Here is a 114,290-nt window from a genome sequence, read left to right as displayed (position 1 = left end):
GCTCGCGGCCTGCTGGCTCGCGGTGGTGAAGGCGGGCGCGGTCGCCGTGACCGTCCTCGCCCAGCAGCGCTCGCAGGAGCTCGCCACCATGTGCGAGATCGCCGAGGTGCGGCACGCGCTCTGCGACATCAGGTCGGTCGACGACCTGATCAAGGCGGGCGTGCCGGGCCTGAGCGTCACCACGTACGGCGGCGAGGGCCCCGACGACCTCTTGGCGCGCGCCGCCCGGCACCCCGGGCGCTACGAGGCGGTGGACACGGCGGCCGACGACGTCGCGCTGATCGCGTTCACCTCCGGCACCACGGGCCGCCCCAAGGGCTGCATGCACTTCCACCGCGACGTGCTCGCCATCGCCGACACCTTCGCGCGGCACATCCTCAAGCCGGTGCCCGACGACGTCTTCGCGGGCAGCCCGCCGCTCGGCTTCACCTTCGGGCTCGGCGGCCTCGTCATCTTCCCGCTGCGCTTCGGCGCCTCCTCCGTACTGCTCGAACAGGCGGGCCCCAAGCAGCTGTTGCCCGCCATCAGGCAGCACGGCATCACCGTGCTCTTCACCGCGCCCACCGCGTACCGCACGATGCTGGACCAGCTCGACGCGTACGACGTCTCCTCGCTGCGCCGCTGCGTCTCGGCGGGCGAGAACCTCCCCGCGGCCACCTGGCAGGCCTGGCACCAGCGCACCGGACACCGCGTCATCAACGGCATCGGCGCGACGGAGCTGCTGCACATCTTCATCTCCGCCGCCGACGACGCGATCAGGCCCGGCACGACGGGACGGCCCGTCCCCGGCTGGCACGCGCGCGTGGTCGACGACTCCGGCGCCCCCGTGCCGGACGGCGAACCAGGACTGCTCGCCGTGCGCGGCCCGGTCGGGTGCCGCTACCTCGCCGACGACCGCCAGCTGCAGTACGTACGGCACGGCTGGAACGTCACGGGCGACACCTACATCCGCGACCCCGACGGCTACTTCCGCTACGTCGCCCGCGCGGACGACATGATCATCTCGGCCGGGTACAACGTCGCGGGCCCCGAGGTCGAGGAGGCCCTGCTGCGCCACCCCGACGTCGCCGAGACGGCGGTCGTGGGACGCCCCGACGAGCTGCGCGGCCAGATAGTGGTGGCGTACGTGGTCCCGCGCGAAGGGGCGAGCCCGGACGCGGACCGGCTGCGCGAGTTCGTCAAGGGTGAGCTCGTGCCGTACAAGTGCCCGCGCGAGATCGTCTTCCTGGACGCGCTGCCGAGGACGGCGACGGGGAAGCTGCAGCGGTTCCGACTGCGGACGGAGCCGGAGCCGGGCCCGTAGAGTGATCACGTGTCCGAGCAGCACACTCCACGGTCCCTGATCGTCACCTTCTACGGCGCCTACGGCCGGGCGGCGCCCGGCCCCGTCCCGGTGGCCGAGCTGGTGCGCCTCCTCGCGCCGGTCGGCGTCGACGCGCCCTCGGTGCGGTCGTCGGTGTCCCGGCTGAAGCGGCGCGGTCTCCTCGTGCCAGGACGCACGGAGGCGGGCGCGGCCGGGTACGCGCTCTCGCCCGACGCCCGCCAGCTCCTGGAGGACGGCGACCGCCGCATCTACGGACCGCCGCCCGCGCGGACGGCGGGCGGGTGGGTCCTCGCGGTCTTCTCCGTCCCCGAGGCGGAGCGCAACAAGCGGCACGTGCTGCGCTCCCGCCTCGCGGGCCTCGGCTTCGGTACGGCGGCCCCCGGCGTCTGGATCGCCCCCGCCCATCTCTACGAGGAGACCAGGCACACCCTGGAGCGCCTCCAACTCGCCTCGTACGTCGACCTGTTCAGCGGCGAACACCTGGGCTACGCGCCGACGGCCGAGGCTGTCGCGCGCTGGTGGGACCTCTCGTCCCTGGCCAAGCAGCACGAGGAGTTCCTGGACCGCCACGAGCCGGTGCTCCGCTCCTGGGAGGCCCGCGAGGACACTCCCCCGCCGCCCGAGGAGGCGTACCGCGACTACCTCCTCGCCCTCGACTCCTGGCGCCAGCTCCCCTACGCCGACCCGGGCCTGCCCGCCGGTCTGCTGCCTTCGGACTGGCCCGGCGCCCGCTCGGCGGCGGTGTTCGCGGCGCTCGACGAGTCGCTGCGGGAGGCCGGGGCGCGGTTCGTGCACCCCGCATAGGCTGGCCCCGGACTCGGTGATCATGAGCGTGGGAGGAGTCGGCGGGTGGACGCAGATGTGCTGCGCTGGAGCGCGTACCGCAGCGTGCCGTGGAAGAACGGCGGCGGTATCACCAGGGAGGTCGCGGACGACGCCGACTGGCGGGTGAGCGTCGCGGACGTGGACGATGACGGCGCCTTCTCCGCCTTTCCCGGGCTCGACCGCGTGATCACCCCGGTCGAGGGCGAGGGCATGGTGCTGACCGTGGACGGCGCCTCGCGGCCGGTCGGGCCGCTGAGCCCGTTCGCCTTTCCCGGCGACGCGACGACGGACTGTCACCTGACGGCGGGCGCGGTGCGCAACCTGAACGTGATGACCCGCAGGGGCCGGGCGGCGGCGGTGGTGGAGATCGTCACCGTCACTGCCGCGCAGGAGACGGTGTGCGTTGCGGGCGAGACCGTGCTCGTCATGGCCGTCACCGAGGGGATCGCCGTCGGCGGGCCGGACGGACGGGAGACCCCGCTGGGCCGTCTCGACTGTGTGCGCCGGGACGGCCCGGGGACGGTGACGCTCCGCGGCGACGGCACGGTGGCCCGGATCAGGATCACCGCGCCGCGCTGAGGTCAGTCGCCCAGTTTCAGCCTCTGCTTGGGGGCGTCCGTGCGGCCGGTCTGGGGCCTGCGGCTGCCCGCGCGGTACTGGGCGGGCCAGGTCGCGCCCGGTCCCGCGTACTCCTGTTCGGCCGCGGCGTGCAGGGTCCAGTGGGGGTCGTAAAGGTGGGGGCGGGCCAGGGCGCAGAGGTCCGTGCGGCCCGCCAGGAGCAGGGAGTTGACGTCGTCCCAGGAGGAGACGGCGCCGACGGCGATCACCGGGATGCCGGTCAGGCTGCGGATCCGGTCGGCGTACGGCGTCTGGTAGGAGCGGCCGTACGCGGGGCGCTCGTCGGAGACGACCTGGCCGGTCGAGACGTCGATCGCGTCGGCGCCGTGGGCGGCGAACGCGCGGGCGATCTCGACGGCGTCCTCCGCGGTGGTGCCGCCGTCGGCCCAGTCGGTGGCGGAGATGCGGACCGTCATGGGCCTGCCTTCGGGCCACACCTCCCGCACCGCGTCGAAGACTTCCAGGGGGAAGCGGAGGCGGCCCGAGAGGTCCCCTCCGTAGGCATCCGTGCGGTGGTTCGTGAGCGGGGAGAGGAAGCCGGAGAGCAGATAGCCGTGGGCGCAGTGGAGTTCGAGGAGGTCGAAGCCCGCGCGGTCGGCGCGGCGGGCCGCATCGACGAACTGTTCGCGGATCTCGCTGAGGCCCGCGCGGGAGAGTTCGCGCGGGGTCTGGCTGTCCGGCCGGTACGGCAGCGGTGAGGCGGCGTCGAGCGGCCAGTTGCCTTCGGGCAGCGGCTCGTCGATGCCCTCCCACATCAGCTTGGTGGAGCCCTTGCGGCCGGAGTGGCCGAGCTGGAGGCCGATCGCCGTGCCGGGCGCCTGCGCGTGCACGAAGTCGGTGACGCGGCGCCAGGCTTCGGCCTGCTCGTCGGTGTAGAGCCCGGCGCAGCCCGGTGTGATGCGGCCGCGCTCGCTGACGCACACCATCTCGGTCATGACGAGGCCCGCGCCGCCCAGCGCCCGCGCGCCCAGGTGGACCAGGTGGAAGTCGCCGGGGACGCCGTCCACGGCGGAGTACATGTCCATCGGCGAGACGACGACACGGTTGCGCAGGGTCAAGTCTCGGAGCCGGAAGGGCGTGAACATCGGCGGGGTGCCGTCCGGGCAGCCGAAGTCCCGCTCGACGGAGCGGGTGAAGTCCGCGTCGCGCAGCCGGAGGTTGTCGTGGGTGACGCGGCGGCTGCGGGTGAGGAGGTTGAAGGCGAACTGGCGGGGCGGCTGGTCCAGGTAGTCGGGCAGCCGCTCGAACCACTCCAGGCTGGCGCGGGCGGCGCGCTGCGTGGAGGCGACGACGGGGCGGCGCTCGGTCTCGTACGCCTGGAGGGCGGCCGGGATGTCGGGCTGTTCCTCCAGGCAGGCGGCGAGCGCGAGGGCGTCCTCGACGGCGAGCTTCGTGCCCGAGCCGATGGAGAAGTGCGCGGTGTGCGCCGCGTCGCCGAGCAGGACCGTGTTCCCGCTCGACCAGCGGGAGTTGGTGACCGTGCGGAAGTTGATCCAGGCGGACTTGTTGCCGCGCAGGGGGCGGCCGCCGAGTGCGTCCGCGAAGATCTTGGCGCAGCGTTCGGTGGACTCGCGCTCGTCGAGCTCCGCGAAGCCCGCGGCCTCCCACACCTCCTCGCGCATCTCGACGATGACGGTGGACTCGTGCGGCGAGAACGGATAGCCGTGCAGCTGCATCACGCCGTGCTCGGTCTCGGCGATCTCGAAGCGGAACGCGTCGAAGGCGAAGTCCGCGGCGAGCCAGATGTAGCGGCAGTGGTGGGTCGTCAGGCTCGGCCCGAAGACGTCGGCCCGCGCCTCGCGGGTGAGGCTGTGCACGCCGTCCGCGGCGACGACCAGGTCGTACTCCACGGAGAGCGCGGCGGCGGGCGGCGCCTCCGTGCGGAAGCGGAGCTCGACGCCGAGGTCCCGGCAGCGGTCGTGCAGGATCTCCAGGAGCCTGCGCCTGCCGAGCGCGGCGAAGCCGTGGCCGCCGGAGGTGTGGCGCCGGTCCCGGTGCACGATGTCGATGTCGTCCCAGCGCACGAACTCCGCCTGGAGCGCGGCGTAGACGGCGGGGTCGGCGTGCTCGATGCCGCCCAGGGTCTCGTCGGAGAGGACGACGCCGAAGCCGAAGGTGTCGTCGGGCGCGTTGCGCTCCCAGACGGTGACCTCGCGGGTCGGGTCGAGGCGCTTGAGCAGCGCGGCGGCGTAGAGACCGGCCGGGCCGCCGCCGATGACGGCGATCCGGTGGGCCCGCCCCGCGGCGGAGGGTGCGACGGAGGTTCCCACGGTCACCGCCCCTGCCACTTCGGCGGGCGCTTCTCCGTGAAGGCCGCGTGGAACTCGGCGTAGTCCTCGCCGTTCATCAGCAGGGCCTGCGTCGAGGCGTCCAGCTCGATGGAGGCGGCGAGCGGCATGTCGAGCTCCGCCGTGAGGAGCGCCTTGGTCTGCGCGTACGCGAGGGCAGGTCCTTCGGCGAGGCGGCGGGCCAGGTCCTGCGCGGCCTCCGCGGCCCTGCCCTCCTCCGTCAGCTCGCTGATCAGCCCGATCCGTTCGGCCTCGGGGGCGCGCACCGGTTCGCCGAGCATCAGCAGCCGGGTGGCGTGGCCGAGTCCGACGACGCGCGGCAGGAGGTAGGCGGCGCCCATGTCGCCGCCGGAGAGGCCGACCCGGGTGAAGAGGAAGGAGAACCGCGCGGAGGGGTCGGCGACGCGGAAGTCCGCGGCGAGGGCGAGCACCGCGCCGGCGCCCGCCGCCACCCCGTGCACGGCGACGACCACCGGGAAGGGGCACTCCCTGATGGCGCGCACGACCTGGCCCGTCATGCGGTTGAAGTCGAGGAGCTGGGCGGTGTCCATGGCGAGCGTGGCGCCGATGATCTCGTCGACGTCGCCGCCCGAGCAGAAGCCGCGGCCCTCGCCGCCGAGCACGAGGGCGCGCACGGACTTGTCGCGGGAGAGCTCGGCGAGCAGGTCGCGCAGGTCGGCGTAGGCACCGAAGGTGAGCGCGTTGAGCTTGTCGGGGCGGGCGAGGGTGACCGTGGCGACCCCTTCGTCGACGACGAGGCGCAGGTGCCGCCAGTCGGGAGTGCGGGTCGCGGAGCCGGTGAAGGGACTCATCAGGTGCGGCCTCCTCGGCCTGAGGTGACGACTGGCTACCTCTCGAAGTTATCACCGTTCTGTGACTGTCGTCATGAGTGCGCGATAAGCCAGCTCTCTTCCGCCTCATACGGGAACGGAAATCCCGAAATACACGTCTTGTCACCTGGGACACCACAGGGCCGGACGTCCCGGAAATGCCCGACCGTCGCCCCTGTCGACATAGCGCTTAAGATTCGTACGGTTGAAAGCAGGACCGCCACCTGCTTGCCCTGAACGGACCCGCCTTGCACGAGCCTTCCTCCCCCGCCTCCTGGCGCATCGCGCTGCCGCACACCACGGCAGCCGTGCCCGTCGCACGCGCCCTGGTCCGTACGGCGCTGACCGACATCGAGTCGTCCGCCGACACCGACACCGCCGAGCTCCTCACCGCGGAGCTGGTCGCCAACGCCGTCGAACACACCGAGGGGCAGGACCCCATAGAGCTGGTGATCGAGCTGCTGCCCACCGGCTGTCAGGTCGAGGTGCACGACTCCAATCCGCTGCCGCCCGGCGACCTCACGGGCCCGGGCCCGCACGGCGAGCCGGACCCCTGGCAGGAGCACGGGCGCGGCCTGCTCCTGATCCGCACCCTCAGCTCGTCCTGCGGCCACCGCACCACCGCGTCCGGCAAGGCCGTCTGGTTCACGCTTCCCGCGAGGTCCCCGCACCAGTGCTGACGGGACCAGTACTGACGGGGCCCCGGCCGAGCCGCGAGTGGCCGCGGCCGTACAGCGCGTAGACCACCGAGCCCACCACGAGGAACACGGCGAACTGCAGCCACGTCGTCCAGCCCGTGCCCCAGATCAGATAGAGGCAGAAGCCGACGCCGAGGACCGGGCTGACCGGATAGAGCGGCACCCGGAAGGTGCGCCGCAGGTCAGGTGCGGAGCGACGGAGCGCGATCACCGCGACATTCACCGCGACCATGATCGCCAGGGTGCCGATGGTGGTCAGGCTGACGACCACGTCCAGCGAGGAGAAGGCGGCGGGCACGGCGACGACCGCCGCGACGATCCAGGTGTTGGCGACGGGGGTCCTGGTCCGCGGCGAGACGCGTTCGAAGACGCGCGGCATCAGGCCGTCGCGGGACATCGACATCAGGATGCGGGTCTGGCCGTACATCACGGCGAGCACCACGGAGGCGATGGCGACGACCGCGCCGAAGGCGATGATGCCGCCGCCGACGGTCGAGTCGGTGACCTGGTTCACGACGAGGGAGAGCGCGGCGGGCTTGTCGGCGACGGCGTCCGGGCCGAGCGCGCCGATTGCCGCGAGCGCCACGGCGACGTAGAGCAGGGTGACGACGCCGATGCAGATCAGGATGGCGAGCGGGATGTTGCGCCGCGGGTTCTTCACCTCTTCGCCCGCCGTGGTGACGGCGTCGAAGCCGATGAAGGAGAAGAAGGCGAGCGAGGCCCCAGCGGTGATGCCGGAGACGCCCGCGCCCGCGAAGGGCGTGAGGTTGCCGTCCTCGAACGCGGTGAAGGCGACGGCCAGGAAGAGCAGCAGGATGCCGATCTTCAGTACCGCCATGGCGGCCGTCGCGCCCGCGCTCTCCCGGATGCCGCGCACCAGGAGCACGGCGGCCAGCAGGATGACGACCACGGCGGGCAGGTTCACCACACCGCCCTCGCCGGGCCCCGCGGACAGCGCGGCGGGCAGCTCCCAGCCGGTGAGGCTGTGCAGCAGCTCGTTCAGGTACTGGCTCCAGCCGACCGCGACCGCGGAGACCGAGACGCCGTACTCAAGGAGCAGACACCAGCCCACGAGGAACGCCGTGCGCTCGCCGAGGGAGGCGTACGCGAAGGAGTACGAGCTGCCGGAGACCGGGATCGCACCGCCCAGCTCGGCGAACGAGAACGCGGTGAAGATGCAGGTCACCGCCGCGAGGACATAGGAGATGGCGACGGCGGGGCCCGCCTCTGCGACGGAGTCGGAGAGGCCGACGAAGATGCCGGTGCCGACGATCGCGCCGACACCGAAACACACGAGCTGGAAGAGCCCCATGGTGCGCCTCAGGCCGTGGCCTTCGAGGTCCGCGCCCGATTCGGCGACGAGCTGCTCGGGTGACTTGATGCGAAGCCCGTTGGTACGCGTGGGGCTCATGGGGTGGTTCTCGTTTCTGGTGGTGCGTGGTGCAGGCGGTGCAGGTGGTGCAGGCGGTGCGTGTTCCTTGAGGGGGGAGGTCAGGCGAGGGTCGCCACCAGGACCGCCTTGATCGTGTGCATACGGTTCTCGGCCTCGTCGAAGACCACGGAGTGCGCCGACTCGAAGACCTCGTCGGTGACCTCCAGCGACTCCAGTCCGTACGTCTCGTGGACCTCGCGTCCGACCTTGGTGCCGAGGTCGTGGAAGGCGGGCAGGCAGTGCATGAACTTTACGTCGGCGTTGCCCGTGGCGCGCAGGACGTCCATCGTCACCGCGTAGGGCACGAGGGCCGCTATGCGCTCCGCCCACACCTCCTGCGGCTCCCCCATCGACACCCACACGTCGGTGCCGACGAAGTCCGCGCCCCCGACGCCCTCCGCGATGTCCTCGGTGAGCGTCAGGCGGGCGCCGCTGGCCTCGGCGAGCTCGCGGGCCCGCGCGACGATCTCCGGGGCGGGCCAGTAGGCCTCGGGCGCGACGATGCGCACGTCCATGCCGAGCAGGGCGCCGGTGACCAGGTACGAGTTGCCCATGTTGAAGCGGGCGTCGCCGAGGTAGGCGAAGGCGATGTCGGTGAGGGGCTTGGCGCTGTGCTCGGTCATCGTGAGCATGTCGGCGAGCATCTGGGTGGGGTGCCAGTCGTCGGTCAGGCCGTTGAAGACGGGCACGCCCGCGTGGGCGGCGAGCGTCTCGACGGTGTCCTGCGAGTCCCCGCGGAACTCGATGCCGTCGAACATCCGGCCGAGCACCCGGGCGGTGTCCTTCGACGACTCCTTCTTGCCGATGTGCGAGCCGGAGGGGTCGATGTACGTCGTCGAGGCCCCCTGGTCGGCGGCGGCCACCTCGAAGGCGCAGCGCGTCCGCGTCGAGCTCTTCTCGAAGATCAGCGCAATGTTCCTGCCCCGCAGCCGCGGCACCTCGGCCCCGGCCTTCTTGGCCGCCTTCAGCTCCGCGGCCAGCTCGATCAGGCCGCGGAACTCGTCGGCGGTGAAGTCCAGCTCCTTGAGGAAGTGGCGGCCGGTGAGATCTGTGGCCATGAGGCGCTCCAGGAGTGCGGGATAGGGAGTACGGGGCACGTTGACATTGAAACTATATACGACGCGCCACATTTATATACAGAGCCCCCCGCCAGGGCCTACATCCCGGGCACGGCGTCGCGCTGCACCGGACAGCTCATGCACCGCGGCCCGCCCCGGCCGCGCCCCAACTCGCTCCCCAGGATCTCGATCACCTCGATGCCCTGCTTGCGCAGGTGCGTGTTGGTCGTCGAGTTCCTCTCGTACGCGACGACGACGCCGGGCTCCACCGCGAGGACGTTGCAGCCGTCGTCCCACTGCTCGCGCTCGGCCGCGTGCACGTCCTGCGTGGCCGTGAGGACCCGGATGGCGTCGAGGCCGAGCGCGGCGGCGATGGCGCGGTGCATGTGCTCGGGCGGATGGTCGGTGACCTTCAGCTCGCGCTCCCCCACGCCCGGCTCGATGGTGTACGAGCGGAGCATGCCGAGGCCCGCGTACTGCGTGAAGGTGTCGCCGTCGACCATCGTCATCACCGTGTCGAGGTGCATGAACGCGCGCCGCTTCGGCATGTCGAGGGCCACGATCGTCTGCGCCGAGCCCGCCGCGAACAGCTTGTGCGCGAGCATCTCGACGGCCTGCGGCGTGGTGCGCTCGCTCATGCCGATGAGCACCGCCCCCTTGCCGATCACCAGGACGTCGCCACCCTCGATGGTCGAGGGGTAGTCCGCCTGGCCCCGCGACCAGATGTTGAAGTCCTCGGCGCGGAAGAGTGGATGGTGCCGGTAGATCGCCTCGAAGTGCACGGTCTCGCGCTGCCGGGCGGGCCAGCGCATCGCGTTGATCGAGACGCCGTCGTAGATCCAGGCGGAGGTGTCGCGGGTGAAGAGGTGGTTGGGCAGCGGACCGAGCAGGAAGTCGTCCAGGTCCATGCAGTGGAAGCGCACGGACGTCGGCTCGGCGTGGCGCTCCAGGAATTCCCGCTTCGTCATCCCGCCGATCAGCGCCTCGGCGAGCTCGGCCGACGGCATGGTCTCGAACGCGGCCCTCAAGTGGTCGGTGGCGAGCGGCCCGTACTCCTTCTCGTCGAAGACCCGGTCCAGGACGAGGAGGCGGGCCGCGGGCACGTCCAGGGTCTCGGTCAGCAGGTCGCCGAAGAGATGGACCGCCACCCCCCGGTCGCGCAGCACGTCCGCGAACCCGTCGTGCTCCTGGCGGGCCCTGCGCACCCACAGGACGTCGTCGAAGAGGAGGGCGTCCTTATTGCTCGGAGTCAGCCGCTTGAGCTCCAGATCGGGGCGGTGCAGTATGACGCGGCGCAGCCGCCCGGCCTCGGAGTCGACATGGAATCCCATGGGGTCCATCTTTCCCCGGCCGGACGGCCGACGCGCACCGTTGGCTAAAGCCGGGGGTCCACCGGCTCCGACTCCAGGGCGAGCACCGCGAACACCGCCTCGTGCACCCGCCACAGCGGCTCGCCGTCGGCGAGGCGGTCCAGGGCCTCCAGGCCGAGCGCGTACTCACGGGTGGCGAGGGAGCGCTTGTGACCGAGGAAGCGGTCGCGCAGCTTCGCCAGGTTCTCCGGGCGGGTGTACTCCGGGCCGTAGACGATCCGCAGGTACTCGCGGCCGCGGCACTTGATGCCGGGCTGGACGAGCCTGCCCTTCGCGTTCCTGACCAGTGCCTCGACCGGCTTGACGACCATGCCCTCGCCGCCGCGGCTGGTCATCTCCAGCCACCAGTCGACGCCCGCACGGACCGACTCCGCGTCGCCCGTGTCGACATAGAGGCGGCGGGTGGTCTGCAGCAGGTCGGAGCCCTGGCTGCTGTCGTGCTCCACCATGCGGTCGATCAGGGCGAGCTGCTCGTCGTGCGGGAGCGCGGCGAGGCTGCGGCCCTGGACGGCCAGGATCTGGAACGGCGCGAGGCGCACGCCCTCCAGGCCCTCGGTCGGCCAGCAGTAGCGGCGGTAGGCGTCGGTGAACGCGGCGGCGTCCGCGGCGCGTTCCCGCTGCCGGTCCAGGAGCTCGCCCGCGTCGACTCCCCGTGCCGTCGCCGCCTCCAGGGCCTCGATCGCGCCGGGGAAGACGGCGCCTGAGGCGGCGCCCACGGCGGCGTACTGCGTGCGGAGCAGCCCGGACGCCTTCAGCGACCACGGCATCAGCTCCGCGTCGAGCAGCAGCCAGTCCGTGGCCAGCTCCTCCCACAGGCCCGCCTCGGTGACGGCGCCGCGCACCCGGCCGAGGATCTGCTCGGTGACGGCGGGGTCGTCGAAGAAGGGGCGTCCGGTGCGGGTGCAGAGGGAACCGGTGGGGCCCTCCACGCCGAACCGCTCGCGGGCCGTGTCCGCGTCGCGGCAGACCAGGACCACCGCGCGCGAGCCCATGTGCTTCTCCTCGCACACGACACGGGCGACGCCGTCCTCCGCGTACGCGGCGAAGGCCTCCTCGGGGTGTTCCAGGTAGCCCTCGCGCCGGGAGGTGGCCGTCGGCGCCATCGTCGGCGGCAGGTACGGCAGCAGGCGCGGGTCGACGGCGAAGCGGCTCATGACCTCCAGGGCCGCGGCCGCGTTCTCCTCGCGCACGGCGACGCGGCCCGCGATTGGGGTCTCCCCTGCTCGAACGGAGTTGAGAGTTAGGGGAAGCGTCTCCACCACGCGGCGGCCGTGCACGTCGTTCAGGTCGAGCGGCCGCCCGTCGTGGCCGCCCGGTGCCTCGGTCCGCAGCGGCCTGGACGGTTCGTACCAGACGCGTTCCGCCGGTACGTCGACGAGCTCGCGCTCCGGCCAGCGCAGCGCGGTCAGCATGCCGCCGAAGACAACACCGGTGTCCAGGCAGATGGTGTTGTTGAGCCAGGTCGCGGTGGGCACCGGGGTGTGGCCGTAGACGACCGCGGCCCTGCCCCGGTACTCCTCGGCCCAGGGGTAGCGCACCGGCAGGCCGAACTCGTCGGTCTCGCCCGTGGTGTCGCCGTACAGGGCGTGCGAGCGCACCCGGCCGGAGGTGCGGCCGTGGTACTTCTCGGGCAGCCCGGCGTGGCAGACGACGAGGCGGCCCTCGTCCAGTACGTAGTGCGAGACGAGGCCGTCGACGAACTCCCGCACCTGCGTGCGGAACTCCTCGCTCTCCTCGGACAACTGCGCGATCGTCTCGGCGAGTCCGTGGGTGTGCTGGACGCCCCGGCCCTTGAGGTGGCGGCCGAGCTTGTTCTCGTGGTTGCCGGGCACGCACAGGGCGGTGCCGCCCGCGACCATCGACATCACGCGCCGCAGGACGCCCGGCGTGTCCGGGCCGCGGTCGACGAGGTCGCCGACGAACACGGCCGTGCGGCCCTCCGGGTGGACGCCGTCGACGTAACCGAGCTTGCCGAGCAGGGTCTCCAGCTCGGCGGCGCAGCCGTGGATGTCGCCGAAGATGTCGAAGGGGCCTGTGAGGTGGGTGAGGTCGTTGTAGCGCTTCTCCGTGGCGATGGTGGCGGCCTCGATCTCCGCCACTCCGCGCAGGACGTGCACCTTCCTGAAGCCCTCGCGCTCCAGGTGCCGCAGGGAGCGCCGCAGTTCGCGCTGGTGGCGCTGGATGACGCGGCGCGGCACGCCCGCGCGGTCCGGGCGCGCGGCGTTGCGCGCGGCGCAGACCTCCTCGGGCACGTCGAGCACGATGGCGATGGGCAGCACGTCGTACTGCCTGGCCAGCTCGATCAGCTGCTTGCGGCTGTCGCTCTGCACGCTGGTCGCGTCGATGACGGTGCGGCGGCCCGCGGCCAGGCGCTTGCCCGCGATGTAGTTCAGGACGTCGAAGGCGTCGCGGCTCGCGCTCTGGTCGTTCTCGTCGTCGGCGACGAGTCCGCGGCAGAAGTCGCTGGATATGACCTCGGTGTCCTTGAAGTGCCTGCGCGCGAACGTGGACTTGCCGGAGCCGGTGGCGCCGACGAGGACGACGAGGGAGAGGTCGGTGACGGCGAGGGTCCGTGCGGCATCGGTGGTGCCGGTGTCGTTCGTCATGCGGCCTGCTCCTCCTTCTTGGTGGTCCGGGCGTGCTTGTCGGTCCGGGCGTGCTTGTCGGCCTGCGTGAACACGGCCATCTGTGTGGGCGGTCCCACCTCGGGGTCCTCGTCGCCCACCGGGACGAACTCCACCCCGTACCCGTGCCGTTCCGCCACCTCGTGGGCCCAGGTGCGGAACTCCTCGCGGGTCCACTCGAAGCGGTGGTCGCTGTGGCGGACGTGGCCCGCGGGCAGCGACTCCCAGCGGACGTTGTACTCGACGTTCGGCGTCGTCACGAGGACCGTGCGGGGCCGCGCGGAGCCGAACACCGCGTACTCAAGGGCGGGCAGGCGCGCCAGGTCGAGGTGCTCGACGACCTCGCTGAGCACCGCCGCGTCGTACCCCTTGAGCCGCTTGTCGGTGTACGCGAGCGAGCCCTGCATCAGCGTGACGCGCCCGGCCTGGCGCTCGCCCATGCGGTCGAGGTTCAGCCGCCGCGAGGCGACGGTCAGCGCGCGCATGGACACGTCGACGCCGACGATCTCGGTGAACCGCACGTCCTTGAGCAGCGCCTGCACCAACTGGCCCTGGCCGCAGCCCAGGTCGAGCACCCGGCAGGCTCCGGCCTCGGTGAGCGCGGCGAGGATCGCGTCGCGGCGCCGCTCGGCGAGCGGTACCGGCTGCTCTTCGGTGTCGGTCCCTTCGTCGACGGCGTTGTCGATCTCCTCGACGTCTGTGTCGTCCGCGTCGGCGAGCCGCACCAGTTCGAGCCGCTCCTTGGCCTCCCGGGTCAGGGACCCGCGCCGCGCCAGATAGCGGCTGGTGATGAGCTCCTGCTCCGGGTGGTCCGCGAGCCACCCCTCACCGGCCCGCAGCAACTTGTCGACCTCGTCCGGCGAGACCCAGTAGTGCTTGGCGTCGTCGAGGACGGGCAGCAGCACGTAGAGGTGCCGCAGCGCCTCGCCCAGCGTCAACGTCCCTTCGGGCGCTTCGAGTACGAGCTGTACGTACCGCGAATCCCCCCACTCGGGGAACCGCACGTCCAGCGGCACCGGCGTCACCGCCACCGTCCAGCCGAGCGGCTCGAAGAGCGCCCGCACCAGGTCGGCGCCGCCGTGGGCGGGCAGCGCGGGCACCTCGACGCGCAGCGGCAGCGGCTGCGCGGCCCGCTCCGGACGCGCGGCGCACACCCCGCGCAGCGCGCTGGAGAACACCGCGCTCAGCGCCACGGCGAGCAGCGACGAGGCGGCGTAGGGCCGATCGTTCACGTACTGCGCGAGAGCCGCGTCCGGGGCCCCGCCCCGCCCCTTGTTCTTGCCCTTGCCGCGCCGCACGAGCGCGACGGGGTCGACCTCCAGGAGCAGCGCTGCGGTGCAGCGCTCGGGGGTGGCCTCGGGGTAGAGGACGTGCGCCGTGCCGTACGAGGTGGAGAACGCCTGCGTCTTCCCGGGATGCTTGTGCAGCAGGAATCCGAGGTCGGTGGCCGGGCGTTCGTGGGTACCGGTGGTACTGATCGTCAGAAACACTTCAGGTCGGCCTCAAAACACAGCCTGAGCTGCGGTTGCGTGATCAACTGTCGGACGCGGCGCACAGCCTCCGCGGGAACGCTCTCCGTCTCCGGCGCGCCTCTACAACGTACAGCGAACTCTTCGGACACACTTGGGAATTTTGCCCCGTCGAACGGGCCCGGACCAGGCACGGAGCGGGCCGGTCGCACGTGGTCGCGAGGCTCGCGCGGAAAGCTGGGCAGGAGAGGGATGCTCAGGCGTCGGGAGAACGGAGAACGGTTGTGGACTGGGTCCGGTTCGGGAAGCAGATGGCGGCGATGTCGCGGGACCTGCTGGCGCAGACCTCGGTCGACGCCACGCTGGAGCGGATCACCTCGTCGGCCACCGAGCTGGTGGCGGGCTGTGACGCGGCGGGCATCCTCATCCTGCGCGGCAAGGAGGTGGAGACCCTCGCCCCCACCGACCGGCTGGTCGTCGACAGCGACCGGCTGCAGGCGCGCAACGGGGAAGGGCCGTGCTTCGACGCCGCACGCAAGGTGAACGGAGAGCGGGTCTTCCGCATCTCGGACGCCACCCGTGAGCAGCCGCGCTGGCCCGCGTACGCCTCCGAGGCGCGTGCGCTGGGCGTCGGCAGCATGATGGGTTTCCTGCTCTTCACCGAGGACGAGGACCTGGGCGCGCTGAACCTCTACTCGCGTCAGCCCGGCGCCTTCACCGAGGACGACGAGACGGCCGGCGTGCTCCTCGCCTCGCACGCGGCCGTCGCCTTCTCCAGCGCCCGCACGCACGCCCAGCTGGAGCGGGCCATGAGCACCCGGCACACCATCGGCGAAGCCATGGGCATCCTGATGGGCAGACACCACCTCACGGAGGACGAGGCCTTCGACGTGCTGCGCCGCTATTCACAGGAGAACAACGTCAAGCTCCGCGACGTGGCGGAGCAGGTCTGCGCACACGGCGTGTTCTCGCCCCCGTGAAGCGGGCGCGGCTTCCCCGGCTCATGGCCGAACCAGGGAAACCTGGGCCGGCGCAGTCCCCCCGGGGGGAACGCTGCTGCACCCGCCCTGCACTCCAAGTCCCCCGTACGACGGTCTTCACTCACCCGTCGGCACCGGTAAACGGTCCCGTTGATTCATCGGCAATCATTTGTTGATTGCTTCCGAGCACCCTGTGCCCGTCGCTATTCGGGGGAAGACAGGGAATTTCAGTGTCGGATACACGTATCTCGGTGGCCGTACACGCCACCGACCCCCTCAGCCGGGCCGGGGTCATCAGCCACCTACGACACCAGCCCACCGTGGAACTGGTGGACCGCGCCGGAGACGGCTCGCCCGCACCGCCGCCCGGCGCGGCGCCCGCCACCGCGACGGAGCGCGTCGCCGTCATGCTCGTGGACCGGCTCGACGACCCGGCGGGCAGCGAACTGCGCCGCCTGGCACGGTCCACGGAACAGCGCGTCGTACTCATCGCCACCGAGCTGCGCGAACCGGAACTGCTCGCGGTCGTCGAGTACGGCGTGCGGGCCATCCTCTGGCGCCACCAGGCCACCCCGCAGAAGCTGCTGCGCGCCGTGCACAGCGCCGCGCGCGGCGAGGGCGAGCTGCCGCCCGACCTCATCAACCGGCTCATGACGCAGCTGGGCCGCCTCCGGCTCTCGGCGCTCGACGGCTCGCCGTCCGGCGCAGGCACCCTCGTGCCGACGCTGGGCATGGCGCCGCGCGAGGTGGACGTGGTACGGCTGATCGCGGAGGGGCTCGACACCAAGCAGATATCGGAGAAACTCGCCTACTCCGAACGCACCGTGAAGAACGTCCTGCACGCGCTGATGACGCGCCTGCAACTGCAGAACCGCGCGCATGCCGTCGCGTACGCGCTGCGGGAGGGGTACATCTAATGCGGCGACCGAACTGCTTCCCATCGACCCTGCGGGGAGCCCGGCCGTGATCCACGAAGTAGACGAGGCGCTGCGCGGGCTGCTGCGCGGGGCGCTCCCGGAGGGGACCGGCGAGGTCGTCTTCGAGGCGCCGACCCGCGACTGGGCGGCGCGGCGCAACGCTCCGACGCTCAACTCCTATCTGTACGACATACGCGAGGACGTGGCCCGCCGCGAGCGCGGCGCGTACGCGGAACGGGGCCCGGACGGCATCGTGCTGCGCCGACGGCAGCCGCCCCGCTGGTTCCGGCTCTCCTACCTGGTCACCGCCTGGACCAACCGCCCCGAGGACGAGCACAGGCTGCTCTCCGCGGCCCTCGGCACGCTGCTCGCGCACGAGCTGCTGCCGCCGGACCGGCTGCCCGCCGCGCTCGCCGCGCTGCAGGCCACGCTGCCGCTGTCCGTCGCGGTGCCGCCGCCCGAGTCCCGGTCCATCGCCGACATCTGGTCGGCGCTCGGCGGTGAACTCAAGCCGTCCCTGGACGTGGTGATCACCGTGCCGTTCCCGGTGTCGCCCACCTACGACGTGGCGCCGCCGGTCACGGAAGGCGCGGTCGTGGGCGTCCGCAGCATCGACGGAGAGCAGAGCGAACCCCGGCCCCGCATGCTGCGCAAGCAACGGGACGACGGGACGGGAGCGCAGTGAGCGCCCACGAGGTGAGCGCCCACGAGGCGATGGCCCTGCGGCTCGATGCGCTGCGCGGCCGCGTCGCGGAGCTCGTCGAGCGGCGCGCCGCCGACGACCCGACGGCCGCGGACCCGCTCCGCGGCATGTACGTGACGCCCGAGACGGCGCTCCGCCTGGCCACCGCTCCCTCACCGGCCGCGCCCTCGCCGGAGCCCGCGGCGCACCCGGAGGGCGGGGCGCAGGACGGCTCCCCCGACCCGCTGGACGAGTTGGCCGGGCAGTTCGGGCTGAGCGTGCTCGACCGGCGCATCCTGCTCGCCGCCCTCGCCCCCGACGTCGACCGCCGCTTCGAGCCGCTGTACGGCTACCTCAACGACGACGTCGGGCGCCGCCGCGCCACGGTCACGCTGGCCCTTGACCTCGCGGGCACCGGACCGCACGATCCGCTCGCCCGCCACCGCTTCCACCCCCTCGCACCGCTGCGGGCCGGTGGCCTGATCGTCGTCGAGGACGAGGACCGGCCGCTGCCGGGCCGGGCGCTGCGCGTACCGGAGCGGGTGGTGGCACAGCTGCTCGGGGACGACGCGCTGGACCCGGAACTCGTCGACGGCGACGTCGAGTTGCTCGACGCAGGAGAGACCGGACCCACGCACCCCCTGGCGATCCGCATCGCCGCCCTCGCCGCCGAGCGGCCGCTCAGCGTCCATCTGCGCGAGCGCAGGGAGGGCACCGCCGCAGGACCGGTGGCGGACGCGCTGCGGGCGGCCGGACGGCCCGTTCTGTGGCACCGGCCCACCGCGGCGGCGGGCGACGGCGCCGCCGCGACGGCCGTCGCACTCCTGCGCGAGGCACGGCTGCGGCGGGCCGCGCTCGTCGTGGGACCGCTGCCCGCCGCCCCCGGACCCCTGATGCGGTCCCTGACGGCGGGCGACGTGCCGGTGGTGTTCTTCGGCAGCGAGCCGTACGACCCCGGATGGGCGCCGGACGCCGGGCTGCTCGCGCTCGACGCGCCGCAGGACGGCATCGACGCGCCCGCCACGTGGCAGACCGAACTCGCCCGGCACATCCCCGCCCACGAGCCCGACTTCGACCTCGGCGAGGCCGTCGCGCCCTACCGCCTCAGCGGGACGCAGATCAGCCGCGCCGCGCGGGACGCCGCCGAGCTGGCCGCCTTCGACGGCACCGCGCCGACCGTCGCGCACCTGCAGCGCAGCGCCCGGCTGCAGTCGGCGCCGCTGCTCGACAAGCACGCCCGGCGGATCCGGCCCGAGGTCGGCTTCGCGGACCTCGTGCTCCCTGACGAACCGCTGGGCCTGCTCAACGAGCTGACGCTGCGCGCCAGGCACCGCGACAAGGTGCTCGGCGAGTGGCGGCTGCGCACCGGCGGCGGGCGCGGGCGCGGCGTCATCGCGCTGTTCGCCGGGGACTCCGGCACCGGCAAGACGCTGTCGGCGGAGGTCGTCGCCGGTGAACTCGGCCTCGACCTCTATGTGGTGGACCTGTCGGCGGTCGTCGACAAGTACATCGGCGAGACGGAGAAGAACCTGGAGCGGATCTTCGTGGAGGCGGACCGCACGGACGCGGTGCTGCTCTTCGACGAGGCCGACGCCGTCTTCGGCAAGCGCTCGGAGGTCAAGAGCTCGCACGACCGGTACGCCAACCTGGAGAGCGCGTATCTCCTGCAGCGCCTTGAGGCGTTCGACGGGATCGCCGTGCTGACCACCAACCTGCGGGCCAACATCGACGACGCGTTCACCCGTCGGCTCGACCTGGTGGTCGACTTCCCGTTCCCTGACGTCGAGCAGCGTCTCGCCCTGTGGCGGACCTGCCTGGCCGGTACGCCCTGCGCACCGGACCTGGACGGGGAACTCACGGCCTGCGCCAAGGAGTTCGAGCTGTCCGGCGGAGCCATCCGGTCGGCCGCGGTGACCGCCGCCTACCAGGCTGCGGGACACGGCGGGCCGGTGTCCGGCGCGGACGTACGGGCCGGGGCGCGGCGTGAGTACCGCAAGATGGGCCGCCTTGAGCCGGGGACGCACCTGCCCTGGCAGTAGGGGCCGACACGCTCCGGCCCCCAACGCCGCAGCCGCCCCGGTCACTCCGTGCCGGGGCGGCTGCGGTCACGCTGCTACTCCTGCCGGCTACTGCTTCTGCCGACTGCTACTTCTCCCAGTCGGAGAGCGTCCAGCCCATGCTGTTGCGGTCGTCGCACTTCCACGTGACCGCGCTCTTGTCGTTCTGCATGTCGACGATGCACTCGCCGGAACGGACACCGACGATCCGCACCAGTCCGTCGGCGCGCCGCTCCAGCTTCCACTTCTGGTTGTCCGGCAGTCGGCCGCTCCTGATGTTCTCCGGCGGCGCGTGGAAGATCTGGACGATGTTGGTGTCCACCTTCTGGTCGATGATCGCGCCCGGGGCGTTCGCGGCCTCGATGGAGTAGGTGTCGGACTCGGGGTAGTGGTGCAGGATCCACTCCTGGTTCTTCCCGAACTCGTCCGTGAGGGAGGGGTTCTGGCCGACGTAGGTGCCGTCCTCCTTCGCCCCCCGCTTGACCTCCAGGTACCAGCCGTTGCCCTCGTTGCTGCGGATGGTGTGCGTCTTGGGGCCCTTCGGCTTCTCGTCCTTGTCCCCACCACCGCCGCCGCCACCCGCATCGGGGTTCGCGGGCTTGTCCGCGGGCTTCTCCGGCTCCTTCTCCTCCTCCTTGGAGGGGCTCGCGGAGGGACTCGGGGCCTGCTTCATGCCGTCGCCCTGCGGCAGCTCACGCTGCTCGCCCTGCTTCTCCCTGGCCTGCGAGGACATGGCGGGCTTGTGCTGGAACCACATCACGGCGAACGCCAGGCCCAGCGCGAACAGCACCGAGAACACCGCCATCGCCCAGCGCGGGATCACCGAAGGCTGGACGTACGTGCCGCGCAGCTCCACCGGCTCGGGCACCCCGGCCCGCAGCACGGACACCGTGAAGGGGTGCTTGCGGGTGCCGCCCACCCAGCTCACCGCGCCGGGCTTGATGCTGAGGTCGGCGAATCCGGCGCGACCCGGCGCGACCTGGACCGATCCCGGCTCCGACTCGACCTCCAGCTCCTCGCCGTTCTCACGGCCGGAGAAGGAGGCCGTGAGCTGCTGGTTGCCGAGGTTGTCGACGGCCACCGACGCCTTGGCGCGCAACCGTCCGCGGACGATCAACGGAAGCAGTTCCGTACGGAGTTCGGCGAACGGTCCTACGGTGACCTGGCCCTCGGCGACATCCACGGTGTGCGGGGTCTCGCGGGGCTGCACCCGGACGCCGAACGGGGTCGGGCCCGCCAGGGCGTCCGAGGTCCGGGGCGGGGCGAACTCCACCTGGGCGGTGCCCTCCGCCCCCGGATACAGGCGCAGGACGTCGGGCTGCACGCGGGTCCAGCCCGCCGCGGCACCGACCACCTGGAGGCGGTACTCCTCGACGGTGTCGCCGGTGTTGCGCACCCGCAGCCGCACGCTCGCGGTGGCGCCGGGCTCGACGGTGGTCGACGCTGGTTCGAGAGAGGTCCACATGCCGCTCACCGCCCTGTCACGCCGGGGTTGTTGACGCTGCCGCCGACGAGGGCCTGCAGGGTCGCGCTGTCTGCCGTGCCGGTCGCCGGAAGGCCGACGGAGGCCTGGTAGTCCTTGATGTGAGCCGCCGTGTTGTCGTTGTACCTGGCCGTGGTGGGCGCGCTACGGCCGTTCTTGAAGTAGTCGACGCCGTACTCGGCGTACGCCCGGTCGCGGTCCAGGTCCTTGTCGCTGATGCCTGCCTGCGAGGCCCACCAGAACGCGGCCTGGAGCTGTACGACCTCCCAGCTGTCGGCGCCGGAGCGCACGGCGTCGGGCCGGATGCCCTGCGCCCACAGCGAGGTGAGGGTGGCACGGCCCAGCGTGCCCTCGTCGTCCGTCTCGAAGATCTGAGCGGTGTTGTTCCCGGAGTTCTGGCCGGTGCGGACCACGGCCTTCTGGTAACAGATGAGTTTTGCCTCTGTGTTGGAGTCGATGACGCCTGGCGTCCAGTGGCCGGTCAGTGTGCAGGGGTTCTTCGAGCCGAGCGCGGCGAGGCGGCGCTGGGCGTACTCGACGACGACGTCCGGCGCGTAGCCGCGCCGCCACGGCGGGCCCGAGCGGGCCTTGCCGCCACCGCCGCCGTCCGACTTCGCCTTCTCGCCGGTGCCGCCACCACTGCCGCCCGACGAGCCGCCGCCTCCGGAGCCGCCGCCGCTGGTTCTCTCCTCGCCGCCGCCACCGGAGCCCGAGCCCGTACCGCCCTGGCTGCCGCCGCCCGCCTTCTCCTTGGGAGGCGGCGGGGCGTCGTCGAGCTTGTCCTTCTCGCCGCCCTGCGCGACGGCGGCGGGCGGGCCTGCCGCCTGGTTCTCGCGCGCCGAGCCGCTGAAATCGGGCGCGTAGGTCAGCCAGGCCACGACGGACGCGACGGCGAGCGCCGCGAGCACGCCGCCGAGGGCGAGCAGCCGACGGGGCAGCACCGGGCGCTGGTCGAAGCTGCCCGGCAGCTCGTGGCCCTGCTCGTCGCCGGAGCGGCGCACGGAGACGGTGAGCGGGTGTGCCTGTCCGGAACCCGTCCACAGCACCTGGTTCGGGCGGATGGTGAGCTTCGCGAACGCGGCGCGGCCCGGCGCCACCTGCACGGCGGTGGGGTCGACCTCGAAGGCGAGGCGGCCCGCGTCGTCGCGGAGGGTGAGGGCCGCGGTCAGCGGGGTGTTGCCGAGGTTGTCCACGGCGACGGAGGCCCGGCCGCGGAAACGTCCCACGATGGTGGGCGGCACGAGTTCGGCGCGGATCTCCGAGAAGGGCGTGACCGTGACCTGCCCCTCGATCACGTCCCGGGCCTCGGGGTTCTCACGGGGCTCGACGCGGATGCCGAACGGCGTGGGTCCCGCTGCCGCGTCGGGCGAGCGGGGCGGCGCGAAGGAGACCTCGGCGGTGCCCTCGCTGCCGGGGTAGAGCCGCAGCACGTCGGGCTCGATCCGGGACCAGCCCGCCGGGGTGCCGACGACCCCGAGCCGGAACTCCTCCACCGTGTCACCCGTGTTGCGTACGCGAAGCCGCACGGTCGCCCGGCCGCCGGGGTCAACGGTCACGGCCGCCGGGTCAAGGGAGTTCCACCACGTCATACGGGCACGGTAGAGGGCACCTCCGGGTCTCTCCTTGTACGAAAGGGCGACGTCAAGGGCAGGCACTGCTGCCCTCGCGGACGGCCTCCCGGACGGTTCAGCCGGACGCGGAGAGCACCGGCCCCCGCACACCGGCGCCCGGTCTCAGCGTGGCGAGCAGTCCGGCGATCTCGTCGGCCTCCAGGGCGCCGCGCCGCTCCATCACGCGGTGCGCGATCCGCAGGGCGGCTCTGGCCCGTTCGAGGTCGCCGATGGCGAGCAGCGCCCGCCCCCGCGCGGCCATCGCGAGCGCATGGCAGAACGCGTCGCCCAGTTCGCCCTCGACGGCCAGCGCCGCGTCCGCGCAGCGCATGGCCTCGCCCGGGCTGCCCTGTTCCAGTTCGCAGTACGCGAGCCGGGCCCAGCACAGCGCCTCCCAGCGCGGGTTGCGGGCCGCGCCGTGCAGGCGCTGCGCCTCGCGCAACTGCTCCGCGCCCGCGGCCGCCCGGCCGTCCCCGAGCAGCGCACAGCCCGCCTGGTAGAGGACGTGCGCGAGCGTGTGCGTGCTGCCCGATCTGCGGGCCTGGCGCACCGCTTCGTCGATCGCGGTGTCCGCGGCCGGGCGTCTGCCCAGGGCGACGTACGCGCGGGCCATGTGCGACAGGATCCGGATCCGGTCGTCGTGCCCGCCGAGCGCGCCGAATCTGGCGTACGAGAGGCGCAGTTGCTCAAGGGCCTGGGCGTAGCGGCCGGTGCCCATGAGGACGATGCCCAGCTCGTGGCTGCCCTCGGCGCCGACGAGCAGGTCGCCGCAGGCCGCGGCGAGGTGCAGGCTCTCGCGCAGCGCGTGCTCGGCGCGGCCGTAGGTCTCGGTGCCGTAGTGCGGGGCGCCGAGGAGCCGCAGGGCGCGGGCCGCGGACCGGTCGTCGCCGTGTCTGCGGGCGGTGCGCAGGGCCAGTTCGGCGAGGGGTTCCAGGTCGCGGTGGCGGGCGGTACCTGCCACCAGGTGGGACCAGGCGGTGAGCAGGTCGACGACGGGACGCAGACCGGGCGGACATCGCGGATCCGGTACGTCTGGGTCCGCCGCCTCATCCGGGACGTGCCGCAGGGCGTTCTCCGCGGCGTCGCACAGCCGGGAGTGCGCGACGACCAGCCAGTCGTGCGCGGCGGCCTCGTCGGGCAGTGCCTTGCCCGCGGACGCGGGGCTGTGCAGCAGTTCGGGCAGCACGCTGTGCGGCTTCGTGCGGCGGATCGCGGTGATGACGGTGGCGAGGACGTAGTCGAGGAAGCGCAGCCGGGCGGCGGCGCGGTCCCGCGCGCTCTCGCGCAGCTCGCACTGCCGTCGCGCGAAGAGCCGCACCAGGTCGTGGAAGCGGTAGCGGTCCTCGCCGTGCAGCTCCATGAGCCCGGCGTCGACCAGCCGCTCCACCGCCTGCTCCGCCTCCTCCTCGCTCACGCCGAGGAGCGCGCCCGCGGCGCCGCGGCAGAACGACGGCATGTAGCAGAGCGAGACCATGCGGAAGGCGTGGGCGAGGCCCGGTTCCAGGGCCTCGTACCCGAGCCGGAAGGTCGCCTCGACGCCCAGGTCGTCCACCCGCAGCTCGTCCAGCCTGCGGCGCTCGTCGCGCAGCCGTGCCACGAGGTCGGCCATGGGACGGCCGGGCCTGGCGGCCAGGCGGGCGGCGACGATGCGGACGGCGAGCGGCAGCCCGCCGCAGACCGCGACCAGTTCACGGGCGGCGTCCCGCTCGGCGGCCACGCGCTCCGCGCCGACGATGGCGCAGAGCAGGCCGAGCGCCTGCGGCTCGTCCATCGTCTCGACGTCGACGAGACGCGCCCCGGGCAGGGTGATGGTCCGCGAGCGGCTGGTCACCAGGACCGCGCAGCCCGGGGCGCCGGGCAGCAGCGGCCGCACCTGGGCGGTGTCGCGCGCGTTGTCGAGGAACACGAGCATGCGGCGCCCAGCCAGGAGCGAGCGGTAGAGGGCGGTCTGCTGGTCGATGCCGTCGGGCACGGCGCTCTCGGGGATGCCGAGGGCGCGCAGGAACCCGGTGAGCGCGCTGCCGCTGTCCACGCCGGGCGCCGGGTCCGCGCCGCGCAGGTCCACGTACAGCTGCCCGTCCGGGAACTCGTCTCGTAAGGCGTGTGCGACGTGCACCGCGAGCGCGGTCTTGCCGACGCCGCCGAGCCCGGTGAGCGTGGCCACGGCCATCGTGCTGCCGGACGTGGCGGAACGCAGCGTCTCGGTCAACATCCGCACCTCCCCCTCACGCCCCGCGAAGTCGGGCACGTCGGGGAGGAGCTGGGCGGGGGTGAGGGGGGCGACGGAGCCACGCACGGGGCCGGGACTGGTCGCGCCCACGGGGGCCGCCCCGCTGAGGGGGAGGGGGCGGGCGGCTAGGTCGGCGGGGGGTGTGGGGCTCGGGGGTGGCGGGGGGACGGGGTGGGTGGGTGCGGCGGCGGGGTTGGGTTGTGCGGCGCGGGGGTGGATGGGTGTGGCGCCGGAGTGGGGCTGCGGGGCACCGGTGTGGGGCTGTGCGGTGCCAGGGCCGATGTATGCGGCGGGGCGGAGTTCTGCCGGGTTGGTGCGTATTCGCGTGGGTTTCGGTGCGGGGTGGGTCGGTGTCGTGCCTTGTGTTGTTTTGGTCGTTGTCCGGTCGCGGGGCGGACGTGCGGATATGTGGGGGCGTTGCTCGGTGGCCCGCGGTGGCGCCGGGTGCGGGGAGAGCCAGGGGAGGGCGGCGGGCGGCAGCGGTGCGCCCCTCAGCAGGTCCTCGTGGAGTGCGGCGAGCTCCTTGCCCGGGTCCACGCCCAGCTCCGTGGCGAGCGTGCGGCGCGTCGTCTCGTACACCGCGAGCGCGTCCGCCCTCCTGCCGCCCCGGTGCAGGGCGAGCATGAGCAGGGCCTGGGCGCGTTCCCGCAGCGGGTGCTCCGCCGCGAAGACGCTCAGGGGGGCCGTCGTCTCGCCGTGGCAGCCCAGTTCGAGCGCGCAGGCGAAGAACTCCTCCTGCGCGGTGACGGAAAGCTCGGTGAGCCGGTCGCGCTGGCGCCGGGCGTAAGGCCCGGGCAGCCCGGCCAGCGGGGACCCGTCGGACAGCGCGAGCGCGGCGGTCAACTCGGCGTAGGCGTCGGCGTGTTCACCGGCGACGCGCAGCGAACGCGCCGCGGAAACCCGGTCCTCCAGCTCGCTCGCGTCGAGGGCGCCGCGCGGGAGGCGCAGCGCGTAGCCGTCCCCCGCCGACACCAGGAGCCTGGCGGGTTCACGGGCCCGCCGGTCCGGTTCGAGAAGGGTGCGCAGCCGGGAGACGTACGTACGCAGCGTGCCGATCGCACGCGGCGGCGGCGCCTCGTCCCACAGCGCGTCCACCAGCTCCGCCGCCGACACCGGCCGCCCACCGCGCAACAGGAGCGCGGCCAGCGTCGCGCGCTGCTGCGGCGGCCCGAGCGTCAGCGCCTGCCCGTCGCGCCAGGCCCGCACCGGTCCGAGGACCTGGAACCACAACGGCCCGCCCAGATCCTCCCGGTCGGCTTCCCTCTCGCCGTCCCGGCCCGTGCGGCCGCCCGCGTCACCCCGCATCGTCAGCCCGCGCCCCTTGCCCTGTGATGCACCGCGAAGTGCCCGTTCGTACGCGCCGCGCATGGCCGTACGCACCAAACGTTACGTCAGCCTCATGAGTCCCCCGACTCCCCCGGGGTACTTGTGCCCCCTTGTTGACCAGGTATTGACATCACGGTCACACCGGACGGGGCATATGCGCCACCGACCGATCGCATTCGGCCGGGCCGGGCGCCGCGCCGAACCGCCTCCCGCCGACCCGTTTGCCCGCTGCCCCGGACCGATGACCGGACGGGCAACACACCCCCGGCGGATCCGGCCCGACCGCGCACCACCACGAACCCACCGGTCGAAGACGGCCGCCCGACGGCTGAACGGGCAGCGGCATCTGCCCTCGCTGACGTCCTTCCGTCTCTACGCACCGGCCCGCGCGTGAGGCATCGTCGACACGGTACGAACCAGCGGGGACCGGCACACGGCCGGCCACAGGGGGAACGAGCGGCAGCCGCACCGACGCGCATCGCCGGTCGCCCGCCACACCCTCGCCACCCCTCGAGCCTTGGAGCACAGCAGCATGCCCAACTACCTGTCCCCCGGCGTCTACATCGAGGAAGTCGCCAGCGGCTCGCGCCCCATCGAAGGTGTCGGCACCTCCGTCGCCGCCTTTGTGGGACTGGCGCCGCGGGGACCGCTCAACGAGCCGACGCTGGTGACCAACTGGTCGCAGTACGTGGCCGCGTTCGGCGAGTTCACGGACGGGTACTACCTGGCGCACTCCGTGTACGGGTTCTTCAACAACGGCGGCAGCGCCGCGTACGTCGTGCGCGTCGGCGGCACCGACGCGGCCGAGCCGCAGCAGCAGGCGCCCGCGCCCACCCAGGCTCCCAAGGAGCTCACCGCGGGCCAGCCCGTGGCGCTCGGCGCCTTCACGGTGTCGGCCATCACCTCCGGCACCACGGACGGCGGCGCGCTGACCGTCGAGGTGCAGGACGGCGAGGGTGAGGGCGCGGCCGACCGCTTCAAGCTGATCGTCAAGGACGGCGACAAGGTCGTCGAGAACTTCGACGTCAGCTCGAAGAAGACCGCGCGCAACTACGTCGTCACGCAGGTCAAGCAGCGGTCCAAGACGATCACCCTCGAGGAGTCCGCGACCGGCGGCCAGCTGGCCAAGCCCGACGCGCAGACCGTGACCCTCGCGCCGCCCGCGCCCGCCACCCCCGCCGTGCCCGGCTCGAACGGCCAGGTCGCACGCGTCGAGACCGCCCAGTTCATCGGCGACTCCGCGGACCGCACCGGCTTCGGCGGCCTGGAGGCGCTCGACGAGGTCAACATGGTCGCGGTGCCCGACCTGATGGCCGCCTACCAGCAGGGCCTCATCGACGAGGAGCAGGTCAAGGCGGTCCAGCTCGGCCTCATCTCGCACTGCGAGCTGATGGGCGACCGGATGGCCATCATCGACCCGCCGCCGTCGCTGAACGCCCGCCAGATCCGGCAGTGGCGTCAGGAGCTGGCCGGGTACGACTCGCGCTACGCCGCCCTCTACTACCCCTGGATCAAGTCCTTCGACCCGGCCTCGGGCCAGTCGGTGGTCGTGCCGCCGTCCGGCCACATGGCGGGCATCTGGGCGCGCAACGACGCCGAGCGCGGTGTGCACAAGGCTCCGGCCAACGAGATCGTGCGCGGCGCCGTGGACCTGGAGCTGCAGATCACCCGCGGCGAGCAGGACCTGCTCAACCCGGTCGGCGTGAACTGCATCCGCGCGTTCCCCGGCCGCGGCATCCGCGTGTGGGGCGCCCGCACGATGGCGTCCGACCCGGCCTGGCGCTACCTGAACGTGCGCCGCTACTTCAACTACCTCGAAGAGTCGATCCTCATCGGCACCCAGTGGGTCGTCTTCGAGCCGAACGACCACGCCCTGTGGGCGCGCATCCGGCGCAACGTCTCGGCGTTCCTGGTCAACGAGTGGCGCTCGGGCGCCCTGTTCGGCCAGCGCCCCGAGGACGCCTTCTACGTCAAGTGTGACGAGGAGACGAACCCGCCGGAGTCGGTCGACCTCGGCCGCGTCGTCTGCGAGATCGGCATCGCGCCGGTCAAGCCCGCCGAGTTCGTGGTGTTCCGGCTCGCGCAGTTCTCCGGCGGGGGCGGCGAGCTGGAGGAGTAGTCCGAGCAGTACCGCACGCCACCACCAGAGCCACCATCACAGGAGTGAACCCCCTTGTCCCTTCAGCCCGGTGACGCCCTCACCACCCACAATTTCGGCCTGCAGATCGACGGTGTCATGGTCGAGTACCTGCAGGAGGTCAGCGGCCTCTCCATGGAGCAGGACGTCATCGAGTACCAGCAGGTGTCGGCGGACGGAAAGCCCGTCGTGAAGAAGATGCCCGGCGTGAAGAAGGCCGGTGAGTGCACGGTCACCCGCGGCATGACGCAGAGCCCCGTGTTCAGTGAGTGGATCAACAAGTCCATTCAGGGCGACATGGGCTCGGCGCGCAAGAACGCGACGATCATGATGATGGACTACCAGAACAACCCGGTGAAGCGTTACAACCTGCGCGCCGCCTGGTGCAGCAAGGTGGAGACCAGCGGGGTCAAGGCGGGCGACGCCGCCGCGCTGACCGAGCAGGTCACCATCGTCTTCGAAGAGCTGGTCATCGAATAATGCGGCGCGAGGGCCCGGCAGGGACGATCGCGGGGGCGGGCACGGCGCCCGGCGCTGTGACGGGCGTCCGCGAACCGCTGCGTACGGAATTCGAGTTCGAGTTGCCGCGCGGGTTCGTGGACGAGTCCGGCACCGTGCACCGCAACGGCGCGATGCGGCTCGCGACGGCACGTGACGAACTGGTGCCGCTGCGGGACGTGCGGGTGCGCGAGAACCCCGCCTACCTGTCCGTGGTGCTGCTGGGCCGGGTCATCACCCGGCTCGGCACCCTCGGCTCCGTCCACGACGGCACGGTGGAGAACATGTTCGCCTCCGACCTGGCCTTCTTGCAGGACTTCTACCGGCAGATCAACGCGGAGGGCCACACCCGTGCGGCGGTGGCCTGCCCGCACTGCTCGGAGTCCTTCGAGGTGGAGCTGGCCGGGAGCCGCCTGGGGGAATCGTGACGTACGCGGCCGACCGCATCGAGGAGGAAGTCGCGTACCTCGCCTACCACTTCCACTGGGGCATGGACGACATCCTCGACCTCGAGCACGCGGACCGGCGCGCGTACGTGGGACGGACCGCCACGTTGGTGGAGCAGGCGGAGGCGAAGGCGACCGGTCGGTGAGTCGAGGTAAGTGATGGGCTTGTTCAGGTGGCGGCGGGGGTCGCGGGACGAGGCGGTCGCGTCGGGTGCGGGTGCGCCGGACGCGGGCGTGGCGGACGCGACCGACTCGGGCTCGGATACGGGTGCGGGTACTGACGTCGGCGCGGGTGCCGGTGCTGGCGGCCGTGGTGACGCGTGGGCGGCCGTGCCGCCGGTCCAGCGTGTGCTCTCGGCGCCGCGGACCGTCGCCGAGCAGGGCTTCGGCGCGATGCTCGCCACCCACCAGAACCCCTCCTTCGGCGGCGAGTTGGGGCACGCGGTGCGCTCCTCGGCGCCCGGAGGTCTGCTCCACAACGTCCTGACGCCGGTGGCGGGCCGCCCGGGGAACCTCGACCTGCCGTCGCTGCGGCTGCCGGTACGGGGCCTTGGGGAGGCCGGTGCGGAGGAGCAGGCGTCGGGCTCCGGCGAGGGCGCGTCGGCGGGAGGCTTCACGCCGAGCGCCGCATCGCCGGTTCCCGTCGCCCGTACGAAGACACCGTCGGGCAAGCCTTCGCGTGCAGCGGCGCCGGTGCAGCGGTCCGCCGCGTCCGCGGCTGAATCTGCTTCTGCTTCTGCTTCTTCTACGTCCGAGACCGCACCGCTCGCCGGTGCGCGGGCCCTTCCCGTTCCTGCCAACTCCGGTTCCGGTTCCGCGTCGGGCTCCGTGCCCGGCGGTGGTGAGGCAGGGACTCGGCGTCAGGCGCCAGGGGTGAGTGCCGCGGCGACTTCCCCCGCCGTGCCTGCCGTACCCGCCGCGCCCGTGGTGCAGACGTCGCGGGCCACGCGGCGCTCGCCGCTCATCTCGGCGGCGCCTGGTGTCGTTCCGCAGCGGCAGTTGTTCCCCGTCGGGGCGACTCCTACGAGGACCGAAGGCGGTCCCGACGTCCGGGCCACCGATGTCCCCGGGGCAGTGCCCCCCACCGGCCCGGGTGCGCCTGCCGCGACCGCGGCCACGGACCCCGTCGCTGTACGGGCGGACTCCCCCGTCCAGCCCGTACAGCGGCGGCCTCGCATGCGCCGGGTCTCGCGCACGCAGCCCGGCAGCAGCAACGGCGGCGGCACGCCGACGAGTGACCCGGGCCCAGGCCCGGGCCTCCCCCTCGACCAGCCGCCCGCCCCTGCCCCGGCGCCGCAGCCCGGCCCGCGCCAGAGCGCACCGGCCCAGAAGCCGACGACCGACAGGCCCGCGACAAGCTCCCGGCCTGCCGCGACTCCCGCCCCGGCTGCCCCGGCTGCCCCGGCTGCCCCGGCCGCCCCGCCCGTCCAGAAGTCGGCGAAGGCCGGGCCCGCAGCTGCGCCCACGCCTTCACCCGCCCCCGCGGCAAGCGGTCGGCCCCACAACCAGCCGCCCGCCCCGGCACCGCAGAGCACCCCGCAGCAGACCCCGACCGACGCGCCGACCGCGCCGGTCCAGCGGTCGGCAGCCAAGGGACCCGCGCCCACGCCGTCACCTTCACCGGCGCCCAGTCCCGCTGCCGCGCCCACTCCCACGGCAAGCGGCCAGACCCGCCCGCGCCGCACCGCGATCGGCGCACCCATCACACCCACACCCGTGACGCCCGCGCCTGTCGCCCCCGCGCCCATCACCCCCGTGCAGAAGTCCGCAAGCGACGGAGCGACACCAGCCCCAGCCCCTGCCTCTGCCCCCGGCCCCGCCCCGGCACCGCAAAGCCGCCCGAGCCACACTCCGGCTCCGAGCCACGCACCGGTGACACCTGCGCAGAGGCCGACGACCGGCGGCAGGCCTGCACCCACATCCGTACCTGCACCCGCGCCCGCGCCTGCTTCCACTCCCACGGCAAGCGGCCAGAACCGCCCGCGCCGCACCGCGATCGGCGCGCCCATCACCCCGGTGCAGAAGTCGGCCAGCGGCGAACCCGCACCCCGCACCGCCCCCGCACCGACCCCGCAGAACCCCACGCACCGGCCGTCGACCGACGCACCGGTTGCACCAGTTGCACCGGTCGCACCGGTCGCACCGGTCGCACCGGTCCAAAGGTCGGCGAACAACGGGCCCGCCCCCACGCCCACATCCTCACCCTCCCCAACGTCCTCACCCTCCCCCGCTGCCGCCCCCACCCCCGCGGCAAGCGGCCAGAACCGCCCGCGCCGCTCCCCCATCGGCGCGCCCATCACCCCGGTGCAAAAGTCGGCCAGCGGCGAACCCGCACCCCGCACCACCCCCGGCCCGACCCCCCAGAACCCAACGCACCAGCCCCCGGTCACCCCGGCGACACCTGCACACAGGTCGGCCACCAACGGACCCGCCCCTACGCCGCCCACCCCCGCAGCAAGCGGCCAGAACCCCACGCACCAGCCCCCGGCCAACACCCCGGCGACACCTGCGCCCAGGTCGGCTGCACACAGGTCGGCCACCAGCGGACCCGCCGCCACGCCGCCCACCCCCGCGGCAAGCAGCCAGGACCGCCCGCGCCGCTCCCCGATCGGCGCACCCATCACCTCGGTGCAGAAGTCGGCCCACGCCGGACCCGGACGAGCACCCACGCCTCCTCCCGTGCCGTCCCCCATGCCGTCCCCCGCGCCGCTCAACCAGCAGCCGCCCGCCACCACCCCCGGCCCGGCACCGCAGAGCCGCCCGCACCAGACCCGGCCGAGCGCGCCGGTCACCCCCGTCCAGAAGTCGGCAAGCAGCGGCCCCGCACCCACCCCTGCGCCCGCCCCCAAGCCCACCCCGGCCACGGTCCCGGCCCCGGCCCCGCAGCAGCCGCGAACACAGGCACAGGCGACGGCAACGCCCCACCCGCACTCCCACTCGTACCCCCAGCCCCAACCACTCCCCGTCGTCCCGATCAACCGCCGCATCGCCCCCGGCAGTTACCGGCCCGCGGACCTCCTCACCGCTCCCCCTCGTCCCCTGTCCCCCTCCCGGGGCCTCACGACGCAGACCTCGCACGCGCCTCACGCACCGCACACCCCGGTACCGGGCGCCCCGACCCCGGCAGCAGCCACCCCCGTAACGGCTCCCGCTCCCACTCCCGCGCCCGCCGCCGTACCACTGCAGAAGTCAGCAAGTACCGGACCCCGGACCGGCGGGACCAGCGGAACCGGCGGAACCGGCCGGCCCGGCGCACCCCGCAGCGGCGCCGCCGCCTCCGGACCCGCCGCCCCCGTCGTCGTACCGCTGGCCAAGCCCAACCCCCAGGCGAGCCGTCCCGCGCCCACCCCCGCCCAGACCCCCGTCCGTCAGACGGTCATGGCCCCGGCCGTGCTCCCCGTCCAGCGGCGCGCGGCACCCGCACCCGCCCCTGCACCCGCCGAGCCCGCACAGCCGCAGCCGCAGCCGCAACCGGCCCCCGCGCCTCGGCAGCAGACCACGGTCTCCCGGTCCACCGCCGGAGCCACCGGCACCGGCGCCGCGGAGACCAGGTCGGCCGCACCCGCCCAGACCCAGCACCAGGCCCAACACACCGGCTCCGCCTCCGAGTCCGGCGCCGACCCCGTCTCCGAATCCGCCGCCCCCGCCGATCTCGACGACCTCGCGCGGCGGCTCCTCGCTCCGCTCTCGCGTCTGCTCCGTGCGGAGCTCCGCAGTGACCGCGAGCGGGTGGGCCGACTCCGGGACCACGGCCGCTAGCAGCGGTCGCGTCCCACCGTCCTCCGCCACCTCCACAGCAAAGAGAAACCATGCCCTCGCCCAAGGACCCCGGCTCCACCGTCTTCTTCAAGCTCACCATCGACGGCCAGGACCTCGGCCTGTTCAACGGGTGCGACGGGCTCTCCTCCGAGGTGGAGGTGGAGCAGCGGCAGGAGGGCGGCAACAACGGGTTCGTCTGGCAGTTGCCCACCCGCGTGACCTTCTCCACCATCCGGCTCACCCGGCCCCTGACCGCCGACACGGCCCGCGTGGCCGCCTGGATCTCGTCCATCGCGACCGGGATCTCGCGGCCCACCGCGCAGATCGCGGCCCTGCGCGCGGACGGTTCCATCGTCGCGCAGTGGGGGCTCGTGGAGGTGCTGCCCGTGCGCTGGCAGGGGCCGAGCCTGAGCCCGGACAGTCCGGCCGTGGCGACGGAGACGCTGGAGATCGCGCACCACGGATTCACCGACGCGGGAGGTGCCTGAGATGGCCGCGCCCACCGGCGGCAAGGCAGGCGCGAGCCTGGTCCGTGCCGCGCTCGCCATCCACCAGCCGCCCACCGACCTCGGCGGGTCGATGGGCGGGCGGATCGGTGAGGTGGAGTTCCAGTTCAACCCGACGCAGCTGCAGATGGCGCGGTCCGCGGAGTGGCGTACGCAGCGTGCCGTCGCGTACACCCGGGGCGCCCCGCCGAAGTTCACCGGCGCCGCCCCGGCCACCCTCCAGCTGGAGGTCTTCCTCGACTCCTCCGGCACCCCCAACTCCGGGAAGGTGCAGAAGCAGGTCGAGATGCTCCTCTCGTGCTGCGAGGTGACCCCGCAGAGCGTCACCTCCAAGCGTCCTTCGCCGCCGTGGGTACGGTTCTCGTGGGGGTCGTTCAACACCGTGCAGTTCGTGGCGTACGTGACCAACGTCAGTGCCACGTACACCCTCTTCAACCCGACCGGTGAGCCGATCCGCGCCACCTGCTCGCTCGCGCTCACCGAGGTCTCGATGCCCACCAAGGGGCAGAACCCGACCTCCGGCGCGCTCTCCGCCCGCCGTGTGCACCGCACCGTCGCGGGCGACTCGCTGGCGTCGCTGGCCTGGCGGGAGTACGGCGACGCCACCCGATGGCGGCTGATCGCGGAGGCCAACGACATCGACGACCCGATGCGGCTGCGGCCCGGCACCGAGCTGCTGCTGCCCGCCGCCGACGAGGCCCGGCCCGGCTCTGTCACCACCCCCGCGCACGTGGAGTCCTGATGAGTGAGAAGACGTACACGAGCGTCCTGCACGCCGAGATCGGCGGATCCGTCCTGCCCGACAAGCTCGCCGTGCTACTCGTGGAGGGCTGGGTGGACGCCAGCGTGAACGTGCCGTCCGCCTTCCAGCTGACCTTCGCCGACACGGGCGGCGACATCCTGGAGAAGTTCCCGAAGATCAAGGTGGGCGCCGAGGCCGTCCTGTGCCCGTTCACGGACGGTGTGCGCGGCAAGCCGATGCTGACCGGTGAGGTCACCGCCCTGGAGGTGGACTCGGACGGCGGCGGCAAGTCGCTCGTCGTGCGCGGCTACGACCCCGGGCACCGGCTGCTGCGCAACCGCCGCGTGCAGGGCTTCAAGAACATGACGGCGTCCGACATCGTGCGCCGCGTCGCCGCCGCCAACAAGGTGAAGATCGGGAAGATCGAATCCACGCCGACGGTGTACGAGCTGGCCACCCAGCCGAACATCACCGACTGGGACTTCCTCACCCGGCTCGCCCAGGAGAACGACACCCACCTGTCCTTCGACCAGGACGGGAAGCTGAGCTTCGCCAAGCTCGCGCCCGCCTCGGGCGCGCCGTCCGACTCGACTCCGGCCGCGCAGAGCCCGTACGTCCTCGAATTCGGGCACAACGCGCTGCACAGCCGGGTCGCGGTGACCGCATCGGGGCAGGTCGCCACGGCCGGGGTCCGGGGCTGGGACATGCGGGCCAAGCGCGCCCTGTCCATGCAGTCCCCGGCGATCCGCAGCAAGGACATCGTCGCCGACATCACCCCCGCGCAGCTCTCACAGCCGTTCGGGAAGGCGGAGCTGACCGAGACCGGGACGCCGTACACCACCCAGGCCCAGGTCACGCACGCCTCGAAGTCGTTGGCGGACGACGTGGCGGGCTCCTTCGCCGAGATCGAGGTGGCCGTCACCGGCAACCCCGACCTGCGGCCGGGGCGGCCCGTGGCGCTGAAGGGGGCCGGGTTCCCCTTCGAGGGGAAGTACACGGCGACCGGCGTGCGCCACATCTTCGAGTCCGGGCGGCAGTTCACGACGTGGCTGACCGTCTCGGGGCGCCAGTTCCGCTCCCTGTACGGCCTCGCCTCCGGTGGCACGGAGGCCGCGCCGACGATGCCGGGCGTCGCGATGGCGCTGGTCAGCAACGCCAAGGACCCGCTCAGGCTGAACCGCGTCAAGCTGCGCTTCCCGTGGCTCTCCGACAAGTACGAGAGCGACTGGTGCCGCATCGCGCAGATGGGCGGGGTCAAGGGCGGCGGCCTGATGATGCCCGAGGTGGGCGACGAGGTGCTCGTCGCCTTCGACCGGGGTTTCCTCGAACATCCCTACGTGCTCGCCGGGTTGTACAACGGCAGGGACAAGCCGACGCCCAGCACGGACGGGCTGCAGCCGATCGACCCGACCAGCGGCCGGGTCAACTGGCGCTCCATCTCCTCGCGCAGCGGCCACACCATGGAGCTCATCGACGCCAAGTCCCGCATGAAGAGCGGCATCAGGCTGCAGACCGGCAACGGCCGCCTCACCGTCCACATGGACGAGACACGGACCAGCGTGACCATCCGCAGCGACGGCTCCGTGTCCATCTCCGGGACCCGCAACGTCAGCATCAGGGCGGGCGGCAACCTGTCGCTGACGGCGGGCGGCTCGCTGACGATGAGTGCGGGCGGCGCGGTCGACATCAAGGCGGGCGCGAAGTTCGGCGTCAACGCGGGCGGCATGGCGGACATCAACGCGACCGGCGTCGTCAGCCTCAAGTCGGCGGGCGCGGTGGCCGTGAACGCGGTCGGCGCGGTCTCCGTCACCGCGGCGGGCGCGGTGGCCGTCAACGCGGGCGCGGCGGCCGCCATCACCTCACCGGCCACCGTCGCGCTGACCGCACCGGCGGTCCTGCGCAACGGCCTGCCGTTCTAGAGGACTTGAGGGACTTGAGGGAGTTGAGGGACATGTGCCTCGAGGGGGTCACAGGACATGAGTGAGCAGTTCGTCGGTGCGGGCTGGACCTTTCCGCTGCGTACGAGCGCCGGGGGCGGCATCGCGCTGGCCCGGCGCGAACGCGAGATCGAGGAGTCGATCCGTCTCGTGCTCGCCACCGCGCCGGGCGAGCGGCCGATGCGGCCCGAATTCGGCTGCGCCGTCCACGACATGGTGTTCGCGCCGGTCAACGAGGCGACGGCGGGACGGATCCGGTACGAGGTGCGGTCCTCGCTCGACCGCTGGGAGCCGCGCATCGATGTCCTGGACGTCGAGGTGAGCCCGGCGCCCGACGAACCGTCCGTCCTTTTCATCGACGTGAGCTACAGCGTGCGCGGCACCAACAATCCGCGCAGTCTCGTCTTTCCCTTCTATGTGATCCCGTCCACGGAATCAGAGAGCGGAGTCTGAAGTCCGATGGCCCTGCCCGCACCCCACCTCGACGACCGGCGCTTCCAGCAGTTCGTCGACGACGCCAAGCGCTACATCCAGCAGCGCTGCCCGGAGTGGACCGACCACAACGTCTCCGACCCGGGAGTCACCCTCGTCGAGGCCGTCGCGCACATGGCCGACCAGATCGTCTACCGGCTCAACCGCGTGCCGGAGAAGAACCACCTGGCCTTCCTCGACCTGCTCGGCGTCACCCTCTTCCCGCCCTCCGCGGCCCGCGCGGAGGTCACCTTCTGGCTCTCCGCGCCGCAGCCCGAGTCGGTGGTCCTGCCCTCGGGGACGGAGGTGGCGACCAGCCGCACCGAGACCGAGGAAGCGGTGGCCTTCGCCACCGAGGACGATCTGACGGTGGTGCCCTGCGAGCTGTCGGCCGTGCTGCGCCAGGAGGACGGCAGCACGCCGCAGGACTGCGGGCAGGACATCTTCGGCGGCCGTGACGTGGCGGCCTTCGCTGAGTCGCCGCGCCCCGGTGACACGCTGCTCTTCGGGCTCAGTGCGGCGGTGCCGCGGTGCGCGGCGGTGCTGCAGCTCGACAGCCGGGTGGACGGCGTGGGCGTCGACCCGCGCCAGCCGCCGCTGGTGTGGGAGGCGTGGACCGCGGACGGCTGGACCGAGTGCGAGGTGGACGAGGACTCCACCGGTGGCCTCAACCGCCCCGGCGACGTCGTGCTCCACATCCCCGCAGGTCACATCGTGTCCCGCATCGGGCGGCAGGACGCGGGCTGGGTGCGCTGCCGCGTCATCGAGGCCGCGAAGGGCCAGCCGTTCTACAGCGCGTCGCCCACCGTGCGGTCCGCGGCCGCCTTCACCATCGGCGGCACGACCGCCGTCGCGCACGCGGACGTCGTACGCGACGAGCTCCTCGGCGACTCCACGGGCGTGCCCGGACAGCGCGTCCGGCTGGCCCAGGCGCCGGTGGTCGCCGACCGGCCGCCGCTGGTCCTGGAGGTCTCCGACGGCGAGGGGTCGGGCTGGGCCGAGTGGCAGGTCGTCGACGACTTCGCCTCCTCGGGTCCGTACGACCCCCACGTGACGCTGGACGCGGCGACCGGCGAGGTCGCGTTCGGCCCCGCGGTCCGCGAACCGGACGGCTCGCTGCGGCAGTTCGGCGCGGTGCCCCAGAAGGGCGCGGCGCTCCGCGCGACCCGTTACCGCACGGGCGGCGGCCGCACGGGCAATGTGGCCCGCGGCGCCATCCAGGTGCTGCGCAGCTCCATTCCGTACGTCTCCCGGGTGGAGAACCGGGAGGCGGCGCGCGGCGGCGTGGACGGCGAGACGGTCCAGGAGGCCAAGGTCCGCGCGCCGATCGCGCTGCGCGCGCAGGAGCGGGCGGTGACGGCGCGCGACTACGAGGAGCTGGCGCGGCGGGCCGCGCCCGAGACCGCGCGGATCCACTGTCTGGCCGCGGACTCGGCGGAGGCCGGGGAGAACGCGGTCCGCGTCCTCGTCGTCCCCCAGGCCGTGCCGGACCGGGGCGGCAGGCTCCGCTTCGAGCAGCTGGTGCCCGGTGAGGAACTCCTCTCCCGCGTCACCCAGTTCCTCGACGACCGCCGCCCGCTGGGCACCCGCCTCTCGGTCGGCCCGCCCTACTACCAGGGCGTCACCGTGGTCGCCACGCTCCACTCCTTCCGCGCCGCACAGGCGGAGCGCGTCCGCTCCGAGGCGCTCGACGCGCTGTACGCCTACCTCGACCCGCTGACCGGCGGGGCGCACGGCGAGGGCTGGTCGTTCGGCCGTCCCCTGCGCGCGGGCGAGATCTTCGCCGCGCTCCAGCGGGTGCCTGGCGTGGAGCTGGTCGACGAGGTCCTGCTCCACCCCGCCGACCCCCTCACCGGCCGCAGGGGCGACGCGACGGACCGCATCGAACTGGCTCCCTCCGCCCTCCTGTTCCCCTTCGACCACCGCGTCCGCGTCATCGAGGCACGATGACGGGCGGCACGGAGAACGACCCGAGGCCGAAGGGCACGCCTTCGGCGGCGGAGCCCGACGGACGGACGGGACACGCGCAGGAGCTGCCCGCGGAGGTGGGGCCCGCGGAGGCAGGGCCCGCTCAAGGTGCAGGTACCGGTTCCGACCCCGCGCAAGCGGGACACGCTCCCGGAACGCCGTACGCGCCCGTGTCGAACCCCTACTCCGACCCGAACGTCTACTCGGGCCCGAACCCGTACGCCAACCCGAATCCTTACGCCGACCCGAACCCCTACACCGGCCCGAACCCGTACGCCGACCCGAGCCCCGGCTCCGAGCCGAGCAGTGCCCAGCAGGCGGATGCCGCTCCGGGGAACCCCGGGCCCAGGCAGCCGACCCCCGCGGCCCCCGCCCCGGACCCGGCACCCGCACCCGCACCCGCACCCGCACCCGCACCCGCACCCGCACCCGCACCCGCACCCGCACCCGCACCCGCACCCAAAACCAAGCCCAAGCCCAAGACCGAGAGCAAGCCCAAGACCAAGGCTGAGGCCAAGACCGAGGGCAAGACCGAGCCCGCCCCCGCTTCGGTGTCCAAGGACGCTCCGGGCGCCTCGGTCACCTCGGGCGGCGCGCGTGCGTCATGGGTGAAGGCTGCCGGTGCCGGGGACGCTCCCTCCTCCCGGTCCGGGCACGCCTCAGGAACGGGCGGCGGCGGTTCCGGCGGCGGTGACGGCTTCGTGCCCGCCCCGGGGGCCGGGGACGGTGACGGCTCCGGCGGGTCGAGGCGCGGGTCCCTGTCGGAGCTGGGGTCCGCGCACCCCCTCGGGGACCAGTTGCCCGCCGTCTTCGCCGACGACGACTTCGCCCTGCGCTTCGTCTCCGGTCTGGACGTCGTGCTCGCACCCGTCTTCACCGTCCTGGACTGCCTGGAGGCGTACTTCACGCCCTCCCTGACGCCCGAGGACTTCCTCGGCTGGCTGACGGACTGGGTCGGCACGGAACTCGACGGCACCGAACCGCTGGCGACGCGCCGCCGCGCCGTGGCCTCCGCCGTCGAACTGCACCGCGTCCGCGGCACCCACCGCGGACTCGCCGCCGCAGTCGAACTCGCCTTCGGCGTACGCCCGGAGATCGCCGAGAGCGGCGGCGCGAGCTGGTCCGCACGCCCGTTGGGTGCCTTCCCCGGCACCCCGCGCCCCGCCCTGCACGTCAGCCTGCGCGTCCGCGACCCCTCATCGGTCGACCCGCACCGCCTGCGGGCCGTCGTCGCGGCGGCCCGCCCCGCCCACCTCCCCTTCACGGCCGAGGTGACCGCCACACCTTTCCCTGAAGGGACCTAGAGATGCCCGACCAGCACGAGACGGACGACATGCAGAACTCCCCAGCCAACACGATCCCGTGCCCCGAGTGCGGCACCCCGGCCCGCCAGCACGGCCAGTCCTTCTGCGACTCGTGCGGGGCCTTCCTCCGCTGGGACACCCCGGCAGGCACGTCGGGCCCCGCCCGCCCGGGCAACGCTCCGGCCGCGGACGGCTCCGCCGCGGCGCAGTCCGAGGCCGACGCGGGCCCCGCTGCCCCGTCCCCTCCCGCCGGTGTCTTCGGCCCTCCCCCCGCCGGTTCCACCGACACCACCGTGCCGCTGCCCCCGGCCGCCCCCGAGCCGACCGCGGGCCCGCCCCGGCCCAGCGACACCGCCATCCGGTCCCTGCTCGTGCCGGTGCCCGAGGGCTCCGAGCCCGTGGCGCCGGAGACTCCGGGCAGCGTGCTGCCGGGCAGGCCCGACGCGGCCCGGCCCCGCGTACGGCAGGCCGCCGTGCCCGTCGAGCCCGAGTCGGGAGCGCCCTGCCCGAGCTGCGGGACGCCCAACGCCCCCCGTCGGCACTTCTGCCGCAGCTGCGCGAACCCGCTCAGGGACAACACCACCCCGCTCGCCGAGGGCCCGTACGCGGGACAGCGCCCCCGGCTCCACCGCGACCGCACCCGCTGGATCGCCCGTGCCGTGGGCATCGCGGTGGTCGTCGGCCTGGTGGTGGGCGGGATCTTCGGCGGGCCACCGGCCGCGCGGGCCGTGCAGGACCACTTCGCGAAGCGGGTCCCCGTCCACCCCACCGACTACAGCGCCTCGCACGCCGCCCCCAAGCAGTCGGCCAAGCTCGCCTTCGACGGCTACAGCAACACCTGGTGGGGCACGGGTTACGCGGGCGACTCGGCGGGCCAGTGGCTGCAGGCCGACTTCGGTCAGCCCACCGACCTGCTCAACCTCCTGATCACGCCCGGCACTTCGCCGCGCAGCGCCCAGGCCGCCGAGCAGGCGAGGCCGATGGAGTTCGACCTGGTGGTCAACGACTCGGCGGGCAAGGAGCACGTGATGCACCGCCGGATCAACGACGGCGGTGTGCAGAAGATCGACGTGCGCGTACGGGACGCGGTGAAGGCACGCCTGGTCCTGCGCTCGGCCTACGGCACCGGCAAGAAGCGCCAGGTGGCCATCGCCGAGCTGGAGTTCTTCGGCCGCTCCACCGGTGGCCAGTAGAGAAACAGCGGCGGACGTGCGAGGTCCGGGGTCGTCGTCGGACGGCCCCGGACGTCGTTCTTGAGGTTCTTCAGCTCCTTGCGGCGGGCTCGGTCAGATGCGGTCGGCCGCGATCAGCACATACTGGAACGAGCCGTCCCTGTACGAGTTGATGAACGCCTCTTCGATGCCGGTGACCAGCGAGGACGTCGCCCGCAGCTCCCAGTAGGGCAGCGTCGCGTCCGTCAGGTCGACGATGGCCTGCGGCACCAGGCGGTTGTCGGCCATGGCCTTCAGATACTCCCTGCGGGAGTGGATGTTGCACTCGAAGTGCGCATTGATCTGGGAGACCCACTTCGAGGGCTGGCCGTAGCGCGGGTTCCAGCAGCCGGTGATGGTCACATAGCGGCCGCCGGGCGCGAGCACCCGGGAGTGCTCGGCGAACAGGTCGTCCAGATCGACGTACATGCTGGACTCGTTGTTCCACGAGGCCTTGGCCTGGCCGGTCTCGAAGGGCGTGTCGAGCATGTTGCACACGCGGGCGTGGACATGCTCCTCCATGCCGAGTTCGCGGGCGCGCCGGTTGGCGAAGTCGGCCTGCTTGGCCGAGAGCGTGACGCCCTCCGCCCGGCACCCGAACCGTTGGTGGGCCATGACCAACGAGCCGCCCCGGCCGCATCCCGCGTCCACGACGGTGTCGTCACGCCCGACGGGTCCGAGCTGGTCGAGGAGCACGTCGGTCTGCGCCGACTCCAGTCGGTGGAGCTCGGCGATCAGCCTCTTCTCGTACTCGCTGTCGCCCACGTCCCCCAGAGCGGCGTGGTCCACGTCCCCGATGCCGTAGTGGTGGTGGTAGAGCCCGTCGACGTCGCCGAGGCGCAGGTTCACTGGCCTGGCCTCTCCGTCCCAGTACCGGGCGATGTCCCCTTGGTAGGGGGACGCCGGGCCGGGGATGGAAAGGGACGTGCCGTTGGCGAGTTCAGTGCTGGTCACAGTGGTGTCGGCTCCTCTACCAGAAGTCGGGCAGGCTGTAGCGGTACGTGTTGGTCTGGTGCCAGTAGTGGTTGCCGTCGACCCAGACGGCCACTCCCCTGAGGAAGCGCAGCACGCTCGGCACGGGGCAGGCGGCCGCCAGGGCGGCGGCTTCGGCCTCGAAGGCGTGCATCAGGTCGTTGTGGACCTCGACCGCCTTCAGGTAGGCGTCCCGTTCGGAGACGTCCTCCCGTTCGGCGATCACCACGGGCAGGTTCAGATGGCGGCCCGGGCTTTCGAGTTCCTTGGTGTACGAGTACAGGTCGTTCACCACGGTCGTGGCGTTGCCCGCGAGGGCGATGACCCGCTGCATGGCCGCCTGCGCGTGCAGATCGGCGGGCAGTTCATAGCCACCGACGGTGTCGGTGATGGTGGGACAGGGGCGGAAGTTGTTGAACTGGCGCATCGCCAGGTACTCCCATACCTCGGGTACGTGGTCCGTCTCGGACCACGCGGCCTCGGCGAGGTATCCGAGGTGCAGTCGGGCCATGTCGTGCCGGAAGCGGTCGGCCTGGGAGGCGGTGGCCTGGCGGCTGAAGTACGCCATGGCGGAGCGGTAGGCGCGGCGCGGGGCGTCCGACTCGAGCGACTCGCGCCACGCCGGTTCGTACTCCGGTGTCGTGTGGAGGTCGTCGAGGGCCGTGTGGGCCAGCAGGAGGCGGCTGCCGAGGCCGACGGGCGAGCCGCCGTGGTCCTCGCAGTAGCAGTCGTCGACCGCGTTCTCCGCGACCATCAGGCGGGTGGCGATCATCAGGTGGTCGACGGTGGGGGCGTCCGGGTGGCAGGCGACCATGTAGCGGCCGACGGAGAAGCCGTCGAACTGGTCCTCCCACTCGGGCGGGAACGCCTGGACCTCGTCCACCGCCCACGCCTTGATCCGTCGGCTGACCTCCGCCACCCGCGCCGGGTCGGGCTCCTGCACGGGGTGGTGGTAGAGCCCCGGGATCGGCGTCCCTTTCGCCGGACCGGCGGCCTCCCCGGGAGCATCGGCCTCCACCGGCACCGCAGACTCCACCGGCACATCGGGCTCCACCGGCACCGCGGACTGCACCGGCGCCGCGGACTCCACCGGCGAGCCGGTCTCCACCCGCCTCTCCAGGCCCAGGTACAAGCCCGCCGTGCCCAGACCGCTCGGGCCGCGCAGAATCCTTTCCATGGCAGGGTTCGGGTGCAGGGTTGGCAGCCCGGAATCGGGCATCCGTAGCTCCTTGGTGAGGTGACTGGAGGGGCGGGGCGGGGCGGGCGGGCTAGTCGCGCCTGCGGGCGATCTGCACGTTCTCCAGCACACCGAGCGCGTCGGGCAGCAGAACGGCGGCCGAGTAGTACGCCGTGACCAGGTACGAGATGATCGCCTGCTCGCTCATGCCCATGAACCGCACCGAGAGGCCCGGCTCGTACTCCTCCGGCAGCCCGGTCTGGTGCAGACCGATGACTCCCTGGTTGTCCTCGCCGGTACGCATCGCGAGGATCGAGCTGGTGTTGTCCTCGGAGATGGGAATCTTGTTGCAGGGCAGGATCGGTACGCCGCGCCAGGCGGGGACCAGCTGGCCGCCGAGGTCGACGTTGTCCGGGTAGAGCCCGCGGGCGTTGAAGCCCCAGCCGATGGCCGCGATGGTCCTGGGGTGGGCGAGGAAGAACTTGGTGCCGCGCCTGCGGCAGAGCAGATCGTCGAGGTCGTCCGGGGTGGGCGGGCCGGAGTGGGGCTGGATCCGCTGCTTGAAGGCGGCGTTGTGGAGCAGGCCGAACTCACGGTTGTTGACCAGCTCGTGCTCCTGGCGCTCGCGCAGCGCCTCGATGGTGAGCCTGAGCTGTTCCTCGGTCTGGTTCATCGGCCCGTTGTAGAGGTCCGCGACCCTGGTGTGGACGCGCAGCACCGTCTGGGCGACCGAGAGTTCGTACTCCCGCGGGCGGGCTTCGTAGTCCACGAAGGAGCCCGGCAGCCGCGCCTCGCCGACGTGGCCCGACGACATCGCGATCTCGGCCTCGCCGTGCCGGGTCTGGCGCGGCACGGAGCGCGCGGCGAACTCCTGCAGATGGGTCCGCAGGCTCGGAGCGGCGGACGTGAGCGCGGCGAAGTCGGCGCGGGACAGGGTCAGCAGGGTGCCGGAGGTGGCCGCCGTGGCGGTGTACCCCCACCGCGCGTCGTCGTCCAGCAGGGCTTCCTCGCCGAACCGGCCTCCGTCGGCAAGCACGGCCACGGACACCTCGTCGCCGTACTTGCCGACGGAGGTCTGGTTGATCCGGCCGTGGGCGATCAGATGGATCTGCTCGGCGGGGGCGCCCCGCTCCACGAGCACCTCACCCGCACGGAAGTCGCGCTGCACGAACCGGTCGGCGATCGCCGTCAGCACCTCGACGTCGTCGAAGTCGCGCAGCAGGGCCAGCTCGCCCAGCTCGCGCGGGACCACCCGGACGTCGGCGCCGTCCTGCACGAACTCGATGCACCCGTCTCCGACGGTGTAGGTCAGCCGCCGGTTCACCCGGTACGTGCCGCCCTTGGTCTCCACCCAGGGGAGCATCCGCAGCAGCCACCGGGAGGTGATCTCCTGCATCTGCGGGGCGGACTTGGTCGTGGTGGTGAGGTTGCGGGCCGCCTCGGTGCTCAGGCTGGTCCGCGGAGCAGGCTCCAGCCGCTCTTGCGGGCTGGTCTCAACGGTCATCGGGCGAGCTCTCCTTACGAGATGAGGAGATACGTGGGTGAATCCGGGATTCCGCCCGGATCCGTTGGGAACGCTAACGGCCGGTTCGCCCAACTCGCCTGGAAATGTTGCTCAGTTACCTCGATGCAGCGATCTTGCTGCCTCACAGGTTTATCCGACTGTCCGCCTGCACATAGACCCCTCACAAGTTCACAAACTCCGCATGGCCCCCACCACGCAAAGTGGCCGCCGGGCACCGGAGGGGTGAGCCCGGCGGCCACGTACAGGGGCCGACCGATGGTCTACGACAGCTGCGACTGCACCTGCGAGGAGATGATCTCCAGGTGGTCCAGGTCGGCCAGGTCCAGGCACTGGAGGTAGATGCGGCTCGCGCCGATCGCCTCGTACCGCCCGATCTTGTCGACGACCTCGGCGGGAGAGCCCGCGAGGCCGTTCGCCTTGAGGTCGTCCACGTCGCGGCCGATCGCCGCCGCACGCCGGGCGACCTCCGCGTCGTCCTTGCCGACGCACACCACAAGCGCGCTGGAGTACACCAGGTCGCCGCCCTTGCGTCCGGCCTGCTCGGCGGCGGCGCGAACCCGGCCGAACTGCCGCTCGCTGTCCTCGACCGAGGCGAAGGGGATGTTGAACTCGTCGGCGTACTGCGCGGCGAGGCGCGGGGTGCGCTTCGCGCCGTGGCCGCCGATCAGGACCGGCACCTTGCCCTGGGCGGGCTTGGGGAGGGCCGGGGAGTCGGTGAGCTGGTAGTGCTTGCCGTCGTGGCTGAACGTCTGGCCGACCTCCGTGCCCCACAGCCCGGTGACGATCTCCAGCTGCTCCTCGAGGCGTGCGAACTTCTCCTTGGGGAAGGGAATGCCGTACGCCTTGTGCTCGTCCTCGAACCAGCCCGCGCCCAGCCCCAGTTCGACCCGGCCGCCCGACATCTGGTCGACCTGCGCCACCTGGATGGCGAGCACACCGGGCAGCCGGAACGTACCGGCCGTCATGAGCGTGCCCAGCCTGATCCGCTTGGTCTCCCTGGCGAGCCCGGCGAGCGTGATCCATGCGTCCGTGGGCCCCGGCAGGCCGTCGGCGGACCCCATGCGGAGGTAATGGTCCGAGCGGAAGAAGGCGTCGAACCCGAGGTCCTCGGTGGCCTTGGCGACGGTGAGCAGGGTGTCGTAGGTGGCCCCTTGCTGGGGCTCGGTGAAGATTCGAAGATCCATGGCTCCATCCTGCACGCTCGAACGCCCGTCAACCGCGCCGGTCCCGCCGAACCCCCACCGCCCCGGTCGGGTGAAAATCCGTCAACGCGGCGGCGGCCCGGGCCCGCACCAGTGACCACGCCCGACGCATGATCGTTGGCTCGGGCGGAGCCGGACCGCCCGGCACCCGCACCGGCGGCCGCTGCCGGGGCGTCGCCTGCACCAACTGCCTCTCCCCCTCGGGAGGGCGAGGGCCGAGGAGGCCGTCATGTCCAAGGAAGCCGTGCCCGAGCAGGGGGCCGCGCACGATGCGCCCGTGCCCGCCCAGCAGGGCGCACCCAAGGGCCTGCTGCAGCAGATGGAGGAGTTGATGGCAGCGCTCAACGCGGATCTGACCCAGCTCGACGCCGATCTGCAGCAGTCCGCGCCCGCCGGATCTGCCGCGCCCGCCGGGCCACCCGACTCCGACGCCTCTTCCGCAGACACCCGTCAGCAGAGCGGCGAAGAGCCCGGCCGCCGCTGAGCGCACCGGCGCTCCCCCGCAGCCCCCGCACCGCACGCCGCCTCCACGACCCTGCCCCGCGGCGGGGTCGGCCCGGAGCCTTCTCATGCCGGTCCCGCCGCCGAGTCGGGCTCGGGCTCGGGCTGTCCCTGCTCCCGCACCGCGAGTCTGCGCAGCATCTCCACCACACGGTCCCTGGACTCGTCGGCCGCGTCGATCGCCTCCATACACTGCCAGTACACCCCCTCGTCCTCGGCGCCCATGGCGACGCCGACGAGCGCGATGCCGACCTCGCCGAGGAGCCTGCCGAGCCCGAGCAGGACCTCGTGCGCGTCGCCCGTCCCCGTCAGCCTCGCCGCGCGTATGTCCTCCGTCCCGAGGCGTGGGGCGTCGAGCACCCCGCAGGCTCTGCCGCCGACTTCGCTCAGGCCCAGTGCCTCGCCCCGTAACTCAGGAGGCCCCGCTACCGCGAGGTGGCTGCCGATCGCCTGCGCGAGAGCTTGCGACTGCCAGACCTCCACGACGATGTCCGCGGGGTCCTGACTGCTCGCCAGAGCGCGGCGGTTCGCCTCGATGAGCCGCATAGCGTTCATGACCCGGCCCCTCCATCCCGCGCGCACTCGCCGCACGATTGCCCGAACTCCCCTGTCCACTACCCAGAGTGAGGCCCAGCCGGGCGAAAAGCCAGGGGAGGTCGGAAATCTGTGGACACACAGTGGAGTTTGGACAAGCCATCCACTCCGGAGAGTGACGAAAATACCGGAATGGAGGATTCCGAGGTGCCTTCGGGAGGCGCGGGGAGGTTCGGGGAGGCCCTGGGAAGCGCAGGGAGGTTCAGGGAGATTCAGGGACCCCCGGCACCGGGAAGCGCCGCTCGTTGCGCTCGATCTTCGCCGCGAGCGCGGCCAGCGCGTCGATCCCCAGGACTTCGCAGAACTGCAGCAGGTACGCGAGGACGTCGGCGACCTCGTCCGCCACCCGCGGCGCCGTGTCCGGGTCGTCCATCACCCGGGCCGACTGCTCGGGGGTCAACCACTGGAAGATCTCGACCAGTTCGGAGGCCTCCACGCTGAGCGCCGCGGCCAGGTTCTTAGGAGTGTGGTACTGCTCCCAGTCGCGCGCCGCCGCGAACTCGGCAAGCCTGCGCTGCAGTACCGCCACATCAAGTCGTTCCGTCACGGTTCCAGGTCTACCACCGAGGCCCCCGCGTCCGCCGCCCAGGACGTGTCCCCCACCGCCCCGACCAGCCGGATGTGCCCGCGCCCGCAGGTGCGCGCCGCCAGTTCGCCGAGGGTGCGCGCCTGCCGTGCGTCCAGGCGCCGGTCGAGCCCGTCGGCGAGCACCGTGAGGGTCTGGTACGCCAGCGGCACCTCCGCCACCGGGTCGACGGCGAGCACACCGGGCCCGGTGAGCAGGACCAGCGACAGCGCCAGGTACCGCAACTCGCCGTCGCCGAGCCGCGCGAGCGGCGTGCGCACACCGCCGCCCCGGTCGATGAAGGCGACCACCGCGCCGTCCTCCACCTCCTCGGCAAAGACGTCAGCGACTGGTCCCGCACACCCGGAACGCACCGCCGAGACCAGCATCGCGTGACGTACCGCGCACTCGGCACGGGTGCGCCACAGGACTTCGGCGAGGTTGTCGCAGCCGCCCAGGAGGCGGCCCGAGCCGATGAGGCCCGCGGGGACGGGGGCGCGCATGCGGCTGGGCCGCGGGTCGCACGCGTACGCCGAGCGCAGGGCGACCACGACCTGTTCCGCCGCCGCGAGCACCAGGCGCTGCCCGTCGGTCTTGCCCGCGACGCGCAGCGGCACGAGCGCCGTGCCGAGCCGGTCGTCCGGCATCGGGGCGCGGGTGACGGGGGCCGCGCCCGCGGTGTGCCAGGCGGCCTGCACCACGCGTCGGCCCGGGTCCCGCAGCGCCGTCTCCAGGAGCACGAGACCGCCCCGGGTCAGCCGCTCGCCGACGACCCGCAGTTCGGGCTCGGCCTGCACGGCGAGGTCGAGCCGGACGGCTCCCGCGGGCCCGTCGACCGTGCAGCCGATGCGGAATCCGCGCCGTCGCTGGCCGTCGGCGCGGGCGCGCTCGGGCACGCACGCCACGGGATCCGCGAAGACGTCGGGCAGTTCCGCCCCGGCGCAGAGCCGCGCCAGCGCCTCGTACGCACCCAGCGCACTGGACTTTCCACTGCCGCTCGGCCCGGAGAGCAAGGTCATCGGGCCGAGCGGGAGCACCGTGGCGCGGTGTCCGGCGAAGGCGGACAGGCGCAGTTCGGTGACCTGCGGCCGGTCCTGGACCGCCGATGGCTCCGCGGCCGACATGCGGGAATGCACCGTCATGACCGGAAGGTAGGCGGCATTACTCCCGGCGAACCGTTACGCCCAACCGACCTTCCTACGATCGGGGGATTCCCGTCGAAGAGCCTCCGTGTGGATCACCGAGAGGCTAGGGCTCGAAAGCGCCACGCCACGGCCGTACGGGCCCTGCGCGCCCCTGAGAGCCTGAGTCAGGACTGCGCGACCGCCTCCACCAGGCCCTGGACCTCCGTGCCGGGCGGCGCGAGGAGGAAGACGTTCTTGTCGACCCGGTGCATGCCGCAGTTGAGTCCGAGGACCACGCCGCTGCTGAAGTCCAGGACGCGCTTGGCGACTTCGGTCTCGGCGCCGGTCAGGTCCAGCAGGACCGGGATCTGGGCCATCACGGTCTCGGCGACCTCACGGGCGTCCGAGAAGACGTTGACCCGCATCACCACGAAGCGGCGGCGCGTCTCGGTCTCCGCGTCGGGCAGCGCGCGGTGCCCCGGCCAGGAAGGCCATTCGTTGCGGCTGCGCAGCGGTACGACCTGGGCGAGCCCTTCCCACTGTTCATCGGTGACGTCGTGGCGCTGACTGCTGCTCACTTGCCCACCCCGTCCTGGCTCGTACTTGTTCTCTGCACCGGCCAATTCTTACGCCAAGTCACCCGTTCAGCCCAACAGCGACACGGACGGCCCCCTATACCGGTCATCGTGAAGTTCGCCACGCCCAGAAGGCGCACCAGCCCGTCGGCGAGGCCGCCGCGCCAACAGGCGTAGTCGTGACCGCCGTTGAACTCCGTGAGGGAGGCGGTGTGACCGTGGGCGGCCAACGTCTCGGCCATGAGACGGCTGTGGTCGACCATCGAACCTTCGTGCAGGCCGACGTCGAGGTGGACGCGGAGGGGCGGGCTCGGCGTCGCGGCGGCGAAGAGTTCGGCGAGCCAGGGGATTTCCTCGGCGGGCACCGTTTTCGGTACGCCGTGCGGCAGTCCGGGCCGCCACCACAGCGACGGGGACTGGGCGAGGACGGCGCCGAACCGCTCGGGCCTGCGCAGACCCGCGTACAGGGCGGTGAGTCCACCGAGGCTCTGGCCCGCGACGACGGTGCGGGCCGGGTCGGCCGTCAGGGGCCAGCGCGCGGCCGCCCAGGGCAGCACCTCGTCGGCGAGGAACCGGACGTAGTCGTCGCGGGCGGTGAGGTCCTGCCAGCGGGTGAGGCGGTCGACGGCGTCGGGCGCGAGGACGACGGGCGGCGGTACGGCCCGGTCGGCGACGAGCGCGTCCAGGGTGTCCTGGAGCGCGAGCCGCCCGAACCACATGTCGCCGTCGCTCAGGACGACCACGGGGCTGTCGGGCCGCGGGCCGCCCGGCGGCAGCTGGACCCAGACGTCGCGCCCGGCGCCGAGCACGCCCGCGGGCAGGCGGTGCCGTTCGACGCGGCCACGCGGGATGCCGTCGCGCCGCTCGGTCCACGGTTGGGCGGGCGCGTCGGGCAGGGCGAAGACGGAGCCGTCGGGCTGCCCCCAGCGGTCACCTATCCGGCGGGGGTTGAGGGGGTCGTGGGCCGCGTGGGCCGACAGGGCGCGGAGCCGGAGCTGCCGGGCTTCGGGGGCGGCGGGGAGGTCGCCGGGCGTGAGGTCGGCGGCGATGCGGTACGTGCCGCGGTGGTCGGCGCGGAGCCTGAGCGTGCGGTGCCAGACGTCCGTGCCGGTCAGCGGGGTCAGCAGGGCGTCGGCGAGGCGTTCGCGGTCGACGAGGCGGTTGGCGAGCAGCAGGACCTGGCGGGTGGCCCGGTGCCCGCGCCACAAGAAGGTGACGGCGCGGTGCAGGGGGTCGCCGTCGATCGGTTCGATCAGCGGGGTGCCACCGCGTGACTCGACGTCCTTCCAGAACGCTTCGAGGAGGGCGGGGCGCTCGTCCTCGGTGGCGCCGGAGACGCGGGTGGCCAGGGCCTGGAGGGTGGGGCTGAGCCCGACAGCAAGATCCATGAGTTAGTTAGCTTAGCCTAAGCTAACTATCGAAATGGTCATGGCGGACCGCTCCGAGCAGCTCGCGATAAGAGGACGGCGCCGGGTCCCCAGTAGAGTGCGGCTGCGCAGTCCCTTCCCAAACCCCGAGGTCAGGTACCAGCAGTGACCCCCGCACCGCCCACAGACATACCGGCCGTCGCCGTCGTCGGGATCGGGGCCGACGGCTGGGAGGGACTCCCGGCCGCCTCGCGCGCCGCACTCGCCGAAGCCGACGTCGTCATCGGCGGACCCCGCCAGCTGGAGCTGCTGCCCGCCGGGCAGTGCCCCGGCGAGCGCGTGCCCTGGCCCTCCCCGCTCCGGCCCGCGGTACCCAGCCTGCTCGCCGCCCACGCGGGCCGCCGCCTCGCCGTCCTCGCCAGCGGCGACCCCATGTTCTACGGCATCGGACGCGCCCTCACCGAGGAGCTCGGCGCCGCCGCGCTGCACGTGCTCCCGCACCCCTCCTCCGTCTCCCTGGCCTGCGCACGCCTCGGCTGGCCCGTCGAGGACACCGAGGTCGTCACGGTCGTCGGCCGCCCGGCCGCGCGGCTCGCCGCGGCGCTGCACGACGGCCGCCGCGTCCTCGTGCTCAGCGCGAACGCGGCCACGCCCGCCGAGATCGCCGCCCTGCTGCGCGAGCAGGGCTTCGGACCGAGCAGGCTGCGCGTACTCGAACAGCTCGGCGGCGCGGACGAGCGGTCGCACGACGGCGTCGCCGACACCTGGTCGCACACGCCCGGCGACGCGCTGAACGTCGTCGCGGTCGAGTGCCGCCGCTCCCCCGACGCGCTGCGGCTCGGCGTCGTGCCGGGCCTGCCCGACGCCGCGTACGAGAGCGACGGACAGCTCACCAAGCGGTACGTCCGCGCCGCCACGCTCGCCGCGCTCGCGCCCGCCCCCGGCGAACTGCTCTGGGACGTGGGCGGCGGCTCCGGCTCGATCGCCGTGGAGTGGCTGCGCGCGCACCCGTCGTGCCGTGCCGTCACCATCGAGAAGAACGCCGTGCGCGCGGAGCGGATCACCCGCAACGCCGGACGGCTCGGCGTGCCGGGCCTGCGCGTCGTCACCGGCGCCGCACCGGCCGCGCTCGCCGGACTCCCCACGCCGGACGCCGTGTTCATCGGCGGCGGCCTCACCGCGCCCGGCCTCCTCGACGCCGGGTGGGAGGCTTTGCCGCCCGGCGGCCGCCTCGTCGCCAACACCGTCACGCTGGAGTCCGAGGCGCTGCTCACCGAGTGGTACCGGCGCCACGGCGGCGAGCTGGTGCGCCTCGCGGTCGCACAGGCCGTCCCCGTGGGCGGCTTCACCGGCTGGCGGCAGGCCATGCCGGTCACCCAATGGTCCGTCACCAAGGCAACCAAGGCACAGAACAGCAGGAGTTGACCACACATGACCGTGTACTTCATCGGCGCGGGACCCGGCGCCGCCGACCTGATCACGGTCCGCGGCGCGCGCCGGATCGCCGCCTGCCAGGTCTGCCTGTACGCGGGCAGCCTGGTGCCGCGCGAGCTGCTCGCCGAATGCCCGGACGGGGCGCAGCTCGTGGACACCGCGCAGCTCAACCTGGACGAGATCACCGCCGAGTTGGTGCGCGCGCACGAGCGGGGACTCGACGTGGCGCGGCTGCACTCGGGCGACCCGTCCGTGTTCAGCGCGGTCGCGGAGCAGATGCGGCGGCTCGACGCGGCCGGGGTGCCCTATGAAGTGGTGCCCGGCGTCCCCGCGTTCGCCGCGGCGGCGGCCGCGCTGAAGCGGGAGCTGACCGTGCCGACCGTCGGCCAGACCGTCATCCTCACGCGCATCGCCCAGCGCGCGACGGCCATGCCCGAGGGCGAGGACCTGGCCACGCTCGGCCGCAGCGGCGCGCTCCTCGTCCTGCACCTGGCCGCCGGATACGTCGACCGCGTGGTGGAGGAGCTCCTGCCGCACTACGGCGCCGACTGTCCGACCGCCGTGGTCGCCCTCGCCAGCCGTCCCGACGAAGTGATCCTGCGGGGCACGCTGGAGTCCATCGCGGGGCAGGTTAAGGAGGCGGGCATCGTGCGGACCGCCGTCATCATGGTGGGGCGGACGCTGGGGGCCTCGCAGTTCCGTGACAGTCACTTGTACTCGGCGGAACGGGACCGTCACGTGTGCTGACGGTCCCGGCCGCCCGGAGCGGCGGAGGTGCCGGTGCGGATGTCGGTGGAAGCTTCGGCGGGCGGCAGAGCCTGGTTACGGACGGTCGGCGCGCTGACAGGGATCGCCGCCTCGGTTCTGATGTGCGGCCTCGCGGTGGTCACCGTGGTCCTCGTGCCCACGTGGTGGCCGCACCCCCTGGTGCCCGTCGTCGCGGGGCTGCCGCTCCTGGCCACGGGGTTCGCGCTGGTCCCCGTGTGCTTCATCTTCCTCGGCGCCTGGCAGTTCGGCGCGGCCGCGCTCGCACAGTGCCTGCTCGCCCTGGGGCTGCTGGCCTTCCTCGACCAGGCCGTGCTCGACGTATGGGGTGAGCCGGTGGAGACCGTGGTCACCAAAGCCGTACGGCACGAGAGGAACGGTCCGGCCGGCAACGTCACCGGCACGTGGTGGGAGTGCTCGCTGCGCGGGCCCGACGGCGCGGAGCTCGAAAGGCCCCTGCGGGAGTCGGACTTCTTCCCGGTGGGCGACGCGTGCCCGGCGGGTGCGGAGCCGGGCGACCGGCTCGTGGTGTACGCGGCGCCCGGCGGGTTCGCCGCGCCGCAGACCAACGCGCCGGTCGGGGGCGCGCCGGCGGTCGCCGCGCTCGTGGTCGCCGCCACGGCGACGGCGGCGGCGTTCACGGCCTCGGGGATGCGGCGCCGGGCCGCGGCGACGGGCGGCGACACCGCCCCCGTCACTTGAGGGCGCTGCGCCCCACGACGGTCCCCGCCCGGTCGATGCAGATGACGTCCACCACGACCGGGGCTCCCCGCAGTACCCCGAGGGCCTCGTCACGGGCCGTCTCCGCCACCAGATCGCCGAGCGGCACCCCGGCCGCCGCGCACAACTGCAGTGCGGCGAGGCCCGTGTTGGCGTCGGCGATCCGCGCCGCCAGCTCCTCGGAGGCGCCGCCGCGCCGGGCGAGGCGGGCCAGGAACCCCTTGTCGACCTGGGAGCGGGCCGAGTGCAGGTCCAGGTGGCCCGCCGCAAGCTTCGACAGTTTGGCGAAGCCGCCGCAGATGGTGAGCCGGTCGACGGGATGGCGGCGCACGTACTTGAGGACCGCGCCCGCGAAGTCCCCCATGTCGAGCAGCGCGTCCTCCGGCAGCTGGTACTCGGCGACGACCGTCTTCTCCGACGTCGACCCGGTGCATCCGGCCACATGCGTACGCCCGGCCGCCCGCGCCACGTCCACGCCGCGCCGGATCGAGTCGATCCACGCCGAGCAGGAGTAGGGGACGACGATGCCGGTCGTCCCGAGGATGGACAGGCCGCCGAGGATGCCCAGGCGCGGGTTCCAGGTGGAGCGGGCGATCTCCTCGCCGTGGTCGACGGAGAGGGTGATCTCGACGTCCGGCGTGGCCCCTGCGCGGGCGGCGACCTGCGCCACGTGGTCCCGCATCAGCTGCCGCGGCACGGGGTTGACCGCGGGCTCGCCGACGTCCAGGGGCAGCCCGGGGCGGGTGACGGTGCCCACGCCGGGGCCCGCCTTGAAGACGACGCCCGCACCGGCGTGCAGCCGCCGCACCGTGGACCGCACCAGCGCGCCGTGGGTGACGTCCGGGTCGTCGCCCGCGTCCTTCACGATCCCCGCCATGGCGTGGGAAGCGCCCAGTTCCTCGGCGGCGAGCGCGAAGGCGGGCGTCTGGCCCTTGGGCAGCGTGATGGTCACCGGGTCGGGGAAGTCGCCGGTGAGCAGCGCCGTGTACGCGGCCGTCGTGGCGGCGGTCGCGCAGGCACCGGTCGTCCAGCCGGACCGCAGACCGGTGTGCTTGAGTTGGGCGCTGCGCCCGCCCTTGGCCTTAGCTGCCTCACTCATGAAGGAAACCGAACTCCGTGCACGTACTGATTCTGGGGGGAACGACCGAGGGCCGCCGTCTGGCGGAGCTCCTCGTCGACGAGGCGGGGGTGCGGGTGACCAGTTCCCTGGCGGGCCGGGTCGCGGCGCCCCGGCTGCCACCCGGCGAGGTGCGCGTCGGCGGCTTCGGCGGGGCCGAGGGGCTGGCGGCGTGGCTGGCCGAGCACCACGTGGACGCGCTCATCGACGCCACCCATCCTTTCGCCGGGACGATCTCGTTCAACGCGGCGAAGGCCGCCGCGCTCGCCCATGTTCCCCTGCTCGCCCTGCGGCGGCCCGGCTGGGTCGCGGAAGAGGGTGACGACTGGCACCCGGTCGGCTCCCTGGAGGAGGCGGCACGGGTACTGCCCGCGCTGGGGCAGCGCGTGTTTCTCACCACCGGGCGGCTGGGGCTTGCCTCTTTCGCCGGGCCTGAACTGGCTGGTCTCTGGTTCCTCGTACGTTCCGTCGACGCGCCCGAGCCGCCGTTCCCCGCGCGCATGGAGGTGCTCCTCGACCGGGGCCCGTTCACGCTCGAAGGGGAGCGCGAACTGCTGCGCCGCCACCGCGTCGACGTGGTGGTGACGAAGGACAGCGGGGGCGTTGCGACGTCGCCGAAGCTGGTCGCTGCGCGCGAGGCGGGGGTGCCGGTGGTGGTCGTCCGGCGGCCCGCCGGGCCGGAGGGCATCGCCTGCGTCGCCACGCCGGAGGCAGCGATTGCCTGGGTGTGTACGCTGCGCGGCTAGGTGCGGGTCCCATGTGGCTGGTCGCGCAGTTCCCCGCGCCCCTAAAAGCGCGGGTCCGCGCCCCGTAAGGGGCGCGGGGAACTGCGCGAGCAACCACTACGCGCCCGCAGGCGACGCACAACAGGCCTACCCCTCGGGATACCTCCGCGGCGTCCAGACGATCTGCTCCCCGCCCCCGCGCCGCTTGACCCACTGGGTCTGGGAGGAGCCGACGATCAGGAGCGTACGCATGTCGACCTCCGACGGATCAAGGTCACCGAGGCGCACCACCCGCACGCTCTCCTCGGGACCCCCGACGTCCCTGCCGAGCACCACGGGCGTATCCGGCGTCCGGTGCTCCAGCAGAAGCTCCCGCGCCTTGCCCACCTGCCAGTTGCGGCTCCGCGAGCCCGGGTTGTAGAGCGCGAGGACCAGGTCGGCGGAGGCCGCCGCGGCCAGCCGCTCCGCGATGACCTCCCACGGCTTGAGGCGGTCCGAAAGGGAGAGGGTCGCGTAGTCGTGGCCGAGCGGCGCGCCCGCGCGGGCCGCCGCGGCGTTCGCGGCGGTCACTCCGGGGAGCACCCGGACCGGGACGTCGGCGAAGAGGTCCTGCGAGGCGACCTCCAGGACGGCCGTGGCCATCGCGAAGACGCCGGGGTCGCCGCCGGAGACGACCGCGACGCGCCGCCCGCGCCGCGCGAGCTCCAGGGCGAACTCGGCGCGCTCGGACTCCACGCGGTTGTCGGAACCGTGCCGCCGCTGGCCGGGCCGGTGCGGCACCCGGTCGACGTACGTGGTGTAGCCGACCACGTCGTCGGCGGCGGCGAGCGCGCCGCGCGTCTCGGGCGTCAGCCACAGCGGGCCCGCGGGGCCCGTGCCGACCACGACGACCTCGCCGCGCTCCGGGGTCTCCTCCGCGGGGGCGGGCACGGGGCCTCCAGTCAGCGGCGCGACCCGGCTCGGGAGCACCGCCACCGAGAAGTAGGGCACCGAATCCGGGTCCACCTCGGCGAGGCGGCCGGTGCGCTCGCCCGCCATGGTGGCCCGCTCGACGTAGCGCGCCTCGTCGAGGCGGCCCGCGCGCTCCAGGGCGCCCCGCACCTTCCCGAACGTGCGGCCGAGCTTCATGACGACCGCCGAGTCCGTCGCCGCGAGGCGCGCGGCCAGCTCCTCCTCGGGGAGGGTGCCGGGCAGGACCGTGAGGACTTCCTCGGCCTCCACCAGGGGCTCGCCGAGCCGGGCGGCCGCGGCGCTCACCGAGGTGACGCCGGGGATCACCTCGGTCTCGTAGCGGTGCGCGAGGCGCTTGTGCATGTGCTGGTAGGAGCCGTAGAAGAGCGGGTCGCCCTCGGCGAGGACGGCGACCGTGCGGCCCGCGTCGAGGTGGGCGGCGAGCCGGGCCGCGGCCACTTCGTAGAAGTCGTCGAGGGCGCCGCGGTAGCCGCCGGGGTGGTCGGTGCTCTCCGTGGTGACGGGGTAGACCAGCGCTTCCTCGATGTGGTCGGCGCGGATGTGCGCGGCCGCGATCGAGCGGGCGATGGAGCGGCCGTGCCGGGCGGAGTGGTACGCGACCACGTCGGCGGCGGCGATGACCTCCACGGCGCGCAGGGTCATCAGCGACGGGTCGCCGGGGCCGAGGCCGACGCCGTAGAGCCGCCCCTGCGGGCGCTGTTCGGTGGGTACGCCGCTCATTCCGCTTCGCTCGCAATCGCGTTGATCGCCGCCGCGGCCATCGCGCTGCCGCCGCGACGTCCCCGTACGACCAGGTACTCCAGACCGGAGGTGTGCTCGGCGAGCGCGTCCTTGGACTCGGCGGCGCCGACGAAGCCGACCGGGATGCCGAGGACGGCGGCCGGGCGCGGCGCGCCCTCCTCGATCATCTCCAGGAGGCGGAAGAGCGCGGTGGGCGCGTTGCCGATGGCGACGACCGAGCCTTCGAGGCGGTCGCGCCAGAGTTCGAGGGCGGCGGCGCTGCGGGTGGTGCCGAGCTGGGCCGCGAGGTCGGGCACGGACGGGTCGGCGAGGGTGCAGATCACCTCGTTGTCGGCGGGCAGCCGCTTGCGCGTGACACCGCTCGCGACCATGTTCGCGTCGCAGAGGATCGGCGCGCCGTCGCGCAGCGCCTTGCGGGCGTCGGCGATCACGCGCGGGCTGTAGGAGAGGTCGCGCACGAGGTCGACCATCCCGCAGGCGTGGATCATCCGGACCGCGACCTGGCTGACGTCGGCGGGCAGGCCTTGGAGGTCCGCCTCCGCGCGGATGGTGGCAAAGGACTCGCGGTAGATCGCCGCGCCGTCCTTCTCGTAGTCGAACACTGTGCTCTCGCTCATCTCGTGGCCGTTGGTTTCGTGGTGGTACGTGCCGTGGTGACCTGCTCGGTCAATGTGCCGCCCGTCAGAGGCGTCCGGTCCTCGCCGGGGACGCGCACCGTCACCTCGTACTGCCCGTCGCCGGTGGCGAGGACGTCGACCCAGTCGCCCCACGGGTGCCCGCAGCGGCGTTCGCAGCCGGACCAGTGGACGGGCAGGCCGCCGAGGCCGGGGACGGCGTCGGCGCGTACGTCGGAGAGGGACTTGGCGCAGCCGGGGCGTCCGGTGCAGGCGCCGACGCCCAGCCAGGGCGATGCGGCGTCGGTGATGTGCCCGGCGTCGGCGAGCACGGCGAGGCGCTCGCGGGCCGCGGATTCGTCGGCGAAGCCGGGGACGACGAAGCCGCGCCAGGGCGTGACGCGCAGTTCGTCGGCGGGCAGCGGCAGGAGGGCCCGCCACTCGGCGGCGGTGACGCGGCCGAGGGGGGCGCTCACGACGACGGCGTCGCCGATCGCCCCGGGTGCCTGCGGGGCGCTTCGGGAGACGGTCCAGGGCTCGGCGCGCACGGCGTCGATGCCCGCGCGCTCCAGTGCTCCTGCGAGGTCCACGCGCTGCTCGCGGGGCAGCTCCCCCACCCGCCAGGCGCCGTTGCCCGCGGCGGTCGCGGCGGCGTGGAAGGCGCCCGCGGCGGTGAGCGCGGCGCGGGGGGCGTCGACTCCGGCGACCCGGAACGCCAGGCCGCCGACGCGGACGACCGCCGTCCCGCCCGATTCTGCGATCAAGGTCACATCGCCGCCGAGGCCGACGACGTCCCCGCGCCCGTCGTCCAGGGCGAAGAGGAAGCGGCCCGAGAGCTCAGCGGTCCAGTCCTCGGAACACAGGAGTCCGTCCAGCTCACGGGCCCACAACTGCACGTCACCACGGCCGATTCGGTCGATGCCCGCGAGCGGTGACGCCACCACGTTGCGGATGCGCTCGTGCCGCTCGGAGGGGAGCAGGCCCGCTGTCGAGAGCAGCGCGGAGAGTTCGCCGCCGCTGGTCTCGCCGAGGCCCCGCAGCTCGATGTTGCCGCGCGAGGTGATGCTGAGGCAGCCGTCCGCAAGACGCTCCGCCGCGGTGACCAGCGCCTCGGCCTGACGTGTCGTCAAAAGACCTGCGGGCAGCCGGAGTCGGGCGAGGAAGCCGTCGTCGGCGCGGTGCAGGCGGAGGGCTCCGGGGCAGGCGTCACCCCGGTCGCGTATGGGGGATTCGCCCTGGTCTGGGGAGGGTGCTGGGGTGGGCGGCATGGCGGCGAGCATACCCACGCGGATCCGGCGGGTCGCCTCCCGAGACGGACCGTTCTGGCAGGTGGCCGCCCCGCCGACCGCGGGCAGGACTTACTATGCAGGCGGCGGGCCGCCAGGTCCGTCGACGCCAGCGACGGCGTGGGTCCACCAGGACCCGAAGGAGGAAGCCCGGTGCGAATCCGGCGCGGTCCCGCCACTGTGAGCCCCACCCGAGTGGGGCGAGCCAGGAACTCCTGCCGTCCATACGACCACCCGGGGCGCGGACACCCCGAGGAAGGCCTGCGCCCGCATGCTTCTGCTGTTGTCGACCTCCGACACCGACCTGCTCAGCGCCCGCGCGGCGGGGGGTCCGGTCGACTACCGGTTCGCCAATCCCTCCCGTCTTGACCTCGAAGGACTGCCCGCGCTGCTGGACGGCGTGGACCTCGTCGTCGTACGCCTCCTCGGCGGCGTCCGTGCCTGGCAGGACGGCCTGGACCAGCTCATCGCCACCGGTCTCCCGGTGGTCGTGCTCACCGGTGAACAGGCACCCGACGCCCAGCTCATGGCCTCCTCGACCGTGCCGGTCGGCATCGCCGCCGAGGCGCACGCCTACCTGGCGCACGGCGGCCCCGCGAACCTGGAGCAGCTGGCCCGCTTCCTCTCCGACACCGTGCTGCTCACCGGCCACGGCTTCGAGCCGCCCGCGCCCGCCCCGTCGTGGGGCCCGCTGGAGCGCACGGCCCGCGCCGTGGAGGGCCCGACCGTGGCGGTGCTCTACTACCGCGCCCACCACATGAGCGGCAACACCGCGTTCGTGGACGCGCTGTGCGGCGCGATCGAGGACGCGGGCGCCCGGGCGCTGCCGCTGTACGTGGCCTCGCTGCGTGCCCCCGAGCCCGAGCTGATCGACGCGCTGCGGGCCGCCGACACCATCGTGACGACGGTCCTCGCGGCCGGTGGCACCAAGCCCGCCGAGGCCTCCGCGGGCGGCGACGACGAGTCGTGGGACGCGGGCGCGCTGACCGGACTGGACGTGCCGATCCTGCAGGCGCTCTGCCTGACCGGGTCGCGTTCGGCCTGGCAGGAGAACGACGAGGGCGTCTCGCCGCTCGACGCCGCGAGCCAGATCGCGGTGCCTGAGTTCGACGGCCGCCTGATCACGGTCCCCTTCTCCTTCAAGGAGATCGACGAGGACGGTCTGCCCGCGTACGTCGCCGACGCCGAGCGCGCGGCCCGCGTCGCCGGTATCGCCGTGCGCCACGCGCGCCTCAAGCACATCCCGGCCGCCGACAAGCGCATCGCCCTGGTGCTGTCCGCGTACCCGACGAAGCACTCCCGCATCGGCAACGCGGTCGGCCTGGACACTCCGGCATCCGCCGTCGAGCTGCTTCGCCGGCTCCGTGCCGAGGGGTACGACTTCGGCCCCGAGGCCGACATCCCCGGCCTGGTCTCCGGCGACGGCGACGAGCTGATCCGCGCGCTCATCGACGCGGGCGGCCACGACCAGGACTGGCTCACCGAGGAGCAGCTCGCCGCCAACCCCGTGCGCATCCCGGCCGCCGACTACAAGCGGTGGTACGCGACGCTGCCGCAGGAGCTGCGCGACTCCGTCGAGCAGCACTGGGGCCCGCCGCCCGGCGAGATGTTCCTCGACCGGTCCCGCGTCGGCCAGGGCGGCGACCCGGAGGGCGACATCGTGCTCGCGGCCCTGCGCCGCGAGAACCTCCTCATCCTGATCCAGCCGCCGCGCGGCTTCGGCGAGAACCCGATCGCGATCTACCACGACCCCGATCTGCCGCCGTCGCACCACTACTTGGCCGCCTACCGCTGGATCGCGGCGCCCGCGTCCGACAACGGCTTCGGCGCCGACGCGATGATCCACCTGGGCAAGCACGGCAACCTGGAGTGGCTGCCCGGCAAGAACGCGGGCCTCTCCGCGGCGTGCGGCCCCGACGCCGCGCTCGGCGACCTGCCCCTGATCTACCCCTTCCTGGTAAACGACCCGGGCGAGGGCACGCAGGCCAAGCGCCGCGTGCACGCCACGCTCATCGACCACCTGGTGCCGCCGATGGCGCGCGCCGACTCCTACGGCGACATCGCGCGCCTGGAGCAGCTCCTCGACGAGTACGCCCAGATCAGCTCCATGGACCCGGCGAAGCTCCCGGCGATCCGCGCGCAGATCTGGACGCTCATCCAGGCCGCCAAGCTCGACCACGACCTGGGTCTCGAGCACCGCCCGGACGACGACGGCTTCGACGACTTCCTGCTGCACGTCGACGGCTGGCTCTGCGAGATCAAGGACATGCAGATCCGCGACGGTCTGCACGTCCTGGGCAACCCGCCCGCGGGCGCCGACCGCGTGAACCTCGTGCTCGCCGTGTTGCGCGCCCGCCAGATCTGGGGCGGCACGACCGCGCTGCCTGGCCTGCGCGAGGCGCTCGGCCTCGACGAGTCGGCGGCGACGCGCGTCACCGCCGACGAGGCCGAGGACAAGGCCCGCGCCCTGGTCCAGGCGATGGACGACGCGGACTGGGACCCGGCGGCCGTGGCCTCCGTGGCCGCGGACCACGGCGACCAGGTCGCCGCCATCCTGGAGTTCGCGGCCCGCGAGGTCGTGCCGCGCCTCGCGGCCACCACCGCCGAGCTCGACCACTCCGTGCACGCCCTGAACGGCGGCTTCGTCCCGGCGGGCCCGTCGGGCTCCCCGCTGCGCGGCCTGGTCAACGTCCTGCCGACCGGCCGGAACTTCTACTCGGTCGACCCGAAGGCCGTCCCCTCCCGCCTCGCGTGGGAGACGGGCCAGGCCCTGGCCGACTCCCTCGTCGAGCGCTACCAGCAGGACAACGGCGACTACCCCACCTCCGTGGGCCTGTCCCTGTGGGGCACGAGCGCGATGCGCACCGCGGGCGACGACGTCGCCGAGGCGATGGCGCTGCTCGGCATCCGCCCCGTCTGGGACGACGCGTCACGCCGCGTCACCGGCCTGGAGGCCATCCCGTACGAGGAGTTGGGCCGCCCGCGCATCGATGTGACGCTGCGCATCTCGGGCTTCTTCCGCGACGCGTTCCCGCACACGATCGGCCTGCTCGACGACGCGGTGCGGCTCGCCGCCTCCCTGGAGGAGCCCGCCGACCGCAACTACGTGCGCGCCCACGCCCAGGCCGACCTCGCCGAGCACGGCGACGAGCGCCGGGCCACCACCCGCATCTTCGGTTCGCGCCCCGGCACGTACGGCGCGGGCCTGCTCCAGCTCATCGACTCCCGCGACTGGCGCACCGACGCGGACCTCGCCGAGGTCTACACGGTGTGGGGCGGTTACGCGTACGGCCGCGGGCTCGAAGGCCGCCCGGCCCGCGCGGAGATGGAGACGGCGTACAAGCGCATCGCCGTGGCCGCGAAGAACACGGACACCCGTGAGCACGACATCGCGGACTCCGACGACTACTTCCAGTACCACGGCGGCATGGTGGCGACCGTGCGCGCGCTGCGGGGCACGGCCCCGGAGGCGTACATCGGGGACTCGACGCGCCCCGAGACGGTCCGCACGCGCACGCTGGTGGAGGAGACCTCGCGGGTGTTCCGCGCGCGCGTGGTCAACCCGAAGTGGATCGAGGCGATGCGCCGTCACGGTTACAAGGGTGCCTTCGAACTCGCCGCCACCGTGGACTACTTGTTCGGGTACGACGCCACGACGGGTGTCGTCGCCGACTGGATGTACGACAAGCTCACCGAGACGTACGTCCTGGACCCGACGAACCGCGAGTTCCTCCAGGAGGCCAACCCCTGGGCCCTGCACGGCATCGCGGAGCGCCTCCTGGAGGCGGAGTCGCGCGGCATGTGGGCGAAGCCGGACCCGGCGGTGCTCGAAGCGCTGCGGCAGGCCTACCTGGAGACCGAGGGCAATCTGGAGGACGGCGGCGACGAGGCCTGAGCCCTCGTCGCCCCCTCCCCCGTCCGCTGGTCGCGGTCGGCCGTCACTGTGACGGCCGACCGCCCAGCCACGCCAGCGCGCCCGTCGTCAGCGCGGTGACCCCGGTGGTGAGGGTCGGCTCGACGAGCGGCGCGAAGAACGGCGAGTGGTTGGACGGAATGTCCCGCTCGAAGGTGCCAGCCTTCTGGGCGGCCGCGACCTCCGCCGGGTCGGCGCCGCCGAACAGCCAGTAGCAGAGCGGGACTTCACGCTCCGCCGAGGTCGCGAAGTACCCGACGTCCTCGCTGCCGGTCACCGGCCCGGGGTCGAAGACGCGCTCCTCCCCGATCGCCGCGCCGATGGCAGCCGTCGTCCGCTCCACCGCGTCGGCGTCGTTGTAGAGCACGGGGAAGGAGTCGATCTCCGTGATCTCGGGCTCCCGCTCCGCCCCCGCCGTGACCGCCTCGCCCTTGACGATGCGCTCGACGGCGGCGAGGACCTTCGTACGCACCTCGGGCGTGTACGTCCGGATGTTGATCTTCAGCTCGGCCTCGTCGGGAATGATGTTCTCCTTCGTCCCGGCCCGGAGCGAGCCGACGGTCACCACGGCCGTCTCGCCGCCCGCGATCTCCCGGGACACGATCGTCTGCAGCCGCATCACGGTCGCGGCGGCCATCACCACGGGGTCGATCGACGCCTCGGGGCGCGAGCCGTGCGCGCCCTTGCCGAACATCCGCACGCGCAGGGAGTCGGTCGCCGCGAAGGCGGGCCCGGGGTGCGCGCCGATCATCCCGGCGGGCAGCGGCGCGACGTGCTGCCCGAGCACGACGTCCGGCACGCCGAACCGCTCGTAGAAGCCGTCCTGGACCATCGCCTGCGCACCCTTCGCGACCTCCTCTGCGGGCTGGAAGACCCCGACGATCCGGCCCGACCAGTCGGCGCGGGCGTCCGCGAGCAGCTTCAGCGCGCCCAGCAGACAGGTGACGTGCATGTCGTGCCCGCACGCGTGCATCACGCCGTCGTTGCCGGAGGCGTACGGCAGCCCGGTCCGCTCGGTGACGGGCAGCCCGTCCATGTCGGCACGGAGGAGGACGGTCGGCCCGGCGCCGTTCTCCAGGACGGCGACCACACCGGTGCGGCCGACGCCGGTCGTGACCTCGTACCCGTAGGAGGCGGCGCGGCGGGCGGCTTCGGCGGCGGTGCGGTGCTCCTCGAAGGAGAGTTCCGGATGGGCGTGCAGATCGCGGTAGAGGGCGGCGAGGTCACCCTTGATGGCGTCGAGACCCAGCAGGGCGGAAGAATTCCGTTCGGCGGCGGACATGTCACGCTCCTCTTCGGTGGTGTCCGGCCACCTTACGGATGGCTTTGCGGGGACCTGTGCAGGGCTCTTCCGTTCGGGGCGGCCGGAACCGGTACGGAACGCGAGCGCGTCCCTCCCCGCATGATCACTCCCGCGACCGACCCGACCGACCCGACCGCCACGCGCCACCTCTACATCACCCGGCACGGCGAGGCCACGCCCGACGAGAGCGGGCTGACGCAGGCAGGCCTCAGGCAGGCGGTCCTGCTCGGCGAGCGACTCCGCGACATCCCCTTCGCGGCGATCCACCACGGCCCGCTCCCCCGGGCCGAACAGACCGCCGCCCTGATATCCGACCGGCTGAAGAGCAACGCCCCCCTGATCCGCTCGGCCCCGGCGGGCGACTACCTCCCCTACATCCCGTACAAGGAAGAGCTGCCCCCGGAAACGGCCGACGCGACACTGGAGCGCCTGGCCCAGTTCCCCGCGGCGGAACGCGAGGACGGCCCCGCCCTGGCCGCCGAGGCACTGACCCGCTTCACCGGCCCCGTCCCCGGCGACGCGGCGCGCCACGAACTCCTCGTCACGCACAACTTCCTGACCGCCTGGCTGGTCCGCGCCGCACTCGACGCCCCACCCGCACGCTGGCTGGGCCTGAACCACTGCAACGCGGCCCTGACGGTCATCCGTTACACCCCCGGCCGCCCCGCCGCACTGGCGCTCTACAACGACATGCGACACCTCCCCGAAGAACTGCGCTGGACGGGATTCCCACCAGAACTGCGCGCCTGACCTCGGCGGCACCGCACCACACCGCACCGCGCCTCACAACACGGTCGGCAGACCGAAGTTGTTGATGAGCGGCCCCTCGACGGTCACCCCCTCATTGACCAGCGGCGAGGGCGACGAGGGGGGCGACAACCCGTTCGTATGATCGTCGGTTACGATCGGTGACTTCCTGACCGCGCCCGGGTTACACCCCGTGAGCGGGCCGCGACCGCGGACCCGTACGCGCACGCTCCAAGGAGGCCGCAGTGAACGGCAATCGGGTGCAGAAGACGTCCCGTTGGACCCTGGTCGCAGCAGTGGCAGCCGCACCGGCCGTCCTGTGCTCCGGCACGGCACACGCCGACGAGACGCACGAGAACTCGCACAACGCACCCGTGGTCGCGCTGGTCAACACCGGCCAGATCGACGACCCGATGGAGGACGTCCTGGAGCACACGCTCCTCTTCGGCGACGGATACCGGTGGGGCGGTTGAGGGTCTGCGCCACCGCACGGTGAGCGGGCGAGGCGGTCCGCTTGAGGACCGCCTCCCGTGCAGACCGCCTTCAGGCCGACCTCGACCGTCACGGAGCCAGACATGCCGCGCCCGGCACCTCCGCCGGGACGCCGAGGCTCGCCGGGCCGACGAGGGCCGTGACGGCACCGAGGATGACGGCGGCGGAGCGACGCAGGTGAACTCCCCTTCAGCTGGGCCGAGTTGCCTTCGACTCAACTGGCCCGACGATCAATGCTCCACAGTTTTCCGCAGTCTCCCGGAACGTCAGAAGGCGTACCTGATGCGCAGCCAGGGCGCGTGCGCCGCGAGCAGCTGCTGGATCCGCGCCAGGGCCTGCCTCTTGATCTCCTGGGCGTAGCGCACATTGAAGGCGCCGTTCTGTGACCGCTTGGTCTCCTGCGCGTCCGGCTGCCACAGCACGTCCTCGGCGCGGGGATGCCAGCCCAGGTTAACCTCGTGGAGCCCCTGATTGTGCGTCAGCATGATGACTTCGGCGGCGGCCTGCGCCTTCACCCGGGCGGGCAGGACGTCGTCGAGGTGGTCGAGCAGCTCGGCCCAGTCCCGCTGCCAGCCCTGGCGCAGCACGACGGGCGAGAGGTTGAAGTGCACCTCGTACCCGGCGTCGAGGAAGTCCGCGGCGGCGGCGATCCGTTCGCCGACCGGGCTGGTGCGGATGTCCAGGAGCCGGGCGTCGTCGGCAGGCATGAGGGAGAAGCGCACGCGGGTGCGCCCCTGTGGGTCGAGCGCGAGCAGATCGGGGTTGACGAACTTGGTCGCGAAGGAGGCCTTGGCGGTCGGCATGCCACGGAACGCGGCAACGAGGTCAGCGGTGTTGTCGCAGACCAGGGCGTCGACGGAACAGTCACCGTTCTCGCCGATGTCGTAGACCCACGCCTCGGGATCGCACTGGTTGGGCTCGGTCTTCGGGCCCTGGGCCCACACGTGGCGCCGGACGTGGGCGACGATCGCCTCGATGTTGGTGAAGAGCGTGATGGGGTTGGCGTAGCCCTTGCGGCGCGGGACGTAGCAGTAGGCGCAGGCCATCGCGCATCCGTTGGAGGGGCCCGGGGCGATCCAGTCGGCGGAGCGGCCGTTGGGGCGCGTGGCGAGCGTGTGCTTGACCCCGAGGACGAGCGTCTCGGTCTTGATCCGGACCCATCGGCCGATGTTGCCGTCGTTGCCGTGCAGCGAGGGAATGAGCCAGTGACCGTCGACCTCGGTCACGCGCACATCCGGCGACAACCGGGACATGATCTGCTGACCGCGCGGGGAGTCGAGGGCGGCGGGCTCGGCGTACACCTCGCGCACATCGAGCATCCGGCGCGCCTGCGGACCGTCCCGGAACGCACCGGATCCGGGGGCGTGGGCGGGGCCTGTCGGGCCGGTTTCCTCCGGAGCGGTGTCCGACCATCCGAAGAGAGCTTGCTGCTCGGGCCTTACGGGGCCGGGGCCGGAAGTCGTCATGGGCTGCCTCCGAAAGCCCCGCCGAGGGTCGAGGCGCGGGCCTCCAAGGCCCATTGATGCGTGCGGACCGCCGCCGGATCGGCGCGCTCCGCGAGGATGTCGCAGAGGAGTTCCGCGCAGGCACGGCCGTACGCCGAGGGGCGCAGGTCGACGGCGGTGACGGGCGGGCCCGCGCTGCGGGTGGCGGTTCCGTCGACGCAGGCGGCGACGTAGAAGCCCCGGCCCACGACGCGGTCCAGGGCGGCGGCCGCGTGGAGGACTCCCGGCGCCGCACCGTCCGGCGCGCAGATCACCGCGTCGATCTCCGGCGCCGCGGCGAGCAGGGCGAGCGTGGCCTGCTCCGCCTCGCGGGCCGTGGCGGCGAAGGAGACCGTACGGACCTCCACCGGCACCCCGTGCGCACGTCCCCAGTCGGCGGCCGTGGCGTGCAGGGCGGCGGCCCACGCGGAGGTGTCGGCGGGCGCCAGCAGGGCGGGGCGGCGGGCGCCGCGGCCGTGCACGTGGTCCAGCAGGGCGGTCAGCGAGGCGGAGTTGTCGCAGATGACCGCGCCGCTGGGGGCGGGGGCCGACCCCAGATAGCGCTCGCCGGTGACGACGGGGATGCCCGCGCCGAGCAGTCCGGGCACGGCGGGGTCGCCGATCTCGGGGTCGATGACGAGGAGCCCGTCGACACGTGACGCGAGCGGCCCGTGCGCACCGGTGGCGGGCGCGAGCAGGACGACGTCGAGCCCCTCCTCCTGGGCGCGGGCGACGGCCCCGAAGGCGAGGTTCATGTAGTAGTCGAGGCGCGTCGCGGTCTGCGGCAGGTGCAGTCCGATCGCTCCGGTGCTGGCGCGGCGGAGGCGGCGCGCGGCGCTGTTGGGGCGGTAGCCGAGGCGGGCGGCGACCTCGCGGACGTGCTCGCGGGTGGCCTCCGCGACGCGGCCCGAGCCCTGGAGGGCGTCGGACGCGGTGCTCTTGGAGACTCCGGCGGCGCGGGCGACGTCGAGGAGGGTGACGGTACGGGCATTCACGTGCCCGAAGTGTAGACGTACGGGGCCAGCCTTGCCGGAACGTTCCGGCACGGTCTACATTCGGCTGTGCCGGAACGTTCCGGCAATGTGTTGCGCGGCTCTGCCCGGTGCCGTGCCTCCCCGCGTCCGGGGCTCCGCCTCCCTGCTACTCGACTGGATGTCGTCATGCGCCTGATCACCGCGTACAACCCGCCCGCGTCCCCGACCAGGACCCGTCCCGCCGAGCGCGCCCCGCTCCGGGTGGCCGCCGTGCAGCAGCGCTGGCACCGCGACCCCGCCGAGCACCGCGCGGCCCTGCTCGAAGGCATCCGTCTCGCGGCGGCCGAGGGCGCGCGGGTGGTGTGCCTCCAGGAGCTCACGCTGTCGCCGTACTTCGCGGTGGTCCGCAAGGCCGACCACCCCGCTCCGGCCGAGCCGGAGGACCTGCTCACCGGTCCGACGTTCACCTTCGCCGCCGAGGCGGCCCGCGAGTGCGGCGTGTACGTGCACGCCTCGCTGTACGAGCGGGCTCCGGCGCCGGGCGGCGAGGACGACGGGCTCGGCTACAACACCGCGATCCTCGTCGCCCCGGACGGCAGCCTCGCCCAGCGGACCCGCAAGACGCACATCCCGGTCTCGGAGGGCTACTACGAGGACCACTGGTTCCGGCAGGGCCCGGCCGGTGCGGACGCCTTCCCGCTGGTGCAGGTCGACGAGGCGCGGTTCGGCCTTCCCACCTGCTGGGACCAGTGGTTCCCGGAGGTGGCCCGCGCGTACTCGCTGGCCGGGGCCGACGTCCTCGTCTACCCGACCGCCATCGGCTCCGAGCCCGGCCACCCCGGCTTCGACACCCAGCCGATCTGGCAGAAGGTCATCACCGGCAACGCGATCGCCAACGCGACGTTCATGGTGGTGCCCAACCGGATCGGGTCGGAGAACGGGCTGACCTTCTACGGCAGTTCGTTCATCGTCGACCCCTACGGGCGAGTCCTGGCGCAGGCGCCGCGCGACGAGCCCGCCGTGCTGGTAGCCGATCTCGATCTCGACGCCCGCCGCGACTGGCTGGAGCTCTTCCCGTTCCTCGCCACCCGCCGCCCCGACGCGTACGCGCCGCTCACCGTCGAGCGCTGAGGCGGGAGGTCAGAGGAGGCCGGAGGAGGTCAGCGGAGGCCAGAGGAGGTCAGAGGGGACGAGGCGCGGCGGCACCGGCCGGGTGCCGGGGGCCGAGGTAGGCCGCGAGGCCCGCGCCCCCGGCAGCGGGATGGGTGGCCGGTGTCCAGCCCGCCCGCTCGTAGAAGGTGCGGGCCTCTCCGGCCGCCACCGAGGTCAGCAGCCAGCAGCGGCCGTCGGCCCGGTCCCTGGTCACCGCGTCCAGCAGCCCGGAGCCCGCGCCGGTGCCCCTGGCCCGGGAGGCGACCGCCAGCTCGTCCACCTCGCGGGCGCCGCACAGCCACGCGGCCGTGCGGTCCTCGCCGAGGGCGGCCGATATCTGCGGGTAGCACCGGCTGGTGGGGAAGGGCCGCGGAGTCGTCCAGGCGGTGGCCCAGCCGAGGACCGCATCCCCGTCCCCGTCCCCGTCCTTGTCCAGCGCGAGCGCGGCGGTGAACCCAGGCCGGCGCACGTCGTCCGCCAGCCGCCGCAGGTAGCCGTCGGCGTGCTCGGGCCCCTCCCACCAGGGGGCGCCTCCGAAGGCGTCCACGTACGCCGCGTGGAGGCCTTCCGCGTACGACAGCAGACGTCTTCCGGAGACGACTCTGATGTCGGCGCCCATCAGGCGGCCCTGTCAGCGGGCTTACCGGCGGATTTCGCCAACGAGCCGGGCCCGGGCACCGGAGTGAGCGACGCGTAGTCGAGCGGCGCGGACGGGTCGATCGACACGTTCAGCGGCGCGGGCTCGGCCCCGGCGCGCACCAGCAGGTCGCCGACGGCCGCGATCATCGCGCCGTTGTCGGTGCACAACGTCATGGGCGGCACCCGCAGTTCGATCCCCGCGGCCGCGCACCGCTGCTCGGCCAGGACGCGCACCCGCGAGTTCGCCGCCACGCCGCCGACGACGACCAGCGTCTGCACGTCGTACGCGCGACAGGCCGCGAGCGCCTTGCGGGTCAGCACGTCCGCGACGGCCTCCTGCAGCGCGGCGGCCCCGTCGGCCACCGAAGGCTCCTCGCCCCGGAGACGATGCTGCTCGGCCCATCGGGCGGCGGCCGTCTTGAGCCCGGAGAAGGAGAAGGCGTACGGATCGTCTCCCGGGCGCGTCAGCGGTCGCGGGAACGCCACCGCCCGCGGGTCCCCGTCCCGCGCCGCGCGGTCGATCGCGGGCCCGCCCGGATAGGGCAGCCCGAGGATCCGGGCGACCTTGTCGAAGCACTCCCCCGCCGCGTCGTCGAGCGTGTCCCCCAGGTGCAGGATCGGCTCGCGCACCAGGTCCCGCACCAGGAGCAGCGAGGTGTGCCCGCCCGAGACGATCAGCACCACGCAGGGGTCGGGCAGCGGGCCGTGCTCCAGCGTGTCGGCGGCGACGTGTCCGGCCAGGTGGTGCACCCCGTACAGCGGGACCCCGGCCGCGTAGGCCAGGGTCTTGGCACCGGCCAGCCCCACTTGCAGGGCCCCGGACAGGCCGGGGCCGGTCGTGACGGCGACGGCGTCGATCTGGCCGAGTCGCAGACCGGCCTCGTCGAGGGCCTGCCGGACGACCGGGCTGAAGGCGTGCAGGTGCGCGCGGGCGGCGATCTCCGGCACCACGCCGCCGAACCGCGCGTGCTCGTCCATGCTCGACGCCACCACGTGCGCGAGCAGCTTCCCGTCCCGCACGATTCCCGCGCCGGTCTCGTCGCAGGACGACTCGATCCCCAGCACCACAGGTTTGCTCACCGCACGCCCCTTCGACCCTTCTGCACAGCTGATGCACTTGCAATATATGTGCAATAGGGGCGCCGGGTCAGATCCACCGGCCCCGCCTCCTCCCCTACGCGCCCGCCACGCCCCGCACGAACCCCCGCAGACACGCACGCACGGCATCGGGCCGCTCCAGCCACGGCTCGTGACCGGCGCCTTCGATCCGGGTCAGCGGACGGTCGAGCGAGCGCGCCAGCGTGTCGAGCGCCGAGACCGGGCGGGGGTCGCCGACACCACCGAGAAGCTCCGTCCGCGCGGGCAGCCGCTCGCGCAGCTCGTCCAGATGTCCGTCGAGGGGGTCCGCACGCCCCGCCTCACCGAGTTCGGCGTTCATGGTCCAGTTGACCGGACGCCGCCGACGGGCGCCCTCGGCCGCCCACTGCCAGCCGCGTTCGACGTCCGCGTGGTCGGTGAACCAGGCCAGGGTGAGCAGCTCGACCTCCTGCTCCTCCGTGCGGCGCGGCAACTCCTCCAGCACACGGAGCCGTTCCTGCTGCGCCACGGTCATGCGGCGCCCCCGTTCCGCCCGGTACCCGGCACGCCAGTCACCGAGGAACGGCCCGCACATCAGCAGCGCCGCGGCCACCCGGTCCGAGTGGGCGAGGCAGAACCGGGCGGCCAGATCGGCGCCGTAGGAGTGCCCGATCAGCACGGCCCGGGGCGCGCCCCACGCGTCGAGGAGCTCGGCGAGATCGCCGACATGCCGGGCGAGGGTGTGGCGCCCGCGCCACGGCGAACGGCCCGTCCCGCGCTGGTCGTACCGGTACACGGGCGCCAAGTCCGCGACCATGGCGGCGACTTCACCCAGGTAATCGGGCAGCCCGGGGCCACCGTGCAGCAGGACCACGGGCGTCGGCCGCCCAGCACCCCGCCCGCTGCCCCGACCTGCGTCCCGCCCGCCGCCTCCCAGCGCCGTCCACTGCAACTGCGCCCCGTCGGTCATCGACGCGAGGCCCCGCTTCTCTGTCCACGTCACCGCGGAGAAGCTACCCCTCCGGCGCCGTGAGGAAGATCACTGAGGACAACCCGCCGCATTCGCAGGTCATCTTCCCCCGTGATCAAGGAGCCACCAGCCGCAGCTGTTGGCCGAGTGGCCGGTACGTCAGATGCAGATAGGCAAGCCCACCCATGCCCCCCGAAAAGCGCATTCTCGCGCGCGCAACCCGTCGCAATGTCCTCACGGCCACCGTGCTGGGCGTCGTGGCGCCCGCAGGCATCGGCATAGGCATGGCCGTCCGCTCGAAGGGTGACGGCGGCGACGTACCCGTCACCCCGCACCAGTCACCGGACATGAGCACGGCGGGCCCCACGGGTACGTGGGCGACCTCAGGGCCGCAGCCCAAGACCGAGGAATCGGTCCTGCAGATCGTCGCCCACCCCGACGACGACCTCTTTTTCATCAACCCGGAGGTCGGGCAGTCGCTGCGCAGCGGCAGGCCCTTGACGACGATCTATCTGACGTCCGGCGAGTCCAACGGCGTGAACGCCCCCAGGAAGGGCACGTTCCGGGGCATGCCACGACCCGCGCGCGACGAGCGCAAGTACGCCAAAGCGCGGCAGAACGGCATTCGCGCCGCCTACGCCGAGATGGTCACCGGACGTCCGGAGCATCCCTGGCGGCGCTCCGTCATCCCGACGGCGGGCGGCGGGCAGGCGGAGCTCGACACGTTGCAGGGGTATCCCCACATCAACCTGGTGTGGACGCTGCTGCACGAGGCGGGCAGCATCGCCGGTGACCGCCCGCACAGCCTGCACGGGCTGTGGGACGGCCGGGTCGGCGTGCTCGGCTCGCAGCTGGCGCACGAGGGTCCGGTCACCCGCGACTTCTCGTACACGAAGGAACAGCTGATCCGGACGCTGACCGGCTATCTGGAGCGGTTCCGGCCGACGCAGGTCCGGATGCAGAACCCGACGCCGGGCCGTCTGGACCGCAACCTCAAGTGCTCCGACCACCAGGACCACCGCTTCGGCGCCCGGTTCGTCCAGCAGGCGCTCGCCCGGTACGCCGCCTCCGGCAGGGGTCCGCACTTCACCGTGCAGACCTACATGGGGTACTTCAACGGCGGTCTGCCCCAGGCGCTCGACCCCGCGTCCGGCACGTCCAAGGCCCGCACGCTCGAAACGTACTCCTGGGGAGACGCCCCGCAGGACACCTGCAAGGACTCGGCGGGCTGCGGCGACCTCAAGGTCGCCGCGAGCCCCAAGCCCCGCTGGGCGCACAGCATCCACCACGCCGGTGAGACCGGCGCCGACTGGCTGCTCGCGGGCAAGGACGACAGCCTGTGGGCCTTCGCCGTACTGGACGGCCGGATCGCGCACTGGCACCGGCCGGGCGGCAAGGGCGGGCGCTGGAGCGCGAGCCGGTGGAAGGGGCCCGTGTTCCAGGCGGAGACCGGAATCGACACGGGCGTGCGGCCGGTGGCGCTGCCCGACGGACGTATCGCCGTCTTCGGTACCCGTACGCTGTTCGGTGACCAGCCCGCCGCATACCGCAAGGAAGTGGGATTTATCGCCCAGCAGGCCCCTGGCAAGCCCTTCGGCCCCTGGCAGTCGCTGGACAGCCCCGAGCTGTCCGACGAGGTCGGTACGAACGACATCAGTGCGCCCGCGGTCGTGGCGCACGACGACGGCACGCTGTCCGTGTTCGTGCGCGACAGCAGCCACCAGCTGACCGCGCGCGTCCAGCAGTCCGACGGCACGTGGACTCCCTGGCGCGGCCTGGGCGGTGAGGCCGTGCACAGCGATCCGGTCGCCGCCAAGGACCGCGCCGGACGCGCCTACGTCCTTGCCGCCACCCCGCACAGCGTCCTGGCCTGGACCCAGGACGGGCCGGGCGCGGACGTGCGCGGCCCGCTGGCCACCGGCCTTCCGGCGACCACGTTGCCGTTGACCGTCCGGCCCGACGACGACGGCGTCCGGGTCTTCTACCGCATCCCCGCCTCCGGGAACGTGGGCTCCGCCCGCCTGCACGCGGACAGCCTCACGCCCTTCACGGCGGAGCCGGGCCGGGCGCGCCGGTCGTCCTCCACCGCGCACACGTCGGTGGCCGTCACCGATCTGGGCGGGGCGGGCGGCTACGGCCCGGTGAGCGTGACCGCGGACGACTGGGGCGGTGTCCTGCTCGCGGCCAGGACGGCCACCGGCGATGTCGCCACGGCCTGGGGCACGTCGGGCGTCGCGAGGAACCGGCCGCAGTGGAACCACACCGGCGTGCTCCCCGCGGGCGCGCCGTCGAGCGCTCCGCTGTCGTCGGGCGGCGTCGTGCTCACGATGCTCGGCCTCGACAGCCGCCTGTACTGGACCCATGCCAGACGTGGAGGAGGTCGCCTGGCTCCATGGCAGCCGGTGGAGTCTCCAACGGCAGGGAGGTCGAAGGCCTGATGCGGATGCCGACCCCCACACGGCTGCGTAACAACCAGAACACCCCCCAGAGCACCCAGAAATCCCCGAACGTCCAGAAGCCGCTCGACTCGCGCGATCCGTTCTTCGACAACGCGAAGTTCCTCCTGATCGTGCTGGTCGCCCTCGGCCACTCCTGGGAACAGATCGTCTCCGGCACGCACACGCTGCAGGCGGTCCACACCGTGGTCTACGCCTTCCACATGCCGGCGTTCATCCTGCTGTGCGGCTACTTCTCGCAGCGCTTCACCGGCCGCCCCGACCAGGTGCGCAAACTGATCGAAGGGGTGCTGATCCCCTACCTCCTGTTCGAGGCGGCGTACTCCGCCACGTACAGCGCGGTGCGGGGCGAGCCGTACAGCTTCACCCCCACGGAACCCACCTACCTCTGCTGGTTCCTCGTCGCCCTGTTCCTGTGGCGGCTGAGCACACCCCTGTGGCGGGCGGTCCGCCACCCGGTGCCGATCGCCGTGGTGGTCTCCCTCGCGGCCGGTCTCACGACGATGGGTTACGACCTGGCGCTGCCGCGCGTGCTGATGTTCCTGCCCTGGTTCGTCCTCGGCATGAACCTGCGCCCGGAGCACTTCGCCCTCCTGCGCACGAAGGTGGCCCGCCGCTGTGGCGTGGTGGCGCTGGTCTGCGCCGTGGTCGCGGCATATCTGTGGATCCCCGCGCCCGACGAGCACTGGCTGTCCATGGACGTCGGCTACACGGAGCTCGACATCAGCTGGCCGCGGTACCTCGCCGTGCGCGTCGGCATCTTCGCGCTCAGCGCGGTGCTGGTCGCCGCGTTCTTCGCCTGCGTGCCCCGGCGCCGTACGCCCTTCACCGCTCTCGGCGCCGCCACGATGTACCCGTACCTCCTGCACGGCCTGCTGATCCGCGCGGGCGAGGCGGCGGGCCTGTATCCGGTCCTGAAGGACCTGGGCGCGGTCGGCCAGATCCTCCTCACCCTCTCCGTCGTCACCACGGTGTTCCTGCTGTCGACTCCGCCGGTGCGGAAGCTGTTCCGCCCGCTGGTGGAGCCCCAGCTGCCGCGCGCTGCCGTGCCGGTGGACGAGCGTTCGAGGTAAGTGCTCGAGGCGACCGTCCGGAATCCGGCGGCCCTAGCACTGCTCCACCGCCACCCCGTAGGGTGATCGGCGCAGCTGGTTCGCCCCGTCCGCCAGACGGGAGCGTCGCAAGAGGGAACCCGGTGGGAATCCGGGACTGCCCCGCAGCGGTGAGTGGGAACGACCGCCGTCATCACGCACTGGGCCCCGACGAACGGGACCTGGGAAGCGACGGCCAGTAGGTGTCCTCCCCCGGGAGGATGCGCCCGCGAGTCCGAAGACCTGCCCGCTGTCCGTGCCCGAGCCATTCGTGCGCGGATATTCCGGTGACCTCGAGGGCGGGTCGGCGTACATACCGAGCGGATGACCGCGCCTTGCCGCGCGAGACGGTGCCCGCCGGTATGTCACTCCTTCTTGGCCGCGCAGGTCTCCGGGATCCCCGGGATACGTCTCTCGAAGGAGATCTCCGTGACCACCAAGACCGCAGCCGCGGCAGCACGGGCCACCGTGTACGGCTACCCCCGCCAGGGCCGCAACCGCGAACTCAAGAAGGCCATCGAGGGCTACTGGAAGGGCCGCGTCACCGCCGACGCCCTCCGGAGCACCGCCGCCGACCTCCGCCGCACCAACTGGCAGGAACTCTCCGACGCGGGCATCGGAGAAGTCCCCACCGGCGACTTCTCGTACTACGACCACGTCCTGGACACCACCGTCATGGTCGGCGCCGTCCCCGAGCGCCACCGCGCCGCGGGCGACGCGGACCCGCTCGACGGGTTCTTCGCCATGGCGCGCGGCACGCAGGACGTGGCGCCGCTTGAGATGACGAAGTGGTTCGACACCAACTACCACTACCTGGTGCCCGAGCTGGGTCCTGGCACGGTGTTCACCGCCGACTCCACCAAGCAGGTCACCGAGTTCAAGGAGGCCCAGGCGCTGGGCCTGACGGCGCGGCCCGTGCTCGTCGGCCCGGTCACCTACCTCCTGCTCGCCAAGCCCGCCCCCGGGGTGGCCGCCGACTTCGACCCGCTGACCCTCCTCGACCGCCTCCTTCCGGTGTACGCCGAGGTGCTCGCCGACCTGCGCGCGGCGGGCGCCGAATGGGTCCAGCTCGACGAGCCTGCCCTCGTCCAGGACCGCACCCCGGCCGAGCTGAACGCGGCCGAGCGCGCCTACCGCGACCTCGGCGCCCTCACCGACCGCTCCAAGCTCCTCGTCGCCTCGTACTTCGACCGGCTCGGCGACGCCCTCCCGGTGCTCGCCAAGGCCCCGGTCGAGGGCCTCGCCCTCGACTTCACCGAGGCCGCCGCCGCGAACCTCGACGCCCTCGCCGCGGTCGGCGGACTGCCCGGCAAGCGCCTGGTCGCCGGTGTCGTCAACGGCCGCAACATCTGGATCAACGACCTGGCCAAGTCCCTCACCACCCTCGGCACCCTGCTCGGGCTCGCCGAGCGGGTCGACGTGGCCGCCTCCTGCTCCCTCCTCCACGTCCCCATCGACACCGCCCTCGAACGGGACATCGAGCCGCAGATCCTGCGCTGGCTCGCCTTCGCCCGGCAGAAGACGAACGAGGTGGCCACCCTCGCCAAGGGGCTGGCCCAGGGCACCGACACCATCACGGCCGAACTGTCGGCCAACAAGGCGGACCTGGCCTCGCGCGCCGAATCCCCGATCACTCATGACCCGGCCGTCCGGGCCCGCGCCGGTGCCGTCACCGACGCCGACGCGCGCCGCTCCCAGCCCTACGCCGAGCGGACCGCAGCCCAGCGCGCCCACCTCGGCCTGCCGCTGCTGCCGACGACGACCATCGGCTCGTTCCCGCAGACCGACGAACTGCGCACGGCCCGCGCCGACCTGCGCGCCGGGCGCATCACCACGGCGGGCTACGAGGACCGCATCAAGACGGAGATCCAGGACGTGATCTCCTTCCAGGAGAAGACCGGCATCGACGTCCTGGTGCACGGCGAGCCCGAGCGCAACGACATGGTGCAGTACTTCGCCGAACAGCTCACCGGCTACCTCGCCACGCAGCACGGCTGGGTCCAGTCGTACGGCACCCGCTACGTCCGCCCGCCGGTCCTGGCCGGTGACATCTCGCGCCCCGAGCCGATGACGGTGCGCTGGACGACGTACGCCAACTCCCTCACCGACCGCCCGGTCAAGGGCATGCTCACCGGCCCCGTCACCATGCTCGCCTGGTCCTTCGTCCGCGACGACCAGCCGCTCGGCGACACCGCCCGCCAGGTCGCCCTCGCCCTGCGCGACGAGGTCGACGACCTGGAGGCGGCGGGCACTTCGGTCATCCAGGTCGACGAGCCCGCACTGCGCGAAACGCTGCCGCTGCGCGCCGCCGACCACCCCGCGTACCTGGCCTGGGCCACCGAGTCCTTCCGCCTCTCCACCAGCGGGGTGCGGCCGGACACCCAGATCCACACGCACATGTGCTACGCCGAGTTCGGCGACGTCGTCCAGGCCATCGACGACCTCGATGCCGACGTCATCAGCCTGGAAGCGGCCCGCTCCCACATGCAGGTCGCCCGCGAACTCGCCACCCACGGCTACCCCCGCGAGGCGGGCCCCGGCGTCTACGACATCCACTCCCCGCGCGTCCCCAGCGCCGAGGAAGCCGCCGCCCTGCTGCGCAAGGGACTCGACGCCATCCCCGCCGAACGGCTCTGGGTCAACCCCGACTGCGGCCTGAAGACCCGCGGTTGGCCCGAGACCCGCTCCTCCCTGGAGAACCTGGTCACGGCGGCCAGGACGGTCCGCGAGGAGATCGGGACGACCACGTCCTGACTGCCTCCTGACGGCCTGACGGCGCGATGCGTGCCGGTGTCGGGGCGGACGCCGAACTCCCGCCCCGACACCGGCACTCAGGCCGTGCTGCCCCACACGACCGAATGGACCACGTCAGTGACTCGACATCACCGCTGTCCGTACCCGGCGGCGGTCCCGCGTCTCCACCCGGCGCAGTGCCGAGCCGACGCGCACCGCGTCGGCCGAGTCCGCCACCTCGTGGACCCGCACGGCCCAGGCGCCCCGGGCCGCCGCCCATCCGGAGACGGTGGTGGTGGCGGCGTCACGCCCACGGGCGGGGCGGGGCGTGCCCGTGACCGGGTCCGCCAGCAGGGTCCCCAGGAACCGCTTGCGGGAGGCACCCACCAGCACGGGGAACCCCAGGGCCGTCAGCGCGTCGATCCCGGCGAGCAACTCCCAGTCGTCGTCCCGGTCCTTGGCGAATCCGAGGCCGGGATCGACTATCACCCGGCCGGGGTCGACACCGGCCGACACCACGGCGTCGACCTGCCGTTCCACCTCGCGTACGACGTCGATGCGCGCGTCATCGTAGGAGGCAAGACCGTCCATGGCCGCGGAGTGCCCGCGCCAGTGCATCACCACGTACGGGACGTCGCTCCTCGCGGCGACTGCGGCCATGTCGGGGTCGGCCTGCCCGCCGCTCACGTCGTTGATCAGGCAGGCCCCGACGTCCACCGCGGCCCGTGCCACCCGGGCCCGCATGGTGTCCACACTCACCAGAGCCCCTCCCTCGACCAGCCCCCGCACCACCGGCAGTACGCGCCGCAGTTCCTCCTCGCAGGTGATGCGCGACGCGCCGGGACGCGTCGACTCACCCCCGACGTCAATCAAGTCCGCGCCTTGGGCTACCAGTTCGAGGCCGTGCGCGACGGCACGCCCCGGGTCCAGCCACAGACCGCCGTCGGAGAACGAGTCGGGCGTCACATTGACGATTCCCATGACGCCGCATCGCCCCCAGGACAGGGCTGCGGAAGGAAGAGCGGTGTAGGAACTCATGAGGAAATGATGACGGATACCCATTCGCGCTGTACAGCGCGGACGGCACATTCGACTTCGTACCGACAAGTGGACTTCTCTCGCACGGAGTTCACAAGACGTCTAGGCTTCCCACATGGCTCTCGGTACCCCAAGCACACGACCGGACAGTGCACAATCCATTCGCGGTCTGCTTTCCCGGGGCGACCGCTCCTACTCCTTCGAGTTCATGCCTCCGCGTACTCCGGAGGCCGAGACCGGACTCTGGAAGGCCATCCGCAAACTGGAAGCACTGTCACCCACTTTCGTTTCGGTGACATATGGCGCCGGCGGCTACACGCGGGGCAGGACCATCAATGTCACCGGGCGCATCGCGCAAGAGACGACACTGACACCCGTCGCACACCTCACCGCCGTCGGGCACAGCGTCGCCGAGCTGAGGAACATCCTCGGGCACTACGCCGACCAGGGAGTTCGCAATATTCTCGCCCTCCGGGGCGATCCGCCAGGTGACCCGCTCGGCGCCTGGTCCAGGCATCCCCAGGGGGTGGACCACGCGGCCGAACTGGTCTCCCTCATCAAGGAATCGGGAAACTACTGCGTCGGAGTCGCCGCGTTCCCGGAAATGCATCCGCGTTCCAGCGATCGCGCGAGCGACATCAGGCATTTCGTCGAAAAATGCCGGGCAGGCGCGGATTACGCCATCACGCAGATGTTCTTCGACGTAGACGAGTACCTGCGCTTTCGCGACCTGGTCGCCGACGCCGGATGCGAAACGCCCATCATTCCCGAGATCATGCCCGTGACCACCCTGCGAACCCTGAGGAGAATCCCCGACCTCTCCACGGCGGCATTTCCCGCGCGGCTTGCCGATCGCATGCTCGACGCGGCGGAAAGCCCTGCCTCGGTGCGGTCGTTGGGAATTGAGCACGCCACCGAAATGTGCCGTCGACTCATCGCGGAGGAAGCACCGGGACTTCACTTCATGACCATGAATTTCTCAACGGTGACGACGGAGATCTATCAGAACCTAGGACTTGCGCCCGGCCCTCGGGGATGACTCTGACGATCCGTTACCATCAAGATCGACTCACGGTCGGGTGGACAGTCGGGTGGACACCGGAAGACATCCCAACCGTCCGAGGGAATCGGAAAGGACCTGAACGGTGTGCTGCCCCTTCTGCAGGCTCCCCGACAGTCGCGTCATCGACAGCCGGTCGACCGATGAAGGGACTTCCATTCGCCGCCGGAGGCAGTGCCCGAACTGCCAGCGCCGGTTCACCACGGTGGAGACGTACTCCCTGCTGGTGGTCAAACGCAGCGGCGTGACCGAGCCGTTCAGCCGTACGAAGATCGTCAGCAGCGTCCGCAAGGCGTGCCAGGGCCGTCCCATCACCGAGGACATGCTCGACCGGCTCGGCCAGCAGGTGGAGGAGAACGTGCGGGCCACCGGAAGCGCCCAACTCTCGACGCACGAAGTGGGGTTGGCCGTACTGGAACCGCTCAGTGAGCTGGACCCGGTGGCCTACATGCGATTCGCTTCCGTGTACCGCGCCTTCGAATCGCTCGCCGACTTCGAGAACGCCATAGCCGATCTGCGCGCCAGATGTGGCTAGGTCCCTTCTGACGGATCTCGATCCGTGAGGGCTCACCACAGAACGGGAAGCCTCTCGGGAACCCGCTTGATGTTGCCCGTGCGCCACACCAACTGGTCGGCAGGCAGGGCGAGTCGCAGCTGCGGCAGGCGCTCCACGAGCACGGTGAGGGCCTCGGCGGCGTGCACGCGGGAGATCGCGGAGGCGGGGCAGAAGTGGCGACCCGCCCCGAACGACAGGTGGTTGTTGCCCGTGCGGTCGAGGTCGAAGCGCTCGGGGTCCGGGAACTGCTGAGGGTCGAAGTTCGCCCCCTCGACGCAGACCAGGACCAGCTCCCCCGCCCGCACCAGGACCTCGCCGACCTGGACGTCGGCCCGGGCGATCCGGGGCAGTCCGTCGCCGATCGACAGGGTGCACCGCATCAACTCCTCCACCGCGCGCGGCATCGCCCGGGGGTTCTTCCGCAGGCGCTCCACCACGTCCGGGTGCTGGACCAGGGTGAGCACGGCGTGCAGCAGAAAGACGTACGTACTCATGGCACCGGCCCCGAACAGGGAGGTGACCGTGGCGGCGATCATCTCGTCGGTCAGATCACCGCCGTCACGCTGCGCATCGTCCCGCAGTTCGCACAGCCGCCGGATGAGTCCGCGCTGATCGGTGCGCGGGGCACGCACATGCCGGAGGACGAAGGTGAAGTCCTTGTCCCAGTTGGCGGTGCAGCCGTCGAACACGACGGGGCTGGTGACGAAGCCGAGGTCGAGCCCCGACATGAGCCGCAGCCCGTCCTCGTAGGGCAGGCCGAGTACTTGGCAGACCAGGGCGGCGGAGTACGGTTCGGCGAACCGCTGCCGCAGGTCCAGCGGGGCTCCTTCCTCGACCATGACGTCGACGAGGTCGTGCGCCCGCCGGGACATCCACTGCGCGGACGCCGGACCGGTCCTGGGCCCGAACGCCCGGAGCACTTCCTGGTGCAGACCGGCGCTGTTGACGTTGCCCATGGTGTTGACGGCCTCGGCGGGGATCGTCAGGGCGTACTGGCGCGGTACGTCGGGGGCCTCGGTGTCGCGCAGGCTGAAGCGATCGTCCTCCAGCACCTGCCGGGCCAGCGCGTAACTGGTGACCAGCCAGGCGTCGTCGCCGGTGAGGGTCCGGATCCGGGCGATGGGACTGTCCCGGCGCAGCTCCTCGCACTCGGCGGGTACGACGTCACCGCGCCGGGACAACGGCCACTGCACCGGGGCGTACGGGCAGGAGGTGTCTGCTGCCACGGAGTCGGTGCTCGCGACGGAGGAGGCGGTGCTCGCGACGGAGGAGGCGGTGCTCGCGACGGACGCGGACGAGGTGGACGGGCTGGAATCCATGACGACCTGCTTTCTTCTACGGCCCCCGGGCCTCACGGACGGGTCACGCGAGGCAGGCTGCGACGATGGCGTACCCCTGGGTGTCGGCCGGGCGCAGCAGCCCCGTCGGGCGCTCGCCGAACAGCAGGCGCCCCAGTGCCAGGACGGTGTGGTAGCAGTGGACGGACGAGTCGACGCCCAGAATGTGCGGGGTGTCGACAAAGAACGGCAGCTCGGCGTTGACGTAGTCGAGCGCCGCCTCGGTCTGCGCGGGCAGGGGCAGCGCGCCGGGCGCCAGTCGCTTGGCGAGGAACTGGTGGGCCATGGCGTCCCGGACGGACCGCAGTTCCATGTCGGTCTGCAGCGCGGTGCGGACCTGCGCGCGGACCTCCCGGTATCCGGGCTGGTCCAGAAAGTCGGACAGCGGCCGCACCCGTACGCGCCCCGCGTCCGGACCGACGTCCTCCAGAGCGCCCTTGATGCGCCGCCGGACCCCGCGCAGTTGCTTGGCCACGCTTCTGCGCGCGGCCGGTCGCTCGTAGCCGAAGGCCTCCAACATCGCCTCCAGGGCGACATCGGCGTGCACGACGTCCACGACCTCGAACCGGTCCACCGCCCATGTCATCACCTCGGCCAGACACCGCCGGGTGAAGTAGCTGTTCCCTGTGCTCACCCCGAACAGCGCGTGATCCCCACGCCGAAGCAGGTCTCCGCTCCGCATGCCCACGGGCACGATGTCCAAGTCGTTCTCGATCAGGGCCGGTTCGCTGTGGGGCACCACGGCTCCTCGCTGTCGCCTCAATGACGAATATGCGATTCGGGTATGCCCAGGAAGAGTGCCAAGGATGTCGTCAATTCCCGGAAGTGATGACGCAGAGTGAGCTCCCCGGCGCACGCAACACCCACAGGACCGCCGGAACCGCCCCCCCTTCCCCCTACGCGGCGGGGGCGCTCACTCCGCGCCGGATCGCAGGTGCCGCAGCCCTTCGATCTGGACGTCCAGGGCGAACTCGAAGTGGGCGTCGAAGTCCGCGCTGGTGAGCACGGGGATCGCGGCGGCGAGGTGCGGGTAGGGCCCGGCCAGCACCGCTTCCCGCAGACTGCCCACGTCCCCCGGCGCCCCGCCCTCATCCGGCGCGGAGGCGGCCTGTTCCTCCAGCGTGTGACCGAGGGTGAAGTTGACCATGCCCATGAACGCGCGGGCGGCGTCCTCGTCCTTGAACCCTGCCTCGCGGAGCACCCCGAGGGCGGCTTCGGCGAAGGCCAGCGTGTGAGGGCCGACCGAGTGGGTGCCGCCGAAGACCCGGGCACCGTCACGGTGGGCAAGGAGCGCCCGGCGCATCGCTCGGACGAGCGCCCTCAGCCGTCCCGCCCAGTCGGCCGCCCCTGACGCCCCGTCCACCCCGGCCGACCCGGCCGACCCGGCCACCCCGTCCTCCCCGGGTGACGCATCGATGCCACCGAGCATGCGCTCAGCCATGGCGGTCAGCAGGTCCTGCTTGGTCGTGAAGTGGCGATAGAGCGCCCCGGCCCGCACGCCCAGCCGGTCGGCGAGCCTGCGCATCGTGAGCGCTTCGAGGCCGACGTCGTCCAGCAGCTCAAGGGCGGTCTCGACGGTTTTCGCGCGGTCGAGCCGCGCCGGGCGGCCCCTGCTCGGGGTTGACGGAGAGGTCATGCCCCTCACTATAGTGAACATCGTTCACGTGAACGATGTTCACTAATTAGGGAGCAGCCATGGAACCTGATGTCATCGTCGTCGGCGCCGGGCCGACCGGTCTCATGCTCGGGTGTGAACTCGCCCTGGCCGGAACCCAGGTGCGGATCGTGGAGCGCCGCGCCGAGGCCACACAGAACTCCCGGGCCCTGACGCTGCACCCGCGCAGCGTGGAACTGATGGACATGCGAGGCCTCCTGCCGCGCTTCCTGTCATCGGGCAGGACCCTGCCGGGCTGGCACTTCGCCAACCTCCCCACCCGGCTCGACTTCAGCGCGCTGGACACCCGGCACGGCTACACCCTGTTCCTGGCCCAGGCGCGCACAGAAGCCCTGCTGGAGGAGCGGGCCCGCGAACTGGGCGTACGGATCGACCGCGGGCACGAGGTCCTGGGGCTCACGCAGGACGACACCGGCGTATCGATCGATCTCCGTGACAGCAACGGCCGGGCCACCACGTCCCGGGCGAAGTACGTCGTCGGATGCGACGGCGGCCGCAGCGCGGTGCGGCAGGCCGCCGGTATCGGCTTCTCCGGCACGGACGAGACGCTCACCGGCGTGCTGGGCGACTTCGCGGTGGTCGACGCCTCCCCCGAGACCCTCGCGGCCGCGCAGGCGAACGGCGTCATGGTCGTACCGCTGGAGACCGGACTCACCCGCTTCGTCTACATCGACCCCGAGCGCATGCGAGCCCCCGCCGAGGAACCCGTAACACTGGAAGAGTTCCGAGGCTCCCTGACCCGCATCTGCGGCGACGACTGCGGCCTAGCCGACCCACGGTGGCTCTCCCGCTTCGGCAACGCGACCCGCTTGGCCGACCGCTACCGCAACGGCCGCGTCCTGGTGGCGGGCGACGCCGCCCACATCCACTTCCCGGCAGGCGGGCAGGGACTGAACATGGGCCTGCAGGACGCCATGAACCTCGGCTGGAAACTCGCCGCCGAGCTCAACGGCCGAGCCCCGGCAGGCCTGTTGGACAGCTACGAAGACGAACGACGCCCGGTCGGCCAGGCGGTCACCCAGAACACCGCCGTCCAACTCCTCCTGGCCGAACTCCCCCTCATCCCACAGTACGAGGCCCCCGCAACAGCTCTGCGCGCACTGCTCGACGAACTACTCGGCATCCAGGACGTCAACCGGCTCCTCGCCGGACGCGTCTCCGCACTGAGCACGACATACGCGTCACCCCAGGAAGACGCCCACCCCTTGGTGGGCCGATGCATGCCGGACATCGACCTGAGCACGGCGGACTCGGCGAAAACCCGCGTCTACGAACTCCTCGCACCGGCTCGCTTCCTCCTGATCGACCTCGCGGGGCACGAGAACCATGACGACGACCTACGCGAAGTGACAGAGATCCTGGTACGGCCCGACGGCCACATCGCCTGGGCCACGCAGACCACCGACGCGGACGCCCGCCGGGCCGAACGCGCCGAGGCCCTGACGGCCTGGGCGGGGAGCGCGACGGAGGCCACGGCCGTGTGAGCACGACCTGCGCGACCTGCATCACGCGTCATCGGGCCTGTATGCCCCCGCACTCACCGGCCAGGATCCGTCGCAGATCGGCCCACTAGGGTCAGAGACATGACGACATCCCTTGCCAGCAGCGCCTTCGACTCACTCCGCCTCGACGCCGTGTCCGACGAGGAAACGTTGCGCCGGACCTACGAACTCCCCAAGGAGGCGGCCTTTCGCAAGCAGATGACCGAACTCACCGATCAGACCCGTCGGTTGATCGGCTGCTCGTCGCTGGTCCTGGTCGCCAGCACGGACGCCGAGGGCAACTGTGACGTCTCCCCGCGCGGCGGCCCCGCCGGGTTCGTCGCCGTCCTGGACGACCGGACGGTGGCGATACCGGACGCGACCGGCAACAAGCGTCTGGACACCCTGCAGAACGTCATCGCCACCGGCCGGGCCGGGCTGCTGTTCGTCGTGCCGGGGCGCACCACGACGCTCAGGGTGAACGGCCGGGCCTGCGTCTCCACCCGCCCGGACCTCCTGTCGCAGCTGACCGCCGTGGGCAAGCCCCCGGCCAGTGCGCTGGTGGTCGGCATCGAGGAGGTCTACCCGCACTGCCCCAAGTCGCTGCTGCGCAGCGGGGCCTGGAAGCCGGAGCAGTGGCTGCCCGCGGACGCCCAGCCCGCCTCGGCCGAGGTCACGCTGGCCCAGCTGCGGATGCCGGAGCTGACGATCGCCGACATCGAGCAGGCGGAGGCGGACTCACTGAAGTACCGGTACGAGTAGGAGGCGGCTGTTCCTTTCCAGGCGATAGCCACCGTCAGGGGGTTGGCCTTGCGGGTCCGTATCCCTATCGTGTGAGCCAAACATGAGCACCCCTCACATTTAAGGATCACGGCGATGAACATCGCTCACCCTCCACGCCGAAGGCGTAGATCCCTCACGGTGGCTCTCCTGCTCTTCACCGCGATGACCCTGATGCTCGGCACGATGCCGAGCTCCGCGGCGGAACCCGACCCCGGCTGGTGGAACCCGACCGCGCGGCCCACACCCGACGCGCAGGTCGGCGTCACGGGTGAGCCCTTCAAGGGCACCGACTCCCAGGGGAAGGTGCGGGGCTTCGTCGACGCCCACGACCACATCATGTCCAACGAGGGCTTCGGCGGGCGGCTGCTCTGCGGCAAGCCGTTCTCGGAGCAGGGCGTCGCCGACGCGCTCAAGGACTGCCCCGAGCACTACCCCGACGGCACGGGCGCCATCTTCGACATGATCACCAAGGGCGGCGACGGCAAGCACGACCCCAACGGGTGGCCCACGTTCAAGGACTGGCCCGCCCACGACTCGCTGACCCACCAGCAGAACTACTACGCGGGAATCGAGCGGGCCTGGCGCGGCGGCCAGCGGGTGCTCGTCAACGACCTGGTGACCAACGGCGTGATCTGCTCGATCTACTTCTTCAAGGACCGCGGCTGCGACGAGATGGACGCCATCCGTCTCGAGGCGAAGAAGTCGTACGAGATGCAGGCGTTCGTCGACAAGATGTACGGCGGTCCGGGCAAGGGCTGGTTCCGGATCGTCACCAGCAGCGCGCAGGCCCGCGAGGTCGTCGAGCAGGGCAAGCTGGCCGTCGTCCTCGGGGTGGAGACCTCCGAGCCGTTCGGCTGCAAGCAGATCCTGGACAAGGCGCAGTGCGGCAAGGAGGACATCGACCGCGGCCTGGACGAACTGAAGAAGCTGGGCGTGAGCAGCATGTTCCTGTGCCACAAGTTCGACAACGCCCTGTGCGGGGTGCGCTTCGACTCCGGCACGCTCGGCACGGCCATCAACGTCGGCCAGTTCCTGTCGACCGGCACCTTCTGGAAGACGGAGACCTGCCGCGGCCCGCAGCACGACAACCCCATCGGCAACGCGGCAGCGGCGGAGGCCGAGAAGCGGCTGCCGAAGGGGGTCTCCGTCCCCTCGTACGCCTCGGGGGCACAGTGCAACGTCCGCGGTCTCACCGGCCTCGGCGAGTATGCGGTACGCGGCATGATGAAGCGTCACATGATGCTGGAGATGGACCACATGAGCGTCAAGGCCGCGGACCAGGCCTTCGAGGTCCTGGAGTCCGAGGCGTATCCGGGCGTCATCTCCTCGCACAGCTGGATGGACGCGGGGTGGACCGAGCGGCTCTACAAGCTCGGCGGGTTCGCCGCCCAGTACATGAGCGTCGCAGGGCCGTTCAGCGACGAGGCCAAGAGCAAGGCGGCGCTGCGGGAGAAGTACAAGGTCGGCTACGGCTACGGCACCGACATGAACGGCCTCGGCGGCTGGCCCGCCCCGCGGGGCGGGGACGCCCCCAACCCGGTGAAGTACCCCTTCCGCAGCACGGACGGCGGCTCGGTGGTCGACAAGCAGACCACCGGCGAGCGCACTTGGAACTTCAACACCGATGGCGCGGCGCACTACGGCATGGTCCCGGACTGGATCGAGGACATCCGCAACGTCGGCGGCAAGGAGGTCGTGGACGACCTCTTCTCGGGTGCCGAGTCCTACCTGAGCACCTGGGGCAACTCCGAGAAGCACGAGCTCGGGAAGAACCTGGCCTCGGGCGCGGCCGCCACCGCGTCCTCTTCGGAGTGGTGGAACCCGTTCGAGAGCTTCACTCCCGGCAAGGCCGTGGACGGAGACAAGGACACCCGCTGGGCCAGCGAGTGGAAGGACGACCAGTGGCTCCAGGTCGACCTCGGATCCGCGAAGCCGGTCAAGCGCGTCACCGTCGACTGGGAGGCGGCGTACGCGAAGTCGTACCGCGTCGAGCTGTCGCAGGACGGCACGAACTGGCAGTCGGCCTGGTCCACCACCGCCGGTGACGGCGGCCTGGACACGGCACGTTTCGACCGGACCCAGGCGCGCTACGTACGCGTCAAGGGGCTGGAGCGCGGCACCAAGTGGGGCCTCTCGCTGCGCGAGGTCGGCGTCTACGCGGACTGAGGCCTACGCGGACCGAGCCGCCCATGAGGCGGCGCCCAGGGCCGGGGCCGGTCGGATCAGCTCTCCTGATCCGGTCGGCCCCGTCGGCGGGTGTCACCGGAGACGGTCGGCCAGATAGCTGTTGAGGACGCGCTTGCACTCGGCGATCAGCCGGGGGTCGCCCTGCGGGTCGGTACGGAAGGCCAGTTGGAGCACGCTGTCCGCGCATTCCAGCGCCACTCGGATGGTGATCTCCAGTTCGGCGTCGTCCTGGACGCCGGTCAGGGAGGCGGTCAGCGAACGCAGTCGACCGGCGACCGCGGTGTTGTTGTCCAGGGACGGGTTCAGGACGTGGTCCTGGCCCACCGCGCCGAAGTCGACCACGCCGAACCCGGTGATCGTCCGGCGCATGGTGACGAACTCGTCGATGGTGACGTCCACGATGCCCGGGATGTCTTCGGGCTCCTCGCGCTCGAGACGGCCCTCGACCCGCGCCAAGAACGACTCCAGGTTGCGGACGGCGAGCGCGCCGATCAGCCCCTCCCGGTCGGAGAAGAACTGGTAAAGGGTGCCGATGGGCACGTCGGCCCTGCGGGCCACTTCCTTGGTGGTCAGCGCGGCATAGCCGACCTCGTCCAGGAGTTGGGCGCAGGCGTCGAGCAGTCGTTCGAAGCGTTCGGCGCTGCGCTTCTGGACCGGCTTCCTGCGCAGCGCCCCTGCGTTGCGGTCTTGATTCACGCTTCCATCATCCCACTCCGAGAAGCTAACGTGAGTCACGCTCATGTTTCAGGAGGGTAGACGTGACACTGAACCATCTCCCCGCCGACTTCGTCTGGGGCGCCTCGACGGCGTCGTACCAGATCGAGGGGGCCACCGAGGAGGACGGCCGCGGTCCTTCGGTGTGGGACACCTTCACCGCCCGTCCCGGCACGGTCCGCGACGGGCACACCGGTGACGTGGCCTGCGACCACTACCACCGGTACGAGGAGGACATCGCACTGATGGCCGAGGCGGGCTTCACCGACTACCGCTTCTCCATAGCGTGGCCCCGGATCCGCCCCACCGGCACGGGCGAGGCCAACCCGCAGGGCCTGGACTTCTACGACCGACTGATCGACGGCCTACTCGCACACCACATCGACCCCGTCCCGACCCTCTACCACTGGGACCTCCCGCAGGGCCTGGAGGACGGTGGCGGCTGGCTGAACCGCGACACCGCGTACCGCTTCGCCGAGTACGCCGCCCTCATGGCCGACCGGCTCGGCGACCGCGTCCGGAAGTGGACCACGCTCAACGAGCCGTTCATCCACATGGCCTGGGGCTACGGCCTCGGCACCCACGCACCGGGCCGCGCTCTCTTCCTGGACTGCCTCCCAGTCGCCCATCACCAACTCCTGGGCCATGGACTGGCGTTGAGGGAACTGCGAGCGCGCGGCCTCCAGGTGATGATCGCCAACAACTGCACCCCGGTCTGGCCCGCCTCGGACGCGCCCGCCGACATCGCCGCCGCGAGCGCCTACGACGCCCTGCACAACCGCCTGTTCAACGACCCGATCCTCACGGGCGCCTACCCCGACCTGTCGGCCTACGGCGTGGACGCCACCCTGGGCGGCTCAGTCCAGGACGGCGACCTCGAACTGATCTCGGCCCCCTTGGACGCGCTCGGCATCAACTACTACAACCCGACCCGGATCAAGGCGCCGAGGCCCGAAGGGGAAGGTCTGCCCTTCGAAGACACCCCCATCGAGGGCTACCGCCGCACCGCCTTCGACTGGCCCGTCGTCCCCGACGGCCTGCGGGAACTGCTCGTAGGCCTCAAGGAGCGCTACCCAGCGCTCCCTCCCGTCTACATCACCGAGAACGGCTGCTCGTCCGAGGACGTGGTCGACGCGGACGGCAGAGTCCTCGACCTCGACCGCATCGACTACCTGAACACCCACTTGCGGGCCGTCGACGCCGCCGCGTCCCAAGGAGTGGACGTACGCGGCTACTTCACCTGGACCCTGATCGACAACTTCGAATGGGCCGAGGGCTTCCACCAGCGCTTCGGCCTCGTCCACGTCGACCACGACACCCAGGTCCGCACCCCGAAGGCGTCCTTCGGGTGGTACCGCGACCTGATCCGCGCGCAGCTCGGCTGAACCGCCCACCGAGCCCGCCGGGACCCGGCGCGACGATACTCAATCCTGCAGGTCAGGAGCCCTTCGTGGCAGGCTCAAGAATCGCCACGCACTCCACATGATGCGTCATAGGAAACAGATCGAACGCCCGAAGCGACCGCACCCGGTACCCGCCCTCGCGGAAGTACCCGATGTCCCGCGCCAGCGCCGCCGGGTCGCACGCCACGTACGCGATGCGCCGCGCGCCCAGGCCCGCCAGGTGCTTCACCGTCTGCTTGCCCGCGCCCGCGCGCGGCGGGTCCAGGACGATCAGGTCGGCCTCGGTGATGCCCGTACGCGGGAGGACCGAGTCGACCTTGCCCTGTTCGATGCGGACGCGGTCGAAGGACGCCAGGTTGTGGCGGGCGTCCTCCACCGCGCGCTTGCCGGACTCGATGCCGAGCACCGCGCCCTTCTCGCCGACGCGGTCGGCCAGCGCGCCCGCGAAGAGGCCCACGCCGCAGTAGAGGTCCAGGGCCGTGTCGCCCTTGCGCGGGGTCAGGCCCTGCATGACGGCGAGCATCAGGGTGTCCGCCGCCTTCGGGTGGACCTGCCAGAAGCCGCCGCTGCCGACGCGGTAGGTGCGGCCGTCGGCGCGTTCGCGGACGAAGGGGCGGCCGTGGACGCGGTGCGTTCCGCCGTCCTTCTCGCCCACGCGCATCACCGACACCGGCTTGTCCAGCTCCACGATCGGGAGGCGTGCGCCCGGCTTCGGGGACAGGATCACCTGGCGGTCCTGGGAGCCCGATGCCGCGATCGCCTCGACCGTCGCCATGCCCGACCAGTCGCGCTGCTCGATGCCGAGCTCCGAGACGCCCTCGGCCGCGATCATGCAGTGCTCGACCGGCTCGACCTCGTGCGAGCGGTGGCGGCGCAGGCCCGCCTTGCCGGTCGAGGCGTCCACCGCGTACTGGACGCGCGTGCGCCAGGCCGGGACCTCGCCCGCCGGGAGCTTGTCGCCCTCCGCGGGCATGACCGTGCCGTCCCAGCCCGCCTCCTCGGGGGTGAGCCCGGCCAGGCGCTGGAGCTGCTCGGCGATGACCTCGCCCTTGAGGCGGCGCTGCGCGCCCGGCTTCGCGTGCTGCCAGTCGCAGCCACCGCAGCGGCCGGGGCCCGCGTAGGGGCAGGGGGCCTCGACGCGGTCCTTGGAGGGGTCCAGGATCGTGACCGCGTCGGCCCGGAGGAAGCGTGCGCCCTCCTCGCCCTCGGTCACGCGGGCGACGACCTTCTCACCGGGCAGCGCGTGCCGTACGAAGAGCACCTGGCCCTCGTCCGTACGGGCGATGCAGTGGCCGCCGTGCGCGACGGGGCCGATCTCGACCTCGTACTCCTGGCCGACCAGCGAGACGCTCGCCTCGGAGGCATCCGCCGACGAGTTCCCCGCCTGCGTTTTCTTCGGTTCTGCCTGCATGGCGGGGTGACTCCAGTACGTAAATGTAAAAGGGGAACGGCCGGACTACAGCCCACCAGTCTACGTGGGTGTTGTCCGGCCGCTCGCCATGGAGCCAGAGAGCCGAGAGGGCGGGTCAGCCCTTCTTGCTCGGTTCCTTCTTGTTCTGCTCCTTGGGGCGCCTCGGCTTCTCCACCGGTCCCCGGCGCACCGCACCCGGCGCGTTCCACTCCGAACGCCTGCGGGCCCGCTTCTTCGCGGCCTCGGAGGAGTCGAGCTGGTAGGGGACGGACGTCACCATCACGCCGGGGGTGAAGAGCAGGCGGCCCTTGAGGCGCAGGGCGCTCTGGTTGTGGAGCAGGTGCTCGTACCAGTGGCCCACCACGTACTCGGGGATGATCACGCTGACGATGTCGCGCGGGCTCTCCCTGCGCAGGTTCTTGACGTACTCGATGATCGGGCGGGTGATCTCGCGGTACGGCGAGTCGAGGACCTTCAGCGGGACCGTGATGCCGCGCCGCTCCCACTCCTCCTTGAGGGCCTTGGTCTCCGCCGGGTCGACGTTGATGCTGAGGGCTTCCAGCGTGTTGGAGCGCATCAGCTTCGCGTAGGCCAGGGCCCGCAGCGTCGGGCGGTGGATCTTGGAGACCAGGACGATCGAGTGCACCCGGGAGGGGCGCATGCTGTCGTCGTTCGGGGTCTCCGGGGCGGCGATCTCCTCGGCCACGCGGTCGTAGTGGCGGCGGATCGCCGTCATCGTCACGTAGAAGATGCACATGCCGAGCAGCGCGACCCAGGCGCCGTGCGTGAACTTGGTGACCAGGACGACGACCAGGACGAGGCCCGTGAAGAAGGCGCCGAAGGTGTTGATCGCGCGGGAGCGGATCATGTGGCGGCGCTTGTTCTGGTCCTTCTCCTTGGCCAGGTGGCGGTTCCAGTGCCGGACCATGCCGATCTGGCTGAGCGTGAAGGAGACGAAGACGCCGACGATGTAGAGCTGGATCAGCCGGGTCGAGTCCGCGCCATAGATGACGACCAGCAGGGCCGCGGCGCCCGCGAGCAGCACGATGCCGTTGGAGAACGCGAGGCGGTCGCCGCGGGTGTGCAGCTGGCGCGGCAGGTAGCGGTCCTGGGCGAGGATCGAGCCGAGCAGCGGGAAGCCGTTGTACGCGGTGTTGGCCGCGAGGAAGAGGACCAGCGCGGTGGCGGCCGCCAGGATCATGAACAGGAAGCTGCCGTGTCCGAAGACCGCCTCGGCGACCTGGGAGATCACCGGGTTCTGGACGTAGTCGCTGCCGACGGGGACGCCGTTGTGGATCAGGTCCTGCGCGGGCTTCTCGGCCATGTGGACGTTGGTCGCCATGGCGAGGCCGATGATGCCGCAGAACATGGTGACGGCCAGGCCGCCCATGAGCGCGAGCGTCGTCGCTGCGTTCTTCGACTTCGGCTTGCGGAACGCCGGGACGCCGTTGCTGATGGCCTCGACGCCGGTGAGCGCCGCACAGCCGGAGGAGAAGGCCCGCAGGAGCAGGAAGATCAGCGCGAAGCCCGCCAGGCCCTGGTGCTCGGGCTTGATCTCGTAGTCGGCGGTGGGCGATGCCATGTCGTCGCCGAGGACGATGCCCCGGAAGGCGCCCCACGCGATCATGACGAAGACGCCCGCCACGAAGACGTACGTCGGGATGGCGAAGAGCTTCCCGGACTCCTTCACGCCTCTCAGGTTCATCAGCGTGAGGAGCACGATCACGACCACCGCGCAGAGCACCTTGTGCTCGACCACGAACGGCACCGCGGACCCGAGGTTCTCGATGCCCGAGGAGATCGACACGGCCACGGTCAGGACGTAGTCGACGAGCAGGGCGCTCGCGACCGTGAGGCCGGCTCTCGGGCCGAGGTTGGTGTTGGCGACCTCGTAGTCGCCACCACCACTCGGGTACTCGCGCACGTTCTGCCGGTAGGACGCAACGACCGTGAACATCAGCACGACGACCGCGACGGCGATCCAGGGGCTGAAGTGGTAGGCCGACACACCCGCGATGGAGAGGACGAGAAGGACCTCTCCCGGCGCGTACGCCACAGACGAGAGCGGGTCGGACGCGAAGACGGGGAGTGCGATGCGCTTCGGCAGGAGCGTTTCTCCGAGCCGATCACTGCGCAGTGCGCGCCCGATGAGGATCCGTTTGGGCACGTCGGTCAGTTTGGACACGGAGAGGATCGTAAGCGTTCGAATGGGGGCGCGCCCACCCACCACCCCCAACTGCTCCGCTTGTCTGCCTTGTGCGATCCTGCGCCCCGCCGAATGGGCGGGGCGCGCCTGCGGCCGACGGGTGGGGCTGCCTCCAGCCATGGGGCGGGGATGCCTCCGGCTAATGGGCGGGATGTGTCTGTGCAGGGGCGGGGTGCGGCTCCGGAGAGGCGGGGTGACCCTGGACGGCGCGCGCCTCCGCGGCCCGCGCCTCCGCGCGCCGGATCGCGCCGGACGGCCACCAGGCGGCGCGGCCCAGCAGGAGCAGCGCGGCGGGCAGGATCATGACGCGGATCACGAACGCGTCGAGCAGGACGGCCACCGCGAGGACGAGGCCCATCTGCTTCATCTCCAGGATGTGCAGCATCACGAAGCTCGCGAAGACGGTGACCATGACGATCGCCGCGCTGGTGACGACCTTGGCGGACGACGTGATGCCGTCGATGACCGCCCGGCGCGTGGGCACGCCGTTCAGGGCTGCTTCGCGGATCCGGCTGACCACGAAGACCTGGTAGTCCATCGAGAGCCCGAAGAGGATCACGAAGAGGAAGAGCGGTACGCGCGAGGAGATTCCGCCGAGCGAGATGAAGGAGAGCAGTTCCTCCGCCCACTCGCCCTGGAAGACGAGGACGAGCACGCCGAGCGCGGAGCCCACGGAGAGCAGGTTGAGGACGACGCCGAGCAGTCCGAGGACGACCGAGCGGAACGCGAAGACCGTCATGACGAAGGTCATCAGGAGCAGGAAGCCGAGGACGAGCGGCAGTTTGTCGTTCTGATGTCCTACGTAGTCGACGCCGCGCGGCACCTCGCCGGTGACGGCCGTCTCCACGCCGGACAGCTTGCCGACGGTCGCGGGCAGGTAGGTGTGGCGGAGGTGGTCGAGTGAGTCTTCAGCCTTCTTCGAGTACGTCGGGTACGGAACGTTGAGTTCCAGTGTTGTGGTCCTCCGGTCCTCGGAGGAGCGGAGGAGCGGGGTACCGGAGGAGTCCCGGTCAGCCGGGCGCGTGAAGAGCGGGTCCGCATACGCCCTGCGATCCAGCTTCCCCAGCGCCGCCCGTACCTCGTCGGCCTGCGAGGCCTCGGCCCGCACCACGACCAGGTGCCGCACCCGCTGCTCGGGGAAGGCCTCGAGCAGCCGGTCGTACCCCTGCATCGCCGCGATGTCGCGCGAGAAGCTGTCGCGCGCCGGGTTCTTGAGGTTCATGTCCAGTGCGGGCAGCGCGAGCCCCAGCATCACGAGGACCGAGAGGCCGAGGGTGAGCGCGGGGCGCTTGCGGGCGGGGGCGAGCAGGAGGCTCCAGGCGCGCCCGGGCTTCTTCTCGCCGTACGACCGGACCGGCTTGCCCCGTGCGACCCGCTTCGCCGTGCGCCGCTCCGTCCGGCGGCCGAGCTTGACCAGGAGTGCGGGCAGCACCGTCACCGAGCTGACCACCGCGACGGCGACGACCAGGATCGTGCCCGTGGCGAGCGAGTCGAAGATGACGTCACGGGCCAGGAAGAGCGCCGTGGTGGAGACGATCACCGCGAGTCCGGAGACCACGATCGCGCGGCCCGCCGTCGCCGCGGCGGCCTCGACCAGCGCCTCCGAGGTGAGGCGGCCGCCCGCGCGGGCCCGCTCCTCGCGTTCGCGCTTGAGGTAGAAGAGCGTGTAGTCGACGCCGACGGCCATGCCGATCAGCAGGATCATGCTCATTCCGACGCCGGTGTCGGGCAGCAGGTGCGAGGCGACCATTGCCAGCCCCATCGTCGCCATGATCGAGGTGACGGCGAGCAGCAGCGGTACGCCGACCATGACGACCGAGCCGAAGACCACGGCCAGCGTGATCAGCGTGATGGGCAGCGTGATCGCCTCGGAGAACTGCAGGTCCTTGTTGCGCTGGTCGTCGACGCCCTTGCTCACGGAGGCGTCACCGGTCTCCTCGATCACCAGGTCCGGGTGGGCCTTCGCGGCCGCCGCGGTCTGGTCCAGGAGCGGCGGGACCCTCTCCTGGTCGTCCTGCTCGGTTCCGGTGAGCTCCACCGGGATCCGCAGGACGCGTCCGTCGGCCGAGGGCACCGGGGCCTTGACCGAGGCGACCTCGGGCAGCGCCTTCATCCGCGCGGTGATGTCCTCGACCGCGTTGGCGGCGGCCGCCTTGTCCAGCGGGCCCGGCTTGCTCATCGAGCCCGACGCGGCACGGATCAGCACGTGTTCCGTGGACCGCAGCGGGATGCCGCCATCGGTCGTCAGGGCCTCGGCCCGGCCCGCCTCGCCGACGCGGAAGTCCTCCGACGTCGCGCTGTTCATGCCCGCGGCGATCCCGCCCCCCAGGCAGAGCACCACGAACACCAGCCAGCCGATGACCGCCCGCCATGGGTGCAGTGCGCTCCACCGGGCCACGCGCACCGTGACCGATCGCTTCCTCATGACCATCCCCGCTCTTATGACTCAGTCCTTCATGTGTAAGTGGAGACTGACAGGTGAAGGAATGAGCCGTCAACTATCATTCAGCGGTGCGTGAGGGAAGGGACAGCGGCGGATCGGCCCGGATTGACAGTCGATCCAGCCATGCGTAAGTCTTGGCTGACAGGTTTCGGGACCAGCGCGAAGGCGGGCCATGGACAGCGCAGAGCTGCTCGCCTTCCTCTCCGCCGTCGGCCACGCCCAGCGGATCCGGATCATCACCGAGCTCGCACCGGGACAGCTGTACGTGAGCGAACTGGCGCGGCGGCTCGGCGTCTCCCGCCCCCTGCTCTACATGCACCTCGAACGCCTGGAGAAGGCCGGCCTCGTCGTCGGCCGCTTGGAGCTCTCCGACGACGGCAAGGCGCTCAAGTACTTCGAACTCGCGCCGTTCGACGTGCGATTGAATGTGGACACGATCCTCGCGGCCGTCCGGGAGGACGCGTCGGACGAGGCCGGACAGCAATCATCTGAGGGGTCTTGATGGACGACGTGATCATTCCGGTCGCCTTCTTCCTGATACTCGCCGGCGCCGTCGTCGCCGTCGCGTACTTCCAGACACAGCGCAACCGCGACCGCGACAAGCAGTACGCCGAGGCCATGCACGAGTACCGCGCGGTCGTCGAGCGCGCCAGGTCCGAGCAGGAGTCGACCCGCCTCCAGCTCGTCGAACTCGGTCACCGTCTGCAGAACGTCGAGGGCCTGCTGCGCAGCGTGGACTGAGCTCTCACCTCCACCGGTCCCTTTCGCGTCTCCTTGAGGGAGGACGCGGATGAGTGCAAGGGGCCCGTTGCGGCTTAAGCTCGTCTCTTGGCAACGCCGCACGCTGTTGCCCCGTGGTTGCCCGGCAGAGTGAGAGAGAAGAGTGAGCACGATGTTTTCGCAGGTCAGCGGGATGACCAGGAGTGCGGGGTAAAGGACAGGTGCACATCGTCATCATGGGCTGCGGGAGAGTCGGCTCCGCTCTCGCCCAGAACCTGGAACAACAGGGGCACACGGTCGCCGTCGTCGACCAGGACCCCACAGCCTTCCGCCGCCTCGGGTCCGGGTTCGGCGGCCGCCGCGTCACCGGCGTCGGCTTCGACCAGGACACCCTGCGCGAGGCCGGTATCGAGGAGGCGGGCGCCTTCGCGGCCGTCTCCAGCGGCGACAACTCGAACATCATCGCCGCGCGCGTGGCCCGCGAGATGTTCGGCATCGAGAACGTCGCGGCCCGCATCTACGACCCGCGCCGCGCCGAGGTCTACCAGCGCCTGGGCATCCCGACGGTCGCCACGGTCCGCTGGACCGCCGACCAGATGCTGCGGCGGCTGCTGCCGTCCGGCGCCGAGCCGCTGTGGCGCGATCCCACCGGCGGCGTGCAGCTCGCCGAGGTGCACGCGTCGGCGGCGTGGATCGGACACAAGATCAGCCAGCTCCAGGAGGAGACCGGCGTGCGCGTGGCCTTCCTCACCCGGCTGGGCGAGGCGGTCCTGCCGACCTCTCAGACGGTCCTGCAAGAAGGCGACCTGGTGCACGTCATGATGCGCACCGACCAGGTCGACAAGGTCGAAGCCGCGTTCGCCGAAGGCCCTGAGGAGGGCGGTCACTGATGAGGGTCGCCATTGCCGGAGCCGGCGCGGTGGGACGTTCCATCGCCGGTGAGCTCCTGGAGAACGGCCACGAGGTCCTTCTCATCGACAAGGCGCCGACCGCCATCTCGGTCGAGCGCGTTCCGCAGGCCGAGTGGCTGCTCGCCGACGCCTGCGAGATCACCTCTCTCGACGAGGCCGCGCTGCAGCGCTGCAACGTGGTGATCGCCGCGACCGGCGACGACAAGGTCAACCTGGTCGTCTCGCTGCTCGCCAAGACCGAGTACGGCGTCCCGAGGGTCGTCGCCCGCGTGAACAACCCCAAGAACGAGTGGCTCTTCAACGAGTCCTGGGGCGTCGACGTCGCGGTCTCCACGCCGCGTCTGATGTCCGCGCTCGTCGAGGAGGCGGTGAGCGTCGGCGACCTCGTGCGCCTGCTCCGCTTCAGCCACGGCGACGCGAACCTCGTGGAGCTGACGCTGCCGCCCGAGTCCGCCCTCGCGGGCACGCAGGTGGGCGACGTCCTGTGGCCCGAGGACACCTCGCTGGTCACGATCATCCGCGGCACGCGCGTCCTCGCGCCGACCGCGGACGACTCCCTGGAGGCGGGTGACGAGCTCCTCTTCGTGGCGGCCCAGGCCCGCGAGGAGCAGCTCGAGGACCTGCTCTCGGTGCGTCGCGAGGATGCGGTGGGCTGAGACCGCCCCGGCGAACAGCGATGAAGGGGCACCCGGAATCTTCCGGGTGCCCCTTCGTCGTTGCCATCACAGTGCCGCTCCGTCGTGGCTGGGCGCGCAGTCCCCCGCGCCCCTGAGCCGCCCCTTCGGGACGCGCTCTCAGGCGTCGCGGCGCTCGCGCTCCCGCTCCGCCTTGCGCTCCTCCTCCGCCTTCTCCGCCGCTTCCATCTCCGCGAAGACGTCGATGGGCGGCGGGGCCTTCGCCAGGAAGACCCAGGTCAGATAGACGGCGAGCAGGAAGGGCGGGATCTTCAGGGCGATCAGGACCCAGCCGAACTGCGTGGTGTCCGCCCACCAGTACAGCGGGAAGAGGATCGCGCACTTGGCGAGCAGGATCAGGCCCCAGGCCCAACTGGCCTTCGCGTACGCCTTCTTGCGGCCCGGGTTGCGGGTGCGCCAGGAGAGGTTCTCCTTGAAGACCGGGCCGAGGATGAGGCCGATCAGTGGCACGCCCGCGAGGGTCGTGATCATGTACGCCAGGGCGAGGCCGAGGGTGTAGAGCATGCCCGGCAGGTAGAAGTCCTTGGCGTTGCCGGTCATCATCGCGAAGACCACACCGAAGGCGACGCCGAAGACGCCGCTGAAGGCGTGCTTGACGGTGTCCTTCATGACCAGCCGGATCACGACGAGCACCAGGGACACCGCGAGGGCCGCGATGGCCGACATGTGCAGGTCCTTGTTGATCGTGAAGATGGTCACGAAGAGCAGGCCGGGAACGACGGTCTCCACCATGCCCCGAACACCGCCGAAGGCTTCGAAGAGCGCTGCCTCGGTCACGGCCCTGGAATCTGCGTCCTGGTCCGCGCTCCCGTGGTCCGTCGGCTTGTCGAGGGACGTCACCGGCTACTCCCGTCCGAGGGGTCTGAGTTCGTATTTCGGGTTGAAGAGCACCCGGCGGCCCCGGCTCATCGAGATCCGGCCGGACGCGATCAGCTTGCGCCCCGGTTCGATTCCCACGATGGAGCGCCTGCCGAGCCACACGACGTCCAGCGCCGCCGAGCCGTCGAACAGCTCGGCCTCCAGGGCGGGAACCCCGGCACGTGGCCGCAGAGTGACCGTGCGCAAGGTACCAGTAACGGTGACTATCTGGCGGTCGTGGCAGTCGCCGATACGGACGCAGCCCGCTGTCTCGGCGTCCTCCCGCAGCTCCTCCGACTCCAGGTCCTCCTGGGAGGAGGAGAGCCGGTCGAGCATGCGCCGGAAACGGCCCACCGGCTTGTCGGAACCAGAAACAGCACTCATGCAAGAAGCGTACCGGGGGGCGAGGACACGGGGGAAAGGGGTGCGCTCATCTGTGCTTATGTCCGCTCAGTACCCGCTGTGGACCCCGCTGAAGCGACCGATCCGGTCACTTCTCGAACCGGTATCCCATTCCGGGCTCCGTGATGAAGTGCCGCGGGTGCGCCGGGTCCGTCTCCAGCTTGCGGCGCAGCTGCGCCATGTAGACGCGGAGGTAGTTCGTCTCCGTCCCGTACGAGGGCCCCCAGACCTCCTGGAGAAGCTGCTTCTGGCTGACGAGACGGCCGGTGTTGCGCACCAGGACTTCCAGGAGGTGCCACTCCGTGGGAGTGAGGCGTACGTCGCGGCCGCCGCGGTTGACCTTCTTGGCGGCCAGGTCGACGGAGAAGTCGCCGGTGTCCACCATCACGTCGTCGTCGCCCGTCCCGGTGGGCTCCGCCCTGCGCACGGCGGCGCGCAGCCGGGCGAGGAGCTCGTCCATCCCGAAGGGCTTGGTCACGTAGTCGTCGGCGCCCGCGTCCAGCGCCTCGACCTTCTCGTCCGAGCTGTGCCGGGCGGAGAGGACCAGGATGGGGACACGCGTCCAGCCGCGCAGGCCCCTGATGACCTCCACGCCGTCCATGTCGGGCAGACCGAGGTCGAGCACGATCACGTCGGGGTGGCGGGCCGCGGCGACCTGCAGCGCGGTGGCGCCGTCGGGGGCCGAGTCCACCTCGTACTTGCGCGCCTTCAGGTTGATCACGAGGGCGCGCACGATCTGCGGCTCGTCGTCGACCACGAGCACCCGGGTCATGCGTACCTGCCTTTCGGACTGCTGGTTCTTGGGCACGGCTTCTGCGTTGCGGGTCACGACGTGACCTGGGACGACAGCTCGGGACGGACCGGCGGGCGCCCGGCCGCCGCCCGCAGGGTGAGGACCATGGTCAGGCCGCCGCCGGGGGTGTCCTCGGCGGCGAGGGTGCCGCCCATCGCCTCGACGAAGCCGCGGGCGACGGCGAGGCCCAGGCCCACACCGGCACCCCGTGGTGCGTCACCGTAGCGCTGGAAGGGCGCGAAGATGCGGTCCTTGGCACTGTCGGGGACGCCGCGGCCGCGGTCCACTACGCGGATCTCGACGCGCTCGCCCAGCGCGCTCGCGGAGACCTTGACGGGCTCGCCGTCGGGGGCGTACTTCACGGCGTTCTCGACGATGTTGGCGACCGCCCGCTCCAGGAGGCCCTTGTCGACGGCGACCATGGGCAGCGTTTCGGGGATGTCCAGCTCCGCGCTGCCGTCGGGTACGCCGCCGAGCGCCATCGGAACCACCTCGTCGAGGTCGATCTCGCGGATCAGCGGGGTGACGGTGCCGGTCTGCAGCCGGGACATGTCGAGGAGGTTGCCCACGAGGTGTTCCAGCCGGTCGGCGCCCGCCTCGATGCCTTCGAGGAGCTCCGCCTCGTCCTCGTCGGACCACTCCACGTCGTCGGAGCGCAGCGAGGACACGGCCGCCTTGATGCCCGCGAGCGGGGTGCGCAGGTCGTGGCTGACGGCGGCGAGCAGGGCGGTGCGGATGCGGTTGCCCTCGGCGAGCGTGCGGGCCTGGTCGGCCTCGGACTGCAGCCGCTGGCGGTCCAGGACGACGGCGGCCTGCGCGGCGAACGCGGCGAGGACCCGGCGGTCCTCGGCGGGCAGCACCCGGCCGGAGAGGGCGAGCGCCATGTGGTCGCCGACGGGCATGTCGACGTCGGCGTCCTCGGGGCGCTCCAGCGGCCGCCCGTCGCCCGCGCTGCCCGCGCAGGTCCAGGGGTCGGTGTCGCCCGCGCGCTCCAGGAGGGCGACGGACTCCATGGCGAAGGTTTCGCGGACGCGTTCGAGGAGTGCTTCCAGGCTGGTCTCGCCGCGCAGCACGCTGCCTGCGAGGAAGGAGAGTATCTCCGCCTCGGCGCGCAGCCTGGCGGCCTGGTGGGTGCGGCGGGCGGCGAGGTCCACGACGGAGGCCACCGACACGGCGACGCCCACGAACACCGCGATGGCCACGATGTTCTTGTTGTTGGAGACCGTCCACAGGTGCAGCGGTGGCGTGAAGTAGTAGTTGAGGAGCAGCGAACCGACGGCCGCGGAGGCGAGCGCCGGGACCAGCCCGCCCACCAGCGCGGCGGCGACCGTGAGCGTCAGGAACAGCAGCATGTCGTTGGCGAGGCCCAGATCGGTGTCGATGTGGGTGAGCAGCACCGTCAGGGCCACGGGCCCCGCGACGCCGACCAGCCAGCCCCAGATGGCCCGGGACCGGCCGAGGCGCGCGCCACGGGCCACGGGCAGGCCGCGCCCCTTGGCGACCTCTCCGTGGGTGACGATGTGCACGTCCAGATCGGGGCCGGAATCGCGGGCGACGGTCGCGCCGACGCCGGGACCGAAGACGTACTGCCAGGTCTTGCGGCGCGAGGAGCCGAGGACGATCTGGGTGGCGTTGACGCCGCGTGCGAAGTCGAGGAGGGCGGCCGGTATGTCGTCGCCGATGACGTGGTGGAAGGTGCCGCCGAGGTCTTCGACGAGGGTGCGCTGGACGGCGAGTTCCTTGGGGGACGCGCCGGTCAGGCCGTCGCTGCGGGCGATGTAGACGGCGAGGATCTCGCTGCCCGAGCCCTTGGCGGCCATCCGGGACGCGCGTCTGATCAGGGTGCGGCCCTCGGGCCCGCCGGTCAGGCCGACGACGATGCGCTCGCGGGCCTGCCAGGTGGAGCGGATGTTGTGCTCGCCCCGGTACTGCTGGAGGTACTCGTCGACGCGGTCGGCGACCCAGAGCAGCGCCAGCTCGCGCAGCGCCGTGAGGTTGCCGGGCCGGAAGTAGTTGGAGAGGGAGGCGTCGATGCGGTCGGACTTGTAGATGTTGCCGTGCGCCATGCGGCGGCGCAGCGCCTGTGGCGACATGTCGACCAGCTCGATCTGGTCGGCGCGGCGCACCACCTCGTCCGGCACCGTCTCCTTCTGCCGCACACCGGTGATCGACTCGACGACGTCGCCGAGCGACTCCAGGTGCTGGATGTTCACCGTGGAGACGACGTCGATGCCCGCCGCGAGGAGCTCCTCGACGTCCTGCCAGCGCTTGGCGTTGCGGGAACCGGGGACGTTCGTGTGCGCGAGCTCGTCGACGAGGGCGACCTCGGAGGCGCGCTCCAGGACCGCGTCGACGTCCATCTCGGTAAACGCCGTGCCGCGGTACTCCAGGTCCTTGCGGGTCACCTGTTCCAGGCCGTGCAGCATCACCTCGGTGCGCGGCCGGTCGTGGTGCTCCACGAAGGCGACCACGCAGTCGGTGCCGCGCTCGATGCGGCGGTGGGCCTCGGAGAGCATCGCGTACGTCTTGCCGACGCCCGGTGCCGCACCGAGGTAGATACGAAGCTTGCCGCGTGCCATGGCCCCATTGTCTTCCCGAAACTGCTGTGTACGCAGCGTCGACCTTACGGCCAACAATTCCGGCAATACGGACGAGGGGGTACGGGGGTGCTCTCCTTGACACAACCCTGATGCCGACGGCGCGGGGCCCAGGAGCGCTGGTCAGTGCGTGATGATCTCGCCGTCGCGCAGTTCGAGGACCCGGTCGGCCAGGTCGAGCAGGGCCGCGTCGTGCGTGGCCACCAGGGCGGTGACGCCCTCGCTGCGGACCACCGCGCGCAGCAGCTCCATCACGGCGAGCCCGGTCTCCGCGTCCAGCTGGCCGGTGGGTTCGTCGGCGATCAGCAGGGCGGGCTTGTTGGCGAGGGCGCGGGCGATGGCGACGCGCTGCTGCTGCCCTCCGGAGAGCTCGCCGGGCCGCTGCTTGGCGTGGTCGGCGAGGCCGACGAGAGCAAGGAGGAGGGCGACACGCTCCTCACGCGCGCGGGGGTCGGTCTTGCGGAGCCGCAGGGGCACGCCGACGTTCTCGGCCGCGGTGAGGATCGGTATGAGTCCGAAGGACTGGAAGATGAAGCCGAGCCGGTCCCTGCGCAGCTCCAGGAGGCCGCTCTCGCCGAGCCCCGCGAGCTCCACGTCGTCCACTGCGATCTTCCCGTGGTCCGGGGAGTCGAGCCCGCCGACGAGGTTGAGCAGGGTGGTCTTGCCCGATCCGGAGCGGCCCTTCAGGGCGACGAGCTCGCCGCGCGGGACGGCGAAGGAGACGCCGCGCAGGGCGTGGACGGCCGCCGCCCCGGTGCCGTACGTCCGATGCAGGTCTTCTACGACGACCATGTCCCCGGCGTGCCCGTCGTGCCCGGAGTGCCCGGCGTGCCCGGCGTTTCCGTCGTGCCCGGCGTTTCCGTCGTTCTCGGCGTTCCCCGCGCCCACTGCCACCGACCACTCCCCCGTTTCGCCCCCGGGTGCGCGGGGGCCGGGCGCCAGTATCACCACCTGACACCCGGCCCGACAAGGCCCGACAAGTCCCGGCTCAGCCGGGATTGCCCGCGTGCGTCAGGGTTTCCCAGGCGACGAAGAGGTTGTTGGAGCCCGCGGGGCGGTTCCGTTCGGTGAGTTTCTGAGTGTTGGTCATGGTGTGGCCGAGGCGGCCCGCGAGGGCGTTGTAGCCGACCTCGGTGACCGGGCCGAGACCCCGGTGGACCGTGCCCTTGCAGAGGGAGGCGGGCGGCGCCTCGCCCAGCTCGTACTTGGCCTGGAAGCCGAGCCCCTGGCGCAGCCGTTCGCCGACGTCCGTCGAGTAGAGGTCCTGGCCCTGGATGCGGCTGGTCTCGGCGACGTGGGAGATCGCGGAGAGGCCGTACCCGGTGTGGGTGAAGTCGCGGCAGGTCTCCTGGGTGAGGCCGGTGGTGAAGGTGCCCTGACCCTGCCAGTACTTGACGATCTTCTCCCGGGTGTCGAGGTTCTGCTTCGGCGCGGTCTTCGGCAGCGGCCCGTCGGACGCCAGGTAGACGTAGGCGGCGGTGCGCGTGCGGAAGGTGGCCATCGCCTTGTCGTACGACGCCTTGTCCTCCAGGAAGACGGAGATTCCGACGGCGGCCTCCATCATCGACAGCTCCCAGTTCCCGTTGGAGTTGGAGCCGTTGATGACCTCGGGGAGGTAGACGTTGCGCAGCATCGTCGCGAAGCGGCCGGAGTTCGACCAGCTCCCGTCGTACGTGTACTTGATGATCTCGGCGGCGCGCGGCCAGCTGGACCCTGCCCAGCCGGTCTGCAGCGGGGCGTTGCTGTTGGTGTGGTCCTTGATGGTGGCCGACCAGGCGTCCATCAGCTCGATGGACTTCTTCGCGTAGCGCTCGTCACGCGTGATGTACCAGGCGAGGGCGGTGGTGTACGCGGCCGTCGCGTCCTCGCGCTCGTCGGTGCAGCCGTAGTCGGGGTCGGAGTAGGAGCCACACTCCACGACCGCGCGGGGCTTGGGGGTGCGGGAGAGGGAGGCGTACTTGCTGCCCATCATCTGGTCGTAGGCGGACTTCCAGGGCTGGGCGCCCGCGGTGACCTTCTCGCGGGTGAAGTCCAGCTGGCCCCGGGAGACGGTGACTCCGGGGTGGGCGAAGGTGCTGGGGGCGGCGGCAGCGGCGGGGGCGGCCTCGGCCTTGCCGGTTCCGGGCCAGGAGATGAGTCCGGCGACGAGGGCGGCGGCCACGGAGGCCATGGCCGCTCCTACGGAGAGGCGTGACTTGGGCATGGAGGGGGACCATCCGTTCTTGTATGCGAACTTCAAGTGCCTGTCTGAACGCGCGCGTTGGCCCGTGACCATAGGTACGGACCAGGCTTCCGTCAAGGCGTGAAGTTAGAGATCCTGCTCAGGGGTGCCCGAAGCGTCGGGCGTCTCGGCCCCGGGCCCAGACGTATCGGGCCACACCCCCACGTGGTCCGGCTCGGCCGTCAGCCGTACGCGCCCCCGCAGCCCGTACCGCTCCACGTACTCCCCCGGCAGCTGCAGCCGTCCCGCCTTGTCCAGAACCGTGAACTCCTCGCCGGTGCCGCCGTGCTCACGGAGCGTCTCCGAGGGGGTCGTGCGTCACGACCAGGACCGTCGCGCCGAGCTCCTCGTCGGCGCGGCGCAGGGCCGCGAAGACGTCCTCGCCACTCGCCGTGTCCAGCTCCCCCGTGGGCTCGTCGGGCCGCCGGTCGCGGCAGTGCGCGACACCGAGTACGCCGAGCAGTTCGGCGGCCCTCTCCTGGCGCGAACGGCGGTGCACGCGCGTGTACTTCATCGGCAGCGCGACGTTCTCCAGGGCGGTCAGATGGGGCAGCAGATCGCGGCCGGTCTGCTGCCAGACGAAGCCCACCGTGCTTCTGCGGTAGCCGAGGCGTTCGCGGCGCCCCATCGCGAGCAGGTCGTGTCCCGCGACCTTCGCGCGCCGCCTGCACCTCGACCTCCTCGGTGCGGTAGACGCGGACGAGGTTGTCGCAGACGACCAGGCCCTCGTCGGCCGCGGGACGCCCCGCGGCGCGGGCCCGCGCCTCCAGATCGGCCAGTTCAGTGCTCATCCGCTCTCCCGAGTCGCAGGACGGCGCCGAGCCCCCGGCGCCGCCCGAGCCAGGTCTCCACGCCCACCGCAAGGGCGACCAGGAGACGGAGTCCCGCGCCCAGGGCAGCGGTGAACAGCGCGTCCACGTGCCCGTCGGGCGCGGCGGGTCCGCCGGTGAACTCCCGCAGGTCGAGGGCGGGTCCGAGCAGCGAGGGCAGCACCAGGCCCAGCGCGACGCCGCCCGCGACGGCGGCCAGCACCAGGGGCAGGAGCTGCAGCAGGTGCAGCGCGGCGAGCAGCGGATCCGGTCCCGCCGCGCCTTCCGTGCCCCGGGTCCGCAGCGCCAGGAGACCACCGGCGGCGAGCAGCAGCACCAGCGCCTCCACCACCAGCCTGCGCCCCGCGCCGCGCGGCGCCCGCTCCCGCAGTACGGCCCGGTCCCGCACCGCGGCCCAGGTGAGGACGGGCAGCGGCAGCCAGCACAGGAGGGCGACGGCCAGTCCTTTGCCGTACGCGGGTGAGCTCCCCGGCACCGCCGCCGCGGCCGCGGCAGCCGAGGCCCAACCCGAGCACCACGGCGGGCGCGCTCTCCACCGCACGCCCCAGGGCTAGCCCGGTGGCCGACGCCCCGCGCGCCCGCCGCAGCCGGTCCCCGTCGAGCCGTCGGCGTACGACAAAAAGCGAGGTCACGACGACGGCGGCGAGCCCCACGCCGAGCAGCGAGGCCGGTGCGAACGACATCACGACGCCCGCCTGCCGCCACCGGTGCCGGAACTCCTCGAAGACCTCGGTCAGTTCGGTGTCGCTCGTCAGCTCCGTCGCCGGGTGGGCGCCGAGGACGCACCACTCCCCGCCGTACGACTCGAAGTCGCAGAAGGCCTCCTCGGCGGCGGACGGATAGCGGGCCATGATCCGCTGGAACCGCCGTGCCCCGGCCTCCCCGAGGAAGCGGCCCGCGACCTCTTCCGTCAGATGGAGCCGCATGTTCCATTCGACGCTGAGCTCGGCGTCCGCCTGGTTCTGCAGGACCTCGACGCCACGGGGCGCGACGAGCGCACCGGCGTCCGGGGCGGCGCCCGCCACGCCGGGCAGGCGCACCAGCAGGGGCTGCTCGCTCCACAGCCGCTCGCCGTCCGCCGCGCCCCGGCCCGGAAGACCCCGACGACCCGGCCCTCGGCCCGGACGTTCGTCAGTGCGCCGCCCTGCAGCCCGATCCGCTGCCCGACCCGCAGGCCGAGCGCGTCACGCGTCCGCTCGGACACGGCGAGCTCCACCACCTGGCCGCGCTTCCGGGGCGCCCTCCCTGCGACGTACGCGGCCTTCGGCGGGGCGTCGGAGGCGTACACCAGGGAGAGCGTGACGCCGCCCGCCGCATCGCCCCGCACGGTCGAGCGCGGCGCGTACGTCATCGGCCAACTCCCCGGCGCCGTGCGCCCGGTAGGAGCCCGCGACCTCGACGACAGCCTCACGGTCCGCGGCGAGCCTGCGCTGGACCCCGCCCTCGACGGCCTTCTCGGAGAGCGCCGCCAGCGCGGCGAGCACCGTGGCGGCGAGCAGCACGGCGAGCCCGGCCGCGCCCAGCACCAGCCCGTGCGGCCTGCTTCCCCGCACCGCCGCGGGCAACCGCCGTCGCCTCACCGCACCGGTCTCCCCCCGAGTGACCGGCACAGGATGGGCGCACGCAAATGTGGCCCGCAACGGTCCGGACGAACCGGAACCACCACGGGCCACAGAGCAGTTGAGGCGCGGTCAGCGCGCCGCGGGCGACACCCGGAGGGTCAGCGCACCTCGGTGATCTCGGGGCCGCGCTGGAGCTGCCCCATGCCGCCCGAGAAGCGCGAGCCCTCCTGCTGCTCCTGCTGGACGCCCTCGGCGACCATCTGCGCGTCGTCCGGCAGCTTCAGGACGATCGGGTCGCGCGGCGCCATCGGGCCCTCGCCGCGCACGACGACGGTGTCCCGGAAGATCTGCTCGAGCAGACCCGCGGCCTGCGGCTGCACCGCACCCTGGCCGGAGATCACACCGCGCAGGAACCAGCGCGGCCCGTCGACGCCGATGAAGCGCACGACCTGCACGCCACCCGTGCCGTCCGGCAGCTGCACCGGCACCTGGGCGCGCAGCTCCCAGCCGAGAGCGCCCTCGACCTCGTCGATGACACCGCCCTGCTGGGTGATGCCCGAGGCGATCTCCTCGCGGACCTCGCCCCAGATGCCCTCCTTCTTGGGGGCGGCGAAGCCCTGCAGCTGGATGGCGCTGTCCTGGAGCACGACGGTGGCCGCGACGATCGCGTCGCCCGCGACCTCCACCCGCAGCTCCATGCCCTCGACGCCCGGCACGAAGAGCCCGCCGAGGTCCACCCGGCCCTCGCCGGGCTCACGGACCTCCGCGAGGTCCCAGGGACCGTCGGGGCGGGGCTCGGGCTCGAGCCTCACGCGCGACCGTGCGGCGCCGGAGTCAGCGGACTCGGCGGACTCGCCGTCGACGACCTGCTCGTCCGCGCCCGCCGCGTCCTCGGCGGCACTGTCCTTCTTGCGACGTCCGAACACGTCACTGTCCTTCCCGGTCGGATACGACCGATGCGTATCGATTCCCACCCGTTTGTTCGCCCGGGCCGATGCCCGGACCGCTGCCCACGGCGGCATGGCCGCCGGTGGACCCGAAGCCCCCCTCGGCCCGCGCCGATACGGGAAGCTCCGCAACCTCCTGGAAGCGGACCTTCTCGACCTGCTGGACGACCAGTTGGGCAATCCGGTCGAAACGCTCGAACCGCACGGCCTCGCGCGGGTCGAGATTCACCACGATCACCTTGATCTCCCCACGGTACCCGGCATCCACCGTCCCCGGGGCATTCACCAGGGCGACACCGCAGCGGGCCGCGAGCCCCGAACGGGGGTGCACGAAGGCCGCGTACCCCTCCGGGAGGGCGATCGACACCCCGGTGGGCAGAACCACCCGCTCACCGGGCGCCAGTTCACAGGATTCCGTCGTCCGCAGATCGGCACCCGCGTCACCGGGCTGCGCGTACGCGGGCAGCGGCACCTCGGGGTCGACGCGCCTGATGAGTACGTCCAGCTCCTGGAAGGGCATCAGGGATTCACCTCGAAGGCGCGGGCGCGCCTGATCTGGTCCGGGTTGTTCATGGCCGCCTGGATCTCCTCCGGGCGGCCGTTGTCAATGAAGTGCTCGACCTTCACCTCGATGAAGAGGGCGTCGGCACGGACCGCGACGGGGCCTTCGGGGCCGCCGATGCGCCCGGTGGCGGTCGAGTAGATCTTCCGCCCCGCGACGGCGGTGACCTCGGCCTCCAGGAACAGCACGGTGCCCAGTGGAACGGGCCGCACGAAGTCGGTCTCGAGGCGTCCGGTCACGGCGATCACGCGCAGCAGCCAGTTCAGGGAGCCCAGCGTCTCGTCGAGCGCGGTGGCGAGGACCCCGCCGTGGGCGAGGCCCGGGGCGCCCTGGTGCGCCTCGCGCACGGTGAACTCGGCGGTCACCGCCACGCCCTCACCGGCCCGCGCCGCGAGGTGCAGCCCGTGCGCCTGTCCCTCGCCACAGCCGAAACAGTGCTCGTAGTGAGCACCGATGAGCTCGCCGGGGGCGGGTGCGTCGGGGTGGCGGACGGGCGCTATGGCGTCGGCCGGGGGCGTCAGAGCTGCAGATGTACCACTCACAGGCGCAGACCTTACCTCCGCGTCAGCGCGGTCACCGCACCGTGCCAAGCTTGGTTCCATGCAGCCTTACGAAGAACGCCTCACCGCGCCCCGTTCGTGGTGGTTCGCCTCGGTCCTGGTGGGCGTCGCGATGGCCCTGATCCTGCTGCCGTTCGGCACCCTGCCGCTCCTCGGCGGTCTGGTCGGCGGCACGGCCGTCGCCGCGGTCGTCACCAGCGCCTACGGCGCCGTGCGGATCCGCGTGGTGGCGGGCTCGCTGGTCGCGGGCGACGCGAAGATCCCGGTGTCCGCCCTGGGTGACGCGGAGGTCCTGACGGGCGAGGAGACGCGCGCCTGGCGCTCGTACAAGGCCGACCCGCGGGCGTACATGCTGCTGCGCGCCTACATCCCCACGGCCCTGCGCGTGGACATCACGGATCCCGAGGACCCGACTCCGTACGTGTACGTCTCGACGCGCAACCCCGAGGCTCTGGCGGCGGCTCTGGACGCGGTGCGAGAGAGCGCCGCGTAGCTCAGCGGCCCAGCTCCTTGGGGATCTCCCCCATGCGCAGCGGGTCGGCGGGCTTCTCCAGGGGCGGCAGCTCGGGCAGCTCGTCCCACGGCACCTGGTTCTTGCTCAGGTCCTGCCGGATGCGGCCGGCGAGCTTCTTGGTGTCCCGGCGGTTCATGACCGCTCCGACCGCGGCGCCGACCATGAAGGGCATCAGGTTCGGCAGGTTCCGGACCATCCGCTTCATGATCTGCTGCCGCAGCTCGCGCTTCATCTGGCCGCCCAGCGCGGCGTTGAGGGTCGCCGGTTTGGTGACCTCGATGCCGCGCTCCTGCGACCAGGAGTTCAGATAGGCGGTGCTGCGCTGCTTGAGGTTGCCTTCCGGCCGCAGGCCGAAGACCTCGTGCAGCTCGGCGATCAGCTTCAGTTCGATGGCGGCGACGCCGGTGATCTCCGCCGCGAGCTCGGCGGGCATCGCGGGCGGCACCGGCATCATCGCGGCGGCGCCGACTCCCGCGCCCACGGTGGACGTGGCGTTGGCGGCGCCCGCGATGAGCTTGTCCGCGAGCTGCTCGGGGCCGAGGCCCGGGAACTGCTTGCGGAGGGTCGCGAGGTCGCGGACCGGGATCCGCGGGGCGTTCTCGATGAGCCGGTCGGCGAGATATCCGATACCGGCCTTGGCGCCGCGCCCGCCCTTACGCACGCCTTCCTTCACCCCGTGCGTGACGGCGGCAACACGGCTGCCCCTGGACCCGGCCTCAATGGCGCTCCAAGGGGTCCTGGGGGCCTTGTCGGCCGCCGTCGCGTCCGGCACCACCTCAAGGGTGTTCGCCGGTTCGAGCGAGGCTGCTCCGTCTACGGAAGAGCCTCGCCCGTCGTCACGTGCGCCGGCGTCCGGGACGCCGGCTTCGTCCGCTCCGCGCTTGCGGAAGCGGCGCTTCCGGAACGGGGTCGAGCCAGTCACGGCCGACCCCGCCTCAGTCGCAGTCGCGGCAGATCGGCTGGCCGTTCTTCTCCTTGGCCAGCTGGCTGCGGTGGTGCACCAGGAAGCAGCTCATGCAGGTGAACTCGTCCTGCTGCTTCGGGAGCACGCGGACCGCGAGCTCCTCGTTCGAAAGGTCGGCGCCGGGCAGCTCGAGGCCCTCTGCGGCCTCGAACTCGTCGACGTCGACCGCTGAGGTCGACTTGTCGTTCCGCCGTGCCTTGAGTTCCTCGATGCTGTCCTCGTTGACGTCATCGTCGGTCTTACGTGGGGTGTCGTAGTCCGTTGCCATGTCGCTCTCCCCCTCTGGGTGTCTGCGGGTGTCTCCAGCGCACGTAACGCGTGAGAGGCCGGACTTGTGCCCGACCTGAGGCGGAGATTTTGCCTCACATCAAGGTCTGTTACTCAATCGACACCCAACCGCACCTCTGAAGAGGCGTCGGGTTGGATGGCGATCGGGACCGTACACGGTCCGAATGTCGCGCTTCACGGGCGCCACCCCGTGTACTTCCCGTGATCAAGACTCCCGAAAACCCGGATTTTCCCGGCTTTCCGACGACTTTCACGATCACGGAGAGTAGATGGCCGAAAAATCGCCTCTGTGATCGATCGCACACATCATCCCCGGGGTAAGCTCCCGAAAATTCCGCTCAAAGCGAACACGTCGGCGCGTCTGCGACTGCATCTCAGAGGGGCAAGGTGACTCGCATCACGAGCCCTCCCCCCTCACGCGGCTCCGCGATGATACGGCCCCCGTGAGCCCGCGCCACCGACCGGGCGATCGACAGGCCGAGTCCCACGCCCTTGTCGCTGCCCGTCCGCTCGGTCCGCAGCCTCCTGAACGGCTCGAAGAGGTTGTCGATCTCGTACGCGGGAACCACCGGGCCCGTGTTCGACACCACCAGGACCGCCTGGCCGTGCTGGGCCTCCGTGGTCACCTCGACCCAGCCCTCGTCCTGCACGTTGTACCTGACGGCGTTCTGGACGAGGTTCAGGGCGATCCGCTCCAGGAGGACGCCGTTGCCCTGCACGACGGCCAGGCCACGCTCCCCGCGGATCTCCACGCCCTTCGCGTCGGCCTCGGTCCGCACCTGGTCGACGGCGCGGTTGGCGACCTCGGCGAGGTCGACCGGTTTCCGCTCCACGATCTGGTTGTCACTGCGGGCGAGCAGCAGCAGGCCCTCGACGAGCTGCTCACTGCGCTCGTTGGTGGCGAGCAGCGTCTTGCCGAGCTGATGGAGCTCGGGCGGCGCTCCGGGGTCGGAGAGGTGCACCTCAAGGAGCGTGCGATTGATCGCCAAGGGCGTGCGCAGCTCGTGCGAGGCATTGCCGACGAACCGCTGCTGGGCGGTGAAGGCCCGCTCCAGGCGGTCCAGCATCTCGTCGAAGGTGTCCGAGAGCTCCTTCAACTCGTCGTCCGGGCCGTCCAGCTCGATGCGGCGGGTCAGGTCGGTGCCGGCCACCCTGCGGGCGGTACGCGTGATCCGGCCGAGCGGCGAGAGCACGCGGCCCGCCATCGCGTACCCGAAGGCGAAGGCGATCACGGCGAGACCGAGCAGCGCGAGCAGCGAGCGGCTGAGCAGGTTGTCGAGGGCGCTCTGACGCATCTGGTTGACGCACTCGTTCAACGCGGAGTTCAGCTGCCCCTCGGTGGGGCGCTCCGGGAGCACATGGAAGTTGCTGCAGGTCTTGCTGCTCACCGTGCTCTCACCGGTGACCCTGAACGGCAGGTCACTGCCCACGTTCAGGGCCTGGGCGGCGAGCAAGTAGATGATCGAGAGCAGCAGGATGCCCGCGATCAGGAACATGCCGCCGTAGAGCAGCGTGAGCCGTATGCGGATGGTCGGGCGCAGCCAGGGGAACGGCGGCTCGGCCTTCCTCGGGTCCCACGTCGGCTTCGGGGGCGCGGCTGGTGGCGCCGGGGTCGCGGCCACCGCCGGTCAGATCCGGTAGCCGGAGCCCGGCACCGTCACGATGACGGCGGGCTCACCGAGCTTGCGGCGCAGGGTCATGACGGTCACCCGGACGACGTTGGTGAACGGGTCCGTGTTCTCGTCCCAGGCCTTTTCCAGGAGCTGCTCCGCGGAGACGACCGCGCCCTCGCTGCGCAGCAGCACTTCGAGGACGGCGAACTCCTTGGGGGCCAGCTGGATCTCCTTGCCCTCGCGGAAGACCTCGCGGCGGTTGGGGTCGAGCTTGATCCCGGCGCGCTCCAGGACGGGCGGCAGCGGCACGCTGGTGCGCCGTCCGAGGGCACGCACGCGTGCCGTGAGCTCGCTGAACGCGAAGGGCTTGGGGAGGTAGTCGTCCGCGCCGATCTCCAGGCCCTCGACGCGGTCGCTGACGTCGCCCGACGCGGTGAGCATCAGGACGCGGGTCGGCATGCCGAGCTCGACGATCTTGCGGCAGACGTCGTCGCCGTGGACGAGCGGGAGGTCCCGGTCGAGCACCACGACGTCGTAGTCGTTGACGCCGATGCGCTCCAGGGCGGCCGCTCCGTCGTACACGACGTCGACGGCCATGGCCTCCCGGCGCAGTCCGGTGGCCACCGCATCGGCGAGCAGTTGCTCGTCCTCGACGACGAGTACGCGCACGTCGCTGTCCTTCCTCTGTGCCCCTTCGGGCAGATCTGTCTTGGGGTAGACCTCCATCCTGCCCCTTTCGGCCATAAACCGGCTGTAAGACGGCCTGCCGTCATGATCGGGCGCGGGGAATGCGGGATTTTCTCCGTCGGTTGAGGTTTCTGCGGAAGGGAGCCAGGGGAGGACGGCCTTACACCCGCGATCACGCTTTGTATGTGGCACGCCACGAACCGCTTTCCCAGAGCGGCTTGAGACGTGATCGCCCCTTCTCAGAGGGCACACCCCCGTGCCATCGACCCACGACCCAGCCGAGGGGGCGCAACCATGGACGCATTCACCGCAGGTCTCCTGCAGCGCATAGAGGCCACGGAATCCGACCTCACGAAGGCCCGTGAGACGGGAGACGACTTCCTTGCCGAGGTCGAGCTGGCGGAGCTGGAAGATCTCCACCGCCTGGCCGCCGAGCACGGTGTCGAGGTGGGCGCACTCCACGCC

General features: G+C 71.9%; 98 protein-coding genes, 1 pseudogene and 2 riboswitches (2 of these 101 running past the window's edge). Of the genes and pseudogenes, 45 read left to right on the top strand and 54 right to left on the bottom strand.

Going from position 1 to position 114,290, the window contains the following annotated elements; all coding sequences use genetic code 11:
* The 3 genes in view from AC068B_RS10895 to AC068B_RS10885 are tightly spaced (at most 45 nt apart) and all read left to right on the top strand, a layout consistent with a single transcriptional unit that may run on beyond the window.
* Positions 1-1,303: the 3' portion of an AMP-binding protein gene (locus AC068B_RS10895; RefSeq protein ID WP_478670619.1), read on the top strand. It extends 341 nt beyond the left edge of the window; only the last 1,303 of its 1,644 coding nucleotides appear in the window; its start codon lies beyond the left edge, outside the window; the stop codon is at positions 1,301-1,303.
* Positions 1,304-1,312: 9 nt separating this feature from the next.
* Positions 1,313-2,128 carry a PaaX family transcriptional regulator gene (locus AC068B_RS10890; protein WP_478670618.1) on the top strand — a complete coding sequence of 272 codons (816 nt, stop codon included), beginning with the start codon at positions 1,313-1,315 and terminating at the stop codon, positions 2,126-2,128.
* A 45-nt stretch (positions 2,129-2,173) separates the two neighbouring features.
* A complete protein-coding gene (locus tag AC068B_RS10885; protein WP_478670616.1) occupies positions 2,174-2,728 on the top strand; it encodes a HutD/Ves family protein in 555 nt (184 codons plus the stop codon).
* 2 nt (positions 2,729-2,730) lie between these two features.
* Here AC068B_RS10885 and AC068B_RS10880 read toward each other — a convergent pair whose 3' ends face one another.
* Both AC068B_RS10880 and AC068B_RS10875 read right to left on the bottom strand, forming a co-directional pair.
* The gene (locus AC068B_RS10880) at positions 2,731-5,055 is read right to left on the bottom strand and encodes a bifunctional salicylyl-CoA 5-hydroxylase/oxidoreductase (protein WP_478670614.1); all 2,325 of its coding nucleotides are present in this window, start codon (positions 5,053-5,055) and stop codon (positions 2,731-2,733) included.
* Positions 5,040-5,867 (bottom strand): enoyl-CoA hydratase family protein, encoded by an 828-nt coding sequence (locus AC068B_RS10875; RefSeq protein WP_478670612.1) that lies wholly within the window; start codon positions 5,865-5,867, stop codon positions 5,040-5,042. The genes AC068B_RS10880 and AC068B_RS10875 overlap by 16 nt, the downstream gene beginning before the upstream one ends.
* A gap of 266 nt (positions 5,868-6,133) precedes the next feature.
* On the opposite strand from AC068B_RS10875, the gene AC068B_RS10870 reads away from it, so the two are divergent.
* Positions 6,134-6,565 carry an ATP-binding protein gene (locus AC068B_RS10870; protein WP_356249673.1) on the top strand — a complete coding sequence of 144 codons (432 nt, stop codon included), beginning with the start codon at positions 6,134-6,136 and terminating at the stop codon, positions 6,563-6,565.
* On the opposite strand, the gene AC068B_RS10865 is transcribed toward AC068B_RS10870, so the two are convergent.
* The 5 genes from AC068B_RS10865 to AC068B_RS10845 form a co-directional block, all read right to left on the bottom strand.
* Positions 6,531-7,994, bottom strand: a complete 1,464-nt coding sequence (locus AC068B_RS10865) for an amino acid permease (protein ID WP_478670610.1) — start codon at positions 7,992-7,994, stop codon at positions 6,531-6,533. The two genes, AC068B_RS10870 and AC068B_RS10865, sit on opposite strands and share 35 nt — an antisense overlap.
* A gap of 80 nt (positions 7,995-8,074) precedes the next feature.
* The gene (argF, locus tag AC068B_RS10860; RefSeq protein WP_478670608.1) at positions 8,075-9,073 is read right to left on the bottom strand and encodes an ornithine carbamoyltransferase; all 999 of its coding nucleotides are present in this window, start codon (positions 9,071-9,073) and stop codon (positions 8,075-8,077) included.
* Between the two features lie 98 nt (positions 9,074-9,171).
* Positions 9,172-10,404: an arginine deiminase gene (locus AC068B_RS10855; RefSeq protein ID WP_468567384.1), complete on the bottom strand. Its 1,233-nt coding sequence runs from the start codon at positions 10,402-10,404 to the stop codon at positions 9,172-9,174.
* Between the two features lie 44 nt (positions 10,405-10,448).
* Positions 10,449-13,049 (bottom strand): polynucleotide kinase-phosphatase, encoded by a 2,601-nt coding sequence (locus tag AC068B_RS10850; protein WP_478670606.1) that lies wholly within the window; start codon positions 13,047-13,049, stop codon positions 10,449-10,451.
* Positions 13,046-14,557 (bottom strand): 3' terminal RNA ribose 2'-O-methyltransferase Hen1, encoded by a 1,512-nt coding sequence (locus AC068B_RS10845; protein ID WP_478670604.1) that lies wholly within the window; start codon positions 14,555-14,557, stop codon positions 13,046-13,048. The genes AC068B_RS10850 and AC068B_RS10845 overlap by 4 nt, the downstream gene beginning before the upstream one ends.
* 263 nt (positions 14,558-14,820) lie before the next feature.
* On the opposite strand from AC068B_RS10845, the gene AC068B_RS10840 reads away from it, so the two are divergent.
* The 4 genes from AC068B_RS10840 to AC068B_RS10825 all read left to right on the top strand — a co-directional run bounded on the left by AC068B_RS10840 (position 14,821) and on the right by AC068B_RS10825 (position 19,154).
* Entirely contained in the window at positions 14,821-15,516 is a 696-nt protein-coding gene (locus AC068B_RS10840; protein WP_478670602.1) for a GAF and ANTAR domain-containing protein, read from the top strand.
* A gap of 230 nt (positions 15,517-15,746) precedes the next feature.
* A complete protein-coding gene (locus tag AC068B_RS10835) occupies positions 15,747-16,433 on the top strand; it encodes a response regulator transcription factor (RefSeq protein WP_478670600.1) in 687 nt (228 codons plus the stop codon).
* Between the two features lie 46 nt (positions 16,434-16,479).
* Positions 16,480-17,118: a Pvc16 family protein gene (locus tag AC068B_RS10830; RefSeq protein ID WP_478670598.1), complete on the top strand. Its 639-nt coding sequence runs from the start codon at positions 16,480-16,482 to the stop codon at positions 17,116-17,118.
* A gap of 29 nt (positions 17,119-17,147) precedes the next feature.
* Positions 17,148-19,154: an ATP-binding protein gene (locus AC068B_RS10825; protein WP_478671263.1), complete on the top strand. Its 2,007-nt coding sequence runs from the start codon at positions 17,148-17,150 to the stop codon at positions 19,152-19,154.
* Between the two features lie 106 nt (positions 19,155-19,260).
* On the opposite strand, the gene AC068B_RS10820 is transcribed toward AC068B_RS10825, so the two are convergent.
* The 3 genes from AC068B_RS10820 to AC068B_RS10810 form a co-directional block, all read right to left on the bottom strand.
* The gene (locus AC068B_RS10820) at positions 19,261-20,637 is read right to left on the bottom strand and encodes an RICIN domain-containing protein (protein ID WP_478670597.1); all 1,377 of its coding nucleotides are present in this window, start codon (positions 20,635-20,637) and stop codon (positions 19,261-19,263) included.
* 5 nt (positions 20,638-20,642) lie between these two features.
* Complete coding sequence (locus tag AC068B_RS10815) at positions 20,643-22,244, bottom strand: peptidoglycan-binding protein (protein ID WP_478670596.1); 1,602 nt, start codon at positions 22,242-22,244, stop codon at positions 20,643-20,645.
* 97 nt (positions 22,245-22,341) lie between these two features.
* Complete coding sequence (locus AC068B_RS10810) at positions 22,342-25,800, bottom strand: AfsR/SARP family transcriptional regulator (RefSeq protein WP_478670594.1); 3,459 nt, start codon at positions 25,798-25,800, stop codon at positions 22,342-22,344.
* A gap of 553 nt (positions 25,801-26,353) precedes the next feature.
* On the opposite strand from AC068B_RS10810, the gene AC068B_RS10805 reads away from it, so the two are divergent.
* From AC068B_RS10805 to AC068B_RS10790, 4 genes are read left to right on the top strand one after another with little or no spacing between them, the layout of a single operon-like run.
* Positions 26,354-27,940: a phage tail sheath family protein gene (locus tag AC068B_RS10805; RefSeq protein ID WP_478670592.1), complete on the top strand. Its 1,587-nt coding sequence runs from the start codon at positions 26,354-26,356 to the stop codon at positions 27,938-27,940.
* Between the two features lie 54 nt (positions 27,941-27,994).
* The gene (locus AC068B_RS10800) at positions 27,995-28,438 is read left to right on the top strand and encodes a phage tail protein (RefSeq protein ID WP_356249695.1); all 444 of its coding nucleotides are present in this window, start codon (positions 27,995-27,997) and stop codon (positions 28,436-28,438) included.
* Positions 28,438-28,884 (top strand): hypothetical protein, encoded by a 447-nt coding sequence (locus tag AC068B_RS10795; protein WP_468567400.1) that lies wholly within the window; start codon positions 28,438-28,440, stop codon positions 28,882-28,884. The genes AC068B_RS10800 and AC068B_RS10795 overlap by 1 nt, the downstream gene beginning before the upstream one ends.
* The gene (locus tag AC068B_RS10790; protein WP_167355695.1) at positions 28,881-29,048 is read left to right on the top strand and encodes a DUF6760 family protein; all 168 of its coding nucleotides are present in this window, start codon (positions 28,881-28,883) and stop codon (positions 29,046-29,048) included. The genes AC068B_RS10795 and AC068B_RS10790 overlap by 4 nt, the downstream gene beginning before the upstream one ends.
* Before the next feature lie 714 nt (positions 29,049-29,762).
* Here AC068B_RS10790 and AC068B_RS10785 read toward each other — a convergent pair.
* Complete coding sequence (locus AC068B_RS10785) at positions 29,763-30,605, bottom strand: hypothetical protein (RefSeq protein ID WP_478670590.1); 843 nt, start codon at positions 30,603-30,605, stop codon at positions 29,763-29,765.
* Positions 30,606-31,593: 988 nt separating this feature from the next.
* On the opposite strand from AC068B_RS10785, the gene AC068B_RS10780 reads away from it, so the two are divergent.
* From AC068B_RS10780 to AC068B_RS10745, 8 genes are all read left to right on the top strand, one after another.
* Positions 31,594-32,661, top strand: coding sequence for a hypothetical protein (locus AC068B_RS10780; RefSeq protein ID WP_478670589.1), 1,068 nt, complete (start codon positions 31,594-31,596; stop codon positions 32,659-32,661).
* A 50-nt stretch (positions 32,662-32,711) separates the two neighbouring features.
* Entirely contained in the window at positions 32,712-33,149 is a 438-nt protein-coding gene (locus tag AC068B_RS10775) for a phage tail protein (RefSeq protein WP_150186695.1), read from the top strand.
* A 1-nt stretch (position 33,150) separates the two neighbouring features.
* Complete coding sequence (locus tag AC068B_RS10770) at positions 33,151-33,909, top strand: CIS tube protein (protein ID WP_478670586.1); 759 nt, start codon at positions 33,151-33,153, stop codon at positions 33,907-33,909.
* Positions 33,909-35,828, top strand: coding sequence for a VgrG-related protein (locus AC068B_RS10765; protein WP_478670585.1), 1,920 nt, complete (start codon positions 33,909-33,911; stop codon positions 35,826-35,828). The genes AC068B_RS10770 and AC068B_RS10765 overlap by 1 nt, the downstream gene beginning before the upstream one ends.
* A gap of 57 nt (positions 35,829-35,885) precedes the next feature.
* Entirely contained in the window at positions 35,886-36,299 is a 414-nt protein-coding gene (locus AC068B_RS10760) for a GPW/gp25 family protein (protein WP_468567408.1), read from the top strand.
* Between the two features lie 6 nt (positions 36,300-36,305).
* Entirely contained in the window at positions 36,306-38,267 is a 1,962-nt protein-coding gene (locus AC068B_RS10755) for a putative baseplate assembly protein (protein ID WP_478670583.1), read from the top strand.
* A gap of 785 nt (positions 38,268-39,052) precedes the next feature.
* Complete coding sequence (locus tag AC068B_RS10750; protein WP_478671261.1) at positions 39,053-39,589, top strand: phage tail protein; 537 nt, start codon at positions 39,053-39,055, stop codon at positions 39,587-39,589.
* A 2-nt stretch (positions 39,590-39,591) separates the two neighbouring features.
* The gene (locus AC068B_RS10745) at positions 39,592-40,782 is read left to right on the top strand and encodes an NADase-type glycan-binding domain-containing protein (RefSeq protein ID WP_478670581.1); all 1,191 of its coding nucleotides are present in this window, start codon (positions 39,592-39,594) and stop codon (positions 40,780-40,782) included.
* A gap of 93 nt (positions 40,783-40,875) precedes the next feature.
* Here the strand turns inward: AC068B_RS10745 and AC068B_RS10740 are convergent, their stop codons facing one another.
* The 4 genes from AC068B_RS10740 to AC068B_RS10725 all read right to left on the bottom strand — a co-directional run bounded on the left by AC068B_RS10740 (position 40,876) and on the right by AC068B_RS10725 (position 45,658).
* Entirely contained in the window at positions 40,876-41,754 is an 879-nt protein-coding gene (locus tag AC068B_RS10740; RefSeq protein WP_478670580.1) for a geranyl diphosphate 2-C-methyltransferase, read from the bottom strand.
* A 16-nt stretch (positions 41,755-41,770) separates the two neighbouring features.
* Positions 41,771-43,081 carry a family 2 encapsulin nanocompartment cargo protein terpene cyclase gene (locus AC068B_RS10735; protein ID WP_478670578.1) on the bottom strand — a complete coding sequence of 437 codons (1,311 nt, stop codon included), beginning with the start codon at positions 43,079-43,081 and terminating at the stop codon, positions 41,771-41,773.
* Complete coding sequence (locus tag AC068B_RS10730) at positions 43,041-44,453, bottom strand: family 2B encapsulin nanocompartment shell protein (protein ID WP_478670576.1); 1,413 nt, start codon at positions 44,451-44,453, stop codon at positions 43,041-43,043. The genes AC068B_RS10735 and AC068B_RS10730 overlap by 41 nt, the downstream gene beginning before the upstream one ends.
* Before the next feature lie 281 nt (positions 44,454-44,734).
* Positions 44,735-45,658, bottom strand: a complete 924-nt coding sequence (locus AC068B_RS10725; RefSeq protein ID WP_478670575.1) for an LLM class F420-dependent oxidoreductase — start codon at positions 45,656-45,658, stop codon at positions 44,735-44,737.
* 247 nt (positions 45,659-45,905) lie between these two features.
* Between AC068B_RS10725 and AC068B_RS10720 the strand changes: the two genes are divergently transcribed.
* Positions 45,906-46,160: a hypothetical protein gene (locus tag AC068B_RS10720; protein WP_478670574.1), complete on the top strand. Its 255-nt coding sequence runs from the start codon at positions 45,906-45,908 to the stop codon at positions 46,158-46,160.
* Between the two features lie 83 nt (positions 46,161-46,243).
* Here AC068B_RS10720 and AC068B_RS10715 read toward each other — a convergent pair whose 3' ends face one another.
* The 5 genes from AC068B_RS10715 to fes form a co-directional block, all read right to left on the bottom strand.
* Positions 46,244-46,732: a DUF6099 family protein gene (locus AC068B_RS10715; protein ID WP_478670572.1), complete on the bottom strand. Its 489-nt coding sequence runs from the start codon at positions 46,730-46,732 to the stop codon at positions 46,244-46,246.
* Positions 46,733-46,973: 241 nt separating this feature from the next.
* The gene (locus AC068B_RS10710) at positions 46,974-47,318 is read right to left on the bottom strand and encodes a nucleotide pyrophosphohydrolase (protein WP_478670570.1); all 345 of its coding nucleotides are present in this window, start codon (positions 47,316-47,318) and stop codon (positions 46,974-46,976) included.
* Positions 47,315-48,478, bottom strand: a complete 1,164-nt coding sequence (locus AC068B_RS10705; RefSeq protein WP_478670569.1) for an AAA family ATPase — start codon at positions 48,476-48,478, stop codon at positions 47,315-47,317. The genes AC068B_RS10710 and AC068B_RS10705 overlap by 4 nt, the downstream gene beginning before the upstream one ends.
* Before the next feature lie 167 nt (positions 48,479-48,645).
* Positions 48,646-49,038, bottom strand: coding sequence for a cell division protein SepF (locus AC068B_RS10700; RefSeq protein ID WP_055565886.1), 393 nt, complete (start codon positions 49,036-49,038; stop codon positions 48,646-48,648).
* On the bottom strand, positions 49,035-50,423 hold the full coding sequence (gene fes, locus AC068B_RS10695) for an enterochelin esterase (protein ID WP_478670567.1): 1,389 nt from the start codon (positions 50,421-50,423) through the stop codon (positions 49,035-49,037). Before fes ends, AC068B_RS10700 begins: the two co-directional genes overlap by 4 nt.
* A 144-nt stretch (positions 50,424-50,567) precedes the next feature.
* Here fes and cbiE point away from each other — a divergent pair, with 144 nt between their 5' ends.
* The 3 genes from cbiE to AC068B_RS10680 are packed head-to-tail and all read left to right on the top strand — an operon-like array spanning position 50,568 to position 53,303.
* Positions 50,568-51,827: a precorrin-6y C5,15-methyltransferase (decarboxylating) subunit CbiE gene (gene cbiE, locus AC068B_RS10690; RefSeq protein ID WP_478670566.1), complete on the top strand. Its 1,260-nt coding sequence runs from the start codon at positions 50,568-50,570 to the stop codon at positions 51,825-51,827.
* A gap of 6 nt (positions 51,828-51,833) precedes the next feature.
* On the top strand, positions 51,834-52,583 hold the full coding sequence (cobM, locus tag AC068B_RS10685) for a precorrin-4 C(11)-methyltransferase (protein WP_468567431.1): 750 nt from the start codon (positions 51,834-51,836) through the stop codon (positions 52,581-52,583).
* Between the two features lie 39 nt (positions 52,584-52,622).
* Positions 52,623-53,303, top strand: a complete 681-nt coding sequence (locus AC068B_RS10680) for a hypothetical protein (protein WP_478670564.1) — start codon at positions 52,623-52,625, stop codon at positions 53,301-53,303.
* On the opposite strand, the gene AC068B_RS10675 is transcribed toward AC068B_RS10680, so the two are convergent.
* Positions 53,296-54,420, bottom strand: coding sequence for a cobalt-precorrin-5B (C(1))-methyltransferase (locus AC068B_RS10675; RefSeq protein WP_478670563.1), 1,125 nt, complete (start codon positions 54,418-54,420; stop codon positions 53,296-53,298). The two genes, AC068B_RS10680 and AC068B_RS10675, sit on opposite strands and share 8 nt — an antisense overlap.
* Positions 54,421-54,437: 17 nt before the next feature.
* Between AC068B_RS10675 and AC068B_RS10670 the strand changes: the two genes are divergently transcribed.
* Positions 54,438-55,184, top strand: coding sequence for a cobalt-precorrin-6A reductase (locus AC068B_RS10670; protein ID WP_478670561.1), 747 nt, complete (start codon positions 54,438-54,440; stop codon positions 55,182-55,184).
* Between the two features lie 126 nt (positions 55,185-55,310).
* On the opposite strand, the gene AC068B_RS10665 is transcribed toward AC068B_RS10670, so the two are convergent.
* Genes AC068B_RS10665 through AC068B_RS10655 form a run of 3 tightly spaced genes read right to left on the bottom strand, consistent with a single transcriptional unit; the run spans position 55,311 to position 58,758 of the window.
* Complete coding sequence (locus AC068B_RS10665) at positions 55,311-56,855, bottom strand: precorrin-2 C(20)-methyltransferase (protein WP_478670559.1); 1,545 nt, start codon at positions 56,853-56,855, stop codon at positions 55,311-55,313.
* A complete protein-coding gene (locus tag AC068B_RS10660) occupies positions 56,852-57,478 on the bottom strand; it encodes a precorrin-8X methylmutase (RefSeq protein WP_478671259.1) in 627 nt (208 codons plus the stop codon). Before AC068B_RS10660 ends, AC068B_RS10665 begins: the two co-directional genes overlap by 4 nt.
* An 11-nt stretch (positions 57,479-57,489) precedes the next feature.
* Positions 57,490-58,758, bottom strand: coding sequence for a cobalamin biosynthesis protein CobG (locus AC068B_RS10655; protein WP_478670558.1), 1,269 nt, complete (start codon positions 58,756-58,758; stop codon positions 57,490-57,492).
* 120 nt (positions 58,759-58,878) lie between these two features.
* Positions 58,879-59,010, top strand: a riboswitch (cobalamin riboswitch).
* A gap of 37 nt (positions 59,011-59,047) precedes the next feature.
* On the opposite strand from AC068B_RS10655, the gene cobN reads away from it, so the two are divergent.
* Complete coding sequence (gene cobN, locus AC068B_RS10650; protein ID WP_478670556.1) at positions 59,048-62,671, top strand: cobaltochelatase subunit CobN; 3,624 nt, start codon at positions 59,048-59,050, stop codon at positions 62,669-62,671.
* 43 nt (positions 62,672-62,714) lie between these two features.
* On the opposite strand, the gene AC068B_RS10645 is transcribed toward cobN, so the two are convergent.
* Positions 62,715-63,971 carry an amidohydrolase gene (locus tag AC068B_RS10645; protein ID WP_478670554.1) on the bottom strand — a complete coding sequence of 419 codons (1,257 nt, stop codon included), beginning with the start codon at positions 63,969-63,971 and terminating at the stop codon, positions 62,715-62,717.
* 120 nt (positions 63,972-64,091) lie between these two features.
* On the opposite strand from AC068B_RS10645, the gene AC068B_RS10640 reads away from it, so the two are divergent.
* Both AC068B_RS10640 and AC068B_RS10635 read left to right on the top strand, forming a co-directional pair.
* Positions 64,092-64,742, top strand: a complete 651-nt coding sequence (locus tag AC068B_RS10640) for a histidine phosphatase family protein (protein WP_478670552.1) — start codon at positions 64,092-64,094, stop codon at positions 64,740-64,742.
* 281 nt (positions 64,743-65,023) lie between these two features.
* Positions 65,024-65,212 (top strand): hypothetical protein, encoded by a 189-nt coding sequence (locus tag AC068B_RS10635; RefSeq protein ID WP_478671257.1) that lies wholly within the window; start codon positions 65,024-65,026, stop codon positions 65,210-65,212.
* Positions 65,213-65,497: 285 nt separating this feature from the next.
* Here AC068B_RS10635 and AC068B_RS10630 read toward each other — a convergent pair whose 3' ends face one another.
* Both AC068B_RS10630 and AC068B_RS10625 read right to left on the bottom strand, forming a co-directional pair.
* The gene (locus AC068B_RS10630; RefSeq protein ID WP_478670551.1) at positions 65,498-66,697 is read right to left on the bottom strand and encodes a spore photoproduct lyase family protein; all 1,200 of its coding nucleotides are present in this window, start codon (positions 66,695-66,697) and stop codon (positions 65,498-65,500) included.
* Complete coding sequence (locus AC068B_RS10625) at positions 66,694-67,710, bottom strand: LacI family DNA-binding transcriptional regulator (protein ID WP_478670550.1); 1,017 nt, start codon at positions 67,708-67,710, stop codon at positions 66,694-66,696. The genes AC068B_RS10630 and AC068B_RS10625 overlap by 4 nt, the downstream gene beginning before the upstream one ends.
* 165 nt (positions 67,711-67,875) lie before the next feature.
* On the opposite strand from AC068B_RS10625, the gene AC068B_RS10620 reads away from it, so the two are divergent.
* Complete coding sequence (locus AC068B_RS10620; RefSeq protein WP_356249759.1) at positions 67,876-68,820, top strand: carbon-nitrogen hydrolase; 945 nt, start codon at positions 67,876-67,878, stop codon at positions 68,818-68,820.
* A 49-nt stretch (positions 68,821-68,869) separates the two neighbouring features.
* Here AC068B_RS10620 and AC068B_RS10615 read toward each other — a convergent pair whose 3' ends face one another.
* From AC068B_RS10615 to AC068B_RS10605, 3 genes are all read right to left on the bottom strand, one after another.
* Entirely contained in the window at positions 68,870-69,460 is a 591-nt protein-coding gene (locus tag AC068B_RS10615; protein WP_478670547.1) for a GNAT family N-acetyltransferase, read from the bottom strand.
* Positions 69,460-70,560 carry a tRNA (adenosine(37)-N6)-threonylcarbamoyltransferase complex transferase subunit TsaD gene (tsaD, locus tag AC068B_RS10610; protein ID WP_478670546.1) on the bottom strand — a complete coding sequence of 367 codons (1,101 nt, stop codon included), beginning with the start codon at positions 70,558-70,560 and terminating at the stop codon, positions 69,460-69,462. The genes AC068B_RS10615 and tsaD overlap by 1 nt, the downstream gene beginning before the upstream one ends.
* A gap of 94 nt (positions 70,561-70,654) precedes the next feature.
* Positions 70,655-71,560, bottom strand: coding sequence for an alpha/beta fold hydrolase (locus AC068B_RS10605; protein ID WP_478670544.1), 906 nt, complete (start codon positions 71,558-71,560; stop codon positions 70,655-70,657).
* A 152-nt stretch (positions 71,561-71,712) separates the two neighbouring features.
* Between AC068B_RS10605 and AC068B_RS10600 the strand changes: the two genes are divergently transcribed.
* The 3 genes from AC068B_RS10600 to metE all read left to right on the top strand — a co-directional run bounded on the left by AC068B_RS10600 (position 71,713) and on the right by metE (position 77,828).
* Positions 71,713-73,965 (top strand): PIG-L family deacetylase, encoded by a 2,253-nt coding sequence (locus AC068B_RS10600; protein WP_478670542.1) that lies wholly within the window; start codon positions 71,713-71,715, stop codon positions 73,963-73,965.
* Positions 73,920-75,056, top strand: coding sequence for an acyltransferase family protein (locus AC068B_RS10595; RefSeq protein WP_478670540.1), 1,137 nt, complete (start codon positions 73,920-73,922; stop codon positions 75,054-75,056). Before AC068B_RS10600 ends, AC068B_RS10595 begins: the two co-directional genes overlap by 46 nt.
* Before the next feature lie 59 nt (positions 75,057-75,115).
* A riboswitch (cobalamin riboswitch) is annotated at positions 75,116-75,339 on the top strand.
* A gap of 164 nt (positions 75,340-75,503) precedes the next feature.
* Entirely contained in the window at positions 75,504-77,828 is a 2,325-nt protein-coding gene (gene metE, locus AC068B_RS10590) for a 5-methyltetrahydropteroyltriglutamate--homocysteine S-methyltransferase (protein ID WP_478670538.1), read from the top strand.
* A 114-nt stretch (positions 77,829-77,942) separates the two neighbouring features.
* Here metE and folP read toward each other — a convergent pair whose 3' ends face one another.
* The gene (folP, locus tag AC068B_RS10585) at positions 77,943-78,845 is read right to left on the bottom strand and encodes a dihydropteroate synthase (protein ID WP_478670537.1); all 903 of its coding nucleotides are present in this window, start codon (positions 78,843-78,845) and stop codon (positions 77,943-77,945) included.
* A 115-nt stretch (positions 78,846-78,960) separates the two neighbouring features.
* Between folP and metF the strand changes: the two genes are divergently transcribed.
* Together metF and nrdR are read left to right on the top strand one after the other, a co-directional pair.
* Positions 78,961-79,884 carry a methylenetetrahydrofolate reductase [NAD(P)H] gene (metF, locus tag AC068B_RS10580; RefSeq protein WP_478670535.1) on the top strand — a complete coding sequence of 308 codons (924 nt, stop codon included), beginning with the start codon at positions 78,961-78,963 and terminating at the stop codon, positions 79,882-79,884.
* Between the two features lie 106 nt (positions 79,885-79,990).
* Positions 79,991-80,440 carry a transcriptional regulator NrdR gene (gene nrdR, locus AC068B_RS10575; protein WP_468567473.1) on the top strand — a complete coding sequence of 150 codons (450 nt, stop codon included), beginning with the start codon at positions 79,991-79,993 and terminating at the stop codon, positions 80,438-80,440.
* Positions 80,441-80,472: 32 nt separating this feature from the next.
* Here nrdR and AC068B_RS10570 read toward each other — a convergent pair whose 3' ends face one another.
* The 3 genes from AC068B_RS10570 to AC068B_RS10560 all read right to left on the bottom strand — a co-directional run bounded on the left by AC068B_RS10570 (position 80,473) and on the right by AC068B_RS10560 (position 83,434).
* The gene (locus tag AC068B_RS10570) at positions 80,473-81,780 is read right to left on the bottom strand and encodes a cytochrome P450 (RefSeq protein ID WP_478670533.1); all 1,308 of its coding nucleotides are present in this window, start codon (positions 81,778-81,780) and stop codon (positions 80,473-80,475) included.
* A gap of 43 nt (positions 81,781-81,823) precedes the next feature.
* Complete coding sequence (locus AC068B_RS10565; RefSeq protein WP_478670531.1) at positions 81,824-82,537, bottom strand: tRNA-dependent cyclodipeptide synthase; 714 nt, start codon at positions 82,535-82,537, stop codon at positions 81,824-81,826.
* 174 nt (positions 82,538-82,711) lie between these two features.
* Complete coding sequence (locus AC068B_RS10560) at positions 82,712-83,434, bottom strand: TetR/AcrR family transcriptional regulator (protein WP_478670529.1); 723 nt, start codon at positions 83,432-83,434, stop codon at positions 82,712-82,714.
* Between the two features lie 59 nt (positions 83,435-83,493).
* Between AC068B_RS10560 and AC068B_RS10555 the strand changes: the two genes are divergently transcribed.
* The 3 genes from AC068B_RS10555 (at position 83,494) to AC068B_RS10545 (ending at position 87,903) form a co-directional block, all read left to right on the top strand.
* A complete protein-coding gene (locus AC068B_RS10555) occupies positions 83,494-84,957 on the top strand; it encodes a monooxygenase (RefSeq protein WP_478670528.1) in 1,464 nt (487 codons plus the stop codon).
* A gap of 99 nt (positions 84,958-85,056) precedes the next feature.
* The gene (locus tag AC068B_RS10550) at positions 85,057-85,716 is read left to right on the top strand and encodes an MSMEG_1061 family FMN-dependent PPOX-type flavoprotein (RefSeq protein ID WP_478670526.1); all 660 of its coding nucleotides are present in this window, start codon (positions 85,057-85,059) and stop codon (positions 85,714-85,716) included.
* Between the two features lie 114 nt (positions 85,717-85,830).
* Entirely contained in the window at positions 85,831-87,903 is a 2,073-nt protein-coding gene (locus AC068B_RS10545) for a discoidin domain-containing protein (RefSeq protein WP_478670525.1), read from the top strand.
* Positions 87,904-87,996: 93 nt separating this feature from the next.
* Here AC068B_RS10545 and AC068B_RS10540 read toward each other — a convergent pair whose 3' ends face one another.
* Entirely contained in the window at positions 87,997-88,620 is a 624-nt protein-coding gene (locus AC068B_RS10540) for a TetR/AcrR family transcriptional regulator (RefSeq protein WP_478670524.1), read from the bottom strand.
* 62 nt (positions 88,621-88,682) lie between these two features.
* Here AC068B_RS10540 and AC068B_RS10535 point away from each other — a divergent pair, with 62 nt between their 5' ends.
* Positions 88,683-90,023, top strand: a complete 1,341-nt coding sequence (locus tag AC068B_RS10535) for a GH1 family beta-glucosidase (RefSeq protein ID WP_478670521.1) — start codon at positions 88,683-88,685, stop codon at positions 90,021-90,023.
* Positions 90,024-90,075: 52 nt separating this feature from the next.
* Here AC068B_RS10535 and AC068B_RS10530 read toward each other — a convergent pair whose 3' ends face one another.
* From AC068B_RS10530 to AC068B_RS10520, 3 genes are all read right to left on the bottom strand, one after another.
* The gene (locus AC068B_RS10530) at positions 90,076-91,452 is read right to left on the bottom strand and encodes a class I SAM-dependent RNA methyltransferase (protein WP_478670520.1); all 1,377 of its coding nucleotides are present in this window, start codon (positions 91,450-91,452) and stop codon (positions 90,076-90,078) included.
* 115 nt (positions 91,453-91,567) lie between these two features.
* A complete protein-coding gene (locus AC068B_RS10525) occupies positions 91,568-93,637 on the bottom strand; it encodes an APC family permease (protein ID WP_478670519.1) in 2,070 nt (689 codons plus the stop codon).
* Between the two features lie 160 nt (positions 93,638-93,797).
* Positions 93,798-96,083, bottom strand: coding sequence for an MMPL family transporter (locus AC068B_RS10520; protein WP_478670516.1), 2,286 nt, complete (start codon positions 96,081-96,083; stop codon positions 93,798-93,800).
* A gap of 190 nt (positions 96,084-96,273) precedes the next feature.
* On the opposite strand from AC068B_RS10520, the gene AC068B_RS10515 reads away from it, so the two are divergent.
* From AC068B_RS10515 to AC068B_RS10500, 4 genes are all read left to right on the top strand, one after another.
* Positions 96,274-96,603: an ArsR/SmtB family transcription factor gene (locus tag AC068B_RS10515; RefSeq protein WP_356249818.1), complete on the top strand. Its 330-nt coding sequence runs from the start codon at positions 96,274-96,276 to the stop codon at positions 96,601-96,603.
* Positions 96,603-96,842 carry a hypothetical protein gene (locus AC068B_RS10510; RefSeq protein WP_468567508.1) on the top strand — a complete coding sequence of 80 codons (240 nt, stop codon included), beginning with the start codon at positions 96,603-96,605 and terminating at the stop codon, positions 96,840-96,842. The genes AC068B_RS10515 and AC068B_RS10510 overlap by 1 nt, the downstream gene beginning before the upstream one ends.
* A gap of 200 nt (positions 96,843-97,042) precedes the next feature.
* Entirely contained in the window at positions 97,043-97,711 is a 669-nt protein-coding gene (locus AC068B_RS10505) for a potassium channel family protein (RefSeq protein ID WP_356249822.1), read from the top strand.
* Positions 97,711-98,388: a potassium channel family protein gene (locus AC068B_RS10500; protein WP_356249824.1), complete on the top strand. Its 678-nt coding sequence runs from the start codon at positions 97,711-97,713 to the stop codon at positions 98,386-98,388. The genes AC068B_RS10505 and AC068B_RS10500 overlap by 1 nt, the downstream gene beginning before the upstream one ends.
* Before the next feature lie 138 nt (positions 98,389-98,526).
* On the opposite strand, the gene AC068B_RS10495 is transcribed toward AC068B_RS10500, so the two are convergent.
* The 8 genes and pseudogenes from AC068B_RS10495 to AC068B_RS10460 form a co-directional block, all read right to left on the bottom strand.
* Positions 98,527-99,267 (bottom strand): DUF3159 domain-containing protein, encoded by a 741-nt coding sequence (locus AC068B_RS10495; RefSeq protein WP_356249826.1) that lies wholly within the window; start codon positions 99,265-99,267, stop codon positions 98,527-98,529.
* A gap of 3 nt (positions 99,268-99,270) precedes the next feature.
* On the bottom strand, positions 99,271-99,669 hold the full coding sequence (locus AC068B_RS10490; protein WP_478670514.1) for an OB-fold nucleic acid binding domain-containing protein: 399 nt from the start codon (positions 99,667-99,669) through the stop codon (positions 99,271-99,273).
* A 106-nt stretch (positions 99,670-99,775) separates the two neighbouring features.
* Positions 99,776-100,459, bottom strand: coding sequence for a response regulator (locus AC068B_RS10485; RefSeq protein WP_356250180.1), 684 nt, complete (start codon positions 100,457-100,459; stop codon positions 99,776-99,778).
* Between the two features lie 53 nt (positions 100,460-100,512).
* Positions 100,513-103,059 (bottom strand): ATP-binding protein, encoded by a 2,547-nt coding sequence (locus tag AC068B_RS10480; protein WP_478670512.1) that lies wholly within the window; start codon positions 103,057-103,059, stop codon positions 100,513-100,515.
* 141 nt (positions 103,060-103,200) lie between these two features.
* On the bottom strand, positions 103,201-103,869 hold the full coding sequence (locus AC068B_RS10475) for an ABC transporter ATP-binding protein (RefSeq protein ID WP_478671256.1): 669 nt from the start codon (positions 103,867-103,869) through the stop codon (positions 103,201-103,203).
* 196 nt (positions 103,870-104,065) lie between these two features.
* Entirely contained in the window at positions 104,066-105,280 is a 1,215-nt protein-coding gene (locus AC068B_RS10470; RefSeq protein ID WP_478670511.1) for an alginate lyase family protein, read from the bottom strand.
* Between the two features lie 105 nt (positions 105,281-105,385).
* Positions 105,386-106,089 (bottom strand): annotated as a pseudogene (locus tag AC068B_RS10465) (ABC transporter ATP-binding protein).
* Complete coding sequence (locus tag AC068B_RS10460) at positions 106,079-106,669, bottom strand: hypothetical protein (RefSeq protein ID WP_478670509.1); 591 nt, start codon at positions 106,667-106,669, stop codon at positions 106,079-106,081. Before AC068B_RS10460 ends, AC068B_RS10465 begins: the two are co-directional and overlap by 11 nt.
* 17 nt (positions 106,670-106,686) lie before the next feature.
* Here AC068B_RS10460 and AC068B_RS10455 point away from each other — a divergent pair, with 17 nt between their 5' ends.
* Entirely contained in the window at positions 106,687-106,971 is a 285-nt protein-coding gene (locus tag AC068B_RS10455; protein WP_478670507.1) for a hypothetical protein, read from the top strand.
* A gap of 341 nt (positions 106,972-107,312) precedes the next feature.
* On the opposite strand, the gene AC068B_RS10450 is transcribed toward AC068B_RS10455, so the two are convergent.
* From AC068B_RS10450 to AC068B_RS10435, 4 genes are all read right to left on the bottom strand, one after another.
* Positions 107,313-107,708 carry a hypothetical protein gene (locus AC068B_RS10450; RefSeq protein ID WP_478670506.1) on the bottom strand — a complete coding sequence of 132 codons (396 nt, stop codon included), beginning with the start codon at positions 107,706-107,708 and terminating at the stop codon, positions 107,313-107,315.
* A 140-nt stretch (positions 107,709-107,848) separates the two neighbouring features.
* A complete protein-coding gene (locus tag AC068B_RS10445) occupies positions 107,849-108,616 on the bottom strand; it encodes a DUF3710 domain-containing protein (protein ID WP_478670505.1) in 768 nt (255 codons plus the stop codon).
* Between the two features lies 1 nt (position 108,617).
* On the bottom strand, positions 108,618-109,157 hold the full coding sequence (gene dut / locus AC068B_RS10440) for a dUTP diphosphatase (protein WP_468567523.1): 540 nt from the start codon (positions 109,155-109,157) through the stop codon (positions 108,618-108,620).
* Complete coding sequence (locus AC068B_RS10435; RefSeq protein ID WP_356249842.1) at positions 109,157-109,741, bottom strand: PaaI family thioesterase; 585 nt, start codon at positions 109,739-109,741, stop codon at positions 109,157-109,159. The genes dut and AC068B_RS10435 overlap by 1 nt, the downstream gene beginning before the upstream one ends.
* A gap of 58 nt (positions 109,742-109,799) precedes the next feature.
* Between AC068B_RS10435 and AC068B_RS10430 the strand changes: the two genes are divergently transcribed.
* A complete protein-coding gene (locus AC068B_RS10430) occupies positions 109,800-110,252 on the top strand; it encodes a DUF3093 domain-containing protein (RefSeq protein ID WP_468567525.1) in 453 nt (150 codons plus the stop codon).
* 1 nt (position 110,253) lies between these two features.
* Here AC068B_RS10430 and AC068B_RS10425 read toward each other — a convergent pair whose 3' ends face one another.
* The 4 genes from AC068B_RS10425 to AC068B_RS10410 all read right to left on the bottom strand — a co-directional run bounded on the left by AC068B_RS10425 (position 110,254) and on the right by AC068B_RS10410 (position 113,807).
* Positions 110,254-111,195 (bottom strand): hypothetical protein, encoded by a 942-nt coding sequence (locus tag AC068B_RS10425; RefSeq protein WP_478670502.1) that lies wholly within the window; start codon positions 111,193-111,195, stop codon positions 110,254-110,256.
* A 13-nt stretch (positions 111,196-111,208) separates the two neighbouring features.
* Complete coding sequence (locus AC068B_RS10420; RefSeq protein WP_055563079.1) at positions 111,209-111,505, bottom strand: DUF4193 domain-containing protein; 297 nt, start codon at positions 111,503-111,505, stop codon at positions 111,209-111,211.
* Between the two features lie 394 nt (positions 111,506-111,899).
* The gene (locus AC068B_RS10415; protein WP_478670500.1) at positions 111,900-113,147 is read right to left on the bottom strand and encodes a sensor histidine kinase; all 1,248 of its coding nucleotides are present in this window, start codon (positions 113,145-113,147) and stop codon (positions 111,900-111,902) included.
* A gap of 6 nt (positions 113,148-113,153) precedes the next feature.
* Positions 113,154-113,807, bottom strand: a complete 654-nt coding sequence (locus tag AC068B_RS10410) for a response regulator transcription factor (RefSeq protein WP_055563081.1) — start codon at positions 113,805-113,807, stop codon at positions 113,154-113,156.
* A gap of 312 nt (positions 113,808-114,119) precedes the next feature.
* On the opposite strand from AC068B_RS10410, the gene AC068B_RS10405 reads away from it, so the two are divergent.
* On the top strand, positions 114,120-114,290 hold the 5' portion of the coding sequence (locus AC068B_RS10405; protein WP_361731879.1) for a hypothetical protein. Its footprint extends 3 nt past the window's final position; only the first 171 of its 174 coding nucleotides appear in the window; it begins with the start codon at positions 114,120-114,122; its stop codon lies off the right edge, out of view.

The organism is Streptomyces sp. NPDC042371, assembly GCF_056437465.1.
The sequence above is the reverse complement of the archived record's forward strand: the minus strand, read 5'-3'. Positions and strand labels throughout refer to the sequence as shown.

What these genes read in the sequence shown, in the direction of transcription:
- AC068B_RS10875 (WP_478670612.1), bottom strand. Translation starts at nt 5,867, where the DNA reads ATGAGTCCCTTCACCGGCTCCGCGACCCGCACTCCCGACTGGCGGCAC.
- AC068B_RS10865 (WP_478670610.1), bottom strand. Translation starts at nt 7,994, where the DNA reads ATGAGCCCCACGCGTACCAACGGGCTTCGCATCAAGTCACCCGAGCAG.
- argF (WP_478670608.1), bottom strand. Translation starts at nt 9,073, where the DNA reads ATGGCCACAGATCTCACCGGCCGCCACTTCCTCAAGGAGCTGGACTTC.
- AC068B_RS10855 (WP_468567384.1), bottom strand. Translation starts at nt 10,404, where the DNA reads ATGGGATTCCATGTCGACTCCGAGGCCGGGCGGCTGCGCCGCGTCATA.
- AC068B_RS10850 (WP_478670606.1), bottom strand. Translation starts at nt 13,049, where the DNA reads ATGACGAACGACACCGGCACCACCGATGCCGCACGGACCCTCGCCGTC.
- AC068B_RS10825 (WP_478671263.1), top strand. Translation starts at nt 17,148, where the DNA reads ATGGCCCTGCGGCTCGATGCGCTGCGCGGCCGCGTCGCGGAGCTCGTC.
- AC068B_RS10820 (WP_478670597.1), bottom strand. Translation starts at nt 20,637, where the DNA reads ATGTGGACCTCTCTCGAACCAGCGTCGACCACCGTCGAGCCCGGCGCC.
- AC068B_RS10815 (WP_478670596.1), bottom strand. Translation starts at nt 22,244, where the DNA reads ATGACGTGGTGGAACTCCCTTGACCCGGCGGCCGTGACCGTTGACCCC.
- AC068B_RS10810 (WP_478670594.1), bottom strand. Translation starts at nt 25,800, where the DNA reads ATGCGGGGTGACGCGGGCGGCCGCACGGGCCGGGACGGCGAGAGGGAA.
- AC068B_RS10805 (WP_478670592.1), top strand. Translation starts at nt 26,354, where the DNA reads ATGCCCAACTACCTGTCCCCCGGCGTCTACATCGAGGAAGTCGCCAGC.
- AC068B_RS10795 (WP_468567400.1), top strand. Translation starts at nt 28,438, where the DNA reads ATGCGGCGCGAGGGCCCGGCAGGGACGATCGCGGGGGCGGGCACGGCG.
- AC068B_RS10785 (WP_478670590.1), bottom strand. Translation starts at nt 30,605, where the DNA reads ATGGGTGCGCCGATCGCGGTGCGGCGCGGGCGGGTCTGGCCGCTTGCC.
- AC068B_RS10780 (WP_478670589.1), top strand. Translation starts at nt 31,594, where the DNA reads ATGCCGTCCCCCGCGCCGCTCAACCAGCAGCCGCCCGCCACCACCCCC.
- AC068B_RS10775 (WP_150186695.1), top strand. Translation starts at nt 32,712, where the DNA reads ATGCCCTCGCCCAAGGACCCCGGCTCCACCGTCTTCTTCAAGCTCACC.
- AC068B_RS10770 (WP_478670586.1), top strand. Translation starts at nt 33,151, where the DNA reads ATGGCCGCGCCCACCGGCGGCAAGGCAGGCGCGAGCCTGGTCCGTGCC.
- AC068B_RS10765 (WP_478670585.1), top strand. Translation starts at nt 33,909, where the DNA reads ATGAGTGAGAAGACGTACACGAGCGTCCTGCACGCCGAGATCGGCGGA.
- AC068B_RS10760 (WP_468567408.1), top strand. Translation starts at nt 35,886, where the DNA reads ATGAGTGAGCAGTTCGTCGGTGCGGGCTGGACCTTTCCGCTGCGTACG.
- AC068B_RS10755 (WP_478670583.1), top strand. Translation starts at nt 36,306, where the DNA reads ATGGCCCTGCCCGCACCCCACCTCGACGACCGGCGCTTCCAGCAGTTC.
- AC068B_RS10745 (WP_478670581.1), top strand. Translation starts at nt 39,592, where the DNA reads ATGCCCGACCAGCACGAGACGGACGACATGCAGAACTCCCCAGCCAAC.
- AC068B_RS10730 (WP_478670576.1), bottom strand. Translation starts at nt 44,453, where the DNA reads ATGACCGTTGAGACCAGCCCGCAAGAGCGGCTGGAGCCTGCTCCGCGG.
- AC068B_RS10725 (WP_478670575.1), bottom strand. Translation starts at nt 45,658, where the DNA reads ATGGATCTTCGAATCTTCACCGAGCCCCAGCAAGGGGCCACCTACGAC.
- AC068B_RS10720 (WP_478670574.1), top strand. Translation starts at nt 45,906, where the DNA reads ATGTCCAAGGAAGCCGTGCCCGAGCAGGGGGCCGCGCACGATGCGCCC.
- AC068B_RS10715 (WP_478670572.1), bottom strand. Translation starts at nt 46,732, where the DNA reads ATGAACGCTATGCGGCTCATCGAGGCGAACCGCCGCGCTCTGGCGAGC.
- AC068B_RS10705 (WP_478670569.1), bottom strand. Translation starts at nt 48,478, where the DNA reads ATGACGGTGCATTCCCGCATGTCGGCCGCGGAGCCATCGGCGGTCCAG.
- fes (WP_478670567.1), bottom strand. Translation starts at nt 50,423, where the DNA reads ATGGATCTTGCTGTCGGGCTCAGCCCCACCCTCCAGGCCCTGGCCACC.
- cobM (WP_468567431.1), top strand. Translation starts at nt 51,834, where the DNA reads ATGACCGTGTACTTCATCGGCGCGGGACCCGGCGCCGCCGACCTGATC.
- AC068B_RS10680 (WP_478670564.1), top strand. Translation starts at nt 52,623, where the DNA reads ATGTCGGTGGAAGCTTCGGCGGGCGGCAGAGCCTGGTTACGGACGGTC.
- AC068B_RS10675 (WP_478670563.1), bottom strand. Translation starts at nt 54,420, where the DNA reads ATGAGTGAGGCAGCTAAGGCCAAGGGCGGGCGCAGCGCCCAACTCAAG.
- AC068B_RS10665 (WP_478670559.1), bottom strand. Translation starts at nt 56,855, where the DNA reads ATGAGCGGCGTACCCACCGAACAGCGCCCGCAGGGGCGGCTCTACGGC.
- AC068B_RS10655 (WP_478670558.1), bottom strand. Translation starts at nt 58,758, where the DNA reads ATGCCGCCCACCCCAGCACCCTCCCCAGACCAGGGCGAATCCCCCATA.
- cobN (WP_478670556.1), top strand. Translation starts at nt 59,048, where the DNA reads ATGCTTCTGCTGTTGTCGACCTCCGACACCGACCTGCTCAGCGCCCGC.
- AC068B_RS10645 (WP_478670554.1), bottom strand. Translation starts at nt 63,971, where the DNA reads ATGTCCGCCGCCGAACGGAATTCTTCCGCCCTGCTGGGTCTCGACGCC.
- AC068B_RS10640 (WP_478670552.1), top strand. Translation starts at nt 64,092, where the DNA reads ATGATCACTCCCGCGACCGACCCGACCGACCCGACCGCCACGCGCCAC.
- AC068B_RS10630 (WP_478670551.1), bottom strand. Translation starts at nt 66,697, where the DNA reads ATGACGACTTCCGGCCCCGGCCCCGTAAGGCCCGAGCAGCAAGCTCTC.
- AC068B_RS10620 (WP_356249759.1), top strand. Translation starts at nt 67,876, where the DNA reads ATGCGCCTGATCACCGCGTACAACCCGCCCGCGTCCCCGACCAGGACC.
- AC068B_RS10615 (WP_478670547.1), bottom strand. Translation starts at nt 69,460, where the DNA reads ATGGGCGCCGACATCAGAGTCGTCTCCGGAAGACGTCTGCTGTCGTAC.
- AC068B_RS10600 (WP_478670542.1), top strand. Translation starts at nt 71,713, where the DNA reads ATGCCCCCCGAAAAGCGCATTCTCGCGCGCGCAACCCGTCGCAATGTC.
- AC068B_RS10595 (WP_478670540.1), top strand. Translation starts at nt 73,920, where the DNA reads ATGGCAGCCGGTGGAGTCTCCAACGGCAGGGAGGTCGAAGGCCTGATG.
- folP (WP_478670537.1), bottom strand. Translation starts at nt 78,845, where the DNA reads ATGAGTTCCTACACCGCTCTTCCTTCCGCAGCCCTGTCCTGGGGGCGA.
- metF (WP_478670535.1), top strand. Translation starts at nt 78,961, where the DNA reads ATGGCTCTCGGTACCCCAAGCACACGACCGGACAGTGCACAATCCATT.
- AC068B_RS10570 (WP_478670533.1), bottom strand. Translation starts at nt 81,780, where the DNA reads ATGGATTCCAGCCCGTCCACCTCGTCCGCGTCCGTCGCGAGCACCGCC.
- AC068B_RS10560 (WP_478670529.1), bottom strand. Translation starts at nt 83,434, where the DNA reads ATGACCTCTCCGTCAACCCCGAGCAGGGGCCGCCCGGCGCGGCTCGAC.
- AC068B_RS10555 (WP_478670528.1), top strand. Translation starts at nt 83,494, where the DNA reads ATGGAACCTGATGTCATCGTCGTCGGCGCCGGGCCGACCGGTCTCATG.
- AC068B_RS10550 (WP_478670526.1), top strand. Translation starts at nt 85,057, where the DNA reads ATGACGACATCCCTTGCCAGCAGCGCCTTCGACTCACTCCGCCTCGAC.
- AC068B_RS10545 (WP_478670525.1), top strand. Translation starts at nt 85,831, where the DNA reads ATGAACATCGCTCACCCTCCACGCCGAAGGCGTAGATCCCTCACGGTG.
- AC068B_RS10530 (WP_478670520.1), bottom strand. Translation starts at nt 91,452, where the DNA reads ATGCAGGCAGAACCGAAGAAAACGCAGGCGGGGAACTCGTCGGCGGAT.
- AC068B_RS10520 (WP_478670516.1), bottom strand. Translation starts at nt 96,083, where the DNA reads ATGAGGAAGCGATCGGTCACGGTGCGCGTGGCCCGGTGGAGCGCACTG.
- AC068B_RS10515 (WP_356249818.1), top strand. Translation starts at nt 96,274, where the DNA reads ATGGACAGCGCAGAGCTGCTCGCCTTCCTCTCCGCCGTCGGCCACGCC.
- AC068B_RS10510 (WP_468567508.1), top strand. Translation starts at nt 96,603, where the DNA reads ATGGACGACGTGATCATTCCGGTCGCCTTCTTCCTGATACTCGCCGGC.
- AC068B_RS10500 (WP_356249824.1), top strand. Translation starts at nt 97,711, where the DNA reads ATGAGGGTCGCCATTGCCGGAGCCGGCGCGGTGGGACGTTCCATCGCC.
- AC068B_RS10490 (WP_478670514.1), bottom strand. Translation starts at nt 99,669, where the DNA reads ATGAGTGCTGTTTCTGGTTCCGACAAGCCGGTGGGCCGTTTCCGGCGC.
- AC068B_RS10485 (WP_356250180.1), bottom strand. Translation starts at nt 100,459, where the DNA reads ATGACCCGGGTGCTCGTGGTCGACGACGAGCCGCAGATCGTGCGCGCC.
- AC068B_RS10480 (WP_478670512.1), bottom strand. Translation starts at nt 103,059, where the DNA reads ATGGCACGCGGCAAGCTTCGTATCTACCTCGGTGCGGCACCGGGCGTC.
- AC068B_RS10475 (WP_478671256.1), bottom strand. Translation starts at nt 103,869, where the DNA reads ATGGTCGTCGTAGAAGACCTGCATCGGACGTACGGCACCGGGGCGGCG.
- AC068B_RS10470 (WP_478670511.1), bottom strand. Translation starts at nt 105,280, where the DNA reads ATGCCCAAGTCACGCCTCTCCGTAGGAGCGGCCATGGCCTCCGTGGCC.
- dut (WP_468567523.1), bottom strand. Translation starts at nt 109,157, where the DNA reads ATGCCCTTCCAGGAGCTGGACGTACTCATCAGGCGCGTCGACCCCGAG.
- AC068B_RS10430 (WP_468567525.1), top strand. Translation starts at nt 109,800, where the DNA reads ATGCAGCCTTACGAAGAACGCCTCACCGCGCCCCGTTCGTGGTGGTTC.
- AC068B_RS10420 (WP_055563079.1), bottom strand. Translation starts at nt 111,505, where the DNA reads ATGGCAACGGACTACGACACCCCACGTAAGACCGACGATGACGTCAAC.